104 protein-coding genes, 1 tRNA gene and 2 pseudogenes are annotated in these 105,530 nt (G+C 58.7%); 59 read left to right on the top strand and 48 right to left on the bottom strand.

Annotated features, from left to right (window positions below):
* Positions 1–118 precede the first annotated feature (118 nt).
* From ACQ4N7_RS15450 to ACQ4N7_RS15430, 5 genes and pseudogenes are all read left to right on the top strand, one after another.
* Positions 119–1,186 (top strand): annotated as a pseudogene (locus ACQ4N7_RS15450) (ISL3 family transposase); the annotation flags it as partial.
* A gap of 36 nt (positions 1,187–1,222) precedes the next feature.
* Positions 1,223–1,678 carry a hypothetical protein gene (locus ACQ4N7_RS15445; RefSeq protein ID WP_430712397.1) on the top strand — a complete coding sequence of 152 codons (456 nt, stop codon included), beginning with the start codon at positions 1,223–1,225 and terminating at the stop codon, positions 1,676–1,678.
* A gap of 183 nt (positions 1,679–1,861) precedes the next feature.
* Entirely contained in the window at positions 1,862–2,734 is an 873-nt protein-coding gene (locus ACQ4N7_RS15440) for an ATP-binding protein (RefSeq protein WP_430712396.1), read from the top strand.
* A 45-nt stretch (positions 2,735–2,779) separates the two neighbouring features.
* Positions 2,780–3,127 (top strand): STAS-like domain-containing protein, encoded by a 348-nt coding sequence (locus ACQ4N7_RS15435; RefSeq protein ID WP_430712395.1) that lies wholly within the window; start codon positions 2,780–2,782, stop codon positions 3,125–3,127.
* A 10-nt stretch (positions 3,128–3,137) separates the two neighbouring features.
* The gene (locus tag ACQ4N7_RS15430; RefSeq protein ID WP_430712394.1) at positions 3,138–3,770 is read left to right on the top strand and encodes a type II toxin-antitoxin system VapC family toxin; all 633 of its coding nucleotides are present in this window, start codon (positions 3,138–3,140) and stop codon (positions 3,768–3,770) included.
* An 802-nt stretch (positions 3,771–4,572) separates the two neighbouring features.
* On the opposite strand, the gene ACQ4N7_RS15425 is transcribed toward ACQ4N7_RS15430, so the two are convergent.
* From ACQ4N7_RS15425 to ACQ4N7_RS15400, 6 genes are all read right to left on the bottom strand, one after another.
* Positions 4,573–5,700, bottom strand: a complete 1,128-nt coding sequence (locus tag ACQ4N7_RS15425; protein WP_430712393.1) for a peptidoglycan DD-metalloendopeptidase family protein — start codon at positions 5,698–5,700, stop codon at positions 4,573–4,575.
* Positions 5,684–6,106, bottom strand: coding sequence for a hypothetical protein (locus ACQ4N7_RS15420; protein ID WP_430712392.1), 423 nt, complete (start codon positions 6,104–6,106; stop codon positions 5,684–5,686). The genes ACQ4N7_RS15425 and ACQ4N7_RS15420 overlap by 17 nt, the downstream gene beginning before the upstream one ends.
* A gap of 2 nt (positions 6,107–6,108) precedes the next feature.
* Complete coding sequence (locus tag ACQ4N7_RS15415) at positions 6,109–6,657, bottom strand: hypothetical protein (protein WP_430712391.1); 549 nt, start codon at positions 6,655–6,657, stop codon at positions 6,109–6,111.
* On the bottom strand, positions 6,657–7,925 hold the full coding sequence (locus ACQ4N7_RS15410) for a hypothetical protein (RefSeq protein WP_430712390.1): 1,269 nt from the start codon (positions 7,923–7,925) through the stop codon (positions 6,657–6,659). The genes ACQ4N7_RS15415 and ACQ4N7_RS15410 overlap by 1 nt, the downstream gene beginning before the upstream one ends.
* Positions 7,909–8,571 (bottom strand): hypothetical protein, encoded by a 663-nt coding sequence (locus tag ACQ4N7_RS15405; protein ID WP_430712389.1) that lies wholly within the window; start codon positions 8,569–8,571, stop codon positions 7,909–7,911. The genes ACQ4N7_RS15410 and ACQ4N7_RS15405 overlap by 17 nt, the downstream gene beginning before the upstream one ends.
* A 63-nt stretch (positions 8,572–8,634) precedes the next feature.
* Positions 8,635–9,153, bottom strand: coding sequence for a hypothetical protein (locus tag ACQ4N7_RS15400; RefSeq protein ID WP_430712388.1), 519 nt, complete (start codon positions 9,151–9,153; stop codon positions 8,635–8,637).
* A 200-nt stretch (positions 9,154–9,353) separates the two neighbouring features.
* On the opposite strand from ACQ4N7_RS15400, the gene ACQ4N7_RS15395 reads away from it, so the two are divergent.
* The 6 genes from ACQ4N7_RS15395 to ACQ4N7_RS15370 all read left to right on the top strand — a co-directional run bounded on the left by ACQ4N7_RS15395 (position 9,354) and on the right by ACQ4N7_RS15370 (position 14,444).
* A complete protein-coding gene (locus ACQ4N7_RS15395) occupies positions 9,354–9,575 on the top strand; it encodes a ribbon-helix-helix domain-containing protein (RefSeq protein WP_430712387.1) in 222 nt (73 codons plus the stop codon).
* Positions 9,576–9,777: 202 nt separating this feature from the next.
* On the top strand, positions 9,778–10,212 hold the full coding sequence (locus ACQ4N7_RS15390; RefSeq protein WP_430712386.1) for a hypothetical protein: 435 nt from the start codon (positions 9,778–9,780) through the stop codon (positions 10,210–10,212).
* Between the two features lie 486 nt (positions 10,213–10,698).
* Positions 10,699–10,875: a hypothetical protein gene (locus ACQ4N7_RS15385; protein ID WP_430712385.1), complete on the top strand. Its 177-nt coding sequence runs from the start codon at positions 10,699–10,701 to the stop codon at positions 10,873–10,875.
* Between the two features lie 412 nt (positions 10,876–11,287).
* Entirely contained in the window at positions 11,288–13,822 is a 2,535-nt protein-coding gene (locus ACQ4N7_RS15380) for a DNA primase family protein (protein ID WP_430712384.1), read from the top strand.
* The gene (locus tag ACQ4N7_RS15375) at positions 13,823–14,185 is read left to right on the top strand and encodes a hypothetical protein (RefSeq protein WP_430712383.1); all 363 of its coding nucleotides are present in this window, start codon (positions 13,823–13,825) and stop codon (positions 14,183–14,185) included.
* Positions 14,175–14,444 (top strand): hypothetical protein, encoded by a 270-nt coding sequence (locus ACQ4N7_RS15370; RefSeq protein ID WP_169613356.1) that lies wholly within the window; start codon positions 14,175–14,177, stop codon positions 14,442–14,444. The genes ACQ4N7_RS15375 and ACQ4N7_RS15370 overlap by 11 nt, the downstream gene beginning before the upstream one ends.
* Before the next feature lie 168 nt (positions 14,445–14,612).
* Here ACQ4N7_RS15370 and ACQ4N7_RS15365 read toward each other — a convergent pair whose 3' ends face one another.
* The 6 genes from ACQ4N7_RS15365 to ACQ4N7_RS15340 form a co-directional block, all read right to left on the bottom strand.
* On the bottom strand, positions 14,613–15,707 hold the full coding sequence (locus tag ACQ4N7_RS15365; RefSeq protein ID WP_430712382.1) for a tyrosine-type recombinase/integrase: 1,095 nt from the start codon (positions 15,705–15,707) through the stop codon (positions 14,613–14,615).
* A gap of 142 nt (positions 15,708–15,849) precedes the next feature.
* A tRNA-Val gene (locus ACQ4N7_RS15360) sits at positions 15,850–15,923 on the bottom strand.
* 56 nt (positions 15,924–15,979) lie between these two features.
* The gene (locus tag ACQ4N7_RS15355) at positions 15,980–17,206 is read right to left on the bottom strand and encodes a SpoIID/LytB domain-containing protein (protein WP_430712381.1); all 1,227 of its coding nucleotides are present in this window, start codon (positions 17,204–17,206) and stop codon (positions 15,980–15,982) included.
* 172 nt (positions 17,207–17,378) lie between these two features.
* Positions 17,379–18,737: a hormogonium tapered terminus morphoprotein TftA gene (gene tftA, locus ACQ4N7_RS15350; protein ID WP_430712380.1), complete on the bottom strand. Its 1,359-nt coding sequence runs from the start codon at positions 18,735–18,737 to the stop codon at positions 17,379–17,381.
* A gap of 142 nt (positions 18,738–18,879) precedes the next feature.
* Complete coding sequence (locus ACQ4N7_RS15345; protein ID WP_430712379.1) at positions 18,880–19,380, bottom strand: N-acetyltransferase family protein; 501 nt, start codon at positions 19,378–19,380, stop codon at positions 18,880–18,882.
* A 53-nt stretch (positions 19,381–19,433) separates the two neighbouring features.
* Positions 19,434–20,678 (bottom strand): hypothetical protein, encoded by a 1,245-nt coding sequence (locus ACQ4N7_RS15340; RefSeq protein ID WP_430712378.1) that lies wholly within the window; start codon positions 20,676–20,678, stop codon positions 19,434–19,436.
* Positions 20,679–20,859: 181 nt separating this feature from the next.
* On the opposite strand from ACQ4N7_RS15340, the gene rmuC reads away from it, so the two are divergent.
* The 6 genes from rmuC to ACQ4N7_RS15310 all read left to right on the top strand — a co-directional run bounded on the left by rmuC (position 20,860) and on the right by ACQ4N7_RS15310 (position 27,437).
* A complete protein-coding gene (gene rmuC, locus ACQ4N7_RS15335; protein ID WP_430712377.1) occupies positions 20,860–22,386 on the top strand; it encodes a DNA recombination protein RmuC in 1,527 nt (508 codons plus the stop codon).
* 25 nt (positions 22,387–22,411) lie between these two features.
* Positions 22,412–22,540, top strand: coding sequence for a hypothetical protein (locus ACQ4N7_RS15330; RefSeq protein ID WP_430712376.1), 129 nt, complete (start codon positions 22,412–22,414; stop codon positions 22,538–22,540).
* Positions 22,541–23,112: 572 nt separating this feature from the next.
* Complete coding sequence (locus ACQ4N7_RS15325; RefSeq protein WP_430712375.1) at positions 23,113–24,591, top strand: alpha-amylase; 1,479 nt, start codon at positions 23,113–23,115, stop codon at positions 24,589–24,591.
* 319 nt (positions 24,592–24,910) lie between these two features.
* Positions 24,911–26,119, top strand: coding sequence for an acyl-CoA dehydrogenase family protein (locus ACQ4N7_RS15320; RefSeq protein ID WP_430712374.1), 1,209 nt, complete (start codon positions 24,911–24,913; stop codon positions 26,117–26,119).
* Positions 26,113–26,856 (top strand): PIG-L deacetylase family protein, encoded by a 744-nt coding sequence (locus ACQ4N7_RS15315; protein WP_430712373.1) that lies wholly within the window; start codon positions 26,113–26,115, stop codon positions 26,854–26,856. The genes ACQ4N7_RS15320 and ACQ4N7_RS15315 overlap by 7 nt, the downstream gene beginning before the upstream one ends.
* Complete coding sequence (locus tag ACQ4N7_RS15310) at positions 26,853–27,437, top strand: class I SAM-dependent methyltransferase (protein ID WP_430712372.1); 585 nt, start codon at positions 26,853–26,855, stop codon at positions 27,435–27,437. Before ACQ4N7_RS15315 ends, ACQ4N7_RS15310 begins: the two co-directional genes overlap by 4 nt.
* Here ACQ4N7_RS15310 and ACQ4N7_RS15305 read toward each other — a convergent pair.
* From ACQ4N7_RS15305 to msrA, 5 genes are all read right to left on the bottom strand, one after another.
* Complete coding sequence (locus ACQ4N7_RS15305) at positions 27,404–28,600, bottom strand: glycosyltransferase (RefSeq protein ID WP_430712371.1); 1,197 nt, start codon at positions 28,598–28,600, stop codon at positions 27,404–27,406. The two genes, ACQ4N7_RS15310 and ACQ4N7_RS15305, sit on opposite strands and share 34 nt — an antisense overlap.
* Before the next feature lie 482 nt (positions 28,601–29,082).
* Positions 29,083–29,970, bottom strand: coding sequence for a tRNA pseudouridine(55) synthase TruB (gene truB, locus ACQ4N7_RS15300; protein ID WP_430712370.1), 888 nt, complete (start codon positions 29,968–29,970; stop codon positions 29,083–29,085).
* Between the two features lie 55 nt (positions 29,971–30,025).
* The gene (locus ACQ4N7_RS15295) at positions 30,026–30,244 is read right to left on the bottom strand and encodes a DUF6887 family protein (RefSeq protein WP_430712369.1); all 219 of its coding nucleotides are present in this window, start codon (positions 30,242–30,244) and stop codon (positions 30,026–30,028) included.
* Entirely contained in the window at positions 30,241–30,417 is a 177-nt protein-coding gene (locus ACQ4N7_RS15290; RefSeq protein WP_430712368.1) for a DUF6888 family protein, read from the bottom strand. Before ACQ4N7_RS15290 ends, ACQ4N7_RS15295 begins: the two co-directional genes overlap by 4 nt.
* Before the next feature lie 16 nt (positions 30,418–30,433).
* Positions 30,434–31,093: a peptide-methionine (S)-S-oxide reductase MsrA gene (gene msrA / locus ACQ4N7_RS15285; RefSeq protein ID WP_430712367.1), complete on the bottom strand. Its 660-nt coding sequence runs from the start codon at positions 31,091–31,093 to the stop codon at positions 30,434–30,436.
* A 232-nt stretch (positions 31,094–31,325) separates the two neighbouring features.
* On the opposite strand from msrA, the gene ACQ4N7_RS15280 reads away from it, so the two are divergent.
* Together ACQ4N7_RS15280 and ACQ4N7_RS15275 are read left to right on the top strand one after the other, a co-directional pair.
* A complete protein-coding gene (locus ACQ4N7_RS15280; protein WP_430712399.1) occupies positions 31,326–32,033 on the top strand; it encodes a GntR family transcriptional regulator in 708 nt (235 codons plus the stop codon).
* A 76-nt stretch (positions 32,034–32,109) separates the two neighbouring features.
* Entirely contained in the window at positions 32,110–32,397 is a 288-nt protein-coding gene (locus tag ACQ4N7_RS15275) for a small RNA NsiR4-regulated ssr1528 family protein (protein ID WP_106871097.1), read from the top strand.
* Positions 32,398–32,521: 124 nt separating this feature from the next.
* Here the strand turns inward: ACQ4N7_RS15275 and ACQ4N7_RS15270 are convergent, their stop codons facing one another.
* The 3 genes from ACQ4N7_RS15270 to cysH all read right to left on the bottom strand — a co-directional run bounded on the left by ACQ4N7_RS15270 (position 32,522) and on the right by cysH (position 34,995).
* Positions 32,522–33,265 (bottom strand): SDR family oxidoreductase, encoded by a 744-nt coding sequence (locus ACQ4N7_RS15270; RefSeq protein WP_430712366.1) that lies wholly within the window; start codon positions 33,263–33,265, stop codon positions 32,522–32,524.
* A gap of 201 nt (positions 33,266–33,466) precedes the next feature.
* The gene (locus tag ACQ4N7_RS15265) at positions 33,467–34,123 is read right to left on the bottom strand and encodes a glutathione S-transferase N-terminal domain-containing protein (RefSeq protein WP_430712365.1); all 657 of its coding nucleotides are present in this window, start codon (positions 34,121–34,123) and stop codon (positions 33,467–33,469) included.
* A 104-nt stretch (positions 34,124–34,227) separates the two neighbouring features.
* Complete coding sequence (gene cysH, locus ACQ4N7_RS15260; protein WP_430712364.1) at positions 34,228–34,995, bottom strand: phosphoadenosine phosphosulfate reductase; 768 nt, start codon at positions 34,993–34,995, stop codon at positions 34,228–34,230.
* A gap of 293 nt (positions 34,996–35,288) precedes the next feature.
* Between cysH and ACQ4N7_RS15255 the strand changes: the two genes are divergently transcribed.
* The 5 genes from ACQ4N7_RS15255 (at position 35,289) to ACQ4N7_RS15235 (ending at position 40,171) form a co-directional block, all read left to right on the top strand.
* On the top strand, positions 35,289–35,873 hold the full coding sequence (locus ACQ4N7_RS15255) for a TetR/AcrR family transcriptional regulator (protein WP_430712363.1): 585 nt from the start codon (positions 35,289–35,291) through the stop codon (positions 35,871–35,873).
* Positions 35,874–36,052: 179 nt separating this feature from the next.
* On the top strand, positions 36,053–36,766 hold the full coding sequence (locus tag ACQ4N7_RS15250; protein WP_430712362.1) for a Uma2 family endonuclease: 714 nt from the start codon (positions 36,053–36,055) through the stop codon (positions 36,764–36,766).
* 159 nt (positions 36,767–36,925) lie between these two features.
* Complete coding sequence (locus ACQ4N7_RS15245; protein WP_430712361.1) at positions 36,926–38,026, top strand: hypothetical protein; 1,101 nt, start codon at positions 36,926–36,928, stop codon at positions 38,024–38,026.
* Positions 38,027–38,262: 236 nt separating this feature from the next.
* On the top strand, positions 38,263–39,198 hold the full coding sequence (locus ACQ4N7_RS15240; protein WP_430712360.1) for a c-type heme family protein: 936 nt from the start codon (positions 38,263–38,265) through the stop codon (positions 39,196–39,198).
* A 241-nt stretch (positions 39,199–39,439) separates the two neighbouring features.
* A complete protein-coding gene (locus ACQ4N7_RS15235) occupies positions 39,440–40,171 on the top strand; it encodes a toll/interleukin-1 receptor domain-containing protein (RefSeq protein ID WP_430712359.1) in 732 nt (243 codons plus the stop codon).
* Positions 40,172–40,299: 128 nt separating this feature from the next.
* Here the strand turns inward: ACQ4N7_RS15235 and ACQ4N7_RS15230 are convergent, their stop codons facing one another.
* The 3 genes from ACQ4N7_RS15230 to ACQ4N7_RS15220 form a co-directional block, all read right to left on the bottom strand.
* Positions 40,300–42,330 carry a protein kinase domain-containing protein gene (locus ACQ4N7_RS15230; RefSeq protein WP_430712358.1) on the bottom strand — a complete coding sequence of 677 codons (2,031 nt, stop codon included), beginning with the start codon at positions 42,328–42,330 and terminating at the stop codon, positions 40,300–40,302.
* A gap of 243 nt (positions 42,331–42,573) precedes the next feature.
* Entirely contained in the window at positions 42,574–43,449 is an 876-nt protein-coding gene (locus ACQ4N7_RS15225; RefSeq protein WP_430712357.1) for a phosphate/phosphite/phosphonate ABC transporter substrate-binding protein, read from the bottom strand.
* A 227-nt stretch (positions 43,450–43,676) separates the two neighbouring features.
* Positions 43,677–44,258: a thioredoxin family protein gene (locus ACQ4N7_RS15220; protein ID WP_430712356.1), complete on the bottom strand. Its 582-nt coding sequence runs from the start codon at positions 44,256–44,258 to the stop codon at positions 43,677–43,679.
* Positions 44,259–44,326: 68 nt separating this feature from the next.
* Between ACQ4N7_RS15220 and ACQ4N7_RS15215 the strand changes: the two genes are divergently transcribed.
* The 5 genes from ACQ4N7_RS15215 to ACQ4N7_RS15195 all read left to right on the top strand — a co-directional run bounded on the left by ACQ4N7_RS15215 (position 44,327) and on the right by ACQ4N7_RS15195 (position 49,381).
* Positions 44,327–44,794 (top strand): protein tyrosine phosphatase family protein, encoded by a 468-nt coding sequence (locus ACQ4N7_RS15215; RefSeq protein WP_430712355.1) that lies wholly within the window; start codon positions 44,327–44,329, stop codon positions 44,792–44,794.
* A 331-nt stretch (positions 44,795–45,125) separates the two neighbouring features.
* Complete coding sequence (locus ACQ4N7_RS15210; protein WP_430712354.1) at positions 45,126–46,220, top strand: bifunctional transcriptional activator/DNA repair enzyme AdaA; 1,095 nt, start codon at positions 45,126–45,128, stop codon at positions 46,218–46,220.
* A gap of 93 nt (positions 46,221–46,313) precedes the next feature.
* Complete coding sequence (locus tag ACQ4N7_RS15205; RefSeq protein WP_430712353.1) at positions 46,314–47,225, top strand: DMT family transporter; 912 nt, start codon at positions 46,314–46,316, stop codon at positions 47,223–47,225.
* 68 nt (positions 47,226–47,293) lie between these two features.
* Positions 47,294–48,004, top strand: coding sequence for a J domain-containing protein (locus ACQ4N7_RS15200; protein ID WP_430712352.1), 711 nt, complete (start codon positions 47,294–47,296; stop codon positions 48,002–48,004).
* 396 nt (positions 48,005–48,400) lie between these two features.
* Positions 48,401–49,381, top strand: a complete 981-nt coding sequence (locus ACQ4N7_RS15195; protein ID WP_430712351.1) for an RluA family pseudouridine synthase — start codon at positions 48,401–48,403, stop codon at positions 49,379–49,381.
* Positions 49,382–49,545: 164 nt separating this feature from the next.
* Here ACQ4N7_RS15195 and ACQ4N7_RS15190 read toward each other — a convergent pair whose 3' ends face one another.
* Together ACQ4N7_RS15190 and ACQ4N7_RS15185 are read right to left on the bottom strand one after the other, a co-directional pair.
* On the bottom strand, positions 49,546–49,956 hold the full coding sequence (locus ACQ4N7_RS15190) for a GNAT family N-acetyltransferase (protein ID WP_430712350.1): 411 nt from the start codon (positions 49,954–49,956) through the stop codon (positions 49,546–49,548).
* 169 nt (positions 49,957–50,125) lie between these two features.
* Positions 50,126–50,260: a hypothetical protein gene (locus ACQ4N7_RS15185; protein ID WP_430712349.1), complete on the bottom strand. Its 135-nt coding sequence runs from the start codon at positions 50,258–50,260 to the stop codon at positions 50,126–50,128.
* Positions 50,261–50,284: 24 nt separating this feature from the next.
* On the opposite strand from ACQ4N7_RS15185, the gene ACQ4N7_RS15180 reads away from it, so the two are divergent.
* Positions 50,285–50,716 (top strand): pentapeptide repeat-containing protein, encoded by a 432-nt coding sequence (locus ACQ4N7_RS15180; RefSeq protein ID WP_430712348.1) that lies wholly within the window; start codon positions 50,285–50,287, stop codon positions 50,714–50,716.
* Here the strand turns inward: ACQ4N7_RS15180 and ACQ4N7_RS15175 are convergent.
* Positions 50,697–51,566: a sulfurtransferase gene (locus ACQ4N7_RS15175; protein WP_430712347.1), complete on the bottom strand. Its 870-nt coding sequence runs from the start codon at positions 51,564–51,566 to the stop codon at positions 50,697–50,699. The two genes, ACQ4N7_RS15180 and ACQ4N7_RS15175, sit on opposite strands and share 20 nt — an antisense overlap.
* Positions 51,567–51,585: 19 nt before the next feature.
* Positions 51,586–52,032 carry a DUF6220 domain-containing protein gene (locus ACQ4N7_RS15170; protein WP_430712346.1) on the bottom strand — a complete coding sequence of 149 codons (447 nt, stop codon included), beginning with the start codon at positions 52,030–52,032 and terminating at the stop codon, positions 51,586–51,588.
* Between the two features lie 133 nt (positions 52,033–52,165).
* On the opposite strand from ACQ4N7_RS15170, the gene ACQ4N7_RS15165 reads away from it, so the two are divergent.
* Complete coding sequence (locus tag ACQ4N7_RS15165; RefSeq protein ID WP_430712345.1) at positions 52,166–52,840, top strand: helix-turn-helix transcriptional regulator; 675 nt, start codon at positions 52,166–52,168, stop codon at positions 52,838–52,840.
* Positions 52,841–52,956: 116 nt separating this feature from the next.
* On the opposite strand, the gene ACQ4N7_RS15160 is transcribed toward ACQ4N7_RS15165, so the two are convergent.
* From ACQ4N7_RS15160 to ACQ4N7_RS15150, 3 genes are all read right to left on the bottom strand, one after another.
* Entirely contained in the window at positions 52,957–53,574 is a 618-nt protein-coding gene (locus ACQ4N7_RS15160; RefSeq protein WP_430712344.1) for a hypothetical protein, read from the bottom strand.
* A gap of 56 nt (positions 53,575–53,630) precedes the next feature.
* Entirely contained in the window at positions 53,631–55,805 is a 2,175-nt protein-coding gene (locus ACQ4N7_RS15155) for a family 10 glycosylhydrolase (RefSeq protein WP_430712343.1), read from the bottom strand.
* Between the two features lie 147 nt (positions 55,806–55,952).
* On the bottom strand, positions 55,953–57,170 hold the full coding sequence (locus tag ACQ4N7_RS15150) for a PAS domain-containing sensor histidine kinase (RefSeq protein WP_430712342.1): 1,218 nt from the start codon (positions 57,168–57,170) through the stop codon (positions 55,953–55,955).
* A gap of 431 nt (positions 57,171–57,601) precedes the next feature.
* Here ACQ4N7_RS15150 and ACQ4N7_RS15145 point away from each other — a divergent pair, with 431 nt between their 5' ends.
* The 6 genes from ACQ4N7_RS15145 (at position 57,602) to ACQ4N7_RS15120 (ending at position 63,578) form a co-directional block, all read left to right on the top strand.
* Positions 57,602–58,384, top strand: coding sequence for a response regulator (locus ACQ4N7_RS15145; RefSeq protein WP_430712341.1), 783 nt, complete (start codon positions 57,602–57,604; stop codon positions 58,382–58,384).
* 306 nt (positions 58,385–58,690) lie between these two features.
* Positions 58,691–60,265, top strand: coding sequence for an ABC transporter substrate-binding protein (locus tag ACQ4N7_RS15140; RefSeq protein ID WP_430712340.1), 1,575 nt, complete (start codon positions 58,691–58,693; stop codon positions 60,263–60,265).
* Positions 60,266–60,360: 95 nt separating this feature from the next.
* Positions 60,361–61,203, top strand: coding sequence for a nitrate ABC transporter permease (ntrB, locus tag ACQ4N7_RS15135; RefSeq protein ID WP_430712339.1), 843 nt, complete (start codon positions 60,361–60,363; stop codon positions 61,201–61,203).
* Positions 61,200–62,084: an ABC transporter ATP-binding protein gene (locus ACQ4N7_RS15130; RefSeq protein WP_430712338.1), complete on the top strand. Its 885-nt coding sequence runs from the start codon at positions 61,200–61,202 to the stop codon at positions 62,082–62,084. The genes ntrB and ACQ4N7_RS15130 overlap by 4 nt, the downstream gene beginning before the upstream one ends.
* Positions 62,085–62,500: 416 nt before the next feature.
* Entirely contained in the window at positions 62,501–62,944 is a 444-nt protein-coding gene (gene cynS / locus ACQ4N7_RS15125; protein ID WP_430712337.1) for a cyanase, read from the top strand.
* 166 nt (positions 62,945–63,110) lie between these two features.
* Positions 63,111–63,578: a DUF1348 family protein gene (locus ACQ4N7_RS15120; protein ID WP_430712336.1), complete on the top strand. Its 468-nt coding sequence runs from the start codon at positions 63,111–63,113 to the stop codon at positions 63,576–63,578.
* 20 nt (positions 63,579–63,598) lie between these two features.
* Here the strand turns inward: ACQ4N7_RS15120 and ACQ4N7_RS15115 are convergent, their stop codons facing one another.
* The 3 genes from ACQ4N7_RS15115 to ACQ4N7_RS15105 form a co-directional block, all read right to left on the bottom strand.
* Entirely contained in the window at positions 63,599–63,958 is a 360-nt protein-coding gene (locus ACQ4N7_RS15115) for a DUF5615 family PIN-like protein (RefSeq protein WP_430712335.1), read from the bottom strand.
* Positions 63,936–64,319, bottom strand: a complete 384-nt coding sequence (locus ACQ4N7_RS15110) for a hypothetical protein (RefSeq protein ID WP_430712334.1) — start codon at positions 64,317–64,319, stop codon at positions 63,936–63,938. The genes ACQ4N7_RS15115 and ACQ4N7_RS15110 overlap by 23 nt, the downstream gene beginning before the upstream one ends.
* 71 nt (positions 64,320–64,390) lie before the next feature.
* Positions 64,391–64,993, bottom strand: a complete 603-nt coding sequence (locus ACQ4N7_RS15105; RefSeq protein ID WP_430712333.1) for a Uma2 family endonuclease — start codon at positions 64,991–64,993, stop codon at positions 64,391–64,393.
* A 146-nt stretch (positions 64,994–65,139) separates the two neighbouring features.
* Between ACQ4N7_RS15105 and ACQ4N7_RS15100 the strand changes: the two genes are divergently transcribed.
* The gene (locus ACQ4N7_RS15100; protein ID WP_430712332.1) at positions 65,140–66,045 is read left to right on the top strand and encodes a M48 family metalloprotease; all 906 of its coding nucleotides are present in this window, start codon (positions 65,140–65,142) and stop codon (positions 66,043–66,045) included.
* Between the two features lie 159 nt (positions 66,046–66,204).
* On the opposite strand, the gene queF is transcribed toward ACQ4N7_RS15100, so the two are convergent.
* A complete protein-coding gene (queF, locus tag ACQ4N7_RS15095; RefSeq protein ID WP_430712331.1) occupies positions 66,205–66,636 on the bottom strand; it encodes a preQ(1) synthase in 432 nt (143 codons plus the stop codon).
* 334 nt (positions 66,637–66,970) lie between these two features.
* Here queF and ACQ4N7_RS15090 point away from each other — a divergent pair, with 334 nt between their 5' ends.
* Positions 66,971–67,639 (top strand): hypothetical protein, encoded by a 669-nt coding sequence (locus tag ACQ4N7_RS15090; RefSeq protein WP_430712330.1) that lies wholly within the window; start codon positions 66,971–66,973, stop codon positions 67,637–67,639.
* Positions 67,640–67,650: 11 nt separating this feature from the next.
* Here ACQ4N7_RS15090 and ACQ4N7_RS15085 read toward each other — a convergent pair whose 3' ends face one another.
* Complete coding sequence (locus ACQ4N7_RS15085; protein WP_430712329.1) at positions 67,651–68,910, bottom strand: CCA tRNA nucleotidyltransferase; 1,260 nt, start codon at positions 68,908–68,910, stop codon at positions 67,651–67,653.
* Positions 68,911–69,231: 321 nt separating this feature from the next.
* Between ACQ4N7_RS15085 and ACQ4N7_RS15080 the strand changes: the two genes are divergently transcribed.
* From ACQ4N7_RS15080 to ACQ4N7_RS15070, 3 genes and pseudogenes are all read left to right on the top strand, one after another.
* Entirely contained in the window at positions 69,232–69,480 is a 249-nt protein-coding gene (locus ACQ4N7_RS15080; protein ID WP_430712328.1) for a Ycf34 family protein, read from the top strand.
* 132 nt (positions 69,481–69,612) lie between these two features.
* A pseudogene (locus tag ACQ4N7_RS15075) lies at positions 69,613–69,690 on the top strand (4-Cys prefix domain-containing protein); the annotation flags it as partial.
* A 12-nt stretch (positions 69,691–69,702) separates the two neighbouring features.
* Entirely contained in the window at positions 69,703–71,478 is a 1,776-nt protein-coding gene (locus ACQ4N7_RS15070) for a protein kinase domain-containing protein (protein WP_430712398.1), read from the top strand.
* Between the two features lie 112 nt (positions 71,479–71,590).
* Here ACQ4N7_RS15070 and ACQ4N7_RS15065 read toward each other — a convergent pair whose 3' ends face one another.
* Complete coding sequence (locus ACQ4N7_RS15065; RefSeq protein WP_430712327.1) at positions 71,591–72,046, bottom strand: hypothetical protein; 456 nt, start codon at positions 72,044–72,046, stop codon at positions 71,591–71,593.
* Between the two features lie 216 nt (positions 72,047–72,262).
* Positions 72,263–72,592 (bottom strand): hypothetical protein, encoded by a 330-nt coding sequence (locus ACQ4N7_RS15060; RefSeq protein WP_430712326.1) that lies wholly within the window; start codon positions 72,590–72,592, stop codon positions 72,263–72,265.
* Between the two features lie 218 nt (positions 72,593–72,810).
* On the opposite strand from ACQ4N7_RS15060, the gene ACQ4N7_RS15055 reads away from it, so the two are divergent.
* Positions 72,811–76,539, top strand: a complete 3,729-nt coding sequence (locus tag ACQ4N7_RS15055) for a substrate-binding domain-containing protein (RefSeq protein WP_430712325.1) — start codon at positions 72,811–72,813, stop codon at positions 76,537–76,539.
* A 185-nt stretch (positions 76,540–76,724) separates the two neighbouring features.
* Here ACQ4N7_RS15055 and ACQ4N7_RS15050 read toward each other — a convergent pair whose 3' ends face one another.
* On the bottom strand, positions 76,725–77,411 hold the full coding sequence (locus tag ACQ4N7_RS15050) for a DUF4439 domain-containing protein (protein ID WP_430712324.1): 687 nt from the start codon (positions 77,409–77,411) through the stop codon (positions 76,725–76,727).
* Positions 77,412–77,639: 228 nt separating this feature from the next.
* Here ACQ4N7_RS15050 and ACQ4N7_RS15045 point away from each other — a divergent pair, with 228 nt between their 5' ends.
* The 4 genes from ACQ4N7_RS15045 (at position 77,640) to glmU (ending at position 81,602) form a co-directional block, all read left to right on the top strand.
* On the top strand, positions 77,640–78,200 hold the full coding sequence (locus ACQ4N7_RS15045) for a sigma-70 family RNA polymerase sigma factor (RefSeq protein WP_430712323.1): 561 nt from the start codon (positions 77,640–77,642) through the stop codon (positions 78,198–78,200).
* 104 nt (positions 78,201–78,304) lie between these two features.
* Positions 78,305–79,072, top strand: coding sequence for an anti-sigma factor (locus tag ACQ4N7_RS15040; RefSeq protein ID WP_430712322.1), 768 nt, complete (start codon positions 78,305–78,307; stop codon positions 79,070–79,072).
* A 164-nt stretch (positions 79,073–79,236) separates the two neighbouring features.
* Positions 79,237–80,160, top strand: a complete 924-nt coding sequence (locus ACQ4N7_RS15035; protein ID WP_430712321.1) for an FTR1 family iron permease — start codon at positions 79,237–79,239, stop codon at positions 80,158–80,160.
* Positions 80,161–80,234: 74 nt separating this feature from the next.
* Positions 80,235–81,602 (top strand): bifunctional UDP-N-acetylglucosamine diphosphorylase/glucosamine-1-phosphate N-acetyltransferase GlmU, encoded by a 1,368-nt coding sequence (gene glmU / locus ACQ4N7_RS15030; protein ID WP_430712320.1) that lies wholly within the window; start codon positions 80,235–80,237, stop codon positions 81,600–81,602.
* Between the two features lie 112 nt (positions 81,603–81,714).
* On the opposite strand, the gene ACQ4N7_RS15025 is transcribed toward glmU, so the two are convergent.
* Both ACQ4N7_RS15025 and ACQ4N7_RS15020 read right to left on the bottom strand, forming a co-directional pair.
* On the bottom strand, positions 81,715–82,008 hold the full coding sequence (locus tag ACQ4N7_RS15025; protein WP_430712319.1) for a hypothetical protein: 294 nt from the start codon (positions 82,006–82,008) through the stop codon (positions 81,715–81,717).
* Between the two features lie 38 nt (positions 82,009–82,046).
* Entirely contained in the window at positions 82,047–82,640 is a 594-nt protein-coding gene (locus tag ACQ4N7_RS15020; protein ID WP_430712318.1) for a DUF3177 family protein, read from the bottom strand.
* 202 nt (positions 82,641–82,842) lie between these two features.
* On the opposite strand from ACQ4N7_RS15020, the gene ACQ4N7_RS15015 reads away from it, so the two are divergent.
* Both ACQ4N7_RS15015 and ACQ4N7_RS15010 read left to right on the top strand, forming a co-directional pair.
* Entirely contained in the window at positions 82,843–83,175 is a 333-nt protein-coding gene (locus ACQ4N7_RS15015) for a hypothetical protein (RefSeq protein WP_430712317.1), read from the top strand.
* Positions 83,176–83,282: 107 nt separating this feature from the next.
* The gene (locus tag ACQ4N7_RS15010) at positions 83,283–83,555 is read left to right on the top strand and encodes a hypothetical protein (RefSeq protein ID WP_430712316.1); all 273 of its coding nucleotides are present in this window, start codon (positions 83,283–83,285) and stop codon (positions 83,553–83,555) included.
* 11 nt (positions 83,556–83,566) lie between these two features.
* Here ACQ4N7_RS15010 and ACQ4N7_RS15005 read toward each other — a convergent pair whose 3' ends face one another.
* Positions 83,567–84,355: a hypothetical protein gene (locus ACQ4N7_RS15005; protein WP_430712315.1), complete on the bottom strand. Its 789-nt coding sequence runs from the start codon at positions 84,353–84,355 to the stop codon at positions 83,567–83,569.
* Between the two features lie 298 nt (positions 84,356–84,653).
* A complete protein-coding gene (gene acsF, locus ACQ4N7_RS15000; RefSeq protein WP_430712314.1) occupies positions 84,654–85,730 on the bottom strand; it encodes a magnesium-protoporphyrin IX monomethyl ester (oxidative) cyclase in 1,077 nt (358 codons plus the stop codon).
* A gap of 333 nt (positions 85,731–86,063) precedes the next feature.
* On the opposite strand from acsF, the gene ACQ4N7_RS14995 reads away from it, so the two are divergent.
* The 4 genes from ACQ4N7_RS14995 to ACQ4N7_RS14980 all read left to right on the top strand — a co-directional run bounded on the left by ACQ4N7_RS14995 (position 86,064) and on the right by ACQ4N7_RS14980 (position 92,340).
* Entirely contained in the window at positions 86,064–86,861 is a 798-nt protein-coding gene (locus tag ACQ4N7_RS14995; RefSeq protein WP_430712313.1) for an E3 ubiquitin ligase family protein, read from the top strand.
* A 288-nt stretch (positions 86,862–87,149) separates the two neighbouring features.
* Complete coding sequence (locus ACQ4N7_RS14990) at positions 87,150–88,787, top strand: mechanosensitive ion channel family protein (RefSeq protein WP_430712312.1); 1,638 nt, start codon at positions 87,150–87,152, stop codon at positions 88,785–88,787.
* Positions 88,788–88,988: 201 nt separating this feature from the next.
* Positions 88,989–90,203, top strand: coding sequence for a hypothetical protein (locus tag ACQ4N7_RS14985; RefSeq protein WP_430712311.1), 1,215 nt, complete (start codon positions 88,989–88,991; stop codon positions 90,201–90,203).
* 265 nt (positions 90,204–90,468) lie between these two features.
* Positions 90,469–92,340, top strand: a complete 1,872-nt coding sequence (locus tag ACQ4N7_RS14980) for a M10 family metallopeptidase (RefSeq protein WP_430712310.1) — start codon at positions 90,469–90,471, stop codon at positions 92,338–92,340.
* Positions 92,341–92,375: 35 nt separating this feature from the next.
* Here ACQ4N7_RS14980 and thyX read toward each other — a convergent pair whose 3' ends face one another.
* From thyX to ACQ4N7_RS14960, 4 genes are all read right to left on the bottom strand, one after another.
* Positions 92,376–94,430: an FAD-dependent thymidylate synthase gene (thyX, locus tag ACQ4N7_RS14975; RefSeq protein WP_430712309.1), complete on the bottom strand. Its 2,055-nt coding sequence runs from the start codon at positions 94,428–94,430 to the stop codon at positions 92,376–92,378.
* A gap of 21 nt (positions 94,431–94,451) precedes the next feature.
* Positions 94,452–95,480, bottom strand: a complete 1,029-nt coding sequence (locus ACQ4N7_RS14970) for a hypothetical protein (RefSeq protein ID WP_430712308.1) — start codon at positions 95,478–95,480, stop codon at positions 94,452–94,454.
* A 102-nt stretch (positions 95,481–95,582) separates the two neighbouring features.
* Positions 95,583–96,668 (bottom strand): DUF6765 family protein, encoded by a 1,086-nt coding sequence (locus ACQ4N7_RS14965; protein ID WP_430712307.1) that lies wholly within the window; start codon positions 96,666–96,668, stop codon positions 95,583–95,585.
* A gap of 191 nt (positions 96,669–96,859) precedes the next feature.
* Positions 96,860–97,444, bottom strand: a complete 585-nt coding sequence (locus ACQ4N7_RS14960) for a hypothetical protein (RefSeq protein ID WP_430712306.1) — start codon at positions 97,442–97,444, stop codon at positions 96,860–96,862.
* A gap of 182 nt (positions 97,445–97,626) precedes the next feature.
* Here ACQ4N7_RS14960 and rsmI point away from each other — a divergent pair, with 182 nt between their 5' ends.
* Both rsmI and ACQ4N7_RS14950 read left to right on the top strand, forming a co-directional pair.
* Positions 97,627–98,505, top strand: a complete 879-nt coding sequence (gene rsmI / locus ACQ4N7_RS14955; RefSeq protein WP_430712305.1) for a 16S rRNA (cytidine(1402)-2'-O)-methyltransferase — start codon at positions 97,627–97,629, stop codon at positions 98,503–98,505.
* A 386-nt stretch (positions 98,506–98,891) separates the two neighbouring features.
* Entirely contained in the window at positions 98,892–100,406 is a 1,515-nt protein-coding gene (locus tag ACQ4N7_RS14950; RefSeq protein ID WP_430712304.1) for a hypothetical protein, read from the top strand.
* Between the two features lie 217 nt (positions 100,407–100,623).
* On the opposite strand, the gene ACQ4N7_RS14945 is transcribed toward ACQ4N7_RS14950, so the two are convergent.
* Together ACQ4N7_RS14945 and ACQ4N7_RS14940 are read right to left on the bottom strand one after the other, a co-directional pair.
* Complete coding sequence (locus ACQ4N7_RS14945; protein WP_430712303.1) at positions 100,624–101,334, bottom strand: hypothetical protein; 711 nt, start codon at positions 101,332–101,334, stop codon at positions 100,624–100,626.
* 69 nt (positions 101,335–101,403) lie between these two features.
* Positions 101,404–102,525, bottom strand: coding sequence for a peptidase M42 (locus ACQ4N7_RS14940; protein WP_430712302.1), 1,122 nt, complete (start codon positions 102,523–102,525; stop codon positions 101,404–101,406).
* Between the two features lie 287 nt (positions 102,526–102,812).
* Here ACQ4N7_RS14940 and ACQ4N7_RS14935 point away from each other — a divergent pair, with 287 nt between their 5' ends.
* The 4 genes from ACQ4N7_RS14935 to ACQ4N7_RS14920 all read left to right on the top strand — a co-directional run bounded on the left by ACQ4N7_RS14935 (position 102,813) and on the right by ACQ4N7_RS14920 (position 105,472).
* Positions 102,813–103,247: an RrF2 family transcriptional regulator gene (locus ACQ4N7_RS14935; RefSeq protein ID WP_430712301.1), complete on the top strand. Its 435-nt coding sequence runs from the start codon at positions 102,813–102,815 to the stop codon at positions 103,245–103,247.
* Positions 103,248–103,269: 22 nt separating this feature from the next.
* Positions 103,270–104,232: a cysteine synthase A gene (gene cysK / locus ACQ4N7_RS14930; RefSeq protein ID WP_430712300.1), complete on the top strand. Its 963-nt coding sequence runs from the start codon at positions 103,270–103,272 to the stop codon at positions 104,230–104,232.
* Between the two features lie 4 nt (positions 104,233–104,236).
* Positions 104,237–104,902 carry an endonuclease III domain-containing protein gene (locus ACQ4N7_RS14925; protein ID WP_430712299.1) on the top strand — a complete coding sequence of 222 codons (666 nt, stop codon included), beginning with the start codon at positions 104,237–104,239 and terminating at the stop codon, positions 104,900–104,902.
* A 258-nt stretch (positions 104,903–105,160) separates the two neighbouring features.
* Positions 105,161–105,472, top strand: a complete 312-nt coding sequence (locus tag ACQ4N7_RS14920) for a hypothetical protein (RefSeq protein ID WP_430712298.1) — start codon at positions 105,161–105,163, stop codon at positions 105,470–105,472.
* Positions 105,473–105,530: the final 58 nt, after the last annotated feature.

The raw sequence follows: 105,530 nt of genomic DNA, 5'->3' as shown, positions 1-105,530 counted from the left end.
TATTCTCACGATCTATTCACAGACTGCATAATGAATCTGACCTGCCCAGCTATGCTGTTTTTCCCTCGCCAATCGAGGGGGTGCCGAAGTTGATGCAACTAGGTGCCGAAGTTATGCAAATACGCACAAAGAGCATCCTGGCGTCGAAATTTTATCTCGGGACCGTTCCAAGACCTACAAACGGGGGATGAGCCAAGGTGCACCGGAGGCGATTCAAGTAGCGGACCGCTTTCATCTGTTGCACAATCTCGAAGAGACGTTGGAAACAGCGTTTAAGGGACACCACTCCGTCCTTCAACAGGTTGAAAAAGACCAGCGTCAGGCGGATGGTCTCGAGGTTCCGCATCCCTCAGACCTACCTGAGGATCCACAGTCTCCAAAAGCGCTCAACCGGTCTCATCGTTTGGAGACGTATGAGCAAACCCATGCCTTACGGCAGCAAGGATACGCCATTAAAGACATCGCCCACCATCTCGGTATTGGCAAACGAACGGTCTACAAGTATTTAGCCGCTTCCATCTTTCCTGAGCGACAACCCACTATCCGTAAACAGGGCAGTGGGTTGGAGGCCTATAAACCCTATATCAAGGATCAATGGAACCGGGGACAGCACCAGACCAAAGCCCTCTTTCACCAGATCCAACAGCAAGGCTATCAGGGAAGTTACTCGACCCTAGCTCGCTACACCCATCAAATGCGTCAATTACCAGCTGTGGGCCAACCTAGCCCAGACTCTCTCAACAATTTACCGGGACGGGGGCCAGCCCCTCCCCTTTCAACCTCTCCTCAAAAGCCCTTGAGTGCTCGTCGAGCGGCATGGCTGATCTTACAGCGAACAGAAACCCGGACGACTGAAGACGATAACTTATTAGAGCAACTCGCTCAACAGCCTGAGATATCGGAGGCGATCTCACTTGCCCAAGGCTTTATTGATCTCGTTCGACAGCGGCTTCCCAGTCAGCTGGATGATTGGCTACATGCGGCTAAAACCAGCTCAATCAAGGCGTTTCAAAGCTTCGCCAAAGGGCTGGAGGAGGATTATGACGCCGTAAAAGCTGGAATGGCATTAGAGGTTAGCAATGGACCGGTAGAGGGGCAGAATAATCGGCTCAAAATGCTGAAACGGCAGATGTTTGGGCGAGCCAACTTGGAGTTGCTGGAAAAACGTTTCATTTTGGCTAGCTAAGCCGCAGTCATGAGGCAGCCTTCGAATGACCGATTTTTGAGCATCACCAAAAGTGGCCAAGAGCCCGAAGTTCGTGCGATTTTGCAGCCCGATCAGGATGACGCAAGCTATCAAGAAATTAAGCAGAGAATTGCGGCGGCAGGGAAAAGACGCCAACTGTTGACCTACTCTCAGCTTGTCCAAGGCATTGAATTTCAAATTCCCTCTATCAACAATGGCCAGCCATTTAGGCTCAATGTTGGAGGTTGGACAGGGCTGGATCGCCACATTATCGGCCAGTTTCTTGGGAAGCTCTCCTGCGAGAGCTATGAAGAGCATGGCTTTATGGCAAATGCCCTGGTGGTAGATGCTATTGAGAGCCGCCCAAGTAAAAACTTTTTCGGATGGATGGAGTACGTAGAGGCCATTCCAGATAAAAGCGAGACCGAGATACTCCGGTTCTGGGCTGACCAGGTCCAAAAAGCTCACAGGTGGTATAGAAAACACGGCTGACACCCGACTGCTCACCGCCTGCGCAGCAAGGGCTGACCTGCGATCGGGCTGGCTCGTAGAATCTTATACAGTTCTTTTGTATTACGGAGGTGTCTAAGCTATATTTAGTAGCTAATGTCATTTTTATGACATTGCAAACGCTACCGGCAGGGTCTCTCCTCACACTCTGTCTCGGAGGTAATCATGCTTGCCACTGGCACCCCTATGAAGCTGCACCTAAAAGTCCCTACCCTGAACGACAGCCCCAAGGACTTTGAGCAGATGTTTGAGCTTTGGCGGGTGGTGCAGCATTGCGAGTCACCAGTAGTCATCTTTGATTTTTCAGACTGCTGTTTCCTCCGACAAAATGCCGTTGCTTTCCTGGGCGGCCTCGCCCGCCTTATCGAAGCTAGAGATGGGTTTCCCCATTTCGCTTGGCAAACCATGCAAGACGACATCCGCATGAATCTCAGCCAGAACGGCTTCACCACAGCATTCTCCCAAGCCACTGGCGGGTGGCAAGGCAATTCAATCCCTTACCGCGAGGATGCCGAGCATGACATCATCGGTATCGCCAGTTTTCTAGATGAGCACTGGCTGGGGCGAGACTGGGTCAGCGTTGACAGCAGTTTGAAGGATGAAATTGTCAGCACCATGGCAGAGCTGTATGACAATGCCTTCACCCACGGCCTGTCCTCGATTGGAGTCTTCACCTGCGGGCAGCGGTTTCCCGCTCTCAATGCGCTAAAACTAACTATCATCGACTTTGGTGTGGGTATACCCGCTAACGTGCGTTGCTATCTCGATCAGCCCTGCCTTCCTGCGCAATCGACCATGGAATGGGCATTTACAGCTGGAAACACAACACGCGGAGAAGAATGCCCAGCCGGAATTGGGCTGGATACACTGAAAGCCTTCGTTAAGGAAAAGCAAGGTAAGATCGAGATATACAGCCATGATGGCTATGCCATCATTGACCGCAATCAGGAGCGGTATGCCACCATTGGTACCTTTTTTGAGGGAACCTTGATTAATATCACTGTAAAGTGCGACCCAGTTTCGTACACTTGTCTCTGAAATCGCGTATCTTGGTTAATACAAAGGTTCTATAGGTCTAGAGCCATGAAACTGCTTATCCATAACATGACGGGCGACAACGCCATGACTCGCGAGGCTGGTGAAGCCCTTTACAATAAGATTTACCCGCTTTTACTGGAAGAGCAGCCGGTAGAGCTAGATTTTGCTGGCGTTCGTCGGTACCTTACTGTCTTCTTCAACTTTGCGATCGCCCAACTCTATCGCGACATCGATGCCGACAAGCTGAACCAGCTACTCACCATCTCAGGATTGAACCCCGTCGGTGATAAGGTGCTGGCTAGGGTTCTAGACAACGCTAAGCGCTACTACACTGACGAACAATACAGAGATAGGGTCGACACCGCTATTCTTGAGCAGGCCGCTAATCTATAGGTTGCGAGCGGTGAGTCGACGGAGCTTTACGATCCAAGCTGAAATTATTGATATCAGGCAAGATGTCCCTACTGCTGAGGACATCTTTTTTGTGGACACCAATGTCTGGTACTGGCTCACCTATCCAAAGGCTGACTTGCCGAGCCTCTCAAGCCGTAGTCGCCCGCGTGAATACCAAATTCAGACCTACCCTACTTATCTGGAGTCCACTCAACAAGCCAGCGCAGCCCTATACTGTTCGGGGCTGACCCTGAGTGAACTAGCCCACCGCATCGAAACCATAGAGTGCGAAATCATTCATGGGCAAGGCTTTCCTCTGAAACGCTTTAGGCAGGAGTACCCCGCCGAGCGTAGGGGAGTATTTGAAGAGATAGAAGCGTCATGGGCACAGATCACCAGCTTTGCTGAAGTGCTGCCTCTTGCTATAGATGCCAACACTACAGAGGCTGCCTTGGCTCGCCTATCGGGCGAGCTCATCGACGGCTATGACCTCTTCATCCTGGAAACCATGAAAGCCCACGGAGTAACCCAGGTCATTACGGATGATGGGGATTACTCTACCGTTTCTGGCATTCGGGTCTTTACTGCCAACCGCAACATCATCGAGTCCGCTCGCATGCAAGGCAAGTTAAGAAACAGATAATCAAGAACAGCACCCAATCACTCCATAGCTTGACTCAGAAAGGCTCTGGATAGTTTGGGATACTCTTTTGCTCTCGGTACCCAATGCTACGCCCCCTATCGGGGGCTTCGCGGAAAGGCCACACAGTACGCCAAGATCTTGGCAAAATTTTGAAAACCCTTGCTGAGTAAGCGATTGAGGGCTGTGGGTTGATTTTGGTTAATATGGCCACCTGTGGTAGCCAATGAGGCCCTCGTCTCAAGCAATTTGCCGAGGCCTTCTCGGGACAAGATTGACTTTATTCAAGTGCAATGAAGCGCTAAACCCTTTAGCTATAAAGGTTTTCAGGGTTTCGGCGATGATTCGTAAACGACCAAACATGACCTGCAACGCCCGAAAGCCTTGATATAGAGTCATTCTGGCATTCCCCTACCCCAAGGCTGGGCGTGGTGTGTGAAACGCGAAGCCACGAAACGGAGTGAAGTGGCGTGGCCCCCAGGGCAGCTCCCCCTGCTGCTCGAAGGAAGACACCGATGGAGGGGCCGGATAGCGCAAGTCGTGATCAAGTCGTTGTTAAGTCGTGAATGAGCCCACCATCCTCAGCAGTCCCTCCTGTCAGGCTCTTTAGAGTCGTGATCAAGTCGTGAATAAACGTGACCTAATGATCCGAAACCATCAAAACAGTGATGGTTTTTATCGAAATTCAAAGGAAGTCGTTATCAAGTCGTGAATGAGTCGTGAATAAAAACGACTTAATGGAGAGTTCTCAGATCCCAGGCCCAGGGTAGCAGCGTCAGTAATGACGGTGCGATCATCGCCGAGGCTACTTTTCTAGGTTCTCCTGCCGGAGCCGGTGAAATTTCTCCGCTGCGCTGTCGGCATAGCTCTTAATCGACTCATAGCCCGCCTGGGGGCGCGTATCGTGAGCCAGCTCAGGGTTGCCCGAGTACCACTCCGCTGCCACCCGCTTCACCGCCGTGTTCATATCGTGGCCCGCCTGAATCTGACGCTGTAGAGCACTCTCCAGCTTGACCCCCACGATCTGCTGCTGAATCTCAGGGTTCTGCAAAAATTCCTGGGGCGACACATCGCGGCCCAGCACATCGTAATCCCAGCCACAGTTGCTCTTAGGTTTGCCGTCCCAGGAACAGTTGAGATTTTGTGGCATCACCTGCCCTAGGCCTAATGCCCCCGTGTCATGGTTGACGGCAGTGTGGTCACCGCCCGATTCTTTCGCAACAATCGCCTGGTAGAGCGCAATCGTATCCCCTAGTCGCTCATTGGGCTTGCGGCCATGGAGTGCCCAGACCAAATAGCCCTTCTGCGGAACCTGGGCCACCCCCCCTTGTATCTGCTCCCAGTGCAGGTGAGCGCCCGTGCTGCCGCCCGTGTTGCCGGTCTTCGCCACTACCGCCCCGGCCCGATGCTCACCCCCCTTGCAATGAGACAGGTGAGCCGCCCTAAACGTGATCTCAGGGAACGCCGAACTGGTTATATCCGCCACCGTGCCATAGCCCTTGGGATCACTCCAACAGCGCACCGACACCCGATCGCCTGCGTAGCCGATCGCATGAACCTGCACCCCCTCCGGCGTCGGCAGGTCAATACCCGAGTGCATCCGCATCTCCTGGTGGATGGGGTGCATCCGCAAGCCAAAGCCCGAGTTGACGGTGTAGCCCGCAATCACATCGCCCTTGCTGATGGGGGCTTTGAAGTCATCGTCGTAGAACCCAGCCACCGCCTCCGCCACGGCGCTGACCTTTCTAAACCGTGCCCCCCAGGTTTCATTGGTTTCCTGATCGACCATCACCCAGGCTGAGGTAGCGATCGCCCCCACGCAGCCCAGCTTGAGCACCAACTCGCCCGCCTGCATCGCCGTGCCAATCACATAGCGCCAGGTCGGCGGCAATTCCGACCAGTGGGGCTTGATGTCCTTAACGGTTGAGTTCACTGTGGGTCACCTCCCCCTCCGACACCGTCACATCGAGGGCCAAGCCGTTGTCCAAAGCCCAGCGATAGACCCCGTTACCCAAAGCACAAGCAGGCTGACCCAACCACTCCAAAGCGATCGCCTCCGATTCCCCCACCAGCGCCTTGCGCAGCTCCGCCTTGGTGGCATCGAGGGCAACGGGGTCAGGAGCCACCGCTACGCAGGTTTGCAGACGGGCATCCTCGCCAGACAGACGATGCACCAGCTGCCACGCCGCAGGCTGGTGGGTGTTGACCCACGACCTCACCCCATAAACCGGGTTGTAGAACTGCCCCCGGCCCGGTTGCTTCAGGTCTAAAAACGCGGCCCCGACGAACAACGCCGCCAGGGCCAGCAGGTACCGAGTTCTGATTCGCCAGAACAGCATCGCTACTCCCCGACCTTCACAGCGCGAGTGTAGGGACGGGTTTCAATCGGCTGTCCCACCCGCTCTTCCCCGGTCAAGACCTTGTGAGCGCTGCCCGCAATGCTCTGCGTCGGCACCACCAACATGGCTCCGAAGTTGGTTCCCGCCACCACCGGATTCCAGATATCGCCCCCGGCCTTGACCGCCGAACCCTGGAGGACATTCAGCCCCGCTGAGAGCACGAATAGCCCGCCCCACACTGAAATGAAAGCCCCACCCATCGTCTGTAACGGGTGGTTGCGCAAGCAGCTGAGGCCGCTGCGGATCACCGGGAAAATGCTCCAGGGGTCGGTGGCAGGAGTGATGACAAAGATCGGCTTGCGCTTGCCGCTGGTGGCATCAAACCAGCCGCCATCCTGCACATTCGAGCGCATGGCATTGCGCGGCGCGAGCTGGACACCGCTGCCCCGCCCTGGCGAGCTGAGCTGAGGCGTGATGTCGATGATTTGCCCGTCGATGATCTCAGGGCCATTGTTGCTGTTAGCGAGTTGATTGTTCTTGGAGCTAGCCATTAGGAATTTTCCTCAATGATGGATTTGATGCGGTCGAAGAGATCAGAGCCCTCCTGGTACTTCTTGCCCGTGCAACCCAACACCTCTTTGATGACTTGGGAGCGAGGCATCCCCTGGGCCAAAGCGTTGGTTACCGCGATGATTAGGGGCAGATCCGGGGCTAAAGTGGGGTCTGGAAACTTTGAAACTTTCGTTTCACCCAGAGGTGAAAGCCTTACCCCGTCTTCGTTTCCGTTCGTTGCACCTGCCGTTGCAGGGGCGTAACTCGGTTTCGGCACTTCATAGACCACCATTGGCAGCCATTCTTTGACTTCCGAGTGGTAAAAAACCGCCTGCTTGGGTGAGAACGATCGCTCAAAAATCACCTCATCCTCAATCGGCGGAATGCTGGTGTCAGACTTGCGCAGGCTCTCCAGATGGCTCTGGCTGCTGGGGGTCTGAATGGTCAGCAAATCAAACGTCGCCCGCATCCCACCGCTGACCCCGATATCGCCCACCAGCGACGACTGAGTAATGGCCCACAGCGCCCGGTCGTCTGTCTCCCCCGAGGACAGCTCCATCGTGAGCTGTGACTTGAGGAACCCGTCGTACCAAGCCTTGAAGGCCGTCTTCATCATCGCCAGCTCGTCGATGATCAGCACCTTGGGGCGCTGGGGCAGCTGCCGCCAGGCAAAGATGAATTTCTGCATCTGCTCGCAGATGTCGTCGATATCCTCCTTGGACTCCAACGAGTCAGCCATGAACCCAAGCACGTTGTCGGCCTGCTTCCAATAGCCATGCTCCTTGGGGTGATACTTGGGCTGAATCACCCACACCACCGCGCCCTGTTTCACCTGGGCCTGACGATAGGCGTGGGCCACGGTCAGCCCCTTGCCGACCCGAGGGTTAGCCGAAATCAAGGTAGGCCGCATACGAGCGGCGAGAATAGCGGCAGGGTTGCCCACCCGGAATGACTCGGTCGCCCCGGCAAAAGGCACCTGCCCGTTCCAGCTCTGCGGCTCCGGTTGAATTGGGGGGCCTACGATCGCTACCTTAGGCTGCTCTCCCCCCAACGCCCAGGCCACCCCACAGCCCACGGACACCAACCCAAACGCAATCGCCGCAGGCAGATAGGGATAGGTTTTCTCGTAGCGAATCTGAGCCCCATTGGCGAAGGCCTCTAGGTCTGCGGGGGTGAGGTTGCTGGCGGGCCGTTGCAGGCCACAGAACAGCCCCAGGGCAGCGGCCCCAATGGAGCCATAGAGCAGATGATTAGTCTCTAACTTCATGGGCCTGCACCTCTTCAGACAAAGAGTGTTGGCGGTCGTGGTACTGCACCAGATTCTCGATCGCTACCACCGCCAAGTTGGTCGGCGGGTCTTGGGGCAGCGCCGCCATTGAACGGGCCACCTCCACGGCCTCGACGCGAAAGAGTGCCGCCTGGGCCTGTCGCCAATCGCGATCGCCCTTGGCCGTATCTAACATCACCTGGGCATCGCGCTGGTAGCGGTTGAGGGGGCAGATAATCTGCTGCTGGTAACACGGGTCAGTGGGCTTTAGAACGTCCTGTTCTGCCTGCTGGCGGTAGCGGTAGGCCTCATTGTTGAGCACCGACCGACCGACATCGGCCAACACCAAACGGCTGTCTTCGTAGTTGCCCGAGAGTCGGTCTTGAGCCGCCGCCAGCACGTTCTCGTAGTTAGGGGCGGGCAGTTCGCTCTGATAGGTGCCCTCGTCGCCCGTTCGGCCTGACTGAGCAAAGGCAAAGGCAATGCCAGAGAGGGCCGCTACTGCGATGCCACCGGCAGCCCAGTAACGGCGGTTTTGCCACCAGGGAACAGGGGCCAGGTAGATGTTTTGGATGGGCGATGCACCGCCAACGACCTCGCGACGGTATTCGAGGGGGACGGCAGGGGGAGTGAATTTAGCTTCCATAGCGTTATGACCAGAGTTACGGCGTTAACAGGATGAAAACGACGGTTAACAGGGCTAAACCCCCTAACCAGCAGCAGCGGTATCGGGCGTATCTGCAACGACGCCCAACTCCTTTCCCACGGTTTGTTGCAGTTGCGCGTGGGTGGCCAGGGCAGAGTTCATCTCGGTAACGGCCATTTCGTGGCCCAGCTGGCGACCCGACTCAGCCGCCATCCCCAGCAGGGCGTTCCTGAAGCTGGCCTGATTGCCCTTAAACACGCCCAGAGCCTGGGTGAGCTGCTGCTGTTGTAGATGGCGACTGAGCTCGCTGTTGACGCCCCGAGTTGCTAGCGGTGGGGGCGTGTAAACCGATAAGCCATTGCCCAACACCTCGACATGCTGCGCGGGCGGAGCGGGCAGTTCTGCCGAGATAAACAGCACAGCGGCGATTTTGTCTTGCTCGGTGGGGCTGAGCAGGGTGGGTAATCCCTTACCCTGAGGCGTGCCTGAGATACCCAGGGCAGTCATCTTGCGGCCTATTTCGGTGTGGGACACCCCACAGACCTCGGCTAACTTGCGAATCGATAGTGGTTGACGTTCCACGTCGTTACACCTCTTGTTACAGCTTGAAACTTCGGTAAATCAATGCTTTAGGCAGTTCACTGGAACTGATTCGTTCCAGTTCGTTCCACTCAGCTGTTACAGTATTAGCATATCAGTTACTAATATGCTATCAATATGCTAGCTTCTAGATCAGTTAGTTACTGAGTCGTAACGACCAGTAGTATTGAGAGGTGCCTTCAATGATTGATTCTGTGAGCAAGCGATACTTCATCACCCTGCCTGACGGCATCGCCAAGGCTTTAGAGGAGTGGGCAGCCCGCGAAGATAACAAGCCCACAACTCTGGCAGCCTACTTGGTAGAGCAAGCTGTTCGGCAGGCTATCGATGAAGGGAAAACGCCTCCTCCCTGGGAAATCAGCAATTTCGACCAATCTCAGGCGGGTAAGGGAGGTGATGCATGACAACTGGTAACGATCGCAGCACGACCAGCCACTTTGCCATCAATGAGGATTGTTGTCGCAAGATGGCAGCTAAGTATGGCTGGACACTGCTGGAGGCACGGCGACGAATCGCGGCTCGTGACCCGCTGGTGGTGGAGTGTATCTTTAAGGGTGATGCCCAATTCCCGAAGAGCCCGATGGACTTCTCAGGAGGTAGTGACCAATGAGCCGCCTAATTATTTTCAAAGCTGAAGATTCTAGTGCTCCGGGTTGGGAAGCTCGTACCCTACAACCCAGCGGTTCACTCACCGACTTTTTAGGCCAGCACTTCGACTACTCCAACGGGCCTGTCCCAGAAGTGGGTTGTCGTCTGCCCGAGTTTAAGCACGACGACGCGGCGGCCACCTTTGACCACCGTGGCGGGGTGACCCATCAACGGCTCTCGCCCTGGCGTGTAAGCCGAGTTGATGAGTATGTAGGCAACACCGGCCAAGAAGCGATGGATGACGTGGTCATCGCCTACTGTGCCTATGCTCCCCTGCCAGAGGATCAAAACCCCTGGGTAGAAACAGCTCCGGCTATTGTCTCTCCCGATTCTTTTGGGGGTGATATGGCGGCCTATGAGGCGTGGAAGTCTCGCCAGGTTGTGACGGTTTAACCTGCTACTGGCCATTACTCTTCATCTATGAGTGTGCTGATCGCCTAACACGGTACTGGTTCAAGCAGCCGATACTCACAGGCTGAGTTCTGTCGCACCTTATGTCATAGGCGTGTGATGTTCAACTATAGGGTTTAAACTCCTCAGACCTGACTATCCCAACTTTTTGGAGTCGATCGGAATAAGCTATTTCTTGCAGTCAACAAGTTGATTTTTGTCGAGATACTTTACAGGAAGCCAAGTATTTTTTGGTTATAAGTTACTTATTTTTTTTCATCATATTCATGATTTGATGATGTTTTTACAGCGAAGACAGGCTCTTAGAAGGCTTGTGCGCAAAGGCTTTTGAGAATCTCGTTGGGTCTCTTTGGGCATGGTTGGACATTTTTGGGCATAGTTTTTGAAATTAGAAATTTAGGCTCTATAAGGTTAGTTCAATCCTTAGTTCAATGTGTATGATGTCTTACATCGCTTGGTGGAAAGCAAATGCAAACTCTCTCTAATGTCGTCAACTTGCGTTTGAGCAACAGCGAACTTGCCGCCCTAGATCGGGTGGTGCCCAATTATGGCGATCGCTCTAAAACAGTACGAGCAGCTTTGAAGCTGCTGTTAGCCCAGCAGCCCTCCGCAGGGCTAGATGTTCAGGTAAGCAAGGAAGGGTAGCGATGGGGCAAGCATCTCGCCCTTTAGCAAAGAGATGAGGTCTATAACCAGAAGTGCCCAGCGCCGGGAAGCATTGGAAGCGCTCCTTCCCCAAAGAGAAAACCCGACTCACGTCCAGCGCCGGGAAGCAATGGGAACGTGAATCGGGTCTCCTCCAAGGGGTTCGCCCTAAACTAGAGGTATTCCCCATGAGTCCAAAATATTACCGGCAGGGGGCTGGTAATGGCAATTCTGGAGGTCTCAAGCCAACCAGAATTCTTACGCCAAGTTTAGCACCGCTTAGAGAGACTGTAACTCTATCGGGAGTAGAAAAATGGATCCAAGATAGCCGCCAATTACCTCTACTCCCTTCTTTTCAAAAAAGCCTAGGCAATAGGTGTTACAAAGCTCACCCCCTCCGTGAGGTGCAGCTATGCTGAATATTCTCCACCAACAGCATTTTGTGGACGATGGCTGGACACCAGCAGAAATTGACCAGGCTGTTAAAGACTACGGTGTGCGATCGGTTTCCCAGCGCGAGGCGATCGCCCTGTTGGGCTACTCCAATAATGTCACCAGCGGTATTTGGTTCCCCTTTGGCAACGGCTTTGGGCAACTGCGGTTAGACAGCCCTGGCCTCGGGATGCCCAAATATCTTAGTCCCCGCAAGGGCATAGCCAAGCCATTTATTTGGCTTCCAAAGGGCTGTAAGCTATCAGACTTAGCCGCCGTTACCGAAGGGTGGAAGGATGCTTTCCTGGCTACCATTCGAGGCGGTAAGCCAGTAGGAGCGATCGCAGGCGTTACCCACGTTCCCAGCATCCTCCCCCAAGGGGTGGGGCTCACCCTGGTGTTCGACTCTGACGGTTTGCGCAATGCCAACGTGGCTCAAGCACTCATTAAAGGTGGCCTGCACCTCAAAGGCAAGATTGCGCTCATCCCAGAAGATGCGGGCGATAAAGCTGGGTTTACTGAGTTCTTTAGCTCAGGCTACGACCAAGGCGGATTTAACAACCTGCTAGCTAATGCTCAGGCTCCACGACAGTTCTTGCTCGATTGGCTCGATTACCTCAGCCGAGCACCGCTGCCAAAGCACTGCGAAACCCTGACCCAGCTCTACAAAAAGCTATGGCGGCTCACCTGGCATCTAGACCGCAACTGCCCCGAGCTGAGAAGTCGGGTAGAAGCGTTTTGCCTGGCCCACTCGAAAGAGAACGACGCCAAACTCAAAAAACCTGATATTCAATTCCTTCGAAGGCTGGCCCTCCAGCCCTTTCGAGACGCGGAAAGACAACAGTGGCTCGCAGCCCGCAAAGCTGAGGCAAGAGACGCCCTAACCGGTTCATGGCCAGTCACCAATTGCTTTGATGAGGCTTTAACCTTTGGCCGCAAAGGAATTTCCTTGCCCCCAGCGGGCAAACTAGCCGCTCTGATGGAGTCTCACTGGGGCGACCAACTCAAGTATCGGCTGGATTTTTCCAGCTTCTATACCTACAAGCAAGGGCGGTGGGAGCGGGTCAGCGATCGCGAAGTTAAGGAGCTAGTACAGCGAGAGCTGGATGCTGCTGGTGCAGCCGGTGAATATGGCCAGGCTGCGGTAGACAGCACCGTCAACCTCTTCAGTCAGCGGGTATCGGTGCGCTCATGGCCAGCGTCCTACGGCCTAATTCCCTTCCAAAATGGCGTTTTGCGCATTGCCGACAATACCCTGCTAGACCACAGCCCTGCCTACGGCTTCACCTGGCAATTGCCCTACGACTACGTTCCTGACGCAATCTGCGATCCGGTGCTCGACTGGCTCAAAGCCACCTGTAACGGGGATGAGCTGGTGGTGCAGTTGCTCAGGGCTTGTATCAAGGCGATGGTGTTGGGCCGAACGGATTTTCAGCGCTACCTGGAGTTGATCGGCCCTGGGGGAACGGGCAAAGGCACTCTAATTCGCCTGATCCAGGCGCTGCTGGGGCGTTCCAACACCGTCAGCACCTCCCTATCGCGTATCGCCAGCAGCCGATTTGAAACAGCTCGGTTTATGGGCAAACGGTTGATTTTCATCCCCGATGCCGACTACAACCCTACCGCCGTCGATGTGCTCAAGCAGATGACCGGCGAAGACTACATCCCCTGGGAGCGGAAGGGTGAAAATGCCGACTACACCGACGGCTTTACCCTCGAAGGCTGGGTAATGGTGGCCACCAACAAGGAGACCATCGCCAGCGATCGCACCAATGCTCTGTTTAGGCGACGGATCCCTGTTTACTTTACGCAGGTGGTGCCCGAGGATGAGCGGCGCTCACTGCTCGACTTTACCCCCGATGGCGGCCTGCGAGGGGAGCTGGCCCCATTTCTACCGGGGGTATTCAACTGGGTAATGGCCATGCCCGACGAGCTGATGGAGGCCTACATCAAAAATCCGCAGGCCAAGGTTGAGGCCATGGCCCAGTTTCAGGCCGATAGCCTGCTCAATACCGACAGCCTGGCCCAGTGGGTGAACGAATGGATTGTCTACGAGCCAGGTGCCTGGACTAAGACAGGGGACAAAAACAACTCTTCCCGTATCTGCCTCTACCCCAACTACATCAAATACTGCGACGCCGTTGGGGTGAAACCCATCAGCATGCAGAATTTCTCCATAGCTCTGGAGAACCTGCTCCAGAAAACCCTCGGGCTAGATGTGAAACGAAAACGGGCAGACTCACGCTCTGGGAGTGGCCTCACCAACATCCGCTTGGTTCAAACAACCCTTGTCCAGCCTGACCCCGACGACTTAACCGCATCGCCCACTGAGGTCATCGACGAACCCATTCCCTGCACTGTCGAGACTGCGCTGAAGGGTAGGTCAGGTACGGTTACCGCTACGGATATTGGCAGTAATCAGCCACCGCCGCCACCGCCGCCACCGATCCTGTACCCCGCACCTGCGGCACTCAAAACGTTGACTGCTAATGCCGACACGCTGGAGGCCTGGTAGATGGGTACCGAAACGCTTCCCCAAACCGGCGACTACGTCTGCATCGACACTGAGTTCGGCCCTAAGGTGCGGGTTGTAGAACGCCGGGTGAAGCATCCCCAGACGGGCGATCGCTGTCTGCTCTGTGCAGGGGTGCTATACCCACTCACGCAATGTCGCCTCCTGGGCTGGGTACCCACCGGAGGCCAGACAGTAATTCTCAACATGCCCTGGCATACAGCCCATCGGCAACAGGGCACCATCACCCGGATCTACAGCCTTGAAGGCATGCCCCTAGCCGATGTCATCGTGCCAAGGATGCAGCGGTGCATCGATGCCCAACTCACCTGGCTCATACCTGTGGAGGCTGACCATGCAAATTAGCCTGCTCACCACCGATGAAGCCTGTGAGCTGTTGCGCTGTAAGCCAGACTCCCTTAAGACGCTGCGCGATAGCTGGATCCACGGCGTTCACTACGTTAAACGCGGGCGAGGCCCCACAGCACCCGTGCTCTACATCAGGGAGATGATCCTTGACTGGCTGGTGAACCAAGAGGCCCCCGAGACCCACCAGGCTGCGATCGAGAACTTCAGGCGCAGTCTTCCCAGTGGCCAAAAACGGCCCCTTAGCCGTAAGCGATGATCACCACCGAGGCCTCGTAGCCTCTTTTTTGCCCCTGTGTAGGGTTTGGGGTGGCCCTATGTAGGGGTTGCGTAGGCCTAGATAAATCTGGAAACCCTTGCAGTGCATGAATTGTGTAGGGCGTGTAGGGGGTTTACCCACACTGCCCAGCACTGAGAAAAAAGAAAATCAAAACAGCTCCGGCGTGGTGGGGTGAGTTTTGATCAGACCGGCGTAGTTTTCGTACAGCGTTTTCAGGTTGTGGCCAGTGATGGCGGCCACCTCAACGGGGCTCATCCCTGCTTCAAGGGCATGACTGATAAAGGTGTGGCGGGTATTGTAAGGAATTCGGTAAGTCACCGCCTGGGCCTCCAGCACCTTTCTCCATGCCCGCTTGCTGAAGTTGCCCTCGGTCATTGGTCCACCCTCTGGACCAGGGAACACCAGCGCGTCTGGGTCAACGTCGGCGGGCATGCGCGATCGCAACAACTTAGACAGAGAGGCCGATAGTTTGACCTCTCTAGCCTTGCCCGTTTTGGTGTCCTTAAACTGGCCGTGGGTATGGGTTTCTCCGAACCACACCACGGTGCAATTCTCATTTAGGTGTCGCCACCGTAGACCGTTGGCTTCACCTGTGCGGCATCCGGTCGACAACTTGAAGCGCACATAGTCGGTGTAGTGGCAGTAGTAATGATTCTCTGCAAAGCCCTTGAGAATGCCCTGCACTTCATCCTTAGTAAAAGCCTTACGCTTTTGCTGGGGCGGATTTCTGAGTCGCATATCTGCCCAGGGGTTATCTGTTAGCAGCCCCTTCTCAATACCCCAGAGCCATGCTGAATCCAAAAGATCCAGGCGCTCTTTAGCTGTTCTGGGTGCCAAGTTCTCCATGAGGTAGGCAATAAATTCTGGGGCATCATCTTCGTCAACAGCGCGATCGCCAAAATACTCTTTTAACCAGTTCACCAGGCCCCAGTACTTTTCAAGGGTACGAGTTTGTACCTGCTTAACCTTCCACTCGCTATACCGCTTGAAGAGGTCAACCGCCCCGATCGCCTGGAGCTGTTGGCTGCGATCGCCCTTGTACTTTGACAACGTTGGGTCGTAGTTACCAGAAACGATGTCCAGGTGGATCTGATTAGCTCGCTGCTGCGCTACCGCCAGATTCACCGGGTCATGGCGTAGGCCCAGGCTCATCGTCTTGCGCTGCCCCTGGTGCCGCCATCTCAGGCGAATCCAGCCGTCTATGTTCTCAATTGAAACTTCACCTTTGGGAGTTCTAGCCATTTTGGGTACCCATTCTGTACCCATTGAAGCGCTAAAACCCTGATTGTTCCGTTTAAATCCGTAAAGCGCATACCCACGCTTGGGTGCGATCACACCCATACAGCAATCGCTAAACGCCTTGAAACCTAGGCTTTTCAGGGAATGGACGTAACTGGACTCGAACCAGTGACCCCCACGATGTCAACGTGGTGCTCTAACCAACTGAGCTATACGTCCTTGCAGACATAGAAATTAGCACATTGGGCTGCGCGATCGCAACCCACAACTTTTTGCTATTGTCCCGGGGCTGGCCGCAGCGCCTCGGGCGAGGGCAGCAGCGGCACATTCTGTTTTTGCAAATTGGCGACCCGCACGTTAGAGAGCGCTGTGCCCTGGTAGTAGTAGGCCAAAATTTGCTGGTAGTTGTAGCCTCGGGTCGCGAGCCCGCGCGCGCCCCACTGGCTCATGCCCAGGCCGTGGCCGTAGCCGCGCCCTTCTACCCGCAGGGTGTCGCCCGCCAGGGTCAGCGAACACAGCGTGCTGCGCAGGCCCAGCGCCTGGCGTAGCTCGGTGCCGGTGAGAGTGCGGGTGCCCTGGCTGCCCTGCAGCCGAATCGACATAATGCGGCCGCGCGGGGTAGCCCGCTCGGTGGCGATCGACTGTAGGCGACCAATGCCCGAAATCCGCTGCTGGATCTGCTGGGTCGAAAAGGTTTCAGACCAGTGAAATACAGGGGCATCCTGGTCGTAGTCGGCCACAGCGCGCAGGTAGGGGGTGGCCCGCTGCCAAATATCTTCAGAATTTTCGGTATAGCCGCCTGAGGACGAGTGGAACACCGCCTCAATGACGCGGCCCTGGTAGGTGAGCACCTGGCCCTGGGTGGCGTTGACGGCGGCCTGTACGGATGGGGTTTCGGAGGCTAGCCCCTGGTACACCTGGCTGGCGGTGGTGCTGGCGACATCAAAGAGGTCGCCCTGGGTGCGATCGCGCCGATACAGCGCGTAGGAGCGGGCCGCTACCGCCTGGGCTTTGAGGGCCTCCTGGGGCCAGTTGGCGGGCATTTCGCTGCCCACCACGCCGTAGAGGTAGGCTTCGATATCGACCCAGTTGACCGCCGTCACTTTGCCATCCACGGGTACTACCAGCACCTTGCCTCGGTACCACTTGTCGTTAATAAAAACGTAGCCGCCGCCAGTCGGCTCTACCCAAAAGGCCTGCCCTTGCCAGTCGGCCAGTTTCAGTCCGCCCCCTGAGGGGGTGATAGTGATCGCTTGTCCCTGGGGAATTTGGCCCACCCCCTGGCCCGCGCCGTTCTTGATCACCGCTGGGGTCGAGCTGCCGACGACAGCCTGGCTGAGGCGATCGCCTACCGCCACCCGCATTTCGACCGCCAGGGCCGGCAGCGCTAGTAGCCACCACACTACTGACAGGCTCAGTCCGTGCTTGAGCCCAGACTTGAGAAACCCAAAGGCGCGGCTGAATAGCAGCCCAAAGACAAGCGATTGGCGAAGTAGAGTCATCGGTGGATGAATAACTTAGGTGAGCGAGCGGGCATCGGACGGCGCTTTTTACGGTATCACCGATGGCCATACCCGGAACAATAGGATCCGATACCCACCTATGACTGCGCCGCTGCCCCCAGGTTGCCGCCCCAGGGCCAGCTCTTAAAGTGGCCCTATACCAACCAACACCCTAGACCGGCGCAATTGAGTCGTAGAGCCGCCGCAGAAAAGCCATTATTTTGGCTCCATACTCGGGGTCAGCGCTCCAGCGACCGCTGAGCTGGCTCACCAGCGGCGCAATGCCCCGCACCACAAACTGAAAGCGCGGATCCACCTGGCGCTGCACCAGCGGGTCGAGGCTGGCATAGGCCTTGAGGTGCTGAATTTGCGCCCGCACCCCAATTCGCGCACTGGGGAACGAAGCCCCCTCCAGCCCGCCCGTGGGCGACCCAATGCCGCCAAAGTTATTTTGGGCCGGGTTGAGGCTGCCGCCAAAGTTGAGCGAGTTGGTTTCGACCAGCATTTGGCAAAAGGCTACGTCGTGGTTGACGCCCTCGATCGCGGCCTCTTCGCGGTAGATCTTGGGCAGGTCGCTGTAGGTATTGGCGGCGGCGGGGTTAATGCTTTGCAAAAACAGCTTCAGCTGGGTTTCGGTGGTGCTGCCAACGCCCATAATGCGATCGATCGCGCCGGGGCAAAACTGAAAACCTGTGCGCGATCGCAGCCGCAGCGTTCGTGTAGCCGCATCCCACCCCACCGACACGTTGTAGTTTTGCAGGTCTACCGCCTTGATATAGACCACATTGGCGTAGCGAATGCGGGTGATGTTGGGGGAAGTCGTCGCGTCTATGCCCAGCAGATCGGCAATATCGATAGGTACGTAGGCATTGTTGTTGACGATGATGCCGGTCTCTGGATAGACGCCGCCGTTGAGGTTGATTCTAAACTCGGGCAGGTTCCCCCCCGGCGTAGTCGGCAGGTCGCTACCCACCGCCCGACTCCAGGAAGCCAACCCGTCGGCAATGCCCAGGGCCACATCGCGCCGCTGCCGCTGAATAATCGCCAAATCTTGCGGGTTACTCAGGTAGCCCACCTCCATCAGCAGCGAGGGGCAGCCCAGGTTGCGACAGAAGGGCAGCGCTCCCGTGGGCGACTCGGTGTCGGGCTTAACCCCCCGGCTGGGCAGCGTCGGCACTCGCCGAATTAGGGCCAGCAGCAGCAGCTCAGCGTGGGTGCGGCGCACCTCGTTTTTGGCAATATAAAATACCGCCGCCCCCCGCACCGCCGGGTCGCTAAACGCCCCGGCATGAATTTCTAAAGCCACATCCTCCGGGCGGCAGCGAGCGTTGATCCAGGCCAGGGTTTGGGCGGCGCTGAGGTCGTCGGGCACGGACAGCACGGCAAAACTGCGCGACCTCAGCTCGGCCACCACCAGGTCACGAATTTGAATCATCTCCGCCGCTTCAGTAGTGCCGGGCAGCACAGCACCGGGGTCTACCACCCCATTTTCTAAGCCCCCATGCCCCGCCGAGATGAAAATCTGTGCCATATTGAACCGAATTCTTAGACGCTCTGGCCAGAATCATACCTGCGAACTGGGGATGTGGGGGATGTGGGGTGGGAGTGCAAAGTTCAAAATGCAACGTGCAAAATTGAGAATTCAAAATTTTGCACGTTGCATTTATCCATCCCTACATCTCCCCAAACGCCGCCAGCGCTGCCCCCGTCACCCGGCAGGTCTGCCATTCGGGTTTAATTTCAGCGCCCATGCTCTGGTAGAACGCGATCGCGGGGGCATTCCAGTCGAGCACGCTCCACTCTAGGCGGCCACAGCCGCGCGCTAGGGCCAGGTTGCCGAGGTAGATCAGCAGGGCTTTGCCAATGCCCTGACCCCGGTATTCGGGCTGCACAAACAGATCTTCTAAATAAATGCCCGGCTTCATTAAAAAGGTGGAAAAGTTGTGGAAGAACAGGGCCATACCCACCGGCTGGTCATCGACCCAGGCCAGTAGGGCTTCGGCGTAAGGGCGATCGCCAAACAGGGCCAGCTCCAAATCTTCGGGGCGGCCAGTAACCTCGTGGGCCAGCTTTTCGTAGTCGGCCAAAGCCTTGATCAGCGCCACCAGGGCGGGGATATCGGCGGGGGTGGCGAGGCGAATGTCAGCAACAGAGCGGGGGGGAAAGGAGGTCATATTCACTAGATTTAGGTACGGCGACCAGCGCTGCCGGGGCCGAAGGGAGGGTGCTACAGGCCGATATCGAGACCTACCCACAGCCCATTTTGAGACTGGGTGAGGCCAAAACGGTCGCTGCCCTGGCCCTGGCTATAGCGCAGCTCAGTAAAACGGTAGGCCAGCTGTAGCGCCAGGTTAGAGTTGAAGCTGTAGCGGGTGCCCAGCAAAATATTCCAGCTGAGGTTTTCGTCGGCCCCGAGGCCAAAGCCGCCCACGTCACCCCTCAGCCCCACGGCCCAGCGCTCCGACAATTCCAGACTGGCCTGGGCACCAATAATCGGCTGCACCAGGGTAGCCGAGCGACTCAGCGATCGCCCCCCCAGGGGCAACCCCGCCACGGCAATGTTGCCAAAGTCGATCGAGCCGCTGAGAAAGATTACCCGCAGCCCCGCCAGGGGATCGACCAGCAGGCGGGGATAGGTGGCGCTGTTGGTCAGGCGCTGATCGACCACCCGGTAGAAGCCGCCCAGGTCGAGGGTGGTCGCGCGGCTGGTGGCGGTGGCGGTGACGCTGGCCGGAGTGCCGGGGGGAATGGGCACGGGAGACACCAGACTCAGCGGGTCGGTGACCACCTGGGGCAGCGGAAAGTTGGTCAGGCTGCGGCCCTCGCGGGCGTAGACGTAGGAGAGATCGGTAAAGAACCCGTACTGGGGGTTGCGGGCTTCAAAGCGCAGCGCCCCAGCCAACACGCGATCGAGGTTAAAAATATCCCCCAGCCCGGCAGAGACCGATTGCTCGACCCCAGACACATTCGCCGTGGCCCGCACGCTCAGCGGTACAAACAGGTAGGGCTGGATCACATACTCCCAGTCGTCACCCTCGGGGGCAGGGCGCACCTGGGCCAGGGGAGCCGCCTCAGCGGCGGTGGGGTGGAGCGGCGCGCTAACTGTTGCAGAGACTAAAGGCATCAGCCCGGCGGCAGACGGTGCAGCCGACGAGTCTGAGCCTGGGGAATCTGCGCCGGGCACCTCGGCAGATTCCAGGGCCAGGGCGGCGGGGGAAAAGGTGAGGGTATCTAGACTGACTGCTGCACCGGGGCTGGCGTCAGCACCCAGGGTGGCCACAAAGGCGGCGGATAGATCGACTGGGGGCAACTCTGGGCCAGGCAGAGCATTGGCAGGTGGCTCGGAAAAGGTCGCCTCGGCAGCGGTCAAAACAGGTAGTGGGGCGGCCTGGGCCGATGTGCTAGCCAGCACCAGCGGCAGTAGGCTGCCGCCACAGCATAAGGCTCGGAACAAAACCCAGTATTGTGCCATTTTCTAACCCTTAGATACGTGTTTTTGGCTTGAAAACGACCCGACCATACTCACAATACCCTCCGCTTTTCTGCTAAGAGAGGAAGGAAACCTTAATTTATGGGCTGGGCAGGCACCATGGACACCTGTCTAACAGGGCCAAAATCCAGTAGTATCTTTGCACCTGTATTGGGAGCTGGCGATGGCGGTTGGGCTGAGCATTGGGTTGGGGATTGTGCTGGGGGCGGGCATCGCCGTCCTGCTGTTGGCCAGCCGTCTGCAAACGGTGCGGGAGCGCACCAGGGCCGAGATGGCGGGCGATCGCGCCAGTCTGATCGAGCGCCTGCGCCATCAAGATCAGCAAATCGAGGAGCTGCGGGCCAGCCAGCGCGACATGCAGGGCCAGCTCGACTACAGCCGTCACGAGCTGCGCGACGAGGCCAGCCGCCGCGCCACCGCCGAGGCCCAGCTGGGGCGACTGGGGGAGATGGAGACCCTGCTGGGCGATCGCGCCGCCTACCTGGCCCAGGTACAGCAAGAAAATTCCCTCTTGCGGGCTAAGTTGGCCGAGCTGCAAACCCAGCTCACCCACGCCCACAGCACCACCCAGGAAAAAGTCGCCCTGCTCGACCAGGCTCAACAGCGGCTGGCCCACACTTTCCAGGCCCTCTCGGCGGATGCGCTGCAGCGCAATAACCAGTCGTTTCTGGAGCTGGCCCAGGCCACCCTGTCGAGCTTTCAGACCCAGGCGGAGGGCAGCCTCAATCTGCGCCAGCAGGCGATCGATTCCCTTGTGGGGCCGCTGCGGGATTCCTTGGAAAAGGTGGATAGCAAGCTGCAGGCGCTGGAGCGCGATCGCGTCTCGGCCTACGCCAGCCTGAGCGAGCAGGTCAAATCGCTGGCGATCAGCCAAAACCAGCTCCAGGGCGAAACCGCCAACCTGGTCAAGGCGCTGCGGGCTCCCCAGGTGCGGGGCCGCTGGGGCGAAATGCAGCTGCGCCGCGTGGTCGAAATGGCGGGCATGATCGAGTACTGCGACTTCGTGGAGCAGCCCACGGTGGAGGCCGAGGGCGGGCGACTGCGCCCCGACATGCTGATCAAGCTGCCCAACGGGCGGCAGATTATTGTTGACTCCAAAGCGCCGTTGCAGGGGTATCTGGAGTCGCTGGAAGCCTCCGATGAGGCCACTCGCCGCGATCGCCTCGTCGCCCACGCTCGCCAGGTGCGCACCCACCTGACCCAGCTCGGAGCCAAGGCCTACTGGGACCAGTTCGACGACTCGCCGGAGTTTGCGGTGCTGTTTTTGCCGGGTGAGACTTTCTTTAGCGCGGCGCTGGAGCACGACCCCCAGCTGATCGAGTACGGCGTCAGCCAGAGCGTGATTTTGGCTACGCCGACCACGCTGATTGCGCTGCTGAAGGCGATCGCCTACGGCTGGCGGCACGAAAAAATGGCCGAAAATGCCCAGATGGTCAGCGCCCTGGGCCGCGAACTGTACGATCGCATGGCGGTGCTCACCAGCCATATGGTGAAGCTGCGGCGCGGGCTCGATGCCTCGGTAAAAGCCTTTAACCAGACGGCGGGCTGCCTGGAAAGCCGGGTGCTGGTGACGACGCGCAAGTTTAAGGAGCTGGGGGCCGCCAGTGGGGAGCCAATTGAAACGCTGGAGGGGTGCGATCGCATTCCCCGCCGCCTCACTGGCGAACCCGCTGATACCGAAGACGCCTGACGTTTCAGACGTTGTAGGATGGGCAGTGCCCACCATTCCCCAGGTGTATCAGTGGCTGTGGTGCGTCATCGCTCTGCCCAACGCACCACAGCCACACCCGGCGGTGCGTTGGGCCAACGCCACGACACACCCTACCCTCACCGTTGACACCTAAAAATAGACTGGTCTCACGTTTAGCGAAACCAGCCTACAAAGAGTTTCAAGTTTATGGGCATTTGGGTAGTGCGCCCCAACGGCTTATCCTCCGACATTGTCCAAAACTTCAAGCCATTCGCACGTGGTAAAAGAAGGTGTCTTTAAAGGTGTTCTACTTCACCATTAAAACCGTTTTGATACCCCTACCCCCTTAGAAAGGGGGACAATGCCCATTCAAAGTCCCCTTCTTTAAAGGGGGATTTAGTAGGGTGGGCAATGCCCATCATTCCCATTAGCAAACAACCGGAACCCTAAGCCTATCTCTCCTAGCCCTTGTCATAACCCAACTCTTATCGCGTCTACACCCATTGCGGTGCTTTTTCGCTCACCCTGACACTGTTCTTTTGGTGCCCAAAAGAGAGGAAACGTCGCCTAGGGAAGAAGCAGTTGAAGGTCGAAGAGCTAAGGCTTAGTGGTAGGCAGTAACCATCCTACTTATGTTGAAATATGCCATAGGGTAGACCGAAAAAACTGAGCCAACCTGCCATAATCCCGGAATCACCATTATTTTTCCAAAAGGATTCTACGGGTATGTCAGAGCCTAACGGCGTGATGATGCAGTATTTTCATTGGTACATTGAACCCGACGGCAACCTGTGGAACGAGTTTGCTAAAAACGTAAAAGAGCTGGCCGAGGTTGGTATTACCGCCGTTTGGCTACCGCCTGCCTACAAAGGCACTGCCGGCGGCCTCGACGTAGGCTACAGCGTTTACGACCTGTATGACCTGGGCGAATTTGACCAAAAAAACAGCGTTCGCACCAAATACGGTACTAAAGAAGAGTATCTACAGGCAGTAAAAGCGGCCAAAGAATCGGGTGTTCGCGTCTATGCAGATGTGGTGTTTAACCACATGATGGGCGGCGATGAGCTAGAAGAAGTCATGGCCACCCCCATGAGCCACGAGAACCGCCACGAGCAAATTGGCGACAACCGAACGGTCAAGGTTTGGACACACTTTAAATTCCCCGGTCGCCAGGGCAAATATTCTGACATGGAATGGCACTGGTGGCATTTTGATGCCGTTGACTACGACGACAACGACCCCGACTACGACGCCGTCTACCTGTTTGAAGGTAAACAGTTTGACGAACACGTAGACCTCGAAAAAGGAGCCTTTGACTACCTGATGGGCTGCGACCTAGATATGGAGTCGGACGAGGTGCGCAACGCCCTTCAAGACTGGGGAGCCTGGTATGTTGATACCACCGATGTCGATGGCTTCCGGTTTGATGCAGTGAAGCACGTGCGGGCGGGCTTTTTTCCGCAGTGGTTGCAGCACTGTCGGCGACATGCCGGGCGCAGGCTGTTTGCCGTGGGCGAGTACTGGTCCTACGAGATTGAGGCCCTGCACCACTTTATCGATGTCACCGGGGGCGATGTGCACCTGTTCGACGCGCCGCTGCACTACAACTTCAGCGAGGCCAGCAAGGCCGGGGGCGACTACGACCTCACCACCATTTTTGACAACACCCTGGTGCAGCAGCAGCCCGCCCTCGCCGTTACCCTGGTTGACAACCACGACTCGCAGCCGCTGCAATCGCTGGAGTCGGTGGTGGAACCCTGGTTTAAACCCCTGGCCTACGCGCTAATTCTGCTGCGCCAGGATGGCTACCCCTGTATTTTTTACGCCGACTACTACGGCGCTCACTACAAAGACACCGGCAACGACGGCGGCGAGTACGAGATCTGGCTCGACAGCCACAAGTGGCTAATCGACAAGTTCTTGTATGCCCGCAGCACCTACGCCTTTGGCGATCAGTACGACTACTTTGACCACCCCAGCACCATCGGCTGGACTCGGCTCGGCACCGAAGAAAACCCCGGCGGCATGGCTGTGGTGCTGACCAACGGCGACGATGGCCGCAAGTGGATGGAGGTGGGCCAGCCCAACCGCACCTACTACGACATCACCGAGCACGTCAGCGAGCCCGTCACTACCAATGACGAGGGCTGGGCCGAGTTTAGCTGCCCGGCGGGGTCGGTTTCGGTGTGGGTGCCGAAGGAGTAGATGGGTGGATGGGTGGATGGCGGTCCCTGAGCGAAGTCGAAGGTAGCGGTCCCTGAGCGGAGTCGAAGGTAGCGGTCCCTGAGCGGAGTCGAAGGTAGCGGTCCCTGAGCGAAGTCGAAGGTAACGTCTCCCCTAGGGAGAAAGGGGTGGATGGGTAGGGGCAAATGGCAGCCCAGTGCAATAGCTTTAGCCTAATAGAGCTTTCGTCCCGGTCATCGAGCCGGGCGACGCCTTTCCTACCCCACCTTTGAATTGTCTTTGCTCAAAATGTAGAAACAGTCACTCTGAATGAACCTTTTCCAACTTTGAGCACATGGACATGTCTCTACCTCAACTGGCCACTACCCAATCGCTATCGCGGCCCCCAACGACTTCACCTTCTACAGCTACTTTAGTGCGGTTGGCGGCCCACCTGGCCGAGGGGTTTGCGCAGCAGGCTGGCCAGGTTGACCAGCCCGGTGCGTTTCCGGTAGAAGCGTTTGAGCGGCTGGCGGAGGAAGGGTTTTTGGTAGCTCCGCTGCGCCAGCCGCTGGGGGGCTGTGGCCTGGGTATCGATGCGGCGACCACTCACGACCTGCTGCGATCGATCAAGCACATTGGCCGGGGCAACCTGGCGGTAGGGCGCGTGTACGAGGGCCACGTTAACGCGTTGCAAATTATTCAAACCTTTGGCACCGCAGAGCAGGTTGAGCGCTACGGGCAGGCGGTGCGCGATCGCCACAAAATTTTCGGCGTGTGGAATGCGGAGGATGCCGAAGGTCTGAACATTGTGCCCCTGGGAGGCCAGCGCTACCGGCTGGAGGGGGCCAAGACGTTTTGCTCGGGGGCGGGCTATGTGGAGCGGCCCTTTGTCAACGGCAAGCTGCCTGACGGTCGCTGGCAGATGGCGATTGTGCCAATGGATGAGGTCAGCACCCGCTGGGATCGCGACTGGTGGCAGCCGATGGGCATGCGAGCGACCGCCAGCTACAAGATCGACTTTACCGGCGTAGAGATTGGGGCCGACGACTTGATCGGCGAGCCTGGCGACTATCTGCGGCAGCCCTGGCTCACCGCCGGAGTGGTGAGGTTTGCGGCAGTGCAGCTCGGCGGCGCGGAGGCGCTGTTTGACCTGACGCGGCAGTACTTGCAGGCCGAGCAGCGCACCGAGCACCCCTACCAGCAGTCGCGGCTGGGGCAGATGGCGATCGCCATAGAAACAGGCCAGCTTTGGCTGCGCGGGGCCGCCGACCAACTAGCCGCCTACGATCGGCAGTTCGGCGGCGATCCGCAGGTGGAGCACCCTCAGCAGGGGCAGCTCTTGGCCTACGCCAACATGATGCGCACCGCGATCGAGCAAATTTGCATGGAAACCATGCAGCTCTGCGAGCGATCGGTGGGCACGCGGGGGCTGCTGCCCAGCCACGCCATTGAGCGCGTGATTCGCGATCTGACCCTGTACCTGCGCCAGCCCGCCTACGATGCCGCGATCGCAGGCGTCGGTGCCTACGTGCTGACCCAAACTACCCCAGCCGACCGCCTATGGTAGCTAGCGTTTCCCCCCTCAGCCAGCCCGAAGCCCTGCCGCTGCGATCGCTGCCCACCGAGGCTCCGGTGCTGATAGTGGCCCCCCACCCCGACGACGAAACCCTGGCCTGCGGCGGTGCGATCGCCGCTCTGCGCGCCCAGGGGCTGCCGGTGTCGGTGCTGGTGGTCAGCGACGGCACGCGATCGCACCCGCGCTCGCGGCTCTACCCCGCACCCCGGCTGCGGCAGGTGCGCCAGGCCGAAACCCTGGCCGCTCTGGCCCAGCTGGGGGTGGCGGCCAGTCGAGTGGTCTTTTTGGGGCTTCCCGACGGCTCGGTGCCCTCGGCCTCGCTCTCCACGGCGCTGGCCCAGGCGGCGCTGGCCCAGTGTCAGCGCTACCTGGTTCAGGTGGCCCCCCGCACCCTGTTTGTGCCCTACCGCTACGACCCCCACCGCGACCACCGCGCCACCTGGAGCCTGATGCAGGCCGCGATCGCTGCCCTGCCCCAGCCGCCTCGCCTGATTGAATATCCCGTTTGGGACTGGGACCCTGAGCAGCGCCAGCCCCTGGATGCTCGCTACCGGCCCTGGCGGTTGGATATCGCCCCCTATGTAGCCCTCAAGCGCCAGGCGATCGCCTGCTACCGCTCCCAGACCACCGACCTCATCCCCGACGACCCCACCGGCTTTCGGCTGTCGCCCGAACTGATTGCCCATTTTCTCAACCCCTGGGAAGTTTTTTTGGAGCCTGTGCCATGACTAAACCCTCCCTCGGTGTCGACTTTTTTGAACAGCTTTACCAGGCCGACGCCGACCCCTGGCAGTTTGAGACCAGCCCCTACGAAGCAGCCAAGTACGCCGCCACCCTGGCCGCCCTGCCCCGGCCCCGCTACGCCTCAGCCTTTGAAATTGGCGGCTCGATTGGGGTGCTGACCGCGCAGCTGGCAACCCGCTGCGACTCACTGCTGTCGGTCGATCTATCCCCGGTGGCGCAGGCCAAAGCCATTCACCGCTGCCAAAACCTGCCCCAGGTGCGGTTTGAAATTATGAACGTGCCCCACGACTACCCCAGCGACTCCTGTGACCTGGTGCTGCTGTCTGAGGTGGGCTACTACTGGTGCTGGGCCGACCTGCACCTGGCCCAGGCGCGAATCTATGATTCTCTCAAGCCCGGCGGTCATTTGCTGCTGGTGCACTGGGTGCACGATGCCCCCAGCTATCCGCTGCGAGGCAACGATGTTCACGATGCTTTTGCCGACTTTGCCGCCACCCAGCTGCAGCATCTGCACGACGGACGCACCGAAGACTACCGGCTCGACCTGTACGAGCGCCCCGCATAAGCGACCAAAGGGGCAACCTCTAGCGATAGGGGACGGCCTGCAGCGACCGGAGCCTGGTGACGCAGCCGATACAGTCGCAGCCGCAGGTCAGCGATCGCCTTGTCGATCGCAACCGTGCCCCACTGCCGCTGCCAAAGGCCCGCCGCCTGCTGGTGCCGATCGATCTGCTGGTACAGCTCTCCCGGCGAGGACGACTGCTCTATGGCCTGTTGCAGCATCGTGATGGGCACGGCCAGCCGAGTCGCCAGCGACGCTAAGGTCGGCCGCAGCAGTGCGGGTTGGTCAGCTGAGTAGTGCCGCCAGTAGCGGCGCAGGTCGCGCCGCGCCCGCAGTTTTGCCTCCACCGCCGCCCCTGGCTCAACCCAAAATACCTGCTGGTGCTGACTGAGCTGCTGAAACTGGGCCAGGCGATCGGCGAGGCCCAGGGTAGCCCGGCCCTGCTGACGCGCCGAGGTTGTTACCCGCATTAAAAAGCTGTGGCGAACTTTTGCACCGAATGCCAGCAGCGCTTGGTGCAGCGCCACATCCTCACCGGTAGGCAAAGGGGGCAGCCCGCCCACCAGGGCGTACATCTCGTGGGTAACAGCAAAATTAGCGCCAAAAAACTGATAGTGCCTGGGGGGGCAGTCAAACGGGTCAGGGTCTAAACAGTCTTCTAGCTGCTTGATTAGATAGCGATAGCCCACAAACCGCAGGTAGGTAGCCCGCGTCTGAGCGTCAAGGGCATTTCGCTCCGCCCGCTGCGTCACCGTGCGGCCCCCAACGGCATCGGCCCCCTGCTCAAACTCGTAGAGCATAGCCGCAATCCACTGGCGATCGACCCTGCTGTCACCGTCAGTAGAGGCAATAATGCCTCGCGGCTGAGCGACCCAGCAGCGACGGCGGTAGGCTTCATCCATTAAAATTTGACGCACCCGACCAATGCAGGCTTCCTTAGGCGGCAAATGCCGATCAATTAGGTGAATTTGATGCTTGGGATGCTGGCGGGCAAATTGCCGAACGATCGCAGCCGATTCATCAGTGCAGTTATTAGTAAAAACAATCACTTCATAGTGACTTGGGAGTATAGGGCGGCCCTCAAAATTGACTTGATCGACCAGGGCGGCCAGGGTTTTAGCTAAGGTTGCGGCCTCGTCGCGCACAGGCACGACAACAGATACCAAACTCTCGGGCAGCGGCAGCTTTCGGATAATGGTTGGTGCTAAAGGAATGGAGTTTAAAACTAGTCTATGCGGCCAAACATCAGGAATTGCTTCTCCGCAATTACTTTGCATATCAATCCTTTTTAAAAGCCCCTTAAGCAAGCCTTTTAGGGCTTCTTAATGTGCAGCAATATGTTTTTTAAGAGTAAATTTACGCCATGATAGTTGGTATCTCCCTTCCGGGAGGTTTACAGGGTTTTGAAGGTTTTCCGGCTCTGCCTCAGGACAGGTAGGCCAACCGTTTTGCTGAACAATTGTTTAGGACCGGCTTTTGGCATGTGCAAGGGATGCCGATCCGAAACACCTCACCTCGATGTCCAACAATTGGCCTGCATAGGGGCACAGGCGCAGCCACACCGCTTTCCGGTGGTTACCCAACCGGGAAACAGCTAAGGCCGCATAAATGGTTTACGTCAATCTGCAATTTGCTCCAGCAGAAACCCTTAAAGCACCATCTTGGCTTTCAGAATTGGCCCTTCCTCGCGCTCTTCAAGCTGGGCGATGCCCAAAAACTCGTCGCTGGCGTCGTTTAGGATTCGGTAGGGTGTGTTGGGCGGTATCTCTACCGGGGGCGGAAACTTCTGCCCCTGCTGCCAGCGGCGAGCTAAATCTGGGGAGAGGGCGATCGCAGGCAAATGCCCCAGCGCCTCCGCAGGATCCACTAGCGCTAGACCCTGCTTTTCGCCTAAATCCGTCACGGCATCCAGCGTCAGGCTGTGGGCCGAGTCAAAGCCGCCGCTGCGGGTGCGGGTGAGGTGGGCCAGGGTAGCGCCTGTGCCGAGGCGATCGCCTAAATCCCGCGCGATCGAGCGAATGTAGGTGCCGGGGCCGCAGTCGATATCCAGCGCTAGCTCCGGCTGCGCTCCCGGCTGCCAGTGCTGCACCGTGAGGCTGTGGATCGTCACCGTGCGCGAGGGAGGCGTTACCACCCGCCCTTTGCGAGCCAGATCGTAGAGCCGCTGCCCCTGCACCTGAATGGCGCTAAAGGCGGGGGGCACCTGCTCGATAGTGCCTTCAAACTCGGGCAGGCAGGCGGTGATGTCGTCTACGGTGAGGCGATCGGCGGCCTGCTGAGTCAAAATATCGCCTTCGAGATCGTCGGTGGTGGTGGTGAGGCCAAAGCGAATGATCGCCCGGTAAGCCTTGCCCTCGGGCAGGTAGGGCAGCAGCCGCGTAGCTCGACCCACCGCAATCGGCAATACACCCTCGGCCAGGGGATCGAGCGTGCCGCCGTGGCCCACTTTTTTGACGCCTGTCAGCCGTCGCACCGCCCCCACACAGTCGTGGGAACTCATGCCCTGGGGCTTGTAGAGATTGAGGAAACCCTGCACGGCACTGATTCTAAAAGGGCGATTTCAAAGGGATGTTTTGAGGCTCCATTAGTCCTTAGTCCTTGTCTGAGGCTGAACCACCCCGAATCTGCTCAACAAATTCTGTGTAGTTTTCCACATCACCCAAAGACCGTAGCGGTGGCATCTCTACCCAGGTGGCATCGCGGTGCAGCCTATCCACATAGGCATAAAATGCGTCTTGGTCATCCCTGTGAGCCAAGACGTAGGCTTGCAGCTCCCGCTGGGTCATTGTCTGAAAGTTGGGCCGATTCACTGCACATACCTCCATGTACCGCTGGGATATATCTCAATGATATTCTCCTCGCCAGCCAGAAAGAAAACGTTACCTGTACGTTCATCTACCCGGACGATGTTGATCGGCAGATATAGCTTCGTAAACCAACAACAGAGAATAAAGCACTGTTTTTCCTGGTCAACGGTAGACATTGCTGCTCTCTAGCTCCTACTCGTTGCTGCCCCATACCTCGGCCAGACGGCGATCGCGCCCGCAGGCCGTCCGGTAGTAGTTGTACCGCAGCGGGTGCTTCAGATAGTAGTCCTGGTGGTACTCTTCGGCGGGGTAAAAGGTCTGGGCGGGTTCGATCGCGGTCACAATCGGGGTTTTCTGAAACTTGGCCTGACGGCTCAGCGCCTGCTTAGACTGCTCAGCCAGTGCCCTTTGATCGTCGCCCTCCACAAAAATTTTGGCCTGGTACTGGCTGCCTTTGTCGCAAAACTGGCCTCGATCATCCACCGGATCGACGTTCTGCCAAAAGACCTGGAGCAGCTTGTCGTAGCTCACTTGAGCAGGGTCGTAGACCACCTGCACGGCCTCGACGTGGCCAGTGCCCCCGGCAGAAACTTCGGCATAGGTGGGGTCAACCTTGGTGCCGCCGGTATAGCCTGAGGTAGTGGAGATAACGCCGTCTAGCTTGTCAAAGGGGCCTTCCATACACCAGAAGCAGCCACCCGCAAAGGTAGCGGTGGCCAGGTCTGCATCGCTCACCGCTTGAGTAGATGCGGGCATCGAATCAGCGGTGGCGTAAAAGGGCAGGGCATCCCACATCAGCCCCAGGGCAGCGAACAGCAGTAGGCCCAACAGCAGTCTGCGCATTGTTTGCATGGTTGCGTTCGTAATGTCTTCTTCTTACCAGCTTACGGCAGCGGTCTGAGATTCTCCTGAAGTCGCTTGCCATAGGAATCTTGATTGCAAGTTTTCTACAGCTAGGTAACTTTCTCAACCCTCTTTAATGACCAACTTTGTATGATTAGGAAGTATTGCCGTCGTGGCAGCCATCCGCGTCACGGCAGTTTATCGGGCCAGTGCTCAATCTGCGCCAGAGGTTCAACCGCCTGTGATTTTATCGTCTCCTCCCACCATCAACCGCAGCAAGTCGCTGTACGAGCAGGTGCACCACGCCCTGCGATCGGCGATCTTGACGGGTGCTCTTTCCCCCGGCGATCGCCTGGTTGAAACCCAGCTGGCCGAGTGGCTACAGGTCAGCCGTACCCCCCTGCGCGAGGCCCTGCGCCAGCTCCAGCAAGACGGTCTGGTCACCGCCGATGTCAGCGGTGGGCTGCGAGTGACCACCATTACCGCCGCCGATGCCGAAGATCTCTACGACTGCCGCCTGGCCCTGGAGGCGCTGGCGGTAGCGGGGGCCTGCAGCCACGCCAGCCCCGAGCAGCTGGAGGCGATCGCGAGCTGTGTGGCCAAGGCCGAGGGCGCTACCGCCAACAGCCACGGCAGCCTCTCCCCCGAAAATTTGCTCGACGTTGACTACCAGTTTCACCACTTAATTGCCGAAAGCTCGGGCAACCGGCGGCTGGTAACGCTGTTAGATAGTCTGTTCGACGCCATGGCCCTGCTGCGCATTCAAACCCTGCAGCAAAACCCCAGCGTGCTAGATATTCGCTTAGAGCACCGCCAAATTTACGAGGCTATTCTCACCCGCGACTCCGATGTGGCCGTGACGGCGATTACCGAGCACCTGCGCGCCAGCAAAACCCGCGTGGTCAAAGAAATTGAGGGCCATCAGGCGATCGCAGCGGCTAAATCCTAACGGTTTCGCACCCGTTCAGCAGCGGGGATCGCGGTCTGGTAGGATTTTGAGACTATTCACGTTAGCAGGTTTAACCATGTCTCAGACGCCTACCACCGGGGCCGATGCCGTCGATGCCGCGATCGCAGCGGGCGTTGATCTCGACGGCACCCCCATTCCCGCCGCCAAGCTCGACCTCTACCACCAGGTGATGGCCAAAGAAGCCGGGCGGCAGCGCAGCGGAGTCTCTAACTCGATGCGATCGCGCATTGTGCGCATTGGGGCCAAGCACTTCTCTAAAGATGACCTCAACGCCATGCTGCAGGCCGCCGACTTTGCCCCCCTCAAAGACAAAGAAATCGCCTACTTCTACGGCGACAAATAGCGATCCCCAGGGCTGTGAGCGCTCATTAACATCTTGATAGCGCGGTAAACCCCTGATTCTTCCTATTGGGTCAGAAGCAGGGGTAGCCCCTGATGTGTTTTGCCTGCTGGGTCAAACTCCCCGCCTAGGCTTCCGTCAGGTTGGCCTCGACCACGTTGGCGGCAAAGCTGGCGTAGGCGGCACCAAGCTGCTGGGCCGTACTGTCGGGGAACAGGTGAAATTTGCCGTCCTTCAGGGCCGTCACGATGCCCTCACCAACGAGCGCTGGCGGCTCAGCAATCTCGGCCAGACCGGCATCCTGGGCCATATCGGTGGCGATTGGGCCGGGGTGAACGCTGACGACAGCCGTACCCTGGGCACCCAGCACCTCTCGCAGCGCCTGGGTGATGGAGTAGGCAGCAGCCTTAGACGCGCTGTAGGTGGCAAAGTCAGCAAAGCTCTTGAGCGAGGCCACTGAGTTGAGCTGCACAAAGGCCCCGCCGCCATTGGCCTTGAGCACCGGAGCAAAGGCCTGGGCCATTCGCATCAGGCCAAAGACGTTCATATCAATTTCGAATTGCAGCGCGGCGATCGCATCCTCAGCCAGCGGCGCGGCCTTGCGCAGCACCCCAGCGTTGTTGACCACAATCGCCACATCGGTTGCGGTGTGGGCCGCCTGGGCGATGGTTTCGGGCTGGGCCAGGTCGAAACGGATGGGCACAACGCGATCGCCGTAGGTGGCGACCAAAGGCTGCACCGAGTCGAGGTTACGCACCGCCGCGTAGACCTTAGTGGCCCCGTGCTGCAGCAGAGATTCTGCGATCGCCTTGCCAATGCCACGGTTGGCACCCGTTACCAGAGCCGCTTTGCCGTTGATATCAAACGCCATGGAAATACCTCCAAAAAAGAAAACCGGAGACAGAGAAGAACGTAAGGCCTGGAGCTGAAACTGGGCTGAAGAAGCTGAGAAAGCGCTGAGAGTGCTGTGGTTTGGCCTCTGGTTGCTCGAATGGATAGGTGGGCAATGCCCACCCCATGAGGGGTGATGTCTCTCAGTACCAGAGGCGGAGAGGGCCGCAGAGAATAATGGCTAGGCCTTTGCCTCAGCCACGGTGCCAAACTGGCTCTTAAAGGTTGGCTGCAGCACATCCATACCCACCTGCACTGCCGGACGAGCCGCGATCGCATTTACCCAGCGCTGCACGTTGGGGAACTCGTCGAAGGTCAGCCCCATGTAGGGGGTGGTAGCTGCGCTCACCCAGGGGTAGGTGGCGATATCGGCAATGGAGTAGTCGCCCGCCAGGTAGGGAGTTTTAGCCAGCTGGCTCTCCATCACGCCCAGCAGCCGCTGCACTTCTTTTTCGTAGCGGTTGATGGCGTAGGGCAGCTGGTCGGGGGCAAAGTTGCGAAAGTGGCCGAGCTGGCCAAACATGGGGCCAACGCTCGCCATTTGAAACATCAGCCACTCGATCGCCTTGATCCGCGCCGCTGTTTCTATGGGCAGCAGCTGCCCCCCCTTTTCCGCCAGGTAGATCAAAATTGCCCCCGACTCAAACACCGCCAGGTCATTGTCGCGATCGACGATGGCCGGAATTTTGTTGTTGGGGCTGATGGCCAAAAACTCAGGGGCAAACTGCTCGTTTTTGGTAATGTCCACCGAGTGAATGGTGTAGGGCATTTCTAACTCTTCGAGCAGAATGGCCGGTTTGCGCCCGTTAGGAGTCGTAAACGTATACAGGTCAATCATGGGATCCCTTCAGAATAGGTTTTCATGTAGGGGCAAACGGCTGTTTGCCCTCATCCAGGTCATGGCGAAATTCAGAAAAATCTAGATGATCGAATCAACCGCACCTACCCCAGGTGAATGCCGCACTCCTGCTTCAGGCCGTGGAAGCGGGTGTCGCGCTCATCGAGATCGCTGGCCGTCAGCGGGCGGCTCGAATGCCAGTCGCCCACGGTGACATAGCCCTGCTCAAAGAGCGGGTGGTAGGGCAGGTCGTGGGCTTGCAGGTAGTCGTAAACGTCTTTAGAAGTCCAGTGCAGAATCGGCAAAATTTTGTGGATGCCGTGCTGCTGGCCCACCACATCGAGCGTTTTGCGGTGGTCGGTTTGCTGCGATCGCAGCCCCGCCAGCCAGGCCGTTGCGCCCAGTTCTCGCAGTGCCCGCTGCATGGGCTCGACCTTGCGAATCTGGTCGTACTGGTTGAGCGCCTCAACGCTCTCCTCAGCCCACAGCTTGCCGTAGAGGGCCTCCATGTGAGCGGGGCTGAGGGGCGACTGGTAGATCTTGAGGTTGAGATTCAGCCGCTGGGTAAGCTGGTTGGCAAAACGGTAGGTTTCCTCAGGCAGATAGCCCGTATCGACCCAAATCACGGGAATCTCGGGCACCACCTGAGTCACCAGGTGCAGCATCACCGCCGCCTGAATGCCAAAGCTGGTGCTCATCACTAAACCAGGGCCAAAGGTATCGGCAGCCCAGTCCACAAGGTTGGCAGAGGTTTGTGGGGTGGCCTCTGTCGCAGGAAAAGGCGGCTGGCCCAGGTATGGGCTAAAGGAAGGGAAACTTTGGGGCACAGCGGCCAAACGTTCCGAGCTGGACGATGGAGTAAGGGCAATCATGCAGGAGCCTCCTTCAAGGCTGCGGTTCAGGCCGGGTTGCAAAAGCCTGAGTAGAACGGTCTGTATAGCTATGATTATGTAGACAGGTCTGTCTATTGTCAATCCCTGCTCAGGGAAAATTTGATTGGGGTGCCTGTGTGATCCTCGTGGTAAAGCAGCCCGACCATCTTGCTGCACCGGCTGAAGAGATTCTGTAGGCGTAAAAACAGATGGTTTAGCGCTGTAACAGTATTGAGGGGACAACAGTTGCCAGCGCTATACTATACAGACAGACCTGTATATCGTGCACTTCCATGGCCCGCTCTTCTGCCTCACGCCCCTGCGCCCGCGATCGCATTATGGCGGCGGCCTCTGAGCTGTTTTACAAAGAGGGCGTCCACAGCGTCGGCATCGATCGCATCATTGCCAAGTCGGGGGTGGCCAAAATGTCGCTCTACAACCACTTCAAGTCAAAAGACGCCCTGATTGCCGCCTGGCTCGACGAGCAGCACCACAGCTGGCGCGAGTGGTTTCAGGCTGCGATCGCTCGCCACGCCGCAGCCTCCGGTGAACCGCCCCTGCTAGCCCTTTTCGATGCCCTGCGCGAGCGGATCGAGCAACCCAACTTTCGCGGCTGCGCCTTCATCAACTCCGCAGTGGAGCTAGTCGATGCCGAGCACCCCGGCTACCAGCTCACCCTGGCTCACCAGCAGGCGATCGCCGACTACATTCTCACCCTGGTGCAAGAAGCCAACCTGCCCAACCCTCAAGATCTAGCCCATCAGCTGCTGATTTTGATGCAGGGAGCCACCGTCGTCGCCATGATGCACGGCTGCCCCAACGCCGCCGACCAGGCCAAAGCCGCCGCCGCCGTCTTGATTGAGTCGGCCTCTCAATAAGACTCAACATTCATCCTTAGTGACATTTCTAGGATAGCTAGGATGCTCGTAGGGTGCATTCGCGCAGCAATGCACCCTGCCCAAGGTGATCCTAGGGACACCTAATTCAAAATCCCCAATGAGCACAGGTTTCTTCAGCGGGTTATCCTACCCATAAGCCCCTCTCCCCGGAGGCACCCATGACCGCCCTTTGGCCCCAGGCAATCCTCACGTATCCCAGCTCCGACGGTGAACCCGTGGCCGAAACCTACGCCCATCTTTACGCCTTGCTGATCACGCTAGAGGTGCTACGGCAGTATCTTGCGGAACGGCGGGCGACGGTACTCGCCAACCAATTTATGTACTATGCCCAGGGCTTTCCCAAACTGCGGGTGGCTCCCGACGTGATGGTGATTTTTGAGGTCGAACCCGGTGGGCGCGACAATTACAAAATTTGGGAGGAGGGGCAGGTTCCGGCGGTGATCTTTGAAATGACCTCCGCCAGCACCCGCCGCCAGGACGAAGTTGAGAAAAAGACTCTCTACGAAGGGCTGGGGGTGCAAGAATACTGGCTCTTCGACCCCAAAGGCGAATGGATTGCCGAGCAGCTCAAGGGCTACCGCCTGCGAGACGAGGTCTACGAACCGATCGCAGACAGCTGTAGCGAACCCCTGGGCTTGCGTTTGGAAACTGATGGTGGACTAATTGCCTTCTACCAGCAAGATACTGGCGACAAGCTGCTGATTCCCGATGAGCTGGCCGTAGCCCTCAGGCAGGAAGCCTTGCGGCGACAGCAGGCCGAACAACAAGCAGCGGCGGCGGAACGAAGAGCAGCGGTAGCAGAACAAGAATTAGACGCTTTGAAGACAAGTTTGCGCGATCGCGGCATCGACCCCGACACTCTGCTCGGCTAAATTCCTCCCTCTCATGAAAACTAATCTGACTCTCCAGAAAGCCAGCCCGTCGCGGTGAAGGACTCTGTGGCGCGGTAGCCTAGTCCAGGCCTGTACGCCAAGAAGCGACCTTGGGGCATCCTAAACCAGACCGTCCTTATTTGATCACGACACAACGTTATGGTGGCTCGCACATTTGGTTGCTTTGGCTCTGCAGTGGTTACCGTGGCCGGGCTGACTGGGCTCACGTGGGTGCTCAACCTGCCCTACCCCATGATTCGCTGGCCCGTGGCTAAGACAGCCCCGCTGATTTTGCTGCCCAGCTACATCAAAATGGATCACGACTACCGGCAGGCGGTGTCGCTAGTGGCCCAGGCCGACCAGCTGGTAAACCAGGCCACCTCCGCCAGCGATATCGAGCTGGGTGAAACAAAAGTTACCCAGGCTCAGGAGCATTTAGACGGGCTACCCGTGTGGTTTTTGGGCTACTACCCCACGGCCTATTGCGGGTTCGTCGGCTGCCGGTGGCAGTTTACCCTAGACGAATTTGAGACCGCCCGCTCCGAAATTGGCCGTATGGAGGCGGTGGTGTTTCAGGAGCGCAACGCCCAAAACCTGCTGCAAGAAGGCACCACCGCCGTTGAGGAGGCGCAGCAGGCCTTTCAAACCGCCCAGTCTGGAGCCGATCGCGCCACTGCCCTAACCACCTGGCAGCGCGGCATGGACAAGCTCAACGAAATTCCGCCCGAAACGCTGGCCGGGCGGCAGTCGGCCACCAAGCTGGAGGCCTACGAGCGCGACTACCAGCAGGTGACGGGTACTGTTGCCGGGGGCGATCGCTCGAATACCCTTGTCGATGCCGCCAGAGCCTTTGCCTACCAGGCAGCGCTCGCCGCACAAAATCCGCCCCATCCGGCCACCACCTGGGAGCGCGCAGCGGGATTGTGGGAAACCGCGATCGCCCGGCTCGAAGACATTCCCGCTCAAGATCCTGGCTACAGCCAGGCCCAGGTTTTGCTGGCCGAATACCAGGCCAATCTCGGCATTATTCAAGAGAATGCCGCCCGAGAAGAAGCCTCTGCCCAGGCCCTGGATAGCGCGATCGAGAAAAATACCCGCATGCTGGCCCAAAACCTGGAAGGTATGGATCGCAACCAGATCGCCAGCCTAATGCAGGACATCATCAACGACCTGGAGAAGGTGCAGCCTGGCACGACCAGCTACCCCAGAGCCAGCGACTTGCTCAAGTCTGCCAATCAAAAACTGGCCCAGCTCAAGTAGCTCAAGGCAGCCAGCCTGACGATGCGGCGATCGCGCTAAAGAGCAAGCGTGATGAACTGTTACTGATGCTCTATTGGTAGCAATATTTACTCTAAAATCGGCAGAAGCGGTTCTGCAAACGCACAGCCTGGGCATCGCTGAATGTTGCCCTTCTTTGAAAACCGCTTTGCATCTCCGGAAGCAGGCTTTTTAAGGGTGTATTTAATCTCGGAACTCACCACCACAATCGCCACCCCATGCTGAAGCTCGACAACCTGCAACTCGGCCAAAAATTTACCCTGCTGCTGCTGCTCGTCTTTCTAGGTGGCATCATCGCCAGCAGCATTGCCCTGTCCTCGGTGCTCAACCACAACGCCCAGGCGCAGCTGACGACCAAAGCACTGATGCTGATGGAAACCATGAACTCGGTGCGCGACTACACCACCAACCAGGTCAACCCAGAACTGGTCGATCGCCTCAGCACCGAATTTTTGCCCGAAACCGTGCCTGCCTACTCGGCCCGTGAGGTGTTTGAAACCTTTCGCGGCAACCCCATCTATGCCGATTTCTTCTACAAAGAAGCCACGCTCAACCCCACCAATTTAAGAGACAAAGCCGATGGCTTTGAGGCACAGCTAGTCGAGCAGTTTAAGCAGCAAAGTACGGCTCAGGAAACGAGCGGATTTCGGCGCACCCCAGCGGGCGATCTCTACTACATTGCTCGACCGATCAAAATTACGAAGGCGAGCTGTTTAGAGTGCCACAGCACCCCCGCCGCCGCCCCCGCCAGCATGATCGAGCGCTACGGCAGCAGCAATGGCTTTGGCTGGAATTTGGATGAAATTGTGGGGGCACAAATGATTTCTGTGCCCGCCGAAAAGGTGCTCAAAAGTGCGCGCCAGTCGCTGCTGCTGATTCTGGGCATTTTTATCCTGGCGTTTGCGGTGGCGATTGTGCTGGTGAATCTCTGGCTCAAGCGCTACGTGGTGCGGCCCCTCAACCGTATGGCGCTGGCGGCAGAGGCCGCCAGCATGGGCGACCCCGGCGCAGAGTTTGTTGTTAACTCTAAAGACGAAGTGGGCAAGCTGGCCGAGGCCTTTAACCGCATGCAGATGAGTTTGCAGATGGCCATGCAGCGGTTGGAGCGCTACCGCGAAGGACGCCGCAATTCAGGCGATTTTTTGAGTAAATAGCTCATTCACTGGCCTAATTTGTGCCTAGCGCCGAATTCTGCCTATATACGCCCCGTTTGTAGGGGCATTGCAGTGCAATGCCCCTACGAGATCTCTATAAACCGAGGAGGTTCCTGGCTTTGTGGGATGGCCGTCTCGGCTGTGCGGCAGTGCAGACCGGATACAATTGGACGCAAACCCATAAAGCTAGCCGAGTTGCCCGTTGCGGTGATGAAGCCGACAAAGATGCGCTGCGGCCCCTATGACATCTTCTACCTATCAGTACGACGCGTTTATTAGCTATCGCCGCCAGGAACCCGATAAGGCCTTTGCCCGCTGGCTGCTGAAGGAGCTGAAAGCGGCGGGCTACCGTGTCGCCTTCGACGAGGTCGATTTTTCGCCAAGGGCGACGTTTTTGAATGAGATGGAGCGCTGCTGCCAGGCCAGTCGACTGGTGCTGGCAGTGATCTCGCCCCGCTACTTTGAGAGCGGCAACACCGATATGGAAGCCACCATTACGACAGTGCAGGGCATGAGCGATCGCAACAACCGCTTCATCCCCCTCATCTATGAAGAGGTGCAGCGCCCCACCTGGATGTATAGCCTGGTGGGGGTGAACTTTACCGACGAAGACCCCCTGGTGCCGCCTTTGGAGCGACTGAAGGTTGCAATGGGCGAGCCTTTGTTTGGCACAGCAGCATCTAACAGTACAACCAGTGCGCCCCCGCCGCGCCCCAGCCCGGCCTCAACCGATGAAAAGGGGCCAACGAAGGATTTGCAGGCGCGGCTGAAGCTGATGCGGCGGCTCTCGGGGTTGCCCAACCCACAGTTTGAGCAAATCGTCTTTGCCTTACAGCCCCCCGCTGGTTCAATGCCGGGGTCATCGGCTCCGCTGGGCGATCGGGTTGCCGCGCTGCTGAACTGGGCCGAGGGCACAGGCGGCTGCGGATTAGAGGATGTAGAAGCTGTCTTGGCGGCCATCCTCAACGGTTGAAGTTATAGCGATGCCATTGCTTCAAGGGTATGGAGCTTGTCCTAACCGTTCTGGCGCTGGCCAAGTAGAGTGCCATAAATAAAATCACCAGATGTAGGTTGCGGTTGCGGAACGAAACCCAACTGCCCCTACTGCATTTGCCTGCAAAACTCGTCGGCCTTCTTGCGATCGGGAATTTCGGCAGCCAGGCGAGTGACCAAATCTTGAGGCGCAAGATTGGGAAAATCAGCCAGGGTGTCGTCGATCAGATAGTTGGCCATGGGGCCAATGCAGCGAGTCAGGGTTTGCCGACAGCGGCTGAGAAATTCTGGGCTGGGGCGTTCTTCGCTAATGGGCAGGGTTGACTCTGCAAACTGGGCCGAATCTGGCTCAGGAAAATCTTGGGAATTCGCGTCTGAGCTGATGTGGCTGCCTACGGCAAGCTGAAGACGACTGACGAAATCTGTCGCCTGCCGTCCATTGGAGAGCTGGCTGGCCAAAATATCGACAAACTCTTCTGGAGTGGCCTGGGGGTACTGGTCGATCATTTCTTCGACGATGACGCTGGCCATGGGGCCAATGCAGCGGGCCAGCTCATGGCGACAGGTTTCGATAAACGAGGGATCGTGCAGCTCTGAGGCGGTGCTTGGATCGGCGGCAGTGGGCGACTCTGACCGATTGACGGCCTGCGCCCAGCTCGGCTCCACCACCAATGGAGAGCTGGGCGCAACAGCGGCGACCAGCGGCGTTAACCGCTGCACCACATCAGCCGCACTCTGAAAGCGGGCTTTTGGTTTTTGCTGTACCAGCTGGGTGAGAATACCTGCCAGGGCCGGGCTGAGGCTGACGTAAGACTGCCAGCGCCACTCTAGAGAATCCTGATCGATCAGATCGCGGGGGTAGCGGCCCGTCAGCAGCACGATCGCAGTTACCCCCAGCGCATAGAGGTCACTACAGGGGTAACACTGCCCCAGCTGAATTTGCTCGGGCGGCGAGTAGCCAAACTTGCCCACCATGGTGGCGGGCTGGGCCTCGTCGGGGGAGGTCGCCTCACCCGACAGCAGCGTGCTAATGGCATCGCTAACCAGGCCAAAGTCGATCAGCACCGGCAGGTTGCGATCGCGGCAGTACATAATGTTGTCGGGCGAAATATCGCGGTGCACAATGTTGAGCCCGTGAAGGTAGTCGAGCACCTGCAGCATCTGCATCAGCCACTGAATCACTTCGGCTTCAGAGAACTGGCTATCCTGCTGGCGGCGCTGCTTGATCAGCTGTGAGTAGGGCACGCCGTCGATGTATTCCTGCACAATGAACAGGCGATTGCGCTGGGTAAAGCAGGCCAAAAACTTGGGCACCTGGGGGTGGTCGAGCTGGTAGAGGGTTTTGGCTTCTCGCTTAAAGAGATCGAGCGCTTTTTGCAGATTGTTGGCCGTTTTTTTGGTCGGGAAAAACTCCTTCAGCACGCAGGCTTCACCAAAGCGCTGCGAGTCTTCGACCAGGTACGATCGCCCAAAGCCCCCCTGGCCCAGCACCCGCTGCACAATGTAGCGACCGCCAATTTTGCTGCCGGGGGTGACGAGCTTGCGATCGCCCACCAGATCCAGGCCGGGGTCGGGCGCATTCTCGGCAGGCGCGGGACTCGCCTCCTGGCTAGCCCTGGGCAGCGCGTGAACGTGGTAAGCGGGCACCAGTTCCTGAATATTTTTGAGCTGCAACGGCCCCGCATAGGTGACATCTAGATCAAGCCGCGACTTGACCACGTCGTAGACAATTTTAGAAATACAGAGACCGCTGGGGTGGGCTTCGGTTTGCAGACGGGCGGCGATATTGACCCCATTGCCCATCACATCCGACTGGCTAAAAAAGACATCGCCCAGGTGAATGCCAATGCGGTGCAGCAGCGCCAGGTCGCCATCTACGCTGGCATTAATGCGGGCCAGTTCTCGCTGAATCTCGAGCCCGCAGCTCACGGCCTGCACGGCGCTGGCAAAATACATCAGCAGGCCGTCACCAGTCGATTTCAGCACCTTACCTTCAAACTGCTGACAGAGCGTTTCCATCAGCGCCTGGTCGCGCTGCAGCTGGGAGAGCGTTAGTTCTTCGCGTACCGACATGCGGGCGCTAAAGCCCACCGCATCGGTCAGCATAATCGCAGCGAGGGTGCGATATCCGTGGGTCACACTCATCAGCTCTAGGGGTTACTAAGGACAGTGAAGCAGACAGCGGCCGACAGTCGCTGCCGTTGTCTACAGTTACTTTCACCCAATGCACAGCCGTTTCCTGAAGTATTCCCTGATGGCTGGCGATGCGGTAGTAAACACCCCTGATTTCTTGACATTGACCCTCAGCGCGGGGGCCAATTCGGCTTGGCTCAGCAAACAGCTACAGGCTTGATTCTAGCCTACCGATTGTTCCCTCGCGGCTCATTCGATCGTTAGCACCGCTGGCTGCTCCTTGACGCGAGCTTCCAGGGGGCGCACTTTTTCGACCAGGGCAATCAGCTGGCTCAGGTCGGGCGGCGTGGCGTTGGGAATGTAGCCCGCATCCGCCGTCAGGGCCGAGGGTGCGTTCTGCATGGCCTGCTCGATGTACTGCTGCTGATTACGATCGACCTGGGGGCTGATCAAAACCGCTCCGGGCGGGACGGCGCGACTGGCATGCAAAATGCGAAACGCCCCATCCTCAAAGCCCCGGCGGTACTGCTGAAAGTCGTCCTCTGACAGGGCTCCCGCCGCCACCCGGCCATCGGCCACCCACTCCAGCGCCGTGGCCGGAGTGGAGGCAAACTCAATTTTCTCCAGGGTGAGGCCGTAGAGGTCGTAGAGGGGCAGGTAGTAGCCCGTGGCCGACCCCGCCTCGCCCAGGGCGATCGCCTCATTGGCCAAATCACCCAGGGTTTGAAAGGGGCTGTCGTCGCGCACCACCAGCACCGACTTCTGGTTGGGGGTGCCCAGGGTGGGGAAAATGGGCAGGTAGTTGGCTTCGGCGATCGCGATCGCGGCCAGCCCTGAGGGGGCAAACACCAGCGACCAGTTAGCGGCCCGCACCTGCTCCACGGCGCGAATTTCGTTGAACACCGGCTCTAGCTCGACCACCGCCTTGAGCTGTTCAGCCAGGTAAGTTTGAAAGCGCTCGTATTTCTCCAGCGAGCTAGCGCCGTCGTCGTAGCTCACCAGCCCAATGGTCAGCCGCATGGGCTGCTCAGATCCGGTGCCATCGCCGCAGCCAATCGCCTGGAGCAGCAGCCCCGCGAGCAGGCCCACCAGACAGAGTTTGAAAAAACGGCGCAATTGGCTCATAATCCCCATCAGGTGGTTGAGCTAGAGTTCTCTGCGGCTCAGCTGGCTGAGACCGAGTCGCAGGGGCAATCAAAGGTTGCACAATCCCCACCGATCGCTTCGACTCCGCTCAGCGATCGGTGGGGGTTGCCTAGCGATCGAGTAGATACCTGCACCAGTGATTGCAGCTTAGAACGACGAGTTTCAGAATTCAGCGATTCTTCGCATTCTGTGACGTTTTGGCGACATTAGCCAAAATAATCTGGCTCATTACCCGGTGCCCACTTAATGTTGCAGCCAATGCTGGGTTTCTGGTGGCCGGGCATCGCCTCGGCGGCTAGCACCGCATCAAGGGCCGCACGCAGGTCTTGGCCGGTCACAGGCACATCGTTACCGGGTCGGCTGTCGTCGAGCTGACCCCGGTAGGCGAGGGTTTTGGCCTGGTCAAAGACAAAGAAATCGGGGGTGCAGGCGGCGGTGTAGGCTTTGGCCACCTCCTGAGTCTCATCAAAGCAGTAGGGAAAAGTAAAGCCCACCGACTCCGCCTGGGCCTTGAGGTGCTCAGGGCCATCCTGGGGGTGGGTTTGCACGCTGTTAGAGCTGATGGCGACAATGCCTACGCCCTTGGGGCCGTAGTCTTTGCCCATGCGGGCTAGCTCCTGCTCCACATGCTTCACAAACGGGCAGTGGCGGCAGATAAACATCACCAGCAGGGCCGGAGCATCGGCGAAGGTGCCCAGATTAATCGTTGCGCCACTGACCACATCGGTCAGTTCAAAGTGGGGGGCAGCGGTGCCCAGGGGTAGCATGGTAGATTCCACCATAGCCATGGGTTGAGTCTCCAGGGTGAAGGTTTATCGTGTCTCTATCGTACTGAATCGCATTGGGGAATCTGGCTATGACCGCCGCCGAGCTGACCACCATTCGCAACTACCTGGCCCTTTCGCCTACCCTGGCGACCGCGGGGCAGCCCACGGCTGAGCAGTTTGAGGCCCTGGCCCAGGCGGACTATACAGTGGTGATTAACCTGGCCCTCTCGACTTCCGACCATGCGATCCCTAACGAGGCGGAGCTGGTTAAGAGTTTGGGGATGACGCACTTCCATATTCCAGTGGTGTGGGAAGCGCCAACCCCGACCGATTTGGAGATTTTCTTTAAGGTAATGGAGCGCAACCGCGACTACAAAACCCTGGTTCACTGCGCTCTGAACATGCGGGTTTCTGCCTTTGTCTACCTGTACCGGGTGCTGCGTTTGGGGGTAGAGGAACCCGTGGCCCGCACTGACCTGCACCGCATCTGGCAGCCCAACCCCACCTGGCAAGCCTTCATCGACGAAATGCTGGCTCAGCAGGCAAAGGAAGACTAATATCCATTGTCCATGTCGCTGATACCCTCCCCCACGGTAAACACAGCTATAGCCGTTCCCTTCGACTCCGCTCCCTTCGACTCCGCTCAGGGAACGGCGATTGATCGAAAGAGATGGCTATTCTTGAAGCCAATCCGCCTTGAGAAACCTCGCTTCCAAGCGAATGGCTTCCAGAGGAGCACAGGCATGGCCAAGCCACAGGCTTTAGGGTGTCTGTCTAGCTCAGCTGGGGTTAGCCAAGGGAGATTCAATCTAAATAAGCCATCGCTTTTTCGGTGGACGGCAGCGGCGCAAGTTGACCACAATAGCCCTATGAATTGGGGCATTACCCATGCAAATGACCTTGAGCTTTGTTCCCTCCCAAACCGAAATGGAGGCCGCCTTTTATAGCAAAGACGGCAGCTACGATGGCCTGTTTTTTGTGGCGGTACGCACTACGGGCATTTTTTGTCGGCCCTCGTGCTCGTCGTGCCCCAAGCGCGAAAACATTGAATTTTTTCTGTCGCTGCGGGAGGCGGTGCTGGCCGGGTATCGCCCCTGCAAGCGCTGCCGCCCCGAAGCCAGCCGGTTGCAGCCGCCCGACTGGGTAAACCAGCTGATGGAGCGGGTTGAGGCCCAGGCTGGGCAGAAGCTCTCGGCCCAGGACTGGCAGGAGTTGGGGGTCACCCCAGAGCGGGCGCGGCGGTGGTTTAAAGACCACTACGGCATGACCTTTGCCGACTGGTGCCGATCGCGGCGGCTGGCCGGGGCCTTTACCCAAATTCGCGAGGGCGAATCGCTGGATGACGTGGTGTTTGCCCACGGCTACGACTCCTACAGCGGCTTTCGAGAGGCCTTTACCAAAACCTTTGGGGTGCCGCCGGGCCAGGCTGAGTCTCAGCGCTACATCGCAGTCGAGCTAATTGAAACGCCGCTGGGGCTGATGGTGGCTGGGGCAGTAGACGAAGGGCTGTGCCTGCTGGAATACTGCGATGGTCAAGGCCCGGCCCTGAAGGGCCATCGCCGCAGTCTGGAGCGCCACTACACCACCCTGCGTCAGCGATTCGACAGCGCAGTACTGCCGGTCGGCCATCCCCATCTGGATATGCTGAGAACCGAGCTGGGGGAGTATTTTGGGGGCGATCGCACCGCTTTTACCCTACCCCTTGCCCTCCAGGGCACCCCGTTTCAAGTCATGGTTTGGGAAGAACTGCAGCGCATTCCCCACGGTGAGACCATTGCCTACGACGAGCTGGCCCGCCGCATTGGCCAACCGACGGCGATGCGGGCGGTGGCGCGGGCCAACGGCACCAACCGGATCAGCATTGTGGTGCCCTGCCACCGGGTGATTGGCAAAGACGGCTCGCTGACCGGCTATGGTGGGGGACTGTGGCGCAAACGGCTGCTGCTGGAGATGGAGCGGACGGGGCAGCTGCCGGGAAGGTAGGGACAATTTTGGATTTTAGATTTTGGACTTGTAGTGAGCTGGTCGAACCGTTGGCGGTTTGGGCCGCATTGTTGACAGGAAAGAGGCAGCGGCATGAAACGGTGGCAGGCGGTGGTGGAGTTTGTTTTGCTGGCCGCCGTCTGGGGCGGCTCGTTTTTGTTTATGCGGGTGGCGGCTCCGGAGTTTGGCCCGGTGTGGCTGATTGAGCTGCGGCTGGTGCTGGCCAGTGCGGTGCTGGTGCCTTTGCTGATGCGGCAGGGAAAATGGCAGGTTGGGCTGGCCCTCTGGCGACCTCTGCTGGTGGTGGGGGTGCTCAACTCGGCGCTGCCCTTTGTGCTGCTGGCCTTCGCCACCCTGACCCTACCGGCAGGGTTGACCTCGATTTTGAATGCTACCGCGCCGCTGTTTGGCACAGCGATCGCTCTGGTCTGGCTGCGGGAGCGCTACTCAGTGGCGCAGTTTGCGGGTTTAGCAACTGGGTTTGTGGGGGTAGTGGTACTGCTGGGCTGGCAACCGGCGATGGATGCCAGCGGCTATGGACTGGCGATGGTGGCCGGGCTGGGGGCGGCCTGCTGCTATGCGATCGCGGCTCCCTACGTACGCCGTCATCTGGCTGAGGTGCCGTCGCTGGTGATTGCGGCTGGCAGCCTGGCGGGGGCCGCGCTGGTGCTGCTGCCGCTGCTGCCGTTCACAACTCCTGAGGCTATGCCCTCGACCCAGAGTATGGCGGCGGTCGTGGCCCTGGCCCTGCTGTCTACGGCCCTGGCCTACCTGCTGTACTTTCGGCTGATTGCTCACCTGGGCTCGACCCGAGCGCTGACGGTGGGCTACCTGATTCCGCTGTTTGCCATGGTGTGGGGGGCGCTGTGGCTGGGCGAAACGGTCACCGCCTCGATGGGGCTGGGCTGCGGGCTGGTGCTGCTGGGTACCGCGATCGCTAATCGCCCTCTTCCACCCCAATCCGCTCCCCCTGTCCTGCCTTCCAAATCCAATAACCTCCGCTAACCCCTCACCTCCCCATCTCCTGAACGCCGCCCCTCCCCTCTACCGCCGGTCTCTTCTACAATGGCCCTATGGCAAAAGAGACCCACTACCAAACCCTCGACGTTAACGAGACGGCAACCCAGGCAGAGATTAAGCGCGCCTACCGTCGGTTGGCGAAGCAGTATCACCCCGACAGCCAGAGCGATCAGGCGTCGCACGATCGCATTGCCCGTATCAATACCGCCTACGAGGTGATTGGTGACCCATCGCGGCGCACGGTCTACGACCAGCAGCGCCAGGGGGTGGCGACGGTGGATCCGGTGACGAGTGCTGCCAATCGGGCCAAGCGCACGGCTGATGCGCAGGAGGTGTATCGCTACGCGCGGGAGGCTACGCAGTCGTCTGAGGCGCGAGAAGATGCCTGGCTGAAGCTGGTGTACGGCCCGGTAGATAGACTGGTGGGCAAGATTATGTCGCCGCTAAGGGCAGAGATTCGCAAGCTCTCGGCTGACCCCTTCGACGATGAGCTGATGGAGGGGTTCATGGCGTATTTAGAGCAGGGGCGCACGTGGCTGGGGCAGGCTCAGGGCAAGTTTAACTCGATGGCGAACCCGGCGAGTACGGCAGGGGTAGCGGCTGATTTGTACCACTGTCTGGGGCTGCTGGAGGATGGGCTGGATGAGCTGGAGCGGTTTACGATGAGCTATGAGGAGAGCTATATCCATACCGGAACGGAGCTGTTTCGGCGGGTGAAGCAGATTCGGGCGGAGGCGAAGGAGCGGGTGAAGCGATTGGTGTAGGGGCAAACGGTTGTTTGCCCTAATCAGTTTTTGCGACGCACCATTAGCCTTATGTTGGACATGGGTTGTTTGCTGTAGGGGCAAACGGTCGTCTGCCCTACTAGGTTTTGGTGATTCACAGTCTTTCAGATAACGTTGAGTGGAAGCTATCGGTGAAACGCCAAGCCTACCGCTGGGGCCATTTCGCTGGCCCCAGACCCCCATCGAGAAGGACGTTCCGCCGTCCTTCACCTCACGGAAAGGATGGGTCGATGGGCCAGTTTAAACCTCTGTTCTGCAAAGTGACCTGTTGGCAACTGCGATCGCTCTTAACCATCTCGTAGGGTGCATTCGCGAAGCAATGCACCATCCCCTCCGCAATGCACCATTTAAGGCATTCTCCACGATGGAACAAGAATGAACCAAGGATGGGTTTACCGCGATCGCATCACCCCCGCCGAAGCGAATCTTTCGGTACTGGACTTTTACACAAATCGCTACCGCCACTCCAGTCGCGAAGAATGGCGCGATCGCATCCTCTCCAGCCAGATCCGCCAGAATGGGTATTCTGTCGCCCCAGACGATCGCCTTCAGCCGGGGCAAACGCTGACCTACCACCGCCCACCGTGGCAAGAGCCGGAAGTGCCGCTGGCGTTTGAGGTGCTGTATGAGGATGAGGATTTGGTGGCGATCGCTAAGCCTGCGGGTTTGCCGGTGCTGCCGGGGAGCAACTTTCTGACTCACACGCTGCTGCACCAGCTCAAGCTGTGCTACCCAGAGAATCCGCCGATTCCGGTGCATCGGCTGGGGCGGGGTACGTCGGGGGTGATGATTTTGGGTAGGTCGACTCTGGCGCGATCGGTGCTGAGTCGGCAGCTGCGCGAGTCCACCGCTACCGCCGCCGATCCCCAGGCTCCGCACCCCATTCGCAAGACCTACCGGGCGCTGGTGGGGGCTAGCGACTTGCCCGATGTGTTTACGCTGACGACGGCGATCGGCAAAGTCGATCATCCGGTGTTGGGCTATGTGTATGCTGCTAGCCCAAACGGTTTGCCCGCCTATAGCGAAGGGAAAGTTATACAACGCACTGCCGACTCCACCCTGGTAGAGGTCACCATTCGCACCGGGCGACCCCACCAAATTCGCATTCACCTGGCCGCAGCGGGTTATCCGCTGCTGGGCGATCCACTCTACGGCCCAGGGGGCATACCGCTACCCGTCGCACCCGATGAGGATGGCCGAATTCCCGTCCCCGGCGACATTGGCTACCATCTGCACGCCTACCGACTAGAGCTGCCCCACCCCCAGACTCAGGAGTCTTTGCAAATTGTCTGTCCTGCTCCCCCTGCCTTGCAGGCTCCTGAACCAGAGTCTGAAGTTATAGATAACTCTGCCTAGTACCCCTGCGCAGAGTTCAAAATGCAAAGTTCAAAATGAAAATGATTAGTGCGTCAGCTCATGTATGGGCAAACGTCGTTTGCCCATACATGAGCTGCCTGTACTCGATAGCATAGCCACCCATCCACCCACCTACTCATCCACCCGCCTACCCATCCACTCCCCTACTCTCCACAAGGCCGCACCATCAACGTCTGCTGCGCCTGCGTAAAGCCATATTTTTCATAAAACGGCTGCATCTCGGGTGTGCAGAACAGCTGAATGCACTCCACCTGAGCTAGCTGCGGGTGGGTGGTCACATGCTCGATCAGCTTGGTCCCCAAGCCTTGCCCGCGATAGTCTGCCGCCACAATTACGTCGAAGACAATCGCCCGGTAGACCCAGTCGGTCAGCACGCGGCAAAAGGCCGCCAGTCGCTGCGATTCCTCATCCCAAAGGCCAAAGAGCAGGTCGCTGTTGTGCAGCAGCGTGGGCACATCGGCCAGGGCGCGTTCCTTGCTCCACCATTCTTGCAAGTACATTTGATGCAGCTGCTCAACCTGGTTGGGGTTGAGCTTGTGAATGAGGGTGAGCATAGGAAAATTGCGATTCTTTACGGTACGGATATCCTGCCCCAATGGCCCAAAGAAAGGGCTACGATCGAGGAGTAGCACAGGCGCAAGACCTATCTTACTGCTGATGGCAGGGGCCAGTGTGGCCGATATAGTTTGAGTGTAGATGCGTCGTCCATCCTGCTTGCCTACCTTATTGCCCAATGGCGAGGCACACGTGAGACTCAGGGGCAAGACCTAGGGGCGATCGCAGCGAACTACTGACGCCAGCCAGGCCAAAGAGCGATCGCCCCAGGAGCGAGCCTTTGAACCTTGTGCTGGCACCCATTATCCACATCCGGAGGACACCTCCATGAAACTCTCTCTACTAGCTGGAGCCGCAGCCGCTATTCCTGTAGCTTTTGCTATGCCTGTACAGGCCGAAAACCCGGCTCACGTGCAGCAGCTGCTCGAAACCAATCTCTGTCAGGGGTGTGACCTGTCAGGCGCAGATTTGACCCAGGCCCACCTGATTGGGGCCGACCTGCGCGACGCCGATTTGCAGGGGGCCACCCTGGTTGAAGCCAACCTAGAAGGGGCCGATCTCAGCCGTGCCGACCTCACCGGGGCCGACCTGACTAGCGCTTTTCTGACTAATGCCCTGCTCCAAGATGCGACTCTTGACGAAGCCAATCTGACCGATGCTTCTGTCTACTTTGCTGAAGTCAACGGAGCCTCGTTTCTCGACGCTAATTTAACCGGGGCAGACATTGTAGGCACCCCTATCAGCGTGGGTGGCGACTAGCAGGTCTAGGCTTGGCTCTAGTCTCGACAGGAGTATGGGGCAGACGCCCCCACTCGTTCCATGAGCCATCGTAGTTGCGAACGTTGGGGTAGCCCAGCAGGTAGGTCAAAACAAACCACACACAGGCCGATCGCCCCCCGATCGCGCAGTAGGGAAACACCTCGCGATCGGGCGTAATGCTTCGCTGCTCAAACAGCGCCTGTAGTTTTTCGACTGGCTTAAAGGTGCCATCGTCGTTGAGCATCAGCGTATGCTCTAGATGAATGGCTCCAGGGATATGCCCTGCCCGCTCTGCATCTTTGGGCGGCTTCATTAAGAATAGTCGTCCCTGATATTCAGGCAGGGTGCGAACATCTAACAAGACCTGGTTAGGGTTTGCGATCGCCGCCTCAACCTCTGCTAAAAGCACTCGAAAACTGGCGTCGAAAGACTTGGCAGAATACTGCGTGGGCGCAACCATTGTCAGCGCATTTGCCACCGGGCGGTCCTCAGCCATCCAGCGCTGGTAGCCGCCATTGAGTACTTTGACCTGCCGGTGGCCAACGGCCTGAAGCAACCAAAAAATCCAGGCCCCTGTACCAGGATCACTGCCGTAGGCCACCACAGTTGTCTCAGGGCCGATGCCCATCTGCGATAGCCAATTATTCACGGCATCGGGGTCAGTGTTGAGGCGCAGATCGGGCCGCAGCAGATCAGTAATTGGATTCAAAAAGACCGCGCCTGGAATATGGGATTTCTCGTAAGGTTCAGGGCTCATATCCACTTCTAAAATCCGCAGGTTGGGATCGTGAAGATGGTCTTCAAGCCATTGAGTATCGACTAGAACATCGGGATTTGCGTAGCGGTTCACAGCAATTTCCTCAGTAAAGTTAAGCCTTATGGGCAGCGGATTGAGGCGACAGCATGTGCTTTACCCGATGCACTAGCGTGGCCGATATTGAAAATAGCGAAAACCCAATTAATGGGTGAAAAATAGCCAGGGGCAGCGGCATGTGAACGGTTGCAAACTGTAGCCCCAGTAGCACAGTCAGGCTAATGGCCAAGGCTCTTATGCGCTGAGAAAACGGCAGCCAGCAGGCCCAAACCAGCAGAATGAGCGACAGCCCACCGTAGCCCCGCACCAGCCAAACATGAAGGTTCCACCAGGCGGGGTCATAAAAATAGGCCAGGCCAACGCTCAGCAGCTGCGCTACTAAACAGAGATTGAAAAGTATGGCGACGGCATAAAAACCAAGCACCGCTGATCGAGCTACAGGCGGTGTTTCACTAAGTAGCTGATCTGCACTAGAGTCAGGAGAATTTGCAATAGAGGTCATCACGAGCAGCACAATAGAGATAGATTGGTAGGGAACAAACCACGCTTCATTCCCCAGCTGTTCTTCACAATAAAGAGGTTGCGCTCGGAGCAATAGACCTCGATCGGGTACACTTTGCCAGGGGGTTATACCTATGGACATCTCTAGCCAACCTGGTTCGCTCCAGGCGCTGTTTAGTGCGATCGCCCAAACCCAAACCGAGGCCGACCTCAGGCAGCGAATCATGGCGCAGCTGGGCGACTACTTCGCGGCCCGCCGCTGGAGCCTAAATTTTGCCAGCGAGTTTCCCACCGTCGATCAAAATTCGCCCAGGCTAATGCGCCTGGCCCTATCGCTAGACTACAACCCGGTGTTGCGCTATCTGGTGCAGCGCCATGCCGCTGTGCACGATGAGGTGGTGCTGCCGCCGGGAGTATGGCCAACCCTGTGCCCCCGCGCCGACCACGGCCACGTCATGGCAGGGCCAATCGTCAGTGAGGGGCAGCTGGTAGGCGGCATCGCCTTCACCCGCCACCGCGACGATGGTGCCTTTAATGCTGACAATCTGGCCGACCTGGGGGCGCTGTGTCTGCACCTATCGACCAAGCTGGCGGCACTGCGGGCCAAGCCCGAGTCGGGGTTAGACCACAGCCGCCTCACCCCCCGCGAAGCCGAAATTGTTGAACTCGTCGCCCAAGGACTCACCAACAAAGAAATCGGAGCCGCCCTCTGGATTACCGAAAACTCCGTCAAGCAGGCGCTAAAACGCATCTTTCGCAAGCTCAACGTGTCGTCACGAGCCGAAATGGTAGCAAAACTCGCTGCTTAAACCTGTAGGTTGGGTAGCGCGTTAGCAAAACCCAACAAAACAAAATTTGGTGTTGGGTTTCACTTCGTTTCACCCAACCTACAGAAGACTCAAACGGCTGTAGCTATGATATACAACTAATAATTTTTTGCATCTCTTAAAACCTCTTGAGAGTTAAATCTCACCAAATTGTAGTCTTCAGGGGAGATTGGCTCTATAAGTTCTCTGGATTCTCTCGGAGATCCATACAATCCCAGAAAATATGTCGTGAAAAAATCACGAAAATCTCTGCCCATCAAGATTGATCCATCGTCAAAGCTATCTAAGCTAACACACCAGATATCGCAACTTTTGTCAAGCTCCAAATAAGACTCTAAGTCGAATAAGTAAATTCTTGCGCTAGGGTCTGTTCCAAAAACGAGCGGAGTGCCTGCCATTAAAATGTTGATGAGGGATTTCAGGCTTTCCTCTAATTGGCTCAGGTCATGCGTTGGAAGAAAATCTTCTTCAAGCTCTAATCTGAATGGGTAAAGATGCATTTCAGACAAATCTGCATTTGGGCAAAAGAGTTGCATTCCTGAAGCAGGTATTAGTGATGAACCAAACGTTTTGCAAAAGTTTTTGTATTGAAGTGGTAGCATCCCTGCTTGAAGTTCAAAGTTTCTTAGCTCCCTTTCAGTTAAAACCTCAGGTGCATGAGATTCTAAGGTGGAAATTTGAAACTGGCTCAGCAGATTACTCCAAAACTCACACATTCTAGAACCCCGATTTATAATTTCTGCTGCTTGGTATTAGTTTATGGTTCAAAGGATTAGGGCTGAGTTCTCTCCCCATACGTCAACAACTGCTCGATCGCAGCCAGCCGATGCTGCCACGATCGCAGTCGGTAGCGGCTGTTGGCCGTGTCGATCAGCACTCCCTGATTCAGCGGCTCCTGCACTCTAGCGAGTCCGGCCTTGACATTGGCCAGGTGGCGGCGCGACGGCTCTTGAGTCAGGGTCTCAAACTCGGTGCCCAGCGCGTTGACCGTCTCAATCCAGGGGTCCAACTTGCCGCCCTCCATCCACAGACGGTCTTGGGTGAGTAGCCAGCTCCACTCGCGCTGAAGCGCCTCGTAGCGGCTAAAGGCCATAGCGTAGGGCGTGGTGGGGCCGGGCTGGCTGCCGTTGCCGACCGGGGCCTGGGTCTGGGCCAGCACCGCATTCAGCTCAGCATTCAGGTCGGCGGTGGCAAACAGAGCATAGCCGGGAGTGGGCAGGTCGCGGCTGGCCTGCATCTGGTCGATAGTGGCAGCATTCGACAGGTTGAGCAGGCGAATGCCGGGAATGACCAGGGTAGAGCCAAACGATTCATTCACCAGCCACGGGGAGACAATGCGCTCAAAGCGGCTGGTATCGCCTGCGTAGCTCATCAGCACAATCCAGTCGAGGTAGTGGGCCCGCGCCCAGGTGCCCCAGTCTTGCTGAATGCGCTGGAGGCGTTCGTGCTCAGGGTTGGCAAATACCGCTGCCGAGATGATAAGGCCAGGGCGCTGCCGCCGCAGGGTACTGGAAATGCTCTCTACAAACGAGGTTACCTGCTGGGTTCGAAACTCAGTCCAGCGCTGCCACAGCACCTGCTGCTGAATCTCCTGATTGCGATCGAGGCCGCTGGCGCGGGGGTTCAGGGTCAGCGGGTCAACCCCGCTGGTGCTCTGAAACCGCCAGCGGGCCACGTCGCCGTAGCCGTAGGTGCGGTTGGCCCCAGGGTCTTGGAAGGGGTAGCGAATGTAGTCGAGCTGCAGGCCATCGACCTCGTACTGGGTGACGATTTCGGTCATCAGCCGGGTCAGGTAGCTGCGTACCTCGGGGTTGGCGGGGTCGAGAAAGGGCTTGTCTTGCCCACGAGGAATGCGGTTGCCGCTGTTGTCATAGCCCGCCCAGGTCGGGTGCTGGGAGATAACCGGGCCGGGGTAGTCGGCGGGCTGGTTGAGCAGGCGGTTGTGGCGCTGGTTGCCCGCCGCAAACACCCACACCCAGGCGTGCAGGGTCATGCCGCGCTGGTGGGCTAGCTCCACAGCGGCAGCCAGCGGATCCCAACCGCGAGTGAGGGGGTTTTGCTCGGGGGCCACCTGGCTGGGGTAGATGGTGTAGCCTGCGTTCACGGTTTCAAAGAAGACGGTATTGATGCCAGCGGCAGCCAGTTTGTCGAAGATGGCGCTCAGCCCCTGGGGCGACTTGGCCTGCACAATGGTGCCGCGATCGAGCCACACGGCCCGAATTTCGCCCTGATCGATGGGGCGATCGGTGGCAAAGTTGTCCCACAGGGCGGTGCGGGTAGCCAGCCAGCGATCGCGCAACTCACTGTGCTTACCCGCCGCCAGCAGCGCGTCCCACTCGTTTAAGAGCTGCTGAGCGTCTTCCAAGGCGGGGTGCAGGTAGGTGCCTTCGGTGAGCTTGGCCTGATTGGCGGCGCTCAGCGCGGGCGGCTGCGCGGGCAGCGTCAGCGCCGTCGGCGCATTTAAAGAACTGGCCATGATCAGGGCGCTCTCAAAGCGACCAATCAGGTTTCTAAGCTCCTGCTGCATGGCCAAAAACACCACCGGGCTGGGGGGGCGTCCGGTGGGCGACAGCTCGATTACGGCTGGGGCAATCTGCTCGGCGGGGTCACCTCCAGCGGTGGCCTCCCCGGCAGCATCCTCCGGGGCGACGGGCGGCAGCACCCGGAGCCGCTGGGAGGGCGGCAGCGGCGGTATAGCAGGGACATGCTCAGGCCGCCGACCAGGCCGAGCCCGATGGTTGGAGGCTGGAGGTGCAGCATTTTCGGTCGCGTCAGCTGGGGTAGCAGCTTCAGGCGGCGCTTCAACGTCCAGCACTTCGACAGCAGGCGGCTCAACGGCAGGGGGCTCGACCTGAGCATAGGCCAAGACGCTGGGCATCCCCCAACTGCCAACGAACCCAGCGATGGCCATCAATAAAAAGCCTGGCTGCATCACGCGCTGCGTCACAATGTCATCTCTCCATCACACGGCGCTAATTGTGGCACAGGCTAGCCGCTCTGGCGTTGACCCTAGGGACGATCGCTACACAGCAGCAAATAGCGGATCCAAAATCCACTAGGCTTCAGGCGCTGAACCACCCCTTCAGTAAACCCATTACGCAGGCAGACTAACCGTAAACGTGGTGCCCGCCCCCACCCGGCTGGTGACTTTGATGGTGCCCTGCTGTAGCTGCACAAACTGCTTCACAATGCTCAGTCCCAGCCCCGTGCCCGGTATGTTGCTGACATTCTGGCCCCGGTGAAAGGGCTCAAACAGCTGCCTGCGATCGCCCACAGGAATGCCAATGCCCTCATCCTGCACCCTAAGGATGGCCTGCCCTCGCTGCTTAGCCAGCTTGAGCCAGATTGGATTTGAGTCGGGGGTGTAGCGAATCGCGTTCGACAGCAGGTTGCTAAGGATCGATCGCAGCAGCCGCTCATCCAGGCAGGCCAGCACCTGGCGGCTGCGGCTAACAAACTGAATCGGGGCCTGGGGGCGGCGGTAGTCACCCTCGGCCAGCAGCTCCTGACAAAAGACCACCAGATCCAGCGGTTTGGGGTTGACCTCCAGCACCTTGGCCTCAATTTTGCCAATCACTAGAATGTCATCGATCATCTGGGTCATGCGCTCGACGTTGGCGTTGATGGTGAGCAGGTAGTCGGTTTTTTCGTCGGGGCGCAGCTGGGTGTCGTAGCGGTTGAGCGACGACACCGTCAGGGCGATATTGTTGAGCGGGTTGCGAAACTCGTGGCAGACCATCGAGACAAAGCGCGATCGCATGTCGCTGAGCTGCCGCAGCTGCTGGTTCGCCGCCTGCAGCTCGGCGGTGCGTTCCTGCACCTTTTGCTCTAGCTCCTCGTTGGCCCGCTGCAAAATCTGCTCGGCCCAGCGCCGCTGGGTAATGTCGCGAAAGGTCACCACCGTGCCAATCAGCCGCCCGTCCTCGTCGCGCATGGGCGTGCTGATGTACTCTACCGGAAAGCTGGTGCCGTCTTTGCGCCAAAACACCTCGTCGGTCACATGCCGCACGCTGCCGTCCTGAAACGCCGCATAGATTGGGCAGGCCTCCCGCTGATAGGGGCGACCATCGGCCAGAGAGTGGTGCATGACCGCGTGCATCGATCGCCCAATCAACTCCTCGGTCGACCAGCCAATCATATCGGCGGCGGCGGGGTTCACAAAGGTGACGTTGCCGTCGAGGTCGAGCCCGTAGATGCCCTCACCCACCGCATTGAGAATGAGCTGGTGCTGACGGCGCAGGTGCTCTAGCTCCTGCCCCAGGGGGGCGGCGGCGGCAGCCTGTCGAGGGGGCAGCCAGTAGGTTTGGGTCATCTTGATGCTAATCCGGGCATAATTGGGTGCGCTCAGCGCCTCAGTCACGGCGGCATTGAACTATCGTTCTGGGCCTTATTTTGTCCTCAGCCAAAGCAGAATGTATCGATCTATACAACAGCTTGACTACTTAAGGTTTACTAAAGGATTGTAGAGATGCGATCGCTTTCAAATAGTAACCGCCTGGTGCAACATTCTGACTCAATCTCCAACCCAATATCTCGATTTCTGGCACCACTTCGACGATGAAAACGCCGCCTCCTATGACTATAGATTTGAGTTGAGGCAGCACATATTCGCAGGCTGAGGGCTGTCTTTTAGAAAGCTGTAGCAGTTCCGTATTTACATATTTTTAGTGGGTAGCTAGATTTTGAAATTAGGTTCTGAGTCAGGCCAATTCAACAGCCGCTGGTCTATGGATTGACAGTATTGTGAAGACCATTCTCATCATTGAAGATGAAGCTCAAACCCGCAGTATTTTTCTCAAATGTTTAGAATTTGAAGGGTTTCGTGCGGTGGGCGCTGGCGACGGCACCAGCGGGGTAGCGATGGCCCAGCAGCACAGCCCCGACCTGGTGGTGTGCGACATCATGATGCCCGATATGGATGGCTATTCGGTACTGTCTACCCTCCGCAAGTCACGACAGACCGCCCTCATTCCGCTGATCTTTCTGACTGCCAAAGTCACCATGGCCGACCTGCGCCGGGGCATGGAACTTGGGGCCGACGACTATTTGACCAAACCCTGCACCGTTGAGCAGTTTTTGGCCGCCATCAACAGCCGTCTACAGCGCCAGGCCGAAATTTTGGAGCTTTACAGCACTGCGCCTGCACAGTCGGAACAGCTAGCCGCAGAGTCTCTTCACCCCATTTTCCCGGCTGACCCCAAATTGGCCAGCGTTTTCGACTTTATTGAAGCCCATTACCACCGGCCCATCAGCCTCAACGACGTGGCCCAGCAGGTCGGCTACTCTCCCGCTTACCTCACCAACCTGGTGCAGTCGCACACCGGGCGTACCATCAAACAGTGGATTATTGAGCGTCGCATAGCCCAGGCCAAAACCCTGCTGACTACCACCGACCAGTCGGTGCGACACATTGCTGAGACTACGGGCTACAGCGATGCAAGTTATTTTACTCGACAGTTTCGTCAGTTTCACGGTGTTTCTCCCCAGGCTTGGAGGCAACAATCTGTAGCTGAAACAACAAATTAGCACTTGATTTCGGATTTAAAAATTAACTCCAAAAGAAAGTCCTACGATGTCCCAAAAATGATCCAATGTAATTTGGATCTGAGCTTGGTAAATTTACTGAGTAGCTTGGGTAAGCTAGCCTTCACAGTCTAGGTGATCGATCTAGATGGTTAAGGAACCGAGCAGTCTCTACACTTTGTTAGGTCGAGCGCTCAGGTAGGTTAGGGAAAGGTTTTTGTCGCGTTCAACTATCCATTTATGGTCATTTCAGCAGTAGCAAAGTCGCTAAGCGACTGGGGCAGTTTGAGTTGCACATCACCCTCCCTGATGTTGCCGGGGCAACCCTGTAGAACCTGCGGTATTGTGCATTTCACAGGGGACCACTCGCAGTTTATGGCCACCATGCCCCAGGACCCAGTCGATATGGTCGACGACCTGGTCAAGATGGGGATCTACAAGCAAAACCAGCTGCGCGCCGCCGACACCGTCAACGCCTACGAGCTGCGCAAGGCGCTGTTTTTAAAGCGGGTGGGCCGCAACGATCCCCAGCGCGAGAAACTGATTCTGGCGCTCTGTCAGCAGGCGGGCGGCCTGGAGAACGCCTTTGCGGCGGCCTTTGGCCCCCAGGCGGGTCTGTTTTTTGCCGACTCGGTGCGCAACAGCGGCGCGACCCGGCGCGAGTTTCTCAAGAATATGGCGGTGGGGGCGGCTCTGGTCACCCTGGCCAGCTGCGCGGGCGGCAGCGATGAACCCGCAGCGGAAGAGTCCGAGACGGCCCCCATTGATACCAGCAACCTGGAGAAGACCGACATTCAGGTGGGCTTTATTCCCATTACCTGCGCCACGCCAATCATTATGTCGGAGCCGCTGGGCTTCTACGAAAAGTATGGCTTTAATGCCTCGGTGGTGAAGATGCCGAGCTGGGGGGCGGTGCGCGACTCTGCGATCGCAGGCGAACTCGACGCCTACCACATGCTGGCCCCTATGCCGATCGCCATGACCCTGGGCCTGGGTTCTGCCGCCTTTGGCGTCAAGCTGGCCAGCATTGAAAACATCAATGGCCAGGCCATTACCGTAGCTGAGCGCCACAAGGGCAACGTCAACGGTCCCAAAGACTTTAAGGGCTTTGTGATTGGGGTGCCCTTCCCCTACTCGATGCACAACCTGCTGCTGCGCTACTACCTGGCTTCCGGCGGCCTCGACCCCGACGTCGATGTGCAGATTCGCCCCGTGCCCCCGCCGGACAGCATCGCCCAGCTGATTGCAGGAGATATTGACGCTATGCTGATGCCCGACCCGTTTAACCAGCGGGCCGTCTTTGAGGGGGCTGGCTACATTCATATGCTCACCAAAGACCTGTGGGATGGCCACCCCTGCTGCGCCTTCGCCGCCAGCGACGAGTGGATCACCGCCAACCCCAACGCCTTCCGATCGCTGAATAAGGCCATTATCGAAGCCGCCGCCTACGCCCAAGACCCCGCCAACCGGCCCGAAATTGCCGCCGCTATTTCCGATCGCGCCTTCCTTAACCAGCCCCCCGAGGTGGTTGAAGCCGTGCTCACCGGCAACTTTGACGATGGCCAGGGCAATACCCTATCGGTACCCGATCGCATCGGCTTTGACCCCTACCCCTGGCAGAGCTTCGCCAAGTGGATCTCCGCACAGCTGGTGCGCTGGGATCTGATGGGCGAAGGCAACACCCCTGAAACCGTTAGCAACAGCGACATTGACCAGGTTGGCGAGGAGGTCTTTTTGACCGACCTGGCCCGCGAGCTAGCCCTGGAGCTGGGCCAGCAGCCCCCCTTTGAGACCGATCGCACCGAAACGCTGGCCTTCGACACCTTTGACCCCACTGCTTCGGCAGACTATGTCAAAGGTCAGGTTGAGCAATTTGGTAAATAGGCCCCGTGCAGCCCAGGCGGCCTCTGCCCTTACTTGAGCGGCCGCCCGGATCTGCCACATTCGCAATCGGCGCAGTTTTTAGGAGGTATCGAATCATGGCGGCGAGTCATAGCACGCCCGGACTACTGGTAGCAGAGCGACAGGCCACTCCGATCTGGCACAACGAAAACGTCAGAGCGTTTGCGCTGTTTATGCTTTCTTTGGGCCTATTTCTGCTGTTTTGGGAAATTGGGGCCAAGGCGGGCTGGTTTGTCAAGGGGGTACCCACCGCCACCGAGACAATCAAAGAGTTTTGGTGGTGGGTGACCAACCCCTTTTTCGACAACGGCCCCAACGACCTGGGCATCGGCTGGAATTTGCTAATCAGCCTGCGGCGGGTGGCGATTGGCTACATTGCCGCTTCGCTGGTGGCCGTGCCCCTGGGCATTTTGATCGGCATTTCGCCCGTGCTCTACAAGGCGTTTAACCCCTACGTGCAGCTGCTCAAGCCTATCTCGCCGCTGGCCTGGCTGCCCCTGGGGCTGTACCTGCTGCGCGATTCTGAGAAGACCGGCATTTTCATTATTTTTATTTCCAGCATCTGGCCAACGCTGATCAACACCACCTTTGGGGTGGCCAACGTCAACCAGGATTACCTGGACGTGTCTAAAACCCTGGGGGCCTCGCGCCTGCGCACGATCTGGAAGGTGATTATTCCGGCGGCGCTGCCGAACATTGTCTCCGGCCTGCGGATCAGCATGGGGATTGCCTGGCTGGTGATTGTGGCGGCGGAGATGCTGTTGGGCACTGGCCTGGGCTACTTCATCTGGAACGAGTGGAACAACCTGTCGATTCCGAATATTTTGGTAGCCATTTTCATTATTGGTTTGACGGGGCTGCTGCTGGATAGCCTGTTTGCCGCCCTGGAGAAATTTGTTGCATTTGGTCGAAACTCATGAGTACTGCTCCCATAAATACTGCTGCGCCCGCTGGGGCGCGATCGCAGACAGCCCAGCTATCCATTCGCAATGTGGCTAAGGTCTTCCCCGGCAAAAAAGACCTGTTTAGCAAGCTGAGCGGCAAAACCCGCCGCGACTTCATCGCCATTCAGGACATCAATCTAGATATTGAGCCCAACACCTTTGTGTCGATCATCGGCCCCTCGGGCTGCGGCAAATCGACCCTGCTCAATATGATCGCGGGCCTCAGCCCGATCACAAGCGGCGAGATTTTGCTCAACGGCGCGCCAATCACCGGGCCGGGGCCAGACCGGGGCATGGTCTTTCAGAACTACGCCCTGATGCCCTGGATGACGGTGGAAGAAAACCTGCGGTTTGCCGTGGAAACGGTGGACCCCAAGATTTCGGCCAAGAAGCGCGATCGCATCATCAAAGAGCACATTCAGCTGGTGGGGTTAACCGGGGCCGAGCGCAAGCACCCCCACGAACTCTCCGGCGGCATGCGCCAGCGGGTCGGCATCGCCCGGGCGCTAGCCATCAACCCCCAAATGCTGCTAATGGATGAGCCTTTTGGTGCCCTCGACGCCCTCACTCGCGGCTTTTTGCAGGATGAGATCGAGCGCATCTGGGAACAGCAGCGCAAGACCGTGATCATGATTACCCACAGCATCGAAGAAGCCCTGCTGCTCAGCGATCGCATCATCATGATGACCCGTGGCCCCGCCGCCCGCATCGACGAAATTTTGGAGGTGCCCTTCCCCCGGCCCCGCAACCGCGAAACTATCGAGCAGCACCCCGCCTACCATGCCCTCAAAGCCGAGATGGAGAGCCACCTGTTTCGCGAGACCCGCGCCGTGGAGGCCGAGCGCGTGGGTGGATGAGTAGAGGGGTGGATGAGTGGATGGGTAGGCGGGTCAGGTGGTTAGGTGAGTAAGCCTTGGACAACCCGTAGGGTGGGTTAGGCGGCCACTAAACCCTGGCTCCACCCCTCTATCTCCGCTCCGCCGTAACCCACCGCCCGCTGTGGCAACATGCTGGAGAACCCTGCTAGGCACCTTCTCTTCCTCAGAAAGAGAAAAGCCGGAAATCCCCATAGGGTAGGCACTGCCCACCACCCCGCTCTAGGGATACACAATCCCATTCGGCCCGGTTCCCCCTGATGCTCCCAATGCAACCGAGCCAGAGAGTGACTGCACAATTGCTCGGCTGATTGGTGGGCAGTGCCCACCCTACCGGGAGCTACCGGGAGCGTGGCTATGAAAGTTTGACCATTAGACGTAATTGAAAGGATCCAACTATGACTGTTTCCCCCATCACTGAAAAACTTCTGGCCGCCAAAAAAGCCGCTGGCCTCAGCTTTGCCGATCTCGAAGCCAAAGTCGGCTGCGACGAAGTGTGGATCGCCTCGGTGTTCTACCGCCAGGCCAGCGCCTCGGTGGAAGAAGCTACCAAAATTGTTGAAGCGCTGGGAGCCGATTCCTCGCTGATTGAGGCGCTGACTGAGTTCCCCGTCAAAGGCGGTCTAGATCCGGTCATTCCCACCGATCCGCTGATCTACCGCTTCTACGAAATCATGCAGGTCTACGGCATGCCGATCAAAGCCGTGGTGCACGAAAAGTTTGGCGACGGCATCATGAGCGCCATTGATTTCACCCTCGACGTCGAGAAGGAAGAGGATCCAAAGGGCGATCGCGTCAAGGTGATCATGAATGGCAAATTCCTGCCCTACAAAAAGTGGTAGGGCCCTTTCTCTCGTCCTGACTCACAATCTCCGTGGGCTGTTGGCCAAGGCTGACAGCCTTTCCTATGCCCTGTTCGGTGAACCCTATCCAGATATCTAGGTTCATCTGCCCACCCGCCTACTCATCCACCCGCCTACTCATCCACCCGCCTACCCATCCACCCCTATGCCCACCCCCATCGTCCCCCCGTTCACCAAAGAGACCGCGATCGCCAAAGCCCGTATGGCCGAAGACGCCTGGAACAGCCGCGACCCCGACCGCGTCGCCCTGGCCTACACCGAAGACAGCCACTGGCGCAACCGGGCTGAAATCTTTCAGGGCCGCGACGCCATCCGCGCTTTTTTGCGCCGCAAGTGGGATAAAGAACTCGACTACCGCCTGGTCAAAGAGGTGTGGGCCTTTGGCGACAACCGCATCGCCGTACGCTTTCAGTACGAATGGCACGACGACGCCGGGCAGTGGTACCGCGCCTACGGCAACGAAAACTGGGAGTTCGACGAAAATGGCCTCATGCGCCGCCGCGAAGCCAGCATCAACGACAAGCCAATAGCAGACTCAGACCGCCGCTTATTCTGGGATACTTCCGGTCCTAGGCCGGCGGATCACCCAGGGCTAATTGATTCACCGATTTAACCTCGCTGCCGCTGAGAAGTTCAATAATTCCACTGATTCAGCACGATAAATTGGTTAGCTATAGGTACTCCTGAGGTTTCAAGGTTGCCTATAGCCGTTGCAATCGCCCGATAACTCATGTTTTTGGCGGGTTCTGCATCTTGGTAGACAGCTAGTATTCCAGAATGAGCAAACGGAACCTGGTGCAAATCCAGAAAATCACTGCAGTTTCGGGTTAACAGCACTCGGCTTTGCTGAGTGGCATAGTCGAGTACCGCATCATCCGAAACACCTCCGATACCAGCTTCATTAATAGTCTGAACATCATGACCTGCTGCCTTCAAAAGGCTAATCAAGTACTTTGCCTGACTATCTTCGTCAAGCAGCAGGGCGAGGCTCAAGAGAAACTCCTTTGTCCTGCAGGCGGTGGCGCTCTTCTTCAGATTCGAATCTCAGCAAATCTTGATGGGCCTCACAGTATTGAACGACTTCCTGAATAACCAGAAGCGGCAAGTCCCAGTTGTCAGCCGCTTGCTCTGGAGTCATGCCGTTAGCCAACATATCGTGCCAGACACTAGAAGCCAGCAGCTTACGTCCTTTGATGAAAAGCTGTTTCCGCCATGGGTGAGGACGGGCCACTAAAAATTGCCAATCATTCAGCTGTGGCCCTCCCTGAAGCGACTGAATAATAGTACTCACAAGCTCCAGCCGATCTTTAGCAGGTAGTTGGGCAACTTGTTCTTTGAGATCCTGAAGCGACATAGACACTCCACAGAAGTCTTGGTTTCAAAAATACGAAGTACAGAGTTCAAAAGTATTCCAAAGAAAATCATTCACCAAATTCGAGCCATTTGTAGCACAAAGCCCGGCAGCTGAGGGTCTGCGGAGATCGCGTCTGGATTCTCTAAAATTTCCACTGCTTGATTAGGGCGGTAAATGTGAATTCGGCGGGTTTTGCGATCGATTAACCAACCCAAAGCCGCGCCATTGGCCAGATACTCTTCCATCTTGGCCTCAAGGCTGCTGAGGGCATCGCTGGCAGAGCGCAACTCCACCACAAAGTCTGGACACAGCGGCGCAAAGGAAGCCTTTTCCGCTTCTGTCAGCGCATTCCAGCGCTCCAAGCGCACCCAGGCGGCATCGGGGGAGCGAGTGGCACCATTGGGCAGCGTAAATCCAGCGCTGGAGTCAAAGGCTTCGCCGATGCCATCAACATCGGCCCAGTTGGCCAACTGCTGAGCAATTTTGAGGTTGCGGTTGCCGGTATCCGAAAAGGCCGGTGGCCTAACGATCACCTCTCCGGTGGCCGATCGCTCGATGCGCAGGTCACGATTGGCCTGGCAAAATGCATAAAATTCTGCTGTCGTCATTTCAGCGCTGGTCGGAAAATTGACCTTTAAAGGCACGCTTTCAGTTTGAATCAGCAGCGTGGTCATTGGTTGCCCCAGTCTCCGCGATGGGCTGATCATAGCCTAACCCCCTGGGCCATCGGCGCTTTCAACTTTTCTTTCTCTGGGTAGACCTCGGCTGCGCCAGCCTCTGGGATGCTGAAGAGTAAACATCACGTACGGTGGGGCGATCTATGGCGGCAATGAATCAGTTCAAAACCTTAGCGCTGCTGGCGCTGCTCAGCGGGCTGATTGTGCTGGCGGGCTATCTGCTGGTCGGCGATGAAACGGGTCTTTACTACGGGCTGGGCTTTGCGGCGGTGAGCAGCTTTGGCTCTTGGTACTATTCAGATCAAGCAGCGCTGGCGGCGTTTAAAGCCCAGCCTACCCCGCGCGAAGAGGCCCCAGAGCTGTTTGCACGGCTGGAGAAACTGTGCGATCGCGCCGACATTCCCACCCCCACGCTCTATGTAGTGCCCTCGGAGTCACCCAACGCCTTTGCCACCGGGCGCGACCCCAACCACGCCGCGATCGCCCTCACCAAAGGCATTATCGACCTGCTGCCCGATGACGAACTCGACGCCGTCATCGCCCACGAGCTAACCCACGTACGCAACCGCGATACCCTCACCCAGGCGGTGGCGGGCACCCTGGCCGGATCGCTGACCTTTTTGGGCCGCATTCTCACCTTTGGGGCGCTGTACTTTCCGGTGGCGCGGGCTGGGGGAAGGCGCGGCAACAACCCGATCGCCATCCTGTTTTTGCTGGTGATCGCGCCCATGGCCGCCGGTTTACTGCGCATGGCCATTTCCAGAACGCGGGAGTACGCTGCCGATGCCGGGGCTGCCGAAATTACCCAAAATCCCCTGGCGCTGGTGCGGGCTCTAGAGCGACTGGAGGAGATGGGCCAGAAGGTGCCTATCCACGGCAATCCGGCTTTTGCGCCGCTGTTTATCATCAACCCGCTCTCCAAAGAAGGGATGATGACGCTGTTTATGACCCACCCCTCGACGGAAGATCGCATCAAGCGGCTGAAAGAGATGGCCGAACAGGCGATCGCCGAGGCAGCGGATACCAAAACGCTCAGTGCCCAGGCCTAAACACTTACGAAGGATTGAAATACGCTTAAAATCAACCCTTGTCAACTGACTTTGAGCACGCCTGGCCCATCATCGCTACGAGCTGAAAAGCGCGAGAAGCGGCGTTGGGCAAACGCCGTTTGCCCCTGCGAATAGGGATGAACGGGCAATAATTGAAAATTACAAAACGTTGGCGGTATAGGGCTCAAACGTAGAACAATCGCCCTTCTTCACCGTAATCACCGTCTTCACCCCGCCCCGTCGCGTGTAATCTCCAATTACCCGCAGCCCGCGCGGCTGCAACTCTTCCCACAGCCGATCGGCGATCGCATTGGCTACCATCTCATGGCTCACCCGCTGATCGCGAAAGCTATTGACATAGAGCTTAAACGCCTTCAGCTCCACCACCCACGGCCCCGGACAATAGTCCACCACAATCGTGCCAAAGTCTGGATACCCCGATCGCGGGCACAGCGCCGTAAACTCCGGGTGCTCCAGGTGAATGGTGTAGACATTTTCCGACGGGTTAGGCCACTTCTCCAGCGGTTCCACCGCGGCCTGGAGAATAGCGCGATCGCCGTACTGAGTAGAAGAGGCTGGAGCAGTGGTCATCGGTAGAGATAGATAAAGAATGGCCAGAGACGATCGCACTGGGAGCAGCGCGATCGCCACTCTCGGTAATGTAGCGTTTTTAGGGTTTCTTAACTTAAGTAAACAGAGCCGGATCGCCTATAGATGTACCGACCGCAGGTAAAGTTCCCCAAACCTGCCTTAACCAAAGTTATTCCAATCGCTTAACCAAAACTTCATACTTCTTGCTTAACACCTCTAGCTCTGCCCCAAACCCCGTGATAAGTTCACCAAACGTTGGCGGTAGTGTTTGTAGCACGTTTGTAGTGCCGCTGCCCCAACCCCATCGGAAGACGCTTTTTCAGGAGAAGAAACCATGACGATTTACCGCAAGCTTGCCCTCGCTGCCGGTAGTCTCACCCTCGCCGGTATGGCCCTGGGCCTGCCCGCCCAAGCCGAAGACAGCAAAATGGAATCGATCAGCGAAGGCGTTGAAGCTGTTGCCCCCGAAGCCGAAGCCGAAGCCGAAGCTCCTACCGTAGACGTTGAGGCGATCGAAGCCGAACTCGACGCTGAGCGTGAAGCTGGCATTGAAGCCGCCACCCCCGACGCTGCCCCTGCTGTAGACGTTGAGGCGATCGAGGCTGAACTCGATGCCGAGCGTGAAGCCGCCATTGAAGCGGCCACCCCCGATGCCGTCACCGAAGCCGCTGCCGAAGAGACCGTAGACGAGGTCGAAGCCGCTGCTGAAGAAGCTAGTTCTGAAGCGGTAACCGAAGAAACTACCGTTGAAGAAACCGAACCCGCAGCGGTAAGCGAAGAAACCACCGACACCGTTGAGGCCGAAACCGAAGCCCCCGCCGAAATAGAAGCTACCGTTGAGGAAGCCACCCCGGAAACCAGCGCCGAAGAGCTGGCTCCCGAGGCAACGGTTGAAGAGACCTCTGAAGCAACCGAGGCCGAAGCAACCGAGGCCGAAGTAACCGAATCTAACGAAGTGGAAGAAGCGCTAGAACCGACCACCGAAACGACCCCCGGCAGCTAGGTCAACAGGGGCTAGAGCTGCCGCTTGACCCAGTCCAGGGCCTCTTCGCGGCAGCTCACCAGCCCCTCGGCCTGAGCCAGCTGAACAGCCTCCAGCAGTTCGCCAATTTTAGGACCTGGTTTGAGGGCAAGCCCTTGCACCAGGTCTTTGCCAGTAATGAGGGGTTGGGGATGGGCCACAGGGTCATGGGGCGTGAGAAATCGCTGAATCAGCGGCAGCACCAGGGCCTCGGGCATACCACAGGCCAAACTCAGCAGGGCAACCCCGCCAAACCCTGCCCCTGACAGCTTAAACAGCTGATACTGCTGACCGAGAGGCAGCAGCCTGTCGCCCTGGTGCTGCTGCCAGTACTGCCAACCTTTGAGAATGCTCAGCACCGCCTGCTGCTCGGCCCGGCTGTACTTGAGCCGGGCTAGGCTAGCCTCGGCGCTGACCAGGTCGGCGGGCACGAGCTGGCTGAGCTTGGTGGCTTTGAGCCAGCTGCGGTGCAGACCCGGAGTCGTCTGCTCTTTGACCCAGCCGTGCAGCAGCTGCGAAAACTCGGGCCAGCGCTCGTGGTACTGGGCAGCCAGCTGATCGAGGGTGGACAGACGCTCCAGGTGGGAGCGATCGACCTCGGGCAGCCAGGCCTGCAGCAGGCCGTCTTGCCAGGCCAGCTCTAGCAGGGTAGACCCCTCGGGCAGGCTCAGCAGGCAGTCTAGTTCGCCGCGCACCCGCTCAGCCGCCATTTGCCCCAGGGCCGGGGCCAGGTCGCGAATGGTCTGCTGGGTGATGGGGTCGAGGCTAAAGCCCAGCTGGGCAGCCTGACGATAGGCCCGCAGCAGGCGCAGAGGGTCGTCTTCCAGGTTTTCGGCGGCGACCATGCAGAGGGTTTTGCGCTGCAGGTCGGCCCAGCCGTTGAGGGGGTCGAGCAGGGTTTCGCTGTGGGGGCTGTAGGCGATCGCGTTGATGGTAAAGTCGCGCCGATGCAGGTCGGAGTAGATGGTCGGCCCCACCTGCTGGGCAAAGTCGACCGTCGCGTTGGCAAACACCACCCGCGCAATCTGGTGTTCGGCATCGAGCACCACAAAGCCTGCGCCATAGTGTTTAGCAATGCCCTGGGCCGTGGCGATCGCCCGTTCCGGCAGCACAAAGTCGAGGTCTAAATAATCGGCCTGACGGCGCAGCAGAGCGTCTCTGACACTTCCCCCCACTAGGTAGGCTTGCTGTGGCAGTAGCGATACGCTGAAGGGCCAGGTTTTTGGCGAAAGCGCCGATTGTTCAGTAGCCACTGCAAGGGAAATGGGTGATAGCGTTGGATTCAATGAACCCTCATTCCTTTTATTACAACAGGGTTTTTTAGTCTTGACAGCCTGGCCACGCAGAGAACGCCTGAAACCTCACCGGAGGTTTTCATTTTGCAACATCTGGGCTGGCCCGCCCGGGACATTCAAAAAACTTGAGCTAGACTACCAGAAAACGCATCCCTACCGCCAAAGCCTTTTGCGGCTAGTGCTTTCTCCTGCTAGAGACCGACGGCCAATCGGCTGAGGGCTGGTTAGACTGAGGATGAGCAACTCTAAATCCTACCGTGTTCCTGCCGGGGGCGTGCCATGTGCATTTGTGTAAACTGTCACTACGTCGATCGCTGCACCACCTACCACGCCGTGGAGGCGCTGCACGGACAGCCTCATTTGACCGATTCCCCTAGCTTTGAGGCGGTGAATCCAACTGTCAACGCCAATATTCGCATGCTTGACGACGGGGTTGAGCAAGAGTTTGATGTCGTTGGCTGCGATAGCTTTGTTCAAGAACAGGGCAAATGGGCCAAGCTGCGCCCCGGTGAGCTGGTGCCAACCTAGGGAGTAGATGGGTAAAGGGGTGGATGGGTAGGCGGGTTAGGCCCCGTTTACCATTCCTACGTAGGGTGGGTACTGCCCACCGGCATAAATCTATACCGTTGCAGATCGTTGGATAGTGAATAGAGCCATCCTTTGACCACTGTTTGCGTCAATCCTACTTGTCCGCAGCCTACTAATGAGGATAGTGCGATCGCCTGCGCAGCCTGTGGTCAGCCGCTACTGGTGGATGAACGCTATCGCTGTCAGCGGGTGCTGGGCCAGGGCGGCTTTGGGCGCACCTACCTGGCGAGCGCAGAGGGCCACCATCCACCCTTGCTCTGCGTTATTAAACAGATGGCTCCGGCGAGAAGCGATCGCGCTGATGCCCACCAGCGCTTTCACCGCGAAGCCGATCGCCTCGCCACCCTGGGGCAGCATCCCCAAATTCCGGCGCTGCTGGATGTGGTTGACAATGCCCAGGGCCAGTTTTTGGTGCAGGAATACATTCCCGGCCCCAGCCTTGACCAGCTATTGCAGCAGTCTACGAATGGGGGCGAGGCCCTGGTGCAGCGAGTGCTCTACGAACTGCTGCCGGTGCTGGCCTACATTCACGATCACAGCGTTATTCACCGTGACATCAAGCCCGCCAATATTATTGCGCCCCCATCGCCGCAGCCCTTGGCCCTGGTCGATTTTGGCGCGGCCAAGGCGATTGTAGACCCCGAGCAGCTCAAGCGCACCGCCACGGTGATCGGCAGCGCTGGGTATGCCGCCCCCGAGCAAGCCCTGGGCAAGGCCGTCTACGCCAGCGACATTTTTAGCCTGGGCGTCACCTGCCTGCACCTGCTCACCGGGCTGCATCCCTTTGATCTGTACTCGGTCAGCGATGATGCCTGGGTGTGGCGGCCCTACGCCCCTGCCTCGGTTGGCCCAGCCCTGGGCCGCGTGCTCGATCGCATGGTTAATCGCCGCCTCAGCGAGCGCTACAGCACGGCACAGGAAGTGCTGGCCGACCTGCGCTGGAGCGGCCTAGCACTAGAAAATGCGCTCGATCAGCGCTCCAACGCCGCCGCAAAATTTCTGAATTCTACGGGGGCTATCTGGGAGCAGCGGTTTGCGCTCAGCCTGCCAGGGGTGATCGCAAACGGGCTGGCCATGAGCCCCAGCGGGCGAGCGATCGCCACCGCCTGCTCCGACGGCACGGTGCGCCTGTGGGACTGCACCAACGGCCAGGCCATTCACACCTTTCGCAAATCGCTGGGGCTGCTGGGGGCAGGCCATCGCGGCCCGGTCAAAACCGTGGTGTTTACCCCCCAAGGCGACGCGATCATCAGCGGCGGCGAAGATAGCCAGCTAATTCAGTGGCATTTGGCCGACTACAGCGGCCAAACACTACCGCTGTCGGGCTGGCAGATTACGGCCCTGCTCAGCCTTCCACAGCACGACATGCTGGCGGTGGGCAGCGGCGATGGTCGTATTTACCTGTGGCCGCTGGGGCAGGGCGGTCTGCCCAAAACCCTGGTGCATCACCAGGACCAGGTGACGGCTTTGGCCGTCGATAACGTCAACCAGTTGCTAGTTAGCGGCGGGCGCGATCGCACCCTGCGGCTCTGGTCACTGCCCACGGGCCGTCTCGTGCGCACCCTCACCGCGCCCAAGCACGCCATTACGGCGCTGGCCTGTCACCCCCACGATGGCCGCCTTATCAGCGGTGATCAGGCGGGCCAGGTCCAGGTTTGGAGTGCCGAAAACCCCGATCAGGGGCTGGTGATCTATAAACCTCCTGGCCCTGTTACCGCAATCACCATTAGCCCTGACGGCCACTGGCTGGCGATCGGGGCCGACAACGGCCACCTCACCCTGGTTAACCTGCAGGGGCAGCGCCAGACCGTTCAGCTTCGCCATGCCTGGGCCGTACGGGCGATCGCGTTTACCCCCGACAGCCGCATGATCGTCAGCACCGGCGCTGATGAAACTATCCGCTTCTGGTGTCTGGCAGAGCCTGCCCCGCCAGATTAGTTGTTTTGTCGTGCGATCCTGAATCCTGAATCCGCTGCAGCTAGCCCTAGTGGACTGGGCAAACGACCGTTTGACCCTACGGGTGCTTGTTTTTATGCGCGGTCTAAACGGGCTACTGCCGAGCCGAAGGGGTTTGAGAATACTGGCGCACGGTGGCGCTAAACCCAGACGCCTTAAACTGCTTTAGCTTCAGCGGTTCGGGTTGGTTGGCCGCCACCGAAATGCGCAGCTCAAAATCGCTTTCCCCCGGCGGTACTTCTGAAATGCCGCCCAGTCGCCCCCGGTTTTGCATCACGGGGTTGTCGTTAGCGTCGTAAATGCGGCCAAAGATATCGGCATCAATCACAGGCTTGCCGGTGCGGTTGATGGCTTTGCCCGTAATCAAAAAGCAGTTGGCCTCTTGAATCGAACCAGCCGCCACCATGCCATCGGCGTACTCAGGTGGGCAGGGGCTATAGGTAATATCGGCGAGATCGATGGGGGTCAGCGCCTGGGCGGTTAACCCTGCGCCGCTCAGCAGCCAGAGGCCAGCGACTAAAAGGGCGGTGAAGATGCTGCGTAGGGCCATGGGTCGCTAAGGGGGTAAGCAAACATTAGTTTCAGCTTATCGCGATTTGCCCTGGCGGGGGGCGGGAATGCCGCGCCCTAGGGTGTGTCATCAATTGTGGCCAAAAGTGTGGCCACAAGCTTGGGATATCGAGCCTTGCCACGCCCGATTCAAAAGACAAGCTAGGGGCTGTAACCCTTGATGTCTCAACGTTTAGCAGCTAATTGATGGCAGCCCCTAGGGCAACCGCTCGTCAACGTAGGCTTTGGCATCGCGCAGGCTGCAGCCGTTGGTCTCGCTGACCCGCTTGACGGCGTCGATCAGCTTGCCCTGATCGAGAAGATCGCGCACCTGGCGATCGAGGTCTACTCCCCTGGGTTGGCCTGAGGCCAACGGGTAGCCAGGGCGAGATCGCTGCGGCGATCGCCCCAGGGAGCGCAATCCTGTCCCCCGCTTTCTCGCTGGCTTTGACTGCAATGACTGCCGCAACCGCTGTAGCCGCAGCGTCAGCCAAAACGAGAGGCCAAAGGCCACCAGGCCAGCAATCAGAAAGGCGGCAACGGTCATAGCTCTGCTTGGGGATCGGGATGGGGGATTAGTTTCAATCTAACGGCTGTTTGAGGGGAGGGGGTGGGTAGGTGGGTGAGGGAGTAGGTGGGTGGGTGAGTAGGTGGGCGGGTGGTCCCTGAGCGGAGTCGAAGGGGGGAGGGATCGTTAAAAAAACGCTCAACGATCGCCTCAGCGTGTATCCTTTAGCAGACCTTTTATGTCCTCTGGGTACCGCCATGAACCAGCTTTTTAAGCCGTCTCTGGCTATGTTGGCACTGTTCAGCGCTCTTGCTGCGCTGCCGATGAATGTGCTCAGGTCAAATCCGGCGCTGCTGGCCCAGGTAACAGAGGAGCCGACGCCGACTTTTAACCGACAGGAGAGTGTGCCCGCAGGTACAACCCTTTCGATCGATGGGTCGCCGTCGATGGCGGGCATTAACCAGAGCCTGGAGGAGGGCTTTGAGCAGCGCTACCCCGATACCGACATCTTGTACGAAGCCAATGGCGATGAGCAGGCGCTAGAAGAACTGCGGAGCGGCAGCATTGACCTGGCGGCCCTGGGGCGATCGCTCAGCGAGGCCGAAGAAGACCCCAGCCTGACCTCCATTCCGGTGGCGCGCGAGAAAATCGCCATCATCGTAGGCCGCGACAATCCGTTTCGGGGCGATCTGTCGTTTGACGACTTTGCCGCTATCTTTCGCGGCGAGATCACCAACTGGTCGGAGGTGGGGGGCCCCAACCTGCCGATTCGATTTATCGATCGCCCCGCCGACAGCGAAATTCGACTCGCCCTGGCCGACTACGAAATCTTTAGCAGTCAGCCCTTTGAAACCGGCGAAAACGCGGTGCAGGTCGACGAAGACGACACCGCTGCGGTAGTGCGTGAACTGGGCCGAGACGGCATTAGCTATGCGATCGCCTCCGAGGTGCTAGAGCAAGATGCCGTGCGCCCGGTGAGCCTGGACAGCACCCTGCCTGACGACCCCCGCTACCCCTATTCCCAGCCCCGCAACTATATCTATCTGGGCGAGCCGAGCCTGCCTGTAGAGGCCTTTTTGGGTTTTGCCACCAGCGATGACGGCCAGGCCGCCGTGACCGAGGCCCAGCAGACCGCCAGCGCCAACGTTACGGTCGGAGCCAGCAAGCTACCCGGCGGCGTAGCCGTGTCTCCCGACGGGCGCTTTATGGTGCGCGGCACCGAAGACGGTCAGCTGCAGTGGCTGGATGCCACGGGTAACCCCACCGAAACCGTGATTGATGATGCCCACCGGGGAGCCGTATCGGCGGTCGTCATTAGCCCCGACGACCAAACCGTCGTCTCTAGCGGGGCCGATGGCACTGTGCGCCGCTGGGATCGCAGCGGCAATGCGCTGGGCGAGCCCATGTCGGGCCAGGGCGGCCCCATTCTATCGCTGGCCCTCAGCCCCGATGGTCAGACGATTGCCAGCGGCAACGCCGACGGCACCGTAGAACGCTGGGCGATCGCAGATGGTAAGCCCCTGGGCGCTCCCATCGATGCTCACGACGGGCCGGTGCAGGCCCTCCACTATCCCGCTGGGGGGCAGGCCTTTATCACCGGCAGCGGCGACGGCAGCCTGGGCTTTTGGAACGCGGACGGTAGCGCTGCCGGTGAATCGCTCGACGCTCATCCAGGCGGCGTAACCGTCGTTACCAGCAGCCCTGATGGTCAGGTCATCACTACCGCTGGCGGCGACGGCAGCCTGCGCAACTGGGATCGCTCGACCCTGCAGCCCAGGGGCGGCACCATTGAAGCCCACGAAGCGGCGGTTAGCGCCGTGGCCTACAGCCCCGATGGTGGTACTCTGGCCAGTGCTGGCACCAATGGCACCCTGCAGCTGTGGTCGCCAGACGGCACGCCCCGCCTGGCGGGGCCAGTAGTACTCGAGACACCAGCGGCTTCTCTGGGCTATACCCCTGAGGGGCAGCTGGTGGTGGGCAACAGCGATCAGGTCGAGCTCCTCAACGATCAGGGCCAACCAGTTACCAATGTCGAGACCGACGCCGACGCCGACGATCCGGCCACTGAGGGGGGCAGCCTTCTGGATCGCATTCGCAATCTGCCTCCCAGCGCCTGGTGGATGCTGGCGGCGATACCGGCGCTGCTGCTGCTGGCCGGTATCGCCGGGGCGCTGCTGGGCCGCCGAGAGGCCGACGATGAAGACGATACGGTGGAGGCCGACCTTATTCCTGGCTCTGAGCTAGAGATTGATTTCTCTAAAGTAGACCGCAGGCTACCGGTCACCGCTGGCCCACTGCCTCCCGACGCTACAGTGCCCGAGGCTGCCCTGCCAGAGGGAAGGCCGCTGCCCCCAGAGGCCGAGCTGGTGCCTGGGTCTGGCGAATATGCGGCGGGCGCGGCTCCCAGCAAGCTAGAGCAGGCCCGTCTAGACCTGGCTGAGGGCCGCCGCCTAATGCAGGAGGGCCACTGCGACACGGCCTTGATCTACTTTAACCAGGCTGTGGAAGCCACCGAGGTAGAGCGCAGCAAAGCCGAGGTTACGGGCGTACCAGCCCAGGGCCTTAACGCCACCGCCGCCTTAGCCCTGGCTCAGCGAGGTCAGGCGCTAGCCCTTCTGGGGCAGGCTAACGAAGCTATGGATAGCTACAATGCCGCCCTACAGTTCGACACTAGCGTCATTGACGCCTGGGTGGGTAAGGGGCAGCTGCTCAGCACCATGGGGCGCTACGACGAAGCCATTTTTTGCTTTGACACGGCGCTTGAGCTAGACCAGGCCTCGGCGGCGGCTTGGACGGGTAAAGGTCAGGCTCTGATGCAAATGGGTCGCCAGAGCGAGGGCCAGGCCTGTTTAGCCAAAGCGGCTGACCTGGGCGATGCAGGGTCGTCAGGGGCGGGCTTTACTCCTGCGCCCTATCCTGGTGGGGCGATCGCGCCAGAGCCGGTAGCCCCTGGGGCAGGCGTGGTACCAGGGCCGCTGCCGGAAGCGACATGGCCAGAACCGTCGCCCTCGACGGACTATGACCCCGATGTGCCGCTAGAGCTACAGCAGATGGTGCTGAATCTGCCCTCTGCCGACATCGAAATTACCAGCGACAACCGCTTCAGCAGTGCGGATGTGCCGCCAGATCTGGAGTCAGAGGTGGCCAACCTGCCCGGCCAGGCCGAAGATGCTGCGACTACTGGAGGTGGCATGGCCGCTACCGGCCCCCTGCCCATTACCCCAGGGCCGGTGCCACCCGAGGCCATCAGCCCCGGTCCAATGCCGTCTGAAGCGGTTGGCCCTGGGCCACTGCCCCCTAGCACTCTGGAGGAAGAGTTGCTCAGCCAGGTGCGCCTGGGCATCACCCCTGAGCCAGGCCCGTCACAGGCGCTACCTGGGGATAGCGTGCCTGCTGAAAGCACCGGGGCCACGGCGATCGCTGAGCCCCCCCTGCGCCCCGCCCCCGTACCTGTGCCGCCCCCGGTGCCGCTAGAGCCGGGCGACTACGTTCCTCCCCCGCCCGAAGCGGCGATCGCGGATGACGGCTCGGGTCTAGAGGGCCTGCCGCCAGACGTGGTGGCCGCGCTGGCCAGCATTCCGCCCGGTTCGCCCGATAGTTTTGGCGTTGTGCCCACCAGCGCCGAGCCCGAACCCGTGCCGCCCTCCGCCACCCCTGCCAAAAGCTGGATTCGGCTGTCGGTCGATCGCGAGGGCGATCGCTTCTACGCCGTGTGGAACATCGACGCCAGCGATCGCGCCAGCGCCAAAGATAACGGCGGTGAAACCATGACCCTGCGCCTCTACGACGTGACAGGCCGAGCTACCCGCTCTGCGCTGCCCCCGGCAGTCGCCGAGCAGCGCTGCCGCGATGACTTTGCCCAAGACTGGTACCTGCCCATTCCCCAGTGGGATCGCATCTATGTGGCCGAAGTGGGCTACCTCAGCGCCACGGGCGGCTGGCAGGCGATCACCCAGTCAGCTGAAGTCGCCGCCATCACCAGCTGACCCAGCCACATCCTGTGTGGTTAACCTCCCTGTTTGTAGGGGCACAGCAGTGCAGTGCCCCTACAAAATTAATGTGGCTGGCCCAGGCATCTCCACAAAAAAGCCCGGAGCATGGCTCCGGGCTGGGGTCAGGAGTGATTTGACGATCTATCAGCGGATGTTTTCAGGGAACAACACGGGGGTAGTTACACCTTGAGCACCCACTGGTCACGGGTTGCAGCGCTGACGAACGCAGCGGGAACGTAGGGAATATCGATACCCAGCGAGATAAACGCAGCCCGAATCGTCGTCGCGTGGGAGGCTTCAGCGGCGGCAATGGTGGCCCCAGCGGTAATCAGCTCTGGGGTTTGGAGACGCGCAACTTCGTTGCCATAGGCGATCGCCGCATCGGTTTCCAACGCCAGGGCCAGCTTAGCGATATTCACATCAGAGTCGAGGCCGCCGTCGCCGCGCTCCAGGTAGGCCGAGAGGTCGTAGCTCTCCATGGCCATGACCGGGCTGCCCCCCAAATCAGTAATCACCTGGGATAGGGTATCGCGGTGGGTCATGTGGTCGGCCTGGTTGGCCAGGGCAATGGCCAGCACCGCTTTGCCCACGTCGGTATCGCTGAGGCCACCGGCAGCGGCACTGTAGGCCCAGATCGCCTGGTGTTCGTAGTAGAGGGCACCGTTGAGAATGCCAATGTCGTTAGCGGCGGCTCGGCTGCGAAAAATCGAACCAGAGCGGCTCTGGGCCTGGGCCGGGCTCTTGGTCAGGGCAGAGAAGCCGAGGCTGCCGGCCAGTCCGGCGATCGCGCCACCCACCATCACCCGGCGGCGAGAAACCCCTGCTGCAGAGTGATCGGAGTTGGCAGGCATCAAATCGTGATTCATTGCAGTATCCTTTGCGCTAGCGTTTTGGGCGGGTCTAATTTTTTCTGTAGAAGAATGCTGTAGAACCCGGCACAATACGATCAGCTCTACCCTTTGGATGGTGACAGCAGCCTTTGAAGTCTCAGCAGCCCTGCTGGGTGCGGTTGCTTCCCTGGCTCATCCGCTGGGCCTGCTTGAGTCGTATTACTGGCAGATGATCAAATGCCCCCATTTTCGACCCCCGACCCCATGGCGTCTGAACCAGCGAGCGATCGCGACCTGGTCAGCCGTCTGTGGGCCGGTGATACTGCTGCCCTCGCCACTCTTTACGATCGCTACTCCTCCATGGTCTACACCCTGGCGCTCAAAATGCTGGCCAACCCCACCGAAGCCGAAGACCTCACGCAAGAGGTGTTCGTCAACTTTTGGCAGCGGCGGCAGTACAACCCCGAGCGGGGCAGCATCGGCAGCTACCTGGCGACCTACACCCGCTCCCGCGCCATCGATCGCCTGCGGGTCAGCAGCGGACGGGCCACCATCTTGCAGCGGTTTCAGCGCATTACCGCCGCCTCTAGCCGATCGCCCAACCCCGTTGACCACGCGACCCAGCAAGAACAGCGCCAGCACCTGCGCGCCGCCCTCGACCAAATTCCCCCCGCCGAGCGCGAAGTGCTAGAGATCGCCTACTTCCAGGGGCTGAGCCAGTCCGAGATTGCCGCCCAGCTGGGCATTCCCCTCGGCACCGTCAAGTCTCGCTGCCGCCAGGGCCTGCTCCGCCTGCGCAGTCTGCTTGAGCACCAGCGCGGCTAACCCTTCTCCTCCAAGCGCTGCGCCAACGACTCTCCCAACGCTGCCAAGCACCCACTCACCCACCCATCTACTCATCCACTCACCCACCCTCCTCCCCCCGCCCAATGAACCCAACCCCTCTTCCCGAAAACTGGCGATCGCTACTGGCCGGGTATGTGCTCGACGATCTGACCGACGATGAAGCTGCCCTGGTCGAGCAGTGGATAGGGCAGTACCCCGAAGTGGCTAGCGAACTACAGGACCTACAGGCCACCTGGGAGAGCCTGCCCACCCTGCTGCCGCCCGTGGCCCCACCGCCTGGGGTGCGCGATCGCGTGATGGCCGCCGTACAGAACCCTGCCCTGGCGATCGCCCCAGAACCTGTTCCTGAATCTGCCCCAGAACCCCCGTTAGTCCGTCGCCGCTTGCCTCTGGGCAAGCTGGGTCTGGCCCTGGGCTGGGCCGCTACGGCACTAGCTCTGGTACTCACCCTGCAAGAAAACCAGCGGTTGCGCCTGGCCCTGCGCCAAACTGAGGCCGTAGTGGCCAGCTTTAGCCAGCCTACCAACCAGCTCTACACGCTGTCTGGTGCCGATGCTGAACCTGACGCCAGCGGTCGCCTGGTCATTGACCCTGGCGAGCAAACCGCCCTGATGGTCACTACCGACCTGCCTCCCCTCAGCGCAGACCAGGTCTACCGCCTGTGGGCCTTGGCCGACAGCGATCCGGTTTTTTGCGGCGAATTTAACCCCAGCGCCGGGCAGGACACAAACCAGTGGGTTTTGCCCGATGCCGCCTGCGGTGCCGAGTCTGTGCAAATGCTGGTCACTACCGAACGGGCTGCCGATCCACCGATTCCAGCCGGGGATTTGGTGTTGCAGAGTCGGTCGTGAGGCGCTATGGCAGGTGGATGGGTAGATGAGTGGGTAAGTCGGTGGGTGGGTGAGTAGGTGGGTGGTGAGTTGGGATTTCACTGCGTCTGGCAATGGGTAGGGCTGCAAAGGGTGGGGTTGTTTGACACAATACCTATAGCAACCGTTCCACAACCCTAGCAAGCATGGATTTTACCGCTGCTCTGCCGACGTTCTTGATTACCCTGCGCGAGGGGGTAGAGGCGGCACTCGTCGTCGGCATTGTGCTGGCCTGCCTGGCCAAAGCAAATCGTCAAGTACTCAACCCCTGGGCCTACGCTGGGGTGGGGGCGGGCCTGGCAGGCAGCGTTCTGCTGGGCATTGCCCTGGGTATGGGGCTACAGCAGCTGCAGCAGGGGTTGCCGGGGCTGCAAATGGTGATCAAACCCTTGTTGAACGTACTGTTTGGGGCGATCGCAGTCATCCTGCTCAGCTGGATGCTGCTGTGGATGACCCGCCAGTCTCGCAGCCTCAAGGGCGAGCTAGAGGGCACCGTGCGATCGGCCCTGGATGACACCCAAACCGCTGGCTGGAGCATCTTTAGCCTGGTCTGCATTGCCGTGCTGCGCGAAGGGTTTGAGACGGTGCTGTTTGTCTTTACCAATGTCGAAACCAGCGTGGCGGCCGGGGTAGGGGCGATCGCTGGCCTGCTGGGCGCTGTCCTGATCGGCCTGGCCCTGTTTGGCTGGGGGCTGCGCATCAACCTCAAGCGCTTCTTTCAAATTATGGGCGTGCTGCTGCTGCTGATTGTCGGTGGCCTGGTGATCTCGGTGTGTAACAACCTGGATGCCGCCCTGGCGGCCATCAGCCAAGTTAACCCCGCCGCCGACCTCTGCTTCGCTCAAGACTCCTGCGTGCTTGGCCCGCTGCTGTGGGATGGCAGCAGGGTTTTGAGCGATCGCCAGTTTCCCGGCATTTTGCTCAAAACCCTGCTGGGCTACCGCGACCACCTGTACTTAGTCCAAATCCTCGCCTACCTGGGCTTTCTCGCCCTCGTCGGCAGCAGCTACTTCCGCAGCCTCAATCTTCCTGCTTCCAGTACCCAAAAAGCCGCCCCCAGCCAACCCTAGGGAATCCACTCCCCACCCCTCCCCAAACCGCGATATACTCCCTTCGACCCACACTACCCACGAAGGACATCCCCATGGTCGCTGTCGCCATTCTTGCCGCCGGGCGCGGCACCCGCATGAAATCGAGCCTGCCCAAGGTGCTGCACTCTGTGGGGGGAAAGTCGATGGTAGAACGGGTTATTGATGGGTTAGCCGAGCTAAACCCCAGCCACACGCTGATTGTGGTTGGTTTTGGTCAAGATCAGGTCAAAACGGCCTTAGCTCACATCCCCGGCCTCACCTTCGTGGAGCAAAAAGAGCAGCTGGGCACTGGCCACGCCGTGCAGCAGGTGATCCCTCACCTGGAGGGGTTCGACGGCGACCTGCTGGTGCTCAATGGCGACGTGCCCCTGCTGCGGGCCGAAACCATTCAAAAGCTGGTGACTACCCACCAGCAGAACGGCAACGCCGCCACCCTGCTTACGGCGCAGTTCAAAGACCCCACTGGCTACGGGCGAGTCTTCTGCACTGACCAGAACCTGATTACTGAGATCGTAGAGCACCGCGACTGTAGCCCCGCCCAGCGCCAAAACCCCCGCATCAATGCCGGGGTCTACTGCTTCAACTGGGCCAAGCTGATGACGGTGCTGCCCCACCTCAGCGCCGACAACGACCAGCAGGAGTACTACCTCACCGACGTGGTCAGAGACCTCAGCCCCGCGATGGCGGTCGATGTGGCCGATGGTCAGGAGATCTTTGGCATCAACAGCCGCAAGCAGCTGGCCGAGGCCTACGCCATTCTGCAAGACCGCATCAAAGACTACTGGATGGCCGCTGGCGTCACCCTAATCGACCCCGATAGCACCACCATCGACACCACCGTGCAGCTCGAACCCGACGTGGTGATCGAACCCCAGACTCACCTACGGGGCAAAACTGTCGTGGGCACAGGCAGCCGCATTGGCCCCGGCAGCCTGATCGAAGACAGCCAGATTGGAGCCAATGCCACCGTGGCCTTTTCGGTGGTGAGCGATAGCACTGTGGGCAGCGGCGCACGGGTGGGTCCCTACGCCCACCTGCGCGGCGAAGCTGTGGTGGGCGACGGCTGCCGCATCGGCAATTTTGTTGAAATCAAAAAATCGACTCTGGGGGCGGGCACCAATGTCGCCCACCTGTCGTATCTGGGCGACGCTACTCTCGGTAATAAGGTCAATGTGGGGGCGGGCACCATTACGGCCAACTACGACGGGTTTAAGAAGCACCCGACGGTGATCGGCGATCGCACCAAAACCGGCAGCAACAGCGTCCTGGTGGCCCCCGTCACCATCGGTAGCGACGTCACCATTGCCGCTGGTTCGGTCGTACGCAAAGACGCCCCCGACAACTGCCTGGTCGTCTCCCGCGCCCCACAGAAAAACCACGAGGGGTGGCAGCCCAAGCACCTGCGGGAAGGGGAAAAGTAGTAGAGGGATGAGGAAGGTGAGGGGATGAGGAAGGTATAGCCAACCGTAGGGTGCATAACGCTAAGGCGAGGCTCCGCCAACGCGCAGCAATGCACCATCGAGGGTCTAAGCTCTAGACCCCCATATCCTCCAATAAGGGCAGCATGTCTGCCCAAGACAGCCCCCGCTGGAGGTATTGGGGGGCGGCAGGCTTGTAAGGGCCAGCCATAATGTCGATCGCCTGAATTTCTGCTGTCTCAGGCAGCACTGGCACTTCCGGGTCAGCAGCGGTGGGGTGCATCAGCGAGCTGGAAAAACCGCGAAAAATCAGCACCTCGTCTTCCTCACCATCGATGACGGCCCTGACCAGCAGCACCAGCTCAGGACGCCTCAGGGTGTACTGCTCTAGCCGCAACCCAGGATTCATAGCTTAATCATCCACCCATCTACCCATCCACCCAATGCCTAGTTGATCGCCTGGCGGCCCTGCTTACCCAGTCGCACAAACACGAACCAGGCCAGCGAAGCCACGTAGATAACCAGGCCCAAAATGCCAAAGAAGCCCAAGAAGCCGTTGGTGTAGCCAGCGTGGAAATATTCTTTATACAGCAGCGGCGGCTCTAGCCACACCTGGCAGTCAGCGGCCCCAAACCGCGCCGCCGAGAAGGCGCAGGGCACAAAGCCCAGCAGAATGGCCCCGCCAATGATGTTGTAAAGCGTTACTGCCCAGCGCCAGGCGCTAAAGATGAGCTTGAGCACCGAACCTGGCTGCTCGCGAATTTCTTCGTTGAGATCGACCCAAAACCACAGCGACACAGGAATCAGCACCCGCGCCATCAGCCCAGCCACAAAGCTGATGCTAAAACCGCCAATCATGAGATAGACGGTGATCATCAGCAGGCTCGCCACTTTCCAATAAATCGTCAGCAGATGCTGAATGGCCTCATTCTTTTGCACAAAGGCCCAGATCAGCAGCACCAGCGGCAAAAACACCGTAAACAAAACGGCGAGGCGATAGTCAGTCCACACGAGGGCGCGCAGCAGCGAAGGTTCTAACATAAGGGCGCAGAGGGAATACGGTCAGTTGGGCAAATTCAGCCTATAGCGTAACATTTGCCCCGTCCCAACTTCTTGGAGACGTGCAAATGTAGACCCAAAGATGCCGCAGTTGAGCATGGCCAGGTAGCCCTCCCCGCCGGAGAGTTGCTAGCATGCTTTACAACAGGGCACTCCACACCCCTACAGCGGAGATAGTCTGGCGATGCAAAGTATCTCAATTAAAGACGAATACGCAGAGGTTTTTAGCACTCTGGGCGACTTGCAGTCCACCATTGACCTGGCTCTACAACGGCATGCCATTGAGAAAATTACTCAAAAAATCAATGAACTGCGACAGCAAGACAACGGCTATGTGGCCAAGTACGGCATGGGCTATACCGACTTCTCAGCCAAGGTATCCACTGATATTGAGTTTGTAAACCACATTGAGCACGCGATCGAGAAAACCTGGGAGATCGATCTCGCTCATTGGGAATTTTGCCATCGGGGAATTGAAGATTGGATGCAGAAATTGCAGACTATTTTGCTAGCGTAGTCCTCCTAGCCGAGGCCACATTTAGTACAGTTCGGCACAATACAGACTCTACACCCAAGCGCTCTATACTTCGATTAGAGGCAAGGTATGGCAGCTACAGAGTTCTGGTGACAGAGCTTTTCGACGACGATCGCAGGCGCAAGTATAGCTATTACCTGCTGCGAGATAATTATGTCGAAGCGGGGTTTGACAATAGCCCAGATCCCCGCGCTATTCGCCTCAAGTACGGGGGGATTGGCCAGGCTCATGCAGGCGAGCAAGTGCCTCATTTACACCGAGTCGATAAGACAGAACTGACGCTAACCGACGAAATAGTCTTCTCGACGTTTGTGCAATGGCTCCAAGAAAACTATCCAACGTCTTCTGATCCAACTAGCTGAGACTACATGCTTTACAGCAGCAATTCTAGGGAGAGCCCCACGCGGCTGTCCTGGCCAAAGCGGGAGTTTTGTAGCTGAAAGTCGGTGCCCAGCCGCAGCTGCCGGGTGACGGCGTAGCCGAGCGCCAGACTCGTGATCCCCACCTCTCCCTCCGTGCCGGGGGCTACCCACCGCTGGCTTAGGGCCAGGTCGGCCCCGCCGCCGCGAGAGGGCACCAGCAGCAGGCGCAGGCCCACATCGAGCCCATCAGTTTGGTAAGCGGGGGTGCTGAGGGAGCGGTAGCCTACGGTGGGGGCAATATTCACGTAGCCGCCCAGGGGCAGCAGGTAGTAGCGTGCCTCGCCGCCGTAGGATTCGCGATCGCCGTTCCAGCTGCGGCTGTAGTCGACGCTGGCGGTGAGCCCTGTGCCCGGCACCACAAACACGTCTTCTACCGCCGCCCCAAAGCCGCCAATCTGACCATTGGAGGGGAACTGGGCGTAGCTCGCCCGCAGCCGAGTGCGAAAGCTGGGCTGGTGGCGAATGTCGCTCGCCACATCGGGAATTTCCTCCAGCCAGCGCTGGAGGGTGGGGCTGCCCTCAATCACGGCGGGGTCGAGGTCGAGGGTGGGGGCAATCGCCTCCGTATCGAGGGCCAGGGCCTCAGGGGTTACGGTTGGAGCAACCTTGATCGCTGGCGGTGCTTCTGGCAGCGTTGCTGACCAGGAGATGGTGCAATATTCTGTCGGTGCCAGGGACGAGGGGCAGGGTGCGGGGGGGGTGGCTGAATGGGCGGGGGCTGCGATCGCGCTCGTCGCCATCGTGCTCATCTCTGCGGAAGAGGCAGCCAGGCTGGGCTGGTTGGGTAGAGCCTGTGCTCGCTGCCCGAGTCCCAAGACCGCCAGGCATCCTCCCACTTGCAACCATCGGGTTGTCAATGACACCACTGCAGCGGCCCCCAGTCCAAACAACGACAAATTCCTATGCATCTTACAGCCTTAGCCCGGCGATGCAGCCCCCCAGTAGTCAGCAAAAAAAGCGGCTTTACCAAACAGTAAAGCCGCTGGGGGAAACGAGGATAGCGTTCCGGTAAATAGCTCAGATCATGGCTCAGGCCCTCTAGCGCACCTGGCCCCGCGCAGCGACGGTGTCGATGGGCTTGAGGAAGTAGAGCTGCACCAGCTGCCAGCCAATGGTGGCGATGTGGGGCAGTTTTTGCAGCGTCTTGAGAACCTTAGGCTGGTTTGACTCAGCCACCTTGCTCAGCTTGGCATTGGCCGCCGCCGCCACATCCAGCCGCTTAAAGAAGCTGGGGTGATCAACATTGAGCGTGATGGGGAAGACGCGACCAGCGGTTTCGTTGGTCTTCTCGATGACCTCGATGTCGTAGTCGCGAGCGTTGAGCCCCAGCGAGGCGTAGAAGCCGCTGCGCTGCAGGTCGTTGAGGTACATAGTGGCAAACACCGACAGCAAAAAGAAGCGGCACCACAGCTTGGCCTTCCAGTCGTTGAGGATTTCGGGCTGGGCCTTCATCAGAGCGGAGAAGAAGTCGCCGTGGCGGTTCTCGTCCTGGCACCAGTTCTCAAAGAACCGGAAGATCGGGTAGATCTCGTTCTCGGGGTGAGACTCAAGGTGGCGGAAGATGGTGATGTAGCGCCAGTAGCCAATCTTCTCCGACAGGTAGGTGGCGTAGAAGATGAACTTGGGCTTGAAGAAGGTGTAGTCTTTGCTCTTGGTCAAAAAGCCCAGGTCGAGCTGCAGGTTGAAGTCTGACATGGCTTTGTTGAGGAAGCCAGCGTGACGGGCTTCGTCGCGCGACATCAGCTCAAAGCACTCGGCCAGCACCGGGTTTTTGCCCTTGAGGCGACGGCCCAGTTCTTTGTAGAGCAAAAAGCCAGAGAACTCAGCGGTGCAGGAACGCTCTAGAAATTCCACGAACAGCTGCCGAGTTTCGCCGCTGATTGAGTCCCAGGATTTGGCAAAGACATCGCTGCGGACGAAGTGGTGGCGGTTGTAGTCGGCCCGAAACTCGTCCAGAATGGCGAGCAGCTCCTCTTCATTGACCGAGATGTCCATGGCGGCCATCTCGTCAAAGTCGGTGGTGTAGAACCGGGGGGTGAGAATGGTGTCTTTGGCCGGAGCCTTTACCCCTGGTCGAATTTCTTGAAATTCAGGCTTTTTAAGGGAATCTACCATGAGTCCTTGGATGGCGCGGTGAACGTGGGCCGGGCTATCTCCCGGTGGAGCAATGGGGCGACAGGGGCATTCCCCAAACTTCAGGACTAATTCACATCCTGAGAATAGAGAAAATGCGACTGCCTAACCAAATCGCTAAATGTCAGTGTATCAGGGCTTTTAAGACTGTCGGCGGCGCTTTAAGTTTTGCAACAAAACCTTTCGGTAGATGACGCCAGGGCCGGGGGCTTTTGTTCACAGTTTCGTGCAAATTCGTTAAGCCGGGGCCACGATCGCAGCCCACCTGGGCATGCTGAGAGCCAGAATTGGTCAAGACGGGCGGGAGAAAACCAGATGGCGATCGCAGGAATTCTTTTCATTGTCGCTGGGGCCGTGCTCTGGTGGGTGCAAAACCGCCAGCAGCGCCGCTGCAACCAGCTCAAACTGGCCCGTGCCTCTAAGAGTGCCGATCTGGAGGCTATGGCTACCGCCGTCTCCAAAGAAATTGGCGGCGGCGACTGGCGCGACTACGTGTGGCTGCGGGGCACCCCTCAAACCTCAGCGCCGCTGACCTCGGAATTTAAGCAGGTGCCCTGCGTTAGCTACACCAGCACCGTGGTGCGCGAGTACGAAGAAACCGTGCGCGAAAAAGACAGCAGCGGCAACGTCACCACCCGCACCCAGCGCGGTTCAGAGACCGTCAGCGAGCACCAGCAGCGCATTCCCTTTGACCTGGTGGACAATGCTGGGCAAGTGCAGGTGGATCCTGAAGGAGCCAACATTGAATCGGTAGAAGTGCTGAACGACTTTCAGCCCGGCACGCCCACCGGGGGAATGCTCTCCTACGGCCCATTTTCGCTGGTGCTGGGCGGCGAGGGCGGCGGTGGCCCGCGCCGCACCCTGGGCTACCGCTACAAAGAGTCGGTGCTGCCGCTCGATCGCCCCGTGCTAGTGGTAGGCACCGCCAGCGACAGCACCGGCAATGTAGCCATTGAAAAGCCCACCCAGGCCGACCAGCCCTATATCATCACCACGAGATCCCACGAGGCGTTGACCAAAAGCGTGGGCCAGAGCGCCCAAATCGCCTTTTGGTCAATGGTGGCCTGCGTTGGGCTTGGGGTCGTGCTGCTGCTAGCCGCGATCGTCGGCTAACCCCTGCCCTCATCTCCTCACCTACCTCACCCTCCTCATCTCCCCATCCCTGCCTTGTAGGCATCCGCTCCACATCTACACCTCCTCGCCCCCTTTCTCCCTACGGGAGACGCTAACGCGTTGGCGAAGCCTGTCTGCAGGACAAACGACTTCGCTCAGGGACCGTCACTTCGACTCCGCTCAGGGATCGTCCCTTCGACTTCGCTCAGGGATCGTCACTCGCCCACTCGCCCACCCCCTCCCGCTCCCCAAACGCTATGCTGATTGCGATGTCTCAGCCCCTGCCCCATGCACACAGGAGTGTCCTTCCCTCGCTGGCTAGTCCGCCTTGTCTGCGGTCTGGTGCTGGCTGTGGTACTGCACGGGGTGGGATCTGCTGCGGGGCTAGCGCAGGCGATCGAAACCGAGCCTGTGTTTCTCGATGGGCTGTTTTTGTTTGACGTGCCTGCTGCCGGAGACCTGACGGCGGCAGAGCGCGCCCTGGCCATTGAAACCAACCTGGATCCACTAATTGAAAGCGCTGGGCCGGTAGATGTGCGGGCCGAGATGCGGGCCGTGGCGGGCAGCGGTGGGGCAGCCCAAGACGGCAATCCGGTAATTTTGGCGGGCGATCGCTACATCATGACCGTGACCAATGCCGATGTGCGAGTGGGCCGGGCCGAAACCCTTCAGGCCCAGGCCGATCAGTGGGTGAGTGCGATCGCCGCTGCGCTGGGTCAGGCCCGCAGCGATCGCCAGGCAGGCTTTTGGGTGCAGGCGTTGACCAAAACTCTGGCGGCCCTGGCCACCGCCCTGGCGCTGCACTGGCTAGTCGGGTGGTTCTGGCACCGCTGGCTGCGGCCCTTTCTAGATCGGTTTGCCCTGTCGCCCATTGACCCCGACAACCCCGACCACGAGCCTAGCGGGCTGAACCTGCTGTTTCGGCTCACCCTATTTTTGGTGCGCTGCGCCGTTGTGTTTGCGGCGTTGGCCTATATTGCCAATCTCTTTCCGTTGACCCGCCGCATTAGCTATCGAGTTACCGAGAGTCTGCGCGAGGGGCTGTTTGACCGCAGCCTGCTGCTGGGCGATCGCTCGTACTCGCTGCTGGGGCTGCTGATGCTGCTGGCGGTGCTGCTGGCGGTGGTGATTGTCGCCAGCGCCCTGACCAACGTGATGCGATCGCGGCTGCTGCGCGCTACGGGCATTAGCATTGCCGCCCAGGAGGCGATCGCGGTGCTCTCTAAGTACACCCTGATTTTGCTGGGTACGGTCGTCATTCTTCAGCTGTGGGGTATCGACCTCAGCTCGATTGCGCTAATCGCCAGCGGTCTGGGCATTGGGGTTGGTCTGGGCCTGCAGGGGCTAGTCAAAGACTTTGTCAGCGGTTTGGTGCTGGTGTTTGAGCGCCCGGTGCAGGTGGGCGACTTTGTCGACTTTGGCGAGGTCAAGGGCACCGTCACCCGCATTGGCTCGCGCAGCACCGAAATTCGCACCCTCGATCAGGTGTCGATTATTGTGCCCAACTCCCGCTTTTTAGAGTCGGAGGTGATTAACTGGAGCCACGGCAACCCGGTGTCACGCATTCGCCTGCCGGTGGGGGTGGCTTACAGCGCCGACCCTCAGACCGTCAAAGTGGCCCTGCTCGACGCCTGCCACAAAAATCAGGAAATTCTCTCGGCCCCCGCACCCCAGGTGTTTTTTCTGGGCTTTGGCGACAGTGCCCTCGATTTTGAGCTGCTGGTGTGGATAGCTCAGCCCAGCCGCCAGCTGGTGATCAAGAGCGACCTGTACTTTGCGATCGAGGCCAGCCTGCGCCACCACGACATAGAAGTCCCCTTTCCCCAGCGCGATCTGCACATTCGCTCTGGGCATCTGCCCATCGATCTTTCGCCTGAGGCCCAGCAGCTTTTGCAGCGACTGAGCGACCGCTCCGACAAAAGCTAGCGCCATCTTTCTTAAGACTTTGCATTTCTCTGGCTCAAATTTCGCTGAAGCAAAAGCTAAACAACAAAAAAAAGAGCGCTTTAGGGAAAGTTAGCTAAAATTACAGCCGTATTTGCAGAGAAACCGGGGTTCTATACCCACACGTTCCCGAATTGGTCGCCTACGGGTTTCTCGAGTGAGGAGTATAGGGAGCTAATTTTCATGAAACCAGTCTGGCCCAATGTCCCCCTTAGCCGCTGGTCGAAGCGGCTGTTTAAGTTGCTGGCGCTGTTTGTTACCTCGGTTTTTCTAGTCACTGGCCTATCGGTACCGGGCTACGGTGCGGCTCAGCCCACGGTGCTGACGCCCAATGCCGCCGAGGCCGGGTTGGAAGGGTTGTTGGCCCAGGACCCCAACACCGCGGGCAACGCCACCCTCTACTTTGAAACCCCTACCTTTACCGTTAGCGTCTTTCCCAGGAATTCTCAAACCCTGCGGATGAATGTCTATAACAAAGAAACTCGGCAGACTGAACAACTCAATGCTCCCGTTACCCGCCGCGACGGAATTATTAGCAGCAACTGGATAAGCTATGACAGCTTTGGCTCGCGCGGGGGCCGCAACATCGTCTATCGGGCTAGCGGCAACCTAACGAACAACCAGGCCCGCCTCGAAATCGTTGATGTTCCCACCAGTTCCATATTGCTGAGCCAAAACAGCACCAGCGTTCGAGACTTTTTCCTTCCCGGAGCCAACCCTAACCCTAACCCCAACCCTGGACAGGGCGACCTGCTCAACCGCACGTTCGTGGGCTTTGATACCCAAAACCACTCGGTTCGGGTGTTTAACGACAACGGCGTGACCAAGATGAATGTCTACAACAGAATCACTAATCAGCCGCTGGTCAATGGTTTGACTGCCACCGCAGAAGCCACTGAGATTGCCCCCTACCGGTGCTGGGTCAACTACTTTAGCGGTCAAAGTTATGGCGGTGTTGCGGCCCGCTACTTCGTTCGAGTCAGCGGTGATGGGCAGGCACGGCTGGATGTAATTGCCCCCAATGGCGGAGTGCTACTGTCAGAACCTAGAGTCAGCTCTTCGCCGCTGGTGACGAATATTCCCCAGGCCGATCGACCCGAGTGCTTTGGCAGCGGTGGCACTGTGCCCGATGGGGCTGGTCTAGAGCCTTATGTGGCCGCCGTCTTTGGTGGTGACAACGAACTCCAGCGGGTGCGCCAGGTGCTACCCAGTGGCAGCAGCCAGGGTGTAGGGGGGTTGACCTGCGTCATCAACCCTCGCTTTGAGAATGCGCCCCAGGGGCGATTTATCAATGCGGCAGAATGCAGCGATCGCAACGATGCCAGTGCGGTGGTCAACTTCTTGCGGGCGCGCGGGCTCAACTCTCGTCTGGTCTATCGCAACTTTAGATACCGCTAGGGCGATCGGCTAACCAAGACCGCTTGGAGCCATGTACGCAGCGGGGAGGCCATTCCGGCTTCCCCGTTTTTTGTTTACCCATCAGATATCCCTGAACTGAGCCATACTCTAGAGCAGAACGTTAAGTTAAATGTGCGGCTAAGACAGAGCCCTTTCGCCTGGCCTACTGTTTCTGTAGAGTGCCTACCTTCTTTACAGTTCCGCTACAGTCATTCCCTCCAGCATCTACCCGATAAAGTCAATTGCTGCACAGGAGTAGCTTGTAGTGAGCTTTCAAGCATTGTTTAAGGGCAACGCCACAGTTGCCTTAGGGTTAGAACTGCCCATTGCGGATCAGTCTTGGGATTCGCTGACTGGTCAGTTTGAGGCAGTACCGGGCGATCGCGCGGGCTTGGCCAGAGCGGCTTTCCACCCAAAGGTTGATTCAACCCTGGAGCTACAGTACGCAGCACCGCTAGAGGCAGTCTCGGCGGAGCGAAAGCTGAGCTGGGCGACGGGCCTACCTCAAGGGCAGCGCTCGGCACCAGTCTGGCAAGACCCGGCAGCGTTAGGGATGGGGCTGGGAGCAGCGCCCTTGGCAACAGCGCCCGGCAGCGTACCGGCAGCAGCGACAGAATATGCTCCACGCCAGCGAGTCTGCGCCTGCTCGGCCTGCCAGGGCATCGCCAGCAGCACGTCGCTGTCGGTGGCGGGCACAACAGCCCCTACCGGAGATTTTCGAGTAGATGCGCTGTTGAGCGGTGCTCGGTTCGGGACCAGCGGTGGGGCTGAGGTTACCTTTAGCTTTGTGAATGGTCTGACGGCGTCAACCTACCAGGGTGGGTATGGCGAAGTGGTTTCAGAACTCAGCGACACGATTAAAACCAGCGTGCGCACGATTCTCAAGAGCTATATCGAGCCGCTGGTGGGGTTGACCTTTACCGAAGTGACGGAGGCAAGTGGCACCTATGGCCAGATGCGGCTGATGTTTTCGGACGCGGGCGGCCAGGAGGCTTACGCCTATGCTTTTTATCCCGAGGCCGACGATGCCTACAACCGGGCCGAGGTTAACAGCATCGCTAGCGATATTCACCTGAGCGATGCCTACCGCGACCCAGCGGTTGACCCACGCAATAATTTTGCCTCTGGCCCAGGTAGTCACGGGTTTACCACGCTCATTCACGAAATTGGTCACGCCCTGGGCCTCAAGCATCCTGGCGACTATAACTCGGGCAGTGGCGGCGCTGCCCCTCCCTACCTGCCCAGCAGCCTAGACAACCTGCACAACACGGTAATGACCTACAACCTGGCGGGCAATTCTCCAACGACGTTGATGCCGTTTGACATTGCCGCCCTGCAGCACCTGTACGGAGCTAAAAGCGTTAATGCAGGCAAGACGACCTATGCCTTTTCCAGCCCCCACGCCTTCAGCACCAGCAACGGTAGCGCCTGGGGAGGACCATCGCCCCAGCGGCTCACGCTCGTCGATAGCGGCGGGGTAGATACCCTGAATTTGTCGGCCTTGCCGTTGACCTCAGCGGGCTACTACCTTGACCTGCGGCCGGGCGGCGGCATTGCTGAGCAAAGCGACTTGAATGCCGTGACCGGCAACGCCAGCCAGGGCACCCGCTTTAGCCTTGAGACCACCCTTGAGCGAGTGATCAACTCCTCCAGCGATGACATTATCGTGGCCAACGGGGCGGCCAACGTGTTTGGGGGCTATGGCAGGGCGATCGCTACCGGCAACGACACAATTGAGGGTGCCGATAGCCGCGATCGGCTTAACCTGTCTGCTTTTGCCGCCGCCAGCGTGGGGCAAGCCAGGTCAGGCCGCGATCTGGTGCTAGACCTGGGAGCAAATCGCTCGATTACCCTCAAGGACTACTACGCCGCTGCGGCCAGCGATCGCATCAGGCTTCAGTTTGCCAAGGCAGCCGCCCCGAATCTGCCCGACCCCGCCAACGCCAATTTCTCAGTTTTTGCGAGTACCGCCCCCGCCGACCTTGGGCAGTTCTCCACTGTCGATGACATCAACGTTGATCGGGGTGCGATTGCCCTTGGGAATTCACGAACGATGACCACCGACCCCTTTGACTCCGCCGCCGCTGACCAACTCAGCGCCATCGCACCTGTCGCATCTGACACCCTTTGGATCTAGCGTTCACCCATCCACCCACCTACCCGCCCACTCCCTCACGGTGCCAACCGAGCCTTTTTCAGGCGATTTTCTTCGTACCAGGCGGCGATCGCCGGTACCCAGGCCGCAAAGTGGGGCCAGATGGCTTCGCACATTTTCTGGGCTTCGAGCTGGGCATCGGCCTTCCAGCGCAGGTCGAGCAGGTGCATCACCGATCGCACATTGGCCGACATCACCCAGTGCTGCCGAATATCAAAGGGAATCAGCCCCCGGGCGTGCTCTTCGGCAAAGCCCTGCTCAATGCGAAGCTTGTAGCGGCGGCTGGCTTCCAGGCACCAGTCAACATCCTGCTGGCGGGCCTCGGCGGTGTACTCGTACTTCTTGCCCTGGCGATCGGTGTAGTAGCCCAGGGGCCTGAGGTAAAAGACTTCTTCTACATCGCGCTTGCCTTCTACCACATCCAAAATGCGCTGACCTGTGTAGCGGAAAGAGTTATGGACCACTACGCCATTGGCGACAAAATTATGCCAAGGTCCTTCGACTTCCAGATCGTAGGTGGTCTGCATACCTAGGTATGCAACCGAAACAACTTGGACTGGGTGAGCTTTCAGCTTTCGCCCCGGCGGCATTGGCTTAGCCGCCCAAAACTTTGGCTCTAGAATAGGTTGGAAGTTTGTCGCAAACTCAGCCTCTAAATGGTTGTGGTGTAGGTGCTCGTGGCAGGGCTGGCAGACAGAGACCAGATTATTGAACTCATAGGCCAAAGACTCGTCAGCAAAAACGGGCACCAAATGGTGGGCGTGGAGGTTACCGCCAGACTCACCACAGCGCTGACAAATGTAGTTGAATTTGGCATGAACCTGAGGCGCAATTTGCCGAGTCCAGGCACCAATCAACTCTCGTTCGCTGGAGGTGCCGCCCCTCCAAAAATTGGAGTCAGCCCCCCGTTTTGTGAAGGTCTTGGCGTTGATGCGACGCTGTTCGAGGCTTTCCTGGGACAGCGCCAACTGGTAGCCCTTAACCCCCTTATTCCAGTGAGTATCAGGGCCAGGCGAGCGTTTGTTGAGTTCTAGCCCGTGGGCGTATACCCACTTTTTAACCGACTCAATAGAACATCCCGCTAGGGCAGCTATGTCATCAGCGTGAAGCCCTTGGGCGAGCTGAGCTTGAAGCCAAGCTCTGTCGCGGTAAAGGCCATTGCCTGCCACAGTCTTAAGTCCACGCCGTCGGCCTGAGGGCAACTTGAGCTGAAATCGCTTAGCCCAGTGACGAATAACCTCGACAGAACACCCGCATCGCTCAGCAATTTGCTGTGCCGTTAAACCCTGGCTGATCTGAGCTTTTAGCCAAGATTCTTGACTATAGAGCGCATCGGGTCGTACAACGCCGTTAGTCATCACCTCACAAGATTTAGTAACCGCTAGCACCTGATGATCGACATCGGTAATTAGTCCTAGAGCATCCCCCATGCGCTGCCATCCCTGGGAGGTGTAGAGGCGATGATTCGTTGTGCAGTCGAGGGTCTTGCCATCGGCCAGCGTGAGGCGATAAACCGGCTGCAAGCCACTACACATAACATCTTGAATATGGCCAAATCCAAAAAAGCCTGTTTCTTCGTTGAGAACCCGCAAACGCATTTTCTTGAGGCGAGTTTTACAGTCGCGGCGGTAGGTGCCGGGGGATTCACCCTTACGTCCCCGAATGTTGCGCTCTCGGCTAGCCTTCTCTCCGTTGGTCCATAAATCGTATAGTTCAGCGATCGCAATTTTCCTTAACCCACCCGAGGCGTGAACAAAGGTCACCTCAGTCTCACCCGCCAGACATTGCACATCAAAACTGACGCCCACGCGATGGGTGCGAATCTGCTGCATGGTGCTGTGGGGAAACCAGCCCACGTTAAACACAATTTGAGGATGCTCCAGCGGGCCGTAGTGACCGCGCCCGCCCTTGAGCAGGCTGGTGACGAGGATTTCGCCGCAGCGCTCTTCGCTGGGCCATTGGGCGCGATCGTGCGCCACAAAGCCTTCGGCGTAGTCCTGGTGCATGGCGGCGTACATGGTCTGTTGAGGGTTTGGGGTCTGGGAAATGACCTCAACGGTGAAGCGATCCATAGCTCAGATTTTTTAGGGTAATTAAATGTCTAAGTACTCGACGTATTCGACCGTGCCCCGTCGCCCTTTGACAGCGGCAGGTGGCGTATCGGTCGCTGTAGATGCCACTGGATCGATTGGCGGAGAATCTAGCGCTACCGCAGGTTCAGAATCCTCTAGACTAAAGGACTCTGGAAGACCTGAAGCCCCCAATTCGGCCACAGGTTGAGTCTCCGAGACTGAGGAATTCACTTCAGCAATGTCGAGGGCCGAGTTGGCGCTGAAGGTAGTTGAAGACAATTCCGCTGAGAATGGCGCGGCGGTGCTGGGCGGCAGCGGTTTGGCCTGGCGGAGCAGCGTTTGCCCGTCTTCGAGCGCCGATCGCACGATCGCATCGCTTTCCTGGCTCAGCCGCAGCTGAAAACAGTCGATCAGGTGCGATCGCACCGATACCCCCGCCGAGTAGCTACTATCGACTGCACCCTGCTCGACCAGACGCACCAGCCGCCGCACCGCCACCAATCGCTTTAGCGGGTCGGGATGGCTGAGCAGACTTAGATTGTGCTCTACCTGGGCGACGGGGGCGGCATCCCACAGGTCGTTGCTGCGCTCTGCCGAACGGGGCGATCGCAGCAGCGCCCCCACCGCAAACAGCGCCAGTGCCCCCTGCCCGGTCAGCAGCAGCGCCATCAGCAGCGAGTGAGTGCTGTGCCACAGGGCAGTAAAGGTGTAGGTGCTCACCCCCGCCACCCCCGCCACCATCAGCGCCTGCTGCTGGGGCGAAGTCGGCAGCGGCAACCCTTGCTGAAGCCGCTGCACTAGCCCCTTGCGCTGGCGCGGCGAGAGCTGCAAAATCTGCTGATACGCCACCAACGCAATGCCAGCCGAAATCACCAGGGCCCCGTTGACCAGGCCCAGGGCCAAGCTACCCAGGCCCAGGCCCCACATCTGCGGGTGCTTGACACGCGGCAGCGCCCGCCGCCATTTTGGCCGCAGGAGGGCCGCTGTAGCGCGCGAAGGCGGCGGTGGCGAAACATCTAGAGCGGGACGGGGAATGACAGGGGAAACCACGGGAACTTGTTACGAATAAGCAGCGTGAACCAAGGCTTAGCATAGCCTGCCCCCCTATCTTAGGCTCCTTTTTGCAGGAAAACTTTGGCATGCAATTGGGAGTTACGCGACACAGATCCCGTACTGCGGCAGCAAGTCATGGATAATGTAGAAATGATGGGCCTGCAGCGCGTCGTGAAAGAGCTTCCAGTGGCTACTCAAGAATTCCGGCGAGTAGGCAATGCGTGTCTCCTTGCGTTGGCCCAGGGCCGGTCTTTGACCATCGCTTTCCCCCGCCACCCCTAGCGCACGATGCTTCCAAGAGCCGTAGCCGTGGGCAATGTAGCTAACCTCGGCGGGGCCAAAGCTAAAGCTGCCCTGGGCAATGTGGGCGAGCCACTGCTGATGGCGGCTGTCGCCTTCGCCATGGGTGGTTTCAAACAGTGCCGCAATTCTCGCTCTGTCGGCCTCGGGCAAACCGGAAGCGGGGGCATCGGCATCGCCCGCTAAATACCGCTGCATGGCTTTGCACATTTCATCGGCGGCTTCTAGATAGTCTTTGGGGTTGTCGCGGCTAATTTTGTCGCCCCGGCCATTGGTGTAGCCCCAGCGTAAGTAGGGCTTGTCGGGGTTGCTCAGCACCGTGCCGTGGCCCAGGGGCAGCGCTCCGCCAATAAAAAAGCCCTTCAGTCGGTTCATCAAACTCTGGTCGGGCTTGTTGTTGCCATCTACTAAATCGCGGGCGCTGTTGATTTCGTGGCTGACGCCCGCAAAGCCCTGGTGCGCCCAGGTATCGGCAAACACATGCAGGGTAATGCCCAGACGGTGCAGCCCATAGCTGCGGTAGCGCTGCTCAATGCATTCGCGCACCATACCCTGGGCGACCGGACTATTGGGCCGACAGATCAGTTTTTCGATAAACGTGCCGGGCGGGTCTTGCCCAGCCGGTAAGCCACCGTTACCCGGCAAAAAGTGAAAGGGGATCCACACCTTGCAGTTGGCCAACTCTTTGAAGTTGCGATAGTCCAGCATTTTGTGGGCCGAGCTGATGCGATCGAACATCGCGCCATTGTCAAAGCGAATTAGCCCCGCCTGGGTTGAGTCGTCAACATACTGGGCACTGTGAGCCACCACACAGGCTTCCGCATGCTCAAACCCCGCCAGGCGAGCACACACGTAGGTGACCCCGTGGTGAAAATCAATTTGCATAGCACAGTCTGACTAGCCGCACAGGCTACCTCGCTACAGGGCGCAACCCTAAATTAGGGTAAGGGTTAGCGTGCCCTCTGCGGCGTTAAGCATTGTGACCGGAGGGTCTAGGGTTGCGGTCTAGGGTTCGAGGGGTGAGCGAGGTCGCGCCCTAAACCCTATACCCTGCATCCTGAACCATCCCTGCTTTTTTAGTTGTCTTGGGGAGCGGCGCTGGCGGCTTGCGATCGCGCAAACGATCGATGAATCGCATTCAAAACTGGGTCAATATCACTGGTGGTGTCGCCGTAGTAGCTGGTAATAGTAGCGGTGGCGGTGGGGTAGCCCACGTAGGTGACAAAGGCGTTGGGCAACCCGTCTGGAATTTCGCTGAGCCACAGGCGCACGGCAGTCACGCCATCAATGGTGACGGCATCGTAGCGGCCAACGGTGTAGCCCTTGGCCCGAATAGCTTCAAGCGACTCGCCGACCACAGCCTGGGGTGGTGCCTCTTGCCAGGTGATCTCGGTGCGAATGGCGGGCAGGCTGTCGGTTGGCCCGGCGCTATCGGCCACCACCTGGGGCGCGTCGGGCTGGGCACTCACCTGCCACCCCACCGGAAACGCGATAGAGAATAAGTCTTCGTAGCGGGTGGTTTCTAACTCTGGCAGGGCAGGAGCCGCTGGGGCAGCCTCAGCCGCAACCAGAGCATCGGGAGCCTGGGCCAAGGCGGCGGGTACACCAGCGGTCAGCGCCGCTGTCCCCAGGACTAATCCCCAAATTGCAGGCTGTTTCATCACAATTCTCCTCGGCGCTGACTCAAGCACTGTTGTTTAGTATCGCCCAGGGCGGGGCGTTGACCATCGCCTGTAGGGCCACTTTCTCAAGCTATCGCCGCTGCGGGTAAACCGCTGGAGCCGACAGACAGTACGCTAGCCTGGGAGAAAGTCTATCTTGCGCCGATCGCGCTCAGCCGCCCATGCCCTCTGCCCCCGATGCTGACCCTAAACCCGGCCATCTCTACGTGGTGGGTACGCCCCTGGGCAACCTCGAAGACATGACGTTTCGAGCGGTGCGACTGCTGCAGTCGGTGGATTTGATCGCCGCCGAAGACACCCGCCACACGGGCAAGCTGCTCCAGCATTTTCAAATCGCCACACCGCAGATTAGCTACCACGAGCACAACCGCCACAGCCGCATCGGCGAGGTGCTGCACCATCTGCAAGCCCGGCAGCATTCTGTAGCGCTGGTATCGGATGCGGGTATGCCGGGCATCTCAGATCCAGGCTATGAGCTGATTGTCGCCTGCATTGAGGCCGAGATTCCGGTGGTGCCCATTCCGGGGCCAACGGCGGCGATTACGGCGCTGTGCGTGGCGGGGTTGCCCAGCGATCGCTTTGTTTTCGAGGGATTTCTACCGCTCAAGGGCAAAGAGCGCACCGCACGGCTAGAGGCAATCGCCCGCGAAGAGCGCACCCTTGTGCTCTACGAAGCGCCCCACAAGCTGCTCAAAACCCTGGAGGATTTGGTGGCGACTTTGGGGGACGATCGCCCCGTTACCCTGGGCCGCGAGCTGACCAAGCGCTTCGAAGAATTTTGGCGCGGCACCCTGAGCGATGCGCTAGCGCACTACCACCGCGAAGCCCCCAAGGGCGAGTTTACCGTTGTCATTCAGGGCGCACCGCAAGCAGCGCCCGCACTGTCGCCCGACGCCCTGCGGGCAGAGCTAGAACAACTTCTGCGCCAGGGCGTGTCTCGCGCCGATGCCAGCCGCCAGCTCGCCAAAGCCACTGGGCAACCCAAGAAAGCGATCTACCAGCTTTCCCTCGGCATTGATACAGAGGGTTTGAGCAACTAGCGATTGGGCGATGGCAATGTCTGGGCTAGACCCGAGTGACTGACAAAAGTTTGTTCTGTAGGTTGGTGTTGAGCGAAGCGAAACCCAACACCAGTCATGGTTTCGTTGGGTTTGGCTAACGCCAACAACCTACGGCAAGATTGGGCTTAGACATTAGTGTGCAGGCTGGTGATATAGCGTATCCACTCGATGTTTTGATATTGCAGATTAGCAACATGCCATAGCTGTGATGGTGCATTGGGGGGGATAACCTTGTGATCGCGTCGTCACTTCCCAAGCTGAAGTTGCCCCAGCCCAATAATACAAAACATGGCTAAATTCAAGGCTGTAGTTAACATGCAAAACCGTATCGAGTATGCTGCTTAGCTAGGGTTGAGCAACTACCTATGGACAAGCTTGCATCGGTAGATCTAACGCCGTCACAGCACGCTATAGATCGCTACGAATCGGCGTTAGCTAAGGTTGAATCTGGCAGCGGCAGCGCCTGTGAACCAGACGTGATTGCGCTTTTGCTAGCGCGCGACGGGGTGGAGCGGGAGAAGCAGAGCGGCGAGTTGGACGAAGCCAGCTCCATGCGCCTGCTGGCTTTAGATAAGCGGCTTAAACAGCAGGCCAGCGCCATTAACGCTGCCACTTCCCTGGCCCACTGCCGCGACAGCTTGAGCCCGCCAAGCTCGGCCTGGTGGTGGTCGCTAGAGCCGCCGCCGCCAGCCCTTAAAGTGCAAAAGCTCGACCAGTTTGACTGGGTGTGGCATTTGCTCACCGTCACCTGCCTGGTGTTTTCGGCCAGCTTTGCCACGAACACCGCCCGTGCCTTTTCAACCCAGGGGTTTGACCTGATGGGCACCATCAGCACCATTACCCAGGGGGCTGGGGTGGCGCTGGTGGCGGGTGGTGCCCTGACCGACAAGGGCCGCAAAGTTACCGAGAACATTCTGCACAGTCTCAAAATTCCGCCCGTGTTCTACGCTGAGGCCACCTTTGGGTTCTCGGCGCTGCTGTTGGGGGGTACCTTTGTGCTCAACAGCAACTTGGCCAAGGTGGGTGATATCTACCAGCGCCAGGGCGATCGCCTGCTCAACCAGGGCAGTCTGGTGTCGGCGCGCAAAAAATATTTGCGGGCAACAGACTTTGACCCCAACGACCAAGGCCTGGTGCTGGCTCTAGGAGAAGTGTCGCAAAAGCTGGGCGAGCTTGACCAGGCCGAAACCTACTACCGCCAGGGGCTGGCCCTTGATGCCGCCGCCGCCATGGATGGCCTGGCGCGCACGCTGGTGCTCAAAGAAATTGAAACCAAGGGCTGGAATTCTAAAATTGACGACTTGGCGGCTCGGCGGGCCGAGTTTTTTCTCGAAGCGGCGTTAGTTAAACTGCCCAGCCACGACGATGTGCGCGATCGCGCCATCAACCTGCTCAACACCCCCCAACCCCAGCTCACCCACCGCGACCAGATGGCCACTACCCTGGCCGATATGCAGCAGCGGGCCAGCGTTCACCTCAACAAGGGGCTGCTCAACCTGGCCCAAATTGACTTTAATAACCTCGATATTGACGCCGCTGAGCGCCTATTAGACTATGCCCTGGTGGCGTTTGACGAAGCCACTCTCTACGAAGACGCCTTCGCAGAGATGCTGGCTAACAAAAAAGTCAGCGCCACCGATTGGCCCGAGCTGGGTAAGGCCGCTTGCTACCGCCAAATTGTGGCCCAGGTGCAGGCCGAAATTTTCTACCAGCCGGGTGTCCAGCTCTATGAGCTATTCCAGGGCTCCCAAGACTGCTACAACGCATTGCGATCGGCGGGGCTCAACCGCTACGACGATGCCATTATGTACTATCGCCTTTCTTATGAATGGGGCGATCGCATTCCCCCCGAAGCCTACGAACCCTCAGCGACCAAGTAGGGGCAGGGTTAGTTCGCTGACCGATTGGAGGAGGGCCGCGGGCGGGGCGATGAGGCGATCGGTGTCGAGGGCCTACAGCTCACAGACCCTTGGGGAACGCGACAGGCCTTGGGTTTAGCCTCTGCAGCCTGTATATCCATTAGATTGCTAACTATGGCGATCGCAACCGTTGCCACCATGAGGCCTGCGGCTTTAGCCCCACCTCTTGCATCCATTGCTAATCCTCCACAAAAGTTACGCCTGGGGTACCATCGCACACGTTGGTGCTCTCTTCGTCTACGCTGCCATCGGCAAAAACAGCCCGAAAGTCGTACGCGCATTCGCTAGCGTCCACCGGCACATCGACAAAATCTCCCGGTTGCAGCACGTAGCCACTACGCTCAAACAAATTGCCACCCCAGCTTTCCTCAGTAGCCGGAGTAAAGTAAAAGGCGCTAATTGGGGTTTGAGTCTGGTTTTCTACCCGAAAGACGTGATCTTCTTCATCAAAGAAGGCGTAGGTGCCCCCCTGTAGATCACACAAATCAACGTCGTACTCTTCTACGTAGTCGTCTTCGCCTTCGCCAAAAATGCCGATGACATCGTAGAGGCATTCATCGGGTGGGTTGTCGAGGGTAATTTGCTGGGCAGACGCGGGGGGCAGGGCAAAGTCGCCTAGCAAATCCTCTCCCCAATCCTCGGTGGTTGCGGGGGTGGCATAAAACTCAAGTAGGGAAGTACTGGTGTTGTTTTCAACAGTAAAGACCAGGGCCTCGTTGGCCTGGGCCACGGTTGTAGAGGCCAGAGTCACGCTGCCCAGGGAGACCGTCACCATCCCGCAGAAAATTTGCTGTAATGCTCTAGATGAATGAATCGGGTGCGATCGCCGCTTCACGCCTGCTTTTGGCCCTCGCGGCTGCGACAATCTGCCCCATAGCTCTGTATCCATTGCCTTGGCCCCCGCGAGACACCGCATCAGACATTGAATCTTGGGGAAAATATCTCATTTGGGGCCAGGTTAGTCAAGATAGGTCTGCAACAGCCGAATTACGGCGGCGACTGAGGCCAGCGAGGCGGTTTCGGTGGCGGTGTGGTACTCGGTGGTGGGAATTTGCAGGGTGGTACCCGTCACCGCCCCGTCGGTTGCCGCCGTCAGGCGACCCATTTCGGTGCGGCCCAGGGAGTAGGGCTTGGGCCGGGTGAGGTTTTGGGCGGCGATGTAGTCGTCTTTGTAGCTGTAGGGAATGCCGAGTTGGGTGCAGCGATCGGCCAGTTCTTGAGTAATGCCGGGGGCAAAGTCGGCGCTGGCGTCTTTGCGGCGCAGGGTGACCAGCTGCTCGTCGGCGGCCTCGCGGCTATGGTAAGGGCTGGTGTCGAGGGCGATCAGGCGATCGGTGCCCAGGCGCTGGCGCTGAAACCACGACAGGGCGTAGCGCCAGCTGCGGCCCGACTCTTCCTGGGCGGTGAACAGGGCGGTGCCCTCAAACCCGCAGCGAAACAGAAAGATAATGATGGCGGCGCTGATCACGTTGTCGAGCTGGGCCGAGATATAGCCGTCGTTGAACTGGAGGCGATCGAGGAATGACACGGGCGTGCCCGGTTGCAAGTATTCCAGCCCCTCCACCTCAAAGATCAGGTTCTTACGCTCGGGGCAGATGTAGGAATTCGTAATCACTCCCTGGCCAATGTAGGTGCCGGTGTAGGGCAGGTGAGCCTGCACCCGCTGCCCCTGAAAGCGGTTCTCAATGGTGTGCAGCATTTGCTCAGACACTGAGTCGCCGGTCAGCTCGCTCTGGTTGCCGGCAATAAAGGCGGCGTACTGAAACTCGTTGGGGCCAGTGCATAGCAGCCCGTGGCGATCGATGTGGGCCGAGAGCATCAGCTCGTGGGGGCGGCTGCCCTGGGCCACCAGCACGCCGTGGTAGTGGGTTACCTCAGCGCCCACTTCCTCCAGCTCGCGGCGCAGCACCCGAAAGAACGAATCTTCGCTGCCCACCACCGAGGGCTCGCGAATGAGAAATTGCAGAATTTCGAGAAAGTCGGCCAGATCTTCCAGGGCGATCGGAGCGGTCGCCAAGGCGGATTGAGGTGCCGCCTTAGGGTCAACAAGCTGATCGACAACCAGGTTCAGTGGGCTCATTGGGATCAGGGCCTGCCAGAAGTTTGCCTGTGGTGCTGCAACCGTGACTGGGAGGGAGACGCTGGGGCGATAGCCAAAGACTGGCTCGCCTGGAGTCAGCGCGATCGCCGCTATACCTATGTATCCCAGAACACCGTCTGTATCTCTGCACAGTACCCCGAAGCCCTGTGACGTTTAGTGAATCCCAATACAAAAAGAGCTGGTCTTTTTTGCGATCGCGCAATCCTGCAAACCCCAGTGGAGAACCGGAGTATACTAAACGTATCGCTCTTTACCTCGCCTGCCCTGTGGATTTGTCGTCTAAAAGTGAATACGCCCTGCTGGCTCTGCTTGAGCTTAGCCCCCACTATCCCAGCGGTGAGCCGCTGCAAATTCGGCAGATTGCCAGCCAGCAAAACATTCCCGATCGCTACCTAGAGCAGCTGCTGGCCACTCTGCGTCGGGGCGGCCTGGTGAAAAGTCAGCGGGGGGCGCGGGGCGGCTATCTGCTGGCCCGTGATCCGTGGAAGATTACCCTCTATGATGTGGTGAGCTGCATCGAGGGGTTTGAGCCTCAGGCCGACCCAACGCAGGGGTTGGATACCCCAGAGGCGCGGGTGATTCAGGGCATGTGGGGAGAGGTGCGCCAGGCCGCCGAAGGGGTGCTGCAAAAGTACACCCTGCAAGACCTGGTCGAAAAGCGCAACGCCCAGCAGCAAGTTGACATTATGTATTACATCTAGGCCCATTACTACATTCAGGCCCATGCGAATTGCCGAAAACGTGACCCAACTGATTGGCCGCACCCCCCTGGTGCAGCTCAACCGCATTCCCCAGGAGGCGGGCTGCCTGGCCCGGCTGGTAGTCAAGCTGGAGGGCATGAACCCTTCGGCCTCCGTCAAAGACCGCATCGGCATCAACATGATTGAAGCCGCCGAAGCGGAAGGGCTGATTACCCCCGGCAAAACCACCCTGGTCGAGCCCACCTCGGGCAACACTGGCATCGCGCTGGCGATGGCGGCGGCGGCCAAGGGCTACCGCCTGATTCTCACCATGCCCGAGACCATGAGTTCGGAGCGGCGGGCCATGCTGCGGGCCTACGGGGCCGAGCTAGAGCTGACCCCCGGCGTGGCGGGCATGTCGGGCTGCATTCAGCGGGCGCAGGATATTCTCGACAGCCTGCCCGATGCCTACATGCTGCAACAGTTTCGCAACCCGGCCAACCCCGACATTCACCGCCGCACCACCGCCGAGGAGATCTGGGCCGACACCGATGGCCAGGTGGATATGCTGGTGGCGGGCGTGGGCACGGGCGGCACCATTACGGGCGTGGCTGATGTGCTGAAGCAGCGCAAGCCAGAGTTTAAGGCGATCGCGGTCGAACCCGTCAACAGCCCCGTACTCTCGGGCGGTCGGCCCGGCTCCCACAAGATTCAGGGCATTGGGGCAGGGTTTATCCCTGAGGTGCTGAACACAGCGCTGATCGACGAGGTGGTGCAGGTGGCCGACGAGGATGCGATCGCCTACGGTCGCCGCCTGGCCCGCGAGGAGGGCCTGCTCTCGGGCATTTCCACCGGGGCTGCGGTCAAGGCCGCGATCGAGGTGGGCTGTCGCCCCGAAAACGACGGCAAGCTGATCGTGATCATCCAGCCCAGCTTTGGCGAGCGCTACCTGAGCACGCCGCTGTTCCAAGACCCTGAGCTGATGGCTCCGCTGGTGATGAGCTAGCGCTATGGCGGCTCAGGACTTTGAGATCGATCGGGCGATCGCGCTGCTGCGCAAGGCCGTAGCCCCATTTCCCAAAGCCGCCATGTTTCAGCTGGCGGAGGAGGGCTTTGACTCGCTCTACGAGCAGTTGATCGCCTGCATCATCTCGATTCGCACCTACGATGAGGTGAGCGTGCCGGTGTCGCAGCGGCTGTTTGCCCAAGCGCGTACACCTGAGCAAATGGTGGGGCTAGACATAGACGAGATTCTGATCCTGATTCAGGGGACTACCTTTGCCGAGAACAAGGCACCCCAGATCCACCAGATTTCTCAGCAAATTCTAGATGAGTTTGGCGACGACCTGCCCGCCGACTCCGATGTGCTGATGCAGTTCAAAGGGGTGGGGCCGAAGTGCGCCCATCTGGCGCTGGGGGTGGCGCTGGGCTACCCCTGCATCAGCGTCGATGTGCATGTGCACCGGGTGACGAATCGCTGGGGCTATGTGGCCACTAAGTCTCCCGAGAAAACCATGACCGCCCTGGAAGCCAAGCTGCCGCAGCCCTACTGGGTTGAGATCAATCGGCTGCTGGTGCCCTTCGGCAAGCACATCTGCACGGGCAATCGACCTAAGTGCGGGCACTGCCCCTTGGCGGACATGTGCGCTCAGGTTGGCGTCGTCACGAATGCCTGACAGTCTACGAGTAGTCTTTTGTCCTCAAAAATCATCTTGATACAGTCGGTGCGCAACGCGATTATTCGGCATTCCTCCCTAGGGCTGAATCATAGAAACACGGATGCACCACAAAAAAGTTTCGTCGCTGTCTTCTTGCATACATTTTAAGCAGTTTATAACCTGGCGCAATTTCAGCACAAAATTCGCAAAAATGGGCAAGACAGCTCAGCCCCAAAATTTGTAGCTTGTATAGCATTCTTTAGCTTGTTCAAGCCAATGAGTGAAACTAAAACAGCGATCGAACGCCTGACGCCTCATAATTCTGTCTTTTTACCCATCGATTACATGCACGGATTGATGAGTGCATGTCGTTCAATTGACCCTGGTTTGCTCAAAAACAATGCGATGGCTTTGGCAAAAATTGCAAGCCTTTTTAATTTGCCAACCATAGGAACAGGCGATCGCTCGGGACGCAGCTACCTTGGCGCAGAAATGTCGGAGCTAGAGGACATCATTCCCCAGGGCTATTTCATTCTAAAAACGGTCTTGAGTGTATCTAGGCCGAATTTACAGAATCGTTCAGCCTGAGCCATATTGGAGAAGGCGTTGGAGCGGTAGAGATTGAGCGCGAAGTTACGAGCGACAG

The organism is Nodosilinea sp. AN01ver1 (genome assembly GCF_050565655.1).
In the GTDB taxonomy this organism is placed as follows: domain Bacteria; phylum Cyanobacteriota; class Cyanobacteriia; order Phormidesmidales; family Phormidesmidaceae; genus Nodosilinea.
This window is presented reverse-complemented; position numbering and strand designations above follow the sequence as displayed.

What these genes read in the sequence shown, in the direction of transcription:
- ACQ4N7_RS15440 (WP_430712396.1), top strand. Translation starts at nt 1,862, where the DNA reads ATGCTTGCCACTGGCACCCCTATGAAGCTGCACCTAAAAGTCCCTACC.
- ACQ4N7_RS15435 (WP_430712395.1), top strand. Translation starts at nt 2,780, where the DNA reads ATGAAACTGCTTATCCATAACATGACGGGCGACAACGCCATGACTCGC.
- ACQ4N7_RS15420 (WP_430712392.1), bottom strand. Translation starts at nt 6,106, where the DNA reads ATGCTGTTCTGGCGAATCAGAACTCGGTACCTGCTGGCCCTGGCGGCG.
- ACQ4N7_RS15415 (WP_430712391.1), bottom strand. Translation starts at nt 6,657, where the DNA reads ATGGCTAGCTCCAAGAACAATCAACTCGCTAACAGCAACAATGGCCCT.
- ACQ4N7_RS15410 (WP_430712390.1), bottom strand. Translation starts at nt 7,925, where the DNA reads ATGAAGTTAGAGACTAATCATCTGCTCTATGGCTCCATTGGGGCCGCT.
- ACQ4N7_RS15405 (WP_430712389.1), bottom strand. Translation starts at nt 8,571, where the DNA reads ATGGAAGCTAAATTCACTCCCCCTGCCGTCCCCCTCGAATACCGTCGC.
- ACQ4N7_RS15395 (WP_430712387.1), top strand. Translation starts at nt 9,354, where the DNA reads ATGATTGATTCTGTGAGCAAGCGATACTTCATCACCCTGCCTGACGGC.
- ACQ4N7_RS15390 (WP_430712386.1), top strand. Translation starts at nt 9,778, where the DNA reads ATGAGCCGCCTAATTATTTTCAAAGCTGAAGATTCTAGTGCTCCGGGT.
- ACQ4N7_RS15385 (WP_430712385.1), top strand. Translation starts at nt 10,699, where the DNA reads ATGCAAACTCTCTCTAATGTCGTCAACTTGCGTTTGAGCAACAGCGAA.
- ACQ4N7_RS15380 (WP_430712384.1), top strand. Translation starts at nt 11,288, where the DNA reads ATGCTGAATATTCTCCACCAACAGCATTTTGTGGACGATGGCTGGACA.
- ACQ4N7_RS15375 (WP_430712383.1), top strand. Translation starts at nt 13,823, where the DNA reads ATGGGTACCGAAACGCTTCCCCAAACCGGCGACTACGTCTGCATCGAC.
- ACQ4N7_RS15370 (WP_169613356.1), top strand. Translation starts at nt 14,175, where the DNA reads ATGCAAATTAGCCTGCTCACCACCGATGAAGCCTGTGAGCTGTTGCGC.
- ACQ4N7_RS15365 (WP_430712382.1), bottom strand. Translation starts at nt 15,707, where the DNA reads ATGGCTAGAACTCCCAAAGGTGAAGTTTCAATTGAGAACATAGACGGC.
- ACQ4N7_RS15355 (WP_430712381.1), bottom strand. Translation starts at nt 17,206, where the DNA reads ATGACTCTACTTCGCCAATCGCTTGTCTTTGGGCTGCTATTCAGCCGC.
- tftA (WP_430712380.1), bottom strand. Translation starts at nt 18,737, where the DNA reads ATGGCACAGATTTTCATCTCGGCGGGGCATGGGGGCTTAGAAAATGGG.
- ACQ4N7_RS15345 (WP_430712379.1), bottom strand. Translation starts at nt 19,380, where the DNA reads ATGACCTCCTTTCCCCCCCGCTCTGTTGCTGACATTCGCCTCGCCACC.
- ACQ4N7_RS15340 (WP_430712378.1), bottom strand. Translation starts at nt 20,678, where the DNA reads ATGGCACAATACTGGGTTTTGTTCCGAGCCTTATGCTGTGGCGGCAGC.
- rmuC (WP_430712377.1), top strand. Translation starts at nt 20,860, where the DNA reads ATGGCGGTTGGGCTGAGCATTGGGTTGGGGATTGTGCTGGGGGCGGGC.
- ACQ4N7_RS15325 (WP_430712375.1), top strand. Translation starts at nt 23,113, where the DNA reads ATGTCAGAGCCTAACGGCGTGATGATGCAGTATTTTCATTGGTACATT.
- ACQ4N7_RS15320 (WP_430712374.1), top strand. Translation starts at nt 24,911, where the DNA reads ATGTCTCTACCTCAACTGGCCACTACCCAATCGCTATCGCGGCCCCCA.
- ACQ4N7_RS15315 (WP_430712373.1), top strand. Translation starts at nt 26,113, where the DNA reads ATGGTAGCTAGCGTTTCCCCCCTCAGCCAGCCCGAAGCCCTGCCGCTG.
- ACQ4N7_RS15310 (WP_430712372.1), top strand. Translation starts at nt 26,853, where the DNA reads ATGACTAAACCCTCCCTCGGTGTCGACTTTTTTGAACAGCTTTACCAG.
- ACQ4N7_RS15290 (WP_430712368.1), bottom strand. Translation starts at nt 30,417, where the DNA reads ATGTCTACCGTTGACCAGGAAAAACAGTGCTTTATTCTCTGTTGTTGG.
- msrA (WP_430712367.1), bottom strand. Translation starts at nt 31,093, where the DNA reads ATGCAAACAATGCGCAGACTGCTGTTGGGCCTACTGCTGTTCGCTGCC.
- ACQ4N7_RS15275 (WP_106871097.1), top strand. Translation starts at nt 32,110, where the DNA reads ATGTCTCAGACGCCTACCACCGGGGCCGATGCCGTCGATGCCGCGATC.
- ACQ4N7_RS15270 (WP_430712366.1), bottom strand. Translation starts at nt 33,265, where the DNA reads ATGGCGTTTGATATCAACGGCAAAGCGGCTCTGGTAACGGGTGCCAAC.
- ACQ4N7_RS15265 (WP_430712365.1), bottom strand. Translation starts at nt 34,123, where the DNA reads ATGATTGACCTGTATACGTTTACGACTCCTAACGGGCGCAAACCGGCC.
- cysH (WP_430712364.1), bottom strand. Translation starts at nt 34,995, where the DNA reads ATGATTGCCCTTACTCCATCGTCCAGCTCGGAACGTTTGGCCGCTGTG.
- ACQ4N7_RS15255 (WP_430712363.1), top strand. Translation starts at nt 35,289, where the DNA reads ATGGCCCGCTCTTCTGCCTCACGCCCCTGCGCCCGCGATCGCATTATG.
- ACQ4N7_RS15250 (WP_430712362.1), top strand. Translation starts at nt 36,053, where the DNA reads ATGACCGCCCTTTGGCCCCAGGCAATCCTCACGTATCCCAGCTCCGAC.
- ACQ4N7_RS15245 (WP_430712361.1), top strand. Translation starts at nt 36,926, where the DNA reads ATGGTGGCTCGCACATTTGGTTGCTTTGGCTCTGCAGTGGTTACCGTG.
- ACQ4N7_RS15240 (WP_430712360.1), top strand. Translation starts at nt 38,263, where the DNA reads ATGCTGAAGCTCGACAACCTGCAACTCGGCCAAAAATTTACCCTGCTG.
- ACQ4N7_RS15235 (WP_430712359.1), top strand. Translation starts at nt 39,440, where the DNA reads ATGACATCTTCTACCTATCAGTACGACGCGTTTATTAGCTATCGCCGC.
- ACQ4N7_RS15225 (WP_430712357.1), bottom strand. Translation starts at nt 43,449, where the DNA reads ATGAGCCAATTGCGCCGTTTTTTCAAACTCTGTCTGGTGGGCCTGCTC.
- ACQ4N7_RS15220 (WP_430712356.1), bottom strand. Translation starts at nt 44,258, where the DNA reads ATGGCTATGGTGGAATCTACCATGCTACCCCTGGGCACCGCTGCCCCC.
- ACQ4N7_RS15215 (WP_430712355.1), top strand. Translation starts at nt 44,327, where the DNA reads ATGACCGCCGCCGAGCTGACCACCATTCGCAACTACCTGGCCCTTTCG.
- ACQ4N7_RS15210 (WP_430712354.1), top strand. Translation starts at nt 45,126, where the DNA reads ATGCAAATGACCTTGAGCTTTGTTCCCTCCCAAACCGAAATGGAGGCC.
- ACQ4N7_RS15205 (WP_430712353.1), top strand. Translation starts at nt 46,314, where the DNA reads ATGAAACGGTGGCAGGCGGTGGTGGAGTTTGTTTTGCTGGCCGCCGTC.
- ACQ4N7_RS15200 (WP_430712352.1), top strand. Translation starts at nt 47,294, where the DNA reads ATGGCAAAAGAGACCCACTACCAAACCCTCGACGTTAACGAGACGGCA.
- ACQ4N7_RS15195 (WP_430712351.1), top strand. Translation starts at nt 48,401, where the DNA reads ATGAACCAAGGATGGGTTTACCGCGATCGCATCACCCCCGCCGAAGCG.
- ACQ4N7_RS15190 (WP_430712350.1), bottom strand. Translation starts at nt 49,956, where the DNA reads ATGCTCACCCTCATTCACAAGCTCAACCCCAACCAGGTTGAGCAGCTG.
- ACQ4N7_RS15185 (WP_430712349.1), bottom strand. Translation starts at nt 50,260, where the DNA reads ATGGGTGCCAGCACAAGGTTCAAAGGCTCGCTCCTGGGGCGATCGCTC.
- ACQ4N7_RS15180 (WP_430712348.1), top strand. Translation starts at nt 50,285, where the DNA reads ATGAAACTCTCTCTACTAGCTGGAGCCGCAGCCGCTATTCCTGTAGCT.
- ACQ4N7_RS15170 (WP_430712346.1), bottom strand. Translation starts at nt 52,032, where the DNA reads ATGACCTCTATTGCAAATTCTCCTGACTCTAGTGCAGATCAGCTACTT.
- ACQ4N7_RS15165 (WP_430712345.1), top strand. Translation starts at nt 52,166, where the DNA reads ATGGACATCTCTAGCCAACCTGGTTCGCTCCAGGCGCTGTTTAGTGCG.
- ACQ4N7_RS15160 (WP_430712344.1), bottom strand. Translation starts at nt 53,574, where the DNA reads ATGTGTGAGTTTTGGAGTAATCTGCTGAGCCAGTTTCAAATTTCCACC.
- ACQ4N7_RS15150 (WP_430712342.1), bottom strand. Translation starts at nt 57,170, where the DNA reads ATGACCCAAACCTACTGGCTGCCCCCTCGACAGGCTGCCGCCGCCGCC.
- ACQ4N7_RS15140 (WP_430712340.1), top strand. Translation starts at nt 58,691, where the DNA reads ATGTTGCCGGGGCAACCCTGTAGAACCTGCGGTATTGTGCATTTCACA.
- ntrB (WP_430712339.1), top strand. Translation starts at nt 60,361, where the DNA reads ATGGCGGCGAGTCATAGCACGCCCGGACTACTGGTAGCAGAGCGACAG.
- ACQ4N7_RS15130 (WP_430712338.1), top strand. Translation starts at nt 61,200, where the DNA reads ATGAGTACTGCTCCCATAAATACTGCTGCGCCCGCTGGGGCGCGATCG.
- cynS (WP_430712337.1), top strand. Translation starts at nt 62,501, where the DNA reads ATGACTGTTTCCCCCATCACTGAAAAACTTCTGGCCGCCAAAAAAGCC.
- ACQ4N7_RS15120 (WP_430712336.1), top strand. Translation starts at nt 63,111, where the DNA reads ATGCCCACCCCCATCGTCCCCCCGTTCACCAAAGAGACCGCGATCGCC.
- ACQ4N7_RS15110 (WP_430712334.1), bottom strand. Translation starts at nt 64,319, where the DNA reads ATGTCGCTTCAGGATCTCAAAGAACAAGTTGCCCAACTACCTGCTAAA.
- ACQ4N7_RS15105 (WP_430712333.1), bottom strand. Translation starts at nt 64,993, where the DNA reads ATGACCACGCTGCTGATTCAAACTGAAAGCGTGCCTTTAAAGGTCAAT.
- ACQ4N7_RS15100 (WP_430712332.1), top strand. Translation starts at nt 65,140, where the DNA reads ATGGCGGCAATGAATCAGTTCAAAACCTTAGCGCTGCTGGCGCTGCTC.
- queF (WP_430712331.1), bottom strand. Translation starts at nt 66,636, where the DNA reads ATGACCACTGCTCCAGCCTCTTCTACTCAGTACGGCGATCGCGCTATT.
- ACQ4N7_RS15090 (WP_430712330.1), top strand. Translation starts at nt 66,971, where the DNA reads ATGACGATTTACCGCAAGCTTGCCCTCGCTGCCGGTAGTCTCACCCTC.
- ACQ4N7_RS15080 (WP_430712328.1), top strand. Translation starts at nt 69,232, where the DNA reads ATGTGCATTTGTGTAAACTGTCACTACGTCGATCGCTGCACCACCTAC.
- ACQ4N7_RS15065 (WP_430712327.1), bottom strand. Translation starts at nt 72,046, where the DNA reads ATGGCCCTACGCAGCATCTTCACCGCCCTTTTAGTCGCTGGCCTCTGG.
- ACQ4N7_RS15060 (WP_430712326.1), bottom strand. Translation starts at nt 72,592, where the DNA reads ATGACCGTTGCCGCCTTTCTGATTGCTGGCCTGGTGGCCTTTGGCCTC.
- ACQ4N7_RS15055 (WP_430712325.1), top strand. Translation starts at nt 72,811, where the DNA reads ATGAACCAGCTTTTTAAGCCGTCTCTGGCTATGTTGGCACTGTTCAGC.
- ACQ4N7_RS15050 (WP_430712324.1), bottom strand. Translation starts at nt 77,411, where the DNA reads ATGAATCACGATTTGATGCCTGCCAACTCCGATCACTCTGCAGCAGGG.
- ACQ4N7_RS15045 (WP_430712323.1), top strand. Translation starts at nt 77,640, where the DNA reads ATGGCGTCTGAACCAGCGAGCGATCGCGACCTGGTCAGCCGTCTGTGG.
- ACQ4N7_RS15040 (WP_430712322.1), top strand. Translation starts at nt 78,305, where the DNA reads ATGAACCCAACCCCTCTTCCCGAAAACTGGCGATCGCTACTGGCCGGG.
- ACQ4N7_RS15035 (WP_430712321.1), top strand. Translation starts at nt 79,237, where the DNA reads ATGGATTTTACCGCTGCTCTGCCGACGTTCTTGATTACCCTGCGCGAG.
- glmU (WP_430712320.1), top strand. Translation starts at nt 80,235, where the DNA reads ATGGTCGCTGTCGCCATTCTTGCCGCCGGGCGCGGCACCCGCATGAAA.
- ACQ4N7_RS15025 (WP_430712319.1), bottom strand. Translation starts at nt 82,008, where the DNA reads ATGAATCCTGGGTTGCGGCTAGAGCAGTACACCCTGAGGCGTCCTGAG.
- ACQ4N7_RS15020 (WP_430712318.1), bottom strand. Translation starts at nt 82,640, where the DNA reads ATGTTAGAACCTTCGCTGCTGCGCGCCCTCGTGTGGACTGACTATCGC.
- ACQ4N7_RS15015 (WP_430712317.1), top strand. Translation starts at nt 82,843, where the DNA reads ATGCAAAGTATCTCAATTAAAGACGAATACGCAGAGGTTTTTAGCACT.
- ACQ4N7_RS15005 (WP_430712315.1), bottom strand. Translation starts at nt 84,355, where the DNA reads ATGGCGACGAGCGCGATCGCAGCCCCCGCCCATTCAGCCACCCCCCCC.
- acsF (WP_430712314.1), bottom strand. Translation starts at nt 85,730, where the DNA reads ATGGTAGATTCCCTTAAAAAGCCTGAATTTCAAGAAATTCGACCAGGG.
- ACQ4N7_RS14995 (WP_430712313.1), top strand. Translation starts at nt 86,064, where the DNA reads ATGGCGATCGCAGGAATTCTTTTCATTGTCGCTGGGGCCGTGCTCTGG.
- ACQ4N7_RS14990 (WP_430712312.1), top strand. Translation starts at nt 87,150, where the DNA reads ATGCACACAGGAGTGTCCTTCCCTCGCTGGCTAGTCCGCCTTGTCTGC.
- ACQ4N7_RS14985 (WP_430712311.1), top strand. Translation starts at nt 88,989, where the DNA reads ATGAAACCAGTCTGGCCCAATGTCCCCCTTAGCCGCTGGTCGAAGCGG.
- thyX (WP_430712309.1), bottom strand. Translation starts at nt 94,430, where the DNA reads ATGGATCGCTTCACCGTTGAGGTCATTTCCCAGACCCCAAACCCTCAA.
- ACQ4N7_RS14965 (WP_430712307.1), bottom strand. Translation starts at nt 96,668, where the DNA reads ATGCAAATTGATTTTCACCACGGGGTCACCTACGTGTGTGCTCGCCTG.
- ACQ4N7_RS14960 (WP_430712306.1), bottom strand. Translation starts at nt 97,444, where the DNA reads ATGAAACAGCCTGCAATTTGGGGATTAGTCCTGGGGACAGCGGCGCTG.
- rsmI (WP_430712305.1), top strand. Translation starts at nt 97,627, where the DNA reads ATGCCCTCTGCCCCCGATGCTGACCCTAAACCCGGCCATCTCTACGTG.
- ACQ4N7_RS14950 (WP_430712304.1), top strand. Translation starts at nt 98,892, where the DNA reads ATGGACAAGCTTGCATCGGTAGATCTAACGCCGTCACAGCACGCTATA.
- ACQ4N7_RS14945 (WP_430712303.1), bottom strand. Translation starts at nt 101,334, where the DNA reads ATGGATACAGAGCTATGGGGCAGATTGTCGCAGCCGCGAGGGCCAAAA.
- ACQ4N7_RS14940 (WP_430712302.1), bottom strand. Translation starts at nt 102,525, where the DNA reads ATGAGCCCACTGAACCTGGTTGTCGATCAGCTTGTTGACCCTAAGGCG.
- cysK (WP_430712300.1), top strand. Translation starts at nt 103,270, where the DNA reads ATGCGAATTGCCGAAAACGTGACCCAACTGATTGGCCGCACCCCCCTG.
- ACQ4N7_RS14925 (WP_430712299.1), top strand. Translation starts at nt 104,237, where the DNA reads ATGGCGGCTCAGGACTTTGAGATCGATCGGGCGATCGCGCTGCTGCGC.
- ACQ4N7_RS14920 (WP_430712298.1), top strand. Translation starts at nt 105,161, where the DNA reads ATGAGTGAAACTAAAACAGCGATCGAACGCCTGACGCCTCATAATTCT.